At 63.2% G+C, this 89,174-nt stretch carries 87 protein-coding genes, 1 other RNA gene and 2 pseudogenes; 53 read left to right on the top strand and 37 right to left on the bottom strand.

What is annotated here, in order from left to right; all coding sequences use genetic code 11:
* Positions 1-103: 103 nt before the first annotated feature.
* Positions 104-325 carry a DUF6538 domain-containing protein gene (locus EKG36_RS21130; RefSeq protein WP_425459610.1) on the bottom strand — a complete coding sequence of 74 codons (222 nt, stop codon included), beginning with the start codon at positions 323-325 and terminating at the stop codon, positions 104-106.
* Positions 326-403: 78 nt separating this feature from the next.
* An RNA gene (gene ffs, locus EKG36_RS17475) (signal recognition particle sRNA small type) lies at positions 404-500 on the bottom strand.
* 237 nt (positions 501-737) lie between these two features.
* On the opposite strand from ffs, the gene EKG36_RS17470 reads away from it, so the two are divergent.
* From EKG36_RS17470 to EKG36_RS17460, 3 genes are all read left to right on the top strand, one after another.
* Entirely contained in the window at positions 738-1,961 is a 1,224-nt protein-coding gene (locus EKG36_RS17470) for an ATP-grasp domain-containing protein (protein ID WP_126486438.1), read from the top strand.
* A gap of 46 nt (positions 1,962-2,007) precedes the next feature.
* On the top strand, positions 2,008-4,044 hold the full coding sequence (locus tag EKG36_RS17465) for a hypothetical protein (protein WP_126486436.1): 2,037 nt from the start codon (positions 2,008-2,010) through the stop codon (positions 4,042-4,044).
* Between the two features lie 175 nt (positions 4,045-4,219).
* Positions 4,220-4,975 carry a TlyA family RNA methyltransferase gene (locus tag EKG36_RS17460; RefSeq protein WP_126486434.1) on the top strand — a complete coding sequence of 252 codons (756 nt, stop codon included), beginning with the start codon at positions 4,220-4,222 and terminating at the stop codon, positions 4,973-4,975.
* Between the two features lie 6 nt (positions 4,976-4,981).
* Here EKG36_RS17460 and mscK read toward each other — a convergent pair whose 3' ends face one another.
* The gene (gene mscK / locus EKG36_RS17455) at positions 4,982-8,452 is read right to left on the bottom strand and encodes a mechanosensitive channel MscK (protein WP_126486432.1); all 3,471 of its coding nucleotides are present in this window, start codon (positions 8,450-8,452) and stop codon (positions 4,982-4,984) included.
* A 104-nt stretch (positions 8,453-8,556) separates the two neighbouring features.
* Between mscK and EKG36_RS17450 the strand changes: the two genes are divergently transcribed.
* The 5 genes from EKG36_RS17450 (at position 8,557) to EKG36_RS17430 (ending at position 11,556) form a co-directional block, all read left to right on the top strand.
* On the top strand, positions 8,557-9,600 hold the full coding sequence (locus EKG36_RS17450; protein WP_126486430.1) for a phospholipase A: 1,044 nt from the start codon (positions 8,557-8,559) through the stop codon (positions 9,598-9,600).
* A gap of 74 nt (positions 9,601-9,674) precedes the next feature.
* Positions 9,675-10,031: an ElaB/YgaM/YqjD family protein gene (locus EKG36_RS17445; RefSeq protein ID WP_126486428.1), complete on the top strand. Its 357-nt coding sequence runs from the start codon at positions 9,675-9,677 to the stop codon at positions 10,029-10,031.
* Positions 10,031-10,429 (top strand): phage holin family protein, encoded by a 399-nt coding sequence (locus EKG36_RS17440; protein WP_126486426.1) that lies wholly within the window; start codon positions 10,031-10,033, stop codon positions 10,427-10,429. The genes EKG36_RS17445 and EKG36_RS17440 overlap by 1 nt, the downstream gene beginning before the upstream one ends.
* Positions 10,413-10,709 carry a YqjK-like family protein gene (locus EKG36_RS17435; protein ID WP_185827598.1) on the top strand — a complete coding sequence of 99 codons (297 nt, stop codon included), beginning with the start codon at positions 10,413-10,415 and terminating at the stop codon, positions 10,707-10,709. Before EKG36_RS17440 ends, EKG36_RS17435 begins: the two co-directional genes overlap by 17 nt.
* A 112-nt stretch (positions 10,710-10,821) precedes the next feature.
* Positions 10,822-11,556: a ParA family protein gene (locus EKG36_RS17430; protein ID WP_126486422.1), complete on the top strand. Its 735-nt coding sequence runs from the start codon at positions 10,822-10,824 to the stop codon at positions 11,554-11,556.
* Positions 11,557-11,560: 4 nt separating this feature from the next.
* On the opposite strand, the gene EKG36_RS17425 is transcribed toward EKG36_RS17430, so the two are convergent.
* The 3 genes from EKG36_RS17425 to EKG36_RS17415 all read right to left on the bottom strand — a co-directional run bounded on the left by EKG36_RS17425 (position 11,561) and on the right by EKG36_RS17415 (position 14,689).
* Positions 11,561-12,532, bottom strand: coding sequence for a CHAD domain-containing protein (locus tag EKG36_RS17425; protein WP_126486420.1), 972 nt, complete (start codon positions 12,530-12,532; stop codon positions 11,561-11,563).
* Positions 12,533-12,600: 68 nt separating this feature from the next.
* Positions 12,601-13,266 (bottom strand): DUF4396 domain-containing protein, encoded by a 666-nt coding sequence (locus EKG36_RS17420; RefSeq protein WP_126486418.1) that lies wholly within the window; start codon positions 13,264-13,266, stop codon positions 12,601-12,603.
* Between the two features lie 241 nt (positions 13,267-13,507).
* Positions 13,508-14,689, bottom strand: a complete 1,182-nt coding sequence (locus tag EKG36_RS17415; protein WP_126486416.1) for a BaiN/RdsA family NAD(P)/FAD-dependent oxidoreductase — start codon at positions 14,687-14,689, stop codon at positions 13,508-13,510.
* 383 nt (positions 14,690-15,072) lie between these two features.
* Here EKG36_RS17415 and EKG36_RS17410 point away from each other — a divergent pair, with 383 nt between their 5' ends.
* A complete protein-coding gene (locus tag EKG36_RS17410; protein WP_126486414.1) occupies positions 15,073-15,942 on the top strand; it encodes a helix-turn-helix transcriptional regulator in 870 nt (289 codons plus the stop codon).
* 111 nt (positions 15,943-16,053) lie between these two features.
* On the opposite strand, the gene EKG36_RS17405 is transcribed toward EKG36_RS17410, so the two are convergent.
* From EKG36_RS17405 to EKG36_RS17345, 13 genes are all read right to left on the bottom strand, one after another.
* Complete coding sequence (locus tag EKG36_RS17405; protein ID WP_246007559.1) at positions 16,054-17,235, bottom strand: pilus assembly protein TadG-related protein; 1,182 nt, start codon at positions 17,233-17,235, stop codon at positions 16,054-16,056.
* 71 nt (positions 17,236-17,306) lie between these two features.
* Positions 17,307-17,798 (bottom strand): TadE/TadG family type IV pilus assembly protein, encoded by a 492-nt coding sequence (locus EKG36_RS17400; protein WP_126486410.1) that lies wholly within the window; start codon positions 17,796-17,798, stop codon positions 17,307-17,309.
* A gap of 25 nt (positions 17,799-17,823) precedes the next feature.
* Complete coding sequence (locus EKG36_RS17395) at positions 17,824-18,636, bottom strand: tetratricopeptide repeat protein (RefSeq protein WP_246007558.1); 813 nt, start codon at positions 18,634-18,636, stop codon at positions 17,824-17,826.
* A gap of 161 nt (positions 18,637-18,797) precedes the next feature.
* Positions 18,798-19,775 (bottom strand): type II secretion system F family protein, encoded by a 978-nt coding sequence (locus tag EKG36_RS17390; protein WP_126486405.1) that lies wholly within the window; start codon positions 19,773-19,775, stop codon positions 18,798-18,800.
* Between the two features lie 12 nt (positions 19,776-19,787).
* Positions 19,788-20,786, bottom strand: a complete 999-nt coding sequence (locus EKG36_RS17385; protein WP_246007557.1) for a type II secretion system F family protein — start codon at positions 20,784-20,786, stop codon at positions 19,788-19,790.
* Complete coding sequence (locus EKG36_RS17380; RefSeq protein ID WP_126486403.1) at positions 20,777-22,138, bottom strand: TadA family conjugal transfer-associated ATPase; 1,362 nt, start codon at positions 22,136-22,138, stop codon at positions 20,777-20,779. Before EKG36_RS17380 ends, EKG36_RS17385 begins: the two co-directional genes overlap by 10 nt.
* A 49-nt stretch (positions 22,139-22,187) precedes the next feature.
* Positions 22,188-23,369, bottom strand: a complete 1,182-nt coding sequence (locus EKG36_RS17375; protein ID WP_246007556.1) for a CpaE/TadZ family protein — start codon at positions 23,367-23,369, stop codon at positions 22,188-22,190.
* Positions 23,370-23,491: 122 nt separating this feature from the next.
* Complete coding sequence (locus tag EKG36_RS17370) at positions 23,492-23,785, bottom strand: hypothetical protein (RefSeq protein ID WP_126486399.1); 294 nt, start codon at positions 23,783-23,785, stop codon at positions 23,492-23,494.
* A gap of 23 nt (positions 23,786-23,808) precedes the next feature.
* On the bottom strand, positions 23,809-25,380 hold the full coding sequence (locus tag EKG36_RS17365; protein WP_246007555.1) for a type II and III secretion system protein family protein: 1,572 nt from the start codon (positions 25,378-25,380) through the stop codon (positions 23,809-23,811).
* An 80-nt stretch (positions 25,381-25,460) separates the two neighbouring features.
* Positions 25,461-26,285 carry a Flp pilus assembly protein CpaB gene (gene cpaB / locus EKG36_RS17360; RefSeq protein ID WP_126486397.1) on the bottom strand — a complete coding sequence of 275 codons (825 nt, stop codon included), beginning with the start codon at positions 26,283-26,285 and terminating at the stop codon, positions 25,461-25,463.
* A complete protein-coding gene (locus EKG36_RS17355; RefSeq protein WP_221766116.1) occupies positions 26,282-27,532 on the bottom strand; it encodes a P-loop NTPase family protein in 1,251 nt (416 codons plus the stop codon). Before EKG36_RS17355 ends, cpaB begins: the two co-directional genes overlap by 4 nt.
* Positions 27,533-27,707: 175 nt before the next feature.
* Positions 27,708-28,295, bottom strand: coding sequence for an A24 family peptidase (locus EKG36_RS17350; protein WP_246007554.1), 588 nt, complete (start codon positions 28,293-28,295; stop codon positions 27,708-27,710).
* Between the two features lie 37 nt (positions 28,296-28,332).
* Positions 28,333-28,533, bottom strand: coding sequence for a Flp family type IVb pilin (locus tag EKG36_RS17345; RefSeq protein WP_126486391.1), 201 nt, complete (start codon positions 28,531-28,533; stop codon positions 28,333-28,335).
* Between the two features lie 339 nt (positions 28,534-28,872).
* Between EKG36_RS17345 and EKG36_RS17340 the strand changes: the two genes are divergently transcribed.
* The gene (locus EKG36_RS17340) at positions 28,873-29,937 is read left to right on the top strand and encodes an efflux RND transporter periplasmic adaptor subunit (RefSeq protein ID WP_126486450.1); all 1,065 of its coding nucleotides are present in this window, start codon (positions 28,873-28,875) and stop codon (positions 29,935-29,937) included.
* Entirely contained in the window at positions 29,937-33,050 is a 3,114-nt protein-coding gene (locus tag EKG36_RS17335) for an efflux RND transporter permease subunit (RefSeq protein ID WP_126486389.1), read from the top strand. Before EKG36_RS17340 ends, EKG36_RS17335 begins: the two co-directional genes overlap by 1 nt.
* 18 nt (positions 33,051-33,068) lie before the next feature.
* On the opposite strand, the gene EKG36_RS17330 is transcribed toward EKG36_RS17335, so the two are convergent.
* Entirely contained in the window at positions 33,069-33,479 is a 411-nt protein-coding gene (locus EKG36_RS17330) for a VOC family protein (RefSeq protein ID WP_126486387.1), read from the bottom strand.
* A 177-nt stretch (positions 33,480-33,656) separates the two neighbouring features.
* Between EKG36_RS17330 and EKG36_RS17325 the strand changes: the two genes are divergently transcribed.
* Together EKG36_RS17325 and EKG36_RS17320 are read left to right on the top strand one after the other, a co-directional pair.
* Positions 33,657-34,055, top strand: coding sequence for a SpoIIAA family protein (locus EKG36_RS17325; RefSeq protein WP_126486385.1), 399 nt, complete (start codon positions 33,657-33,659; stop codon positions 34,053-34,055).
* A gap of 552 nt (positions 34,056-34,607) precedes the next feature.
* Positions 34,608-34,832, top strand: a complete 225-nt coding sequence (locus EKG36_RS17320; protein WP_126486383.1) for a hypothetical protein — start codon at positions 34,608-34,610, stop codon at positions 34,830-34,832.
* On the opposite strand, the gene EKG36_RS17315 is transcribed toward EKG36_RS17320, so the two are convergent.
* Positions 34,793-35,452 carry an SOS response-associated peptidase gene (locus EKG36_RS17315; RefSeq protein ID WP_126486381.1) on the bottom strand — a complete coding sequence of 220 codons (660 nt, stop codon included), beginning with the start codon at positions 35,450-35,452 and terminating at the stop codon, positions 34,793-34,795. The genes EKG36_RS17320 and EKG36_RS17315 overlap by 40 nt on opposite strands.
* A gap of 260 nt (positions 35,453-35,712) precedes the next feature.
* Between EKG36_RS17315 and EKG36_RS17310 the strand changes: the two genes are divergently transcribed.
* The 27 genes from EKG36_RS17310 to EKG36_RS17185 all read left to right on the top strand — a co-directional run bounded on the left by EKG36_RS17310 (position 35,713) and on the right by EKG36_RS17185 (position 62,678).
* Positions 35,713-36,018, top strand: coding sequence for a hypothetical protein (locus EKG36_RS17310; protein WP_126486379.1), 306 nt, complete (start codon positions 35,713-35,715; stop codon positions 36,016-36,018).
* 83 nt (positions 36,019-36,101) lie between these two features.
* Positions 36,102-36,245, top strand: coding sequence for a hypothetical protein (locus tag EKG36_RS20540; RefSeq protein ID WP_185827597.1), 144 nt, complete (start codon positions 36,102-36,104; stop codon positions 36,243-36,245).
* Entirely contained in the window at positions 36,242-36,682 is a 441-nt protein-coding gene (locus EKG36_RS17305) for a DUF411 domain-containing protein (protein WP_246007552.1), read from the top strand. The genes EKG36_RS20540 and EKG36_RS17305 overlap by 4 nt, the downstream gene beginning before the upstream one ends.
* A 243-nt stretch (positions 36,683-36,925) precedes the next feature.
* The gene (locus EKG36_RS17300; RefSeq protein ID WP_126486377.1) at positions 36,926-37,417 is read left to right on the top strand and encodes a cupredoxin domain-containing protein; all 492 of its coding nucleotides are present in this window, start codon (positions 36,926-36,928) and stop codon (positions 37,415-37,417) included.
* Between the two features lie 3 nt (positions 37,418-37,420).
* Complete coding sequence (locus EKG36_RS17295; RefSeq protein ID WP_126486375.1) at positions 37,421-38,086, top strand: response regulator; 666 nt, start codon at positions 37,421-37,423, stop codon at positions 38,084-38,086.
* A 22-nt stretch (positions 38,087-38,108) separates the two neighbouring features.
* On the top strand, positions 38,109-39,389 hold the full coding sequence (locus EKG36_RS17290) for an ATP-binding protein (RefSeq protein WP_246007551.1): 1,281 nt from the start codon (positions 38,109-38,111) through the stop codon (positions 39,387-39,389).
* Positions 39,390-39,463: 74 nt separating this feature from the next.
* Positions 39,464-41,296, top strand: a complete 1,833-nt coding sequence (locus EKG36_RS17285) for a copper resistance system multicopper oxidase (RefSeq protein ID WP_126486373.1) — start codon at positions 39,464-39,466, stop codon at positions 41,294-41,296.
* A gap of 9 nt (positions 41,297-41,305) precedes the next feature.
* Positions 41,306-42,076 (top strand): copper resistance protein B, encoded by a 771-nt coding sequence (locus tag EKG36_RS17280; RefSeq protein ID WP_126486371.1) that lies wholly within the window; start codon positions 41,306-41,308, stop codon positions 42,074-42,076.
* A 119-nt stretch (positions 42,077-42,195) separates the two neighbouring features.
* Positions 42,196-42,612 carry a hypothetical protein gene (locus EKG36_RS17275; RefSeq protein ID WP_126486369.1) on the top strand — a complete coding sequence of 139 codons (417 nt, stop codon included), beginning with the start codon at positions 42,196-42,198 and terminating at the stop codon, positions 42,610-42,612.
* Positions 42,613-42,902: 290 nt separating this feature from the next.
* Entirely contained in the window at positions 42,903-44,330 is a 1,428-nt protein-coding gene (locus EKG36_RS17270; protein WP_126486368.1) for an ethylbenzene dehydrogenase-related protein, read from the top strand.
* Entirely contained in the window at positions 44,327-44,881 is a 555-nt protein-coding gene (locus tag EKG36_RS17265; protein ID WP_126486366.1) for a heme ABC transporter permease, read from the top strand. Before EKG36_RS17270 ends, EKG36_RS17265 begins: the two co-directional genes overlap by 4 nt.
* 95 nt (positions 44,882-44,976) lie before the next feature.
* Entirely contained in the window at positions 44,977-45,723 is a 747-nt protein-coding gene (locus EKG36_RS17260; protein WP_221766115.1) for a TVP38/TMEM64 family protein, read from the top strand.
* Positions 45,724-46,101: 378 nt separating this feature from the next.
* Complete coding sequence (locus EKG36_RS17255; RefSeq protein ID WP_126486364.1) at positions 46,102-48,432, top strand: copper-transporting P-type ATPase; 2,331 nt, start codon at positions 46,102-46,104, stop codon at positions 48,430-48,432.
* A gap of 33 nt (positions 48,433-48,465) precedes the next feature.
* The gene (locus EKG36_RS17250) at positions 48,466-48,804 is read left to right on the top strand and encodes a cation transporter (protein WP_126486362.1); all 339 of its coding nucleotides are present in this window, start codon (positions 48,466-48,468) and stop codon (positions 48,802-48,804) included.
* A gap of 91 nt (positions 48,805-48,895) precedes the next feature.
* A complete protein-coding gene (locus EKG36_RS17245) occupies positions 48,896-49,132 on the top strand; it encodes a DUF2933 domain-containing protein (RefSeq protein ID WP_126486360.1) in 237 nt (78 codons plus the stop codon).
* Positions 49,125-49,784 (top strand): methyltransferase family protein, encoded by a 660-nt coding sequence (locus tag EKG36_RS17240; protein ID WP_126486358.1) that lies wholly within the window; start codon positions 49,125-49,127, stop codon positions 49,782-49,784. The genes EKG36_RS17245 and EKG36_RS17240 overlap by 8 nt, the downstream gene beginning before the upstream one ends.
* An 83-nt stretch (positions 49,785-49,867) precedes the next feature.
* Positions 49,868-51,634 (top strand): DUF3141 domain-containing protein, encoded by a 1,767-nt coding sequence (locus tag EKG36_RS17235; RefSeq protein ID WP_126486356.1) that lies wholly within the window; start codon positions 49,868-49,870, stop codon positions 51,632-51,634.
* A 151-nt stretch (positions 51,635-51,785) separates the two neighbouring features.
* Positions 51,786-53,162: an MFS transporter gene (locus tag EKG36_RS17230; protein WP_246007550.1), complete on the top strand. Its 1,377-nt coding sequence runs from the start codon at positions 51,786-51,788 to the stop codon at positions 53,160-53,162.
* A 104-nt stretch (positions 53,163-53,266) separates the two neighbouring features.
* Positions 53,267-54,223, top strand: coding sequence for an HlyD family secretion protein (locus EKG36_RS17225; RefSeq protein ID WP_185827596.1), 957 nt, complete (start codon positions 53,267-53,269; stop codon positions 54,221-54,223).
* Positions 54,220-55,920 carry an ATP-binding cassette domain-containing protein gene (locus tag EKG36_RS17220; RefSeq protein WP_126486352.1) on the top strand — a complete coding sequence of 567 codons (1,701 nt, stop codon included), beginning with the start codon at positions 54,220-54,222 and terminating at the stop codon, positions 55,918-55,920. The genes EKG36_RS17225 and EKG36_RS17220 overlap by 4 nt, the downstream gene beginning before the upstream one ends.
* Positions 55,917-57,014 carry an ABC transporter permease gene (locus EKG36_RS17215; RefSeq protein ID WP_126486350.1) on the top strand — a complete coding sequence of 366 codons (1,098 nt, stop codon included), beginning with the start codon at positions 55,917-55,919 and terminating at the stop codon, positions 57,012-57,014. Before EKG36_RS17220 ends, EKG36_RS17215 begins: the two co-directional genes overlap by 4 nt.
* Positions 57,014-58,108: an ABC transporter permease gene (locus EKG36_RS17210; RefSeq protein WP_126486348.1), complete on the top strand. Its 1,095-nt coding sequence runs from the start codon at positions 57,014-57,016 to the stop codon at positions 58,106-58,108. Before EKG36_RS17215 ends, EKG36_RS17210 begins: the two co-directional genes overlap by 1 nt.
* A 966-nt stretch (positions 58,109-59,074) precedes the next feature.
* The gene (locus EKG36_RS17205) at positions 59,075-59,716 is read left to right on the top strand and encodes a hypothetical protein (protein WP_126486346.1); all 642 of its coding nucleotides are present in this window, start codon (positions 59,075-59,077) and stop codon (positions 59,714-59,716) included.
* Between the two features lie 149 nt (positions 59,717-59,865).
* The gene (locus EKG36_RS17200; RefSeq protein WP_126486344.1) at positions 59,866-60,945 is read left to right on the top strand and encodes a YncE family protein; all 1,080 of its coding nucleotides are present in this window, start codon (positions 59,866-59,868) and stop codon (positions 60,943-60,945) included.
* A 100-nt stretch (positions 60,946-61,045) separates the two neighbouring features.
* A complete protein-coding gene (locus EKG36_RS17195) occupies positions 61,046-61,264 on the top strand; it encodes a cation efflux transmembrane domain-containing protein (protein WP_221766114.1) in 219 nt (72 codons plus the stop codon).
* Positions 61,265-61,402: 138 nt separating this feature from the next.
* On the top strand, positions 61,403-61,861 hold the full coding sequence (locus EKG36_RS17190) for an ATPase (protein ID WP_126486342.1): 459 nt from the start codon (positions 61,403-61,405) through the stop codon (positions 61,859-61,861).
* 94 nt (positions 61,862-61,955) lie between these two features.
* Positions 61,956-62,678, top strand: coding sequence for a cytochrome c biogenesis CcdA family protein (locus EKG36_RS17185; RefSeq protein ID WP_126486340.1), 723 nt, complete (start codon positions 61,956-61,958; stop codon positions 62,676-62,678).
* Between the two features lie 188 nt (positions 62,679-62,866).
* On the opposite strand, the gene EKG36_RS21040 is transcribed toward EKG36_RS17185, so the two are convergent.
* The 3 genes and pseudogenes from EKG36_RS21040 to lgt form a co-directional block, all read right to left on the bottom strand.
* On the bottom strand, positions 62,867-63,505 hold the full coding sequence (locus EKG36_RS21040) for a L,D-transpeptidase (protein ID WP_342774457.1): 639 nt from the start codon (positions 63,503-63,505) through the stop codon (positions 62,867-62,869).
* Positions 63,495-63,854, bottom strand: coding sequence for a L,D-transpeptidase family protein (locus tag EKG36_RS21035; RefSeq protein WP_342774455.1), 360 nt, complete (start codon positions 63,852-63,854; stop codon positions 63,495-63,497). Before EKG36_RS21035 ends, EKG36_RS21040 begins: the two co-directional genes overlap by 11 nt.
* Positions 63,839-64,327, bottom strand: a pseudogene (gene lgt, locus EKG36_RS17175) (prolipoprotein diacylglyceryl transferase); the annotation flags it as partial. The gene EKG36_RS21035 and the pseudogene lgt, both read right to left, overlap by 16 nt.
* Positions 64,328-64,759: 432 nt before the next feature.
* On the opposite strand from lgt, the gene EKG36_RS17165 reads away from it, so the two are divergent.
* The 6 genes and pseudogenes from EKG36_RS17165 (at position 64,760) to EKG36_RS17140 (ending at position 70,175) form a co-directional block, all read left to right on the top strand.
* Positions 64,760-65,029, top strand: a complete 270-nt coding sequence (locus EKG36_RS17165; protein WP_246007549.1) for a methyltransferase family protein — start codon at positions 64,760-64,762, stop codon at positions 65,027-65,029.
* A gap of 222 nt (positions 65,030-65,251) precedes the next feature.
* Entirely contained in the window at positions 65,252-65,506 is a 255-nt protein-coding gene (locus EKG36_RS17160) for an SHOCT domain-containing protein (RefSeq protein ID WP_126486338.1), read from the top strand.
* A gap of 106 nt (positions 65,507-65,612) precedes the next feature.
* Positions 65,613-65,810 (top strand): annotated as a pseudogene (locus EKG36_RS21125) (heavy metal-binding domain-containing protein); the annotation flags it as partial.
* Between the two features lie 111 nt (positions 65,811-65,921).
* Complete coding sequence (locus tag EKG36_RS17150; RefSeq protein ID WP_126486336.1) at positions 65,922-67,238, top strand: ATP-grasp domain-containing protein; 1,317 nt, start codon at positions 65,922-65,924, stop codon at positions 67,236-67,238.
* A 69-nt stretch (positions 67,239-67,307) separates the two neighbouring features.
* Positions 67,308-68,603 carry an aspartate kinase gene (locus tag EKG36_RS17145; protein ID WP_185827595.1) on the top strand — a complete coding sequence of 432 codons (1,296 nt, stop codon included), beginning with the start codon at positions 67,308-67,310 and terminating at the stop codon, positions 68,601-68,603.
* A gap of 378 nt (positions 68,604-68,981) precedes the next feature.
* Positions 68,982-70,175 (top strand): tyrosine-type recombinase/integrase, encoded by a 1,194-nt coding sequence (locus EKG36_RS17140; RefSeq protein ID WP_126486332.1) that lies wholly within the window; start codon positions 68,982-68,984, stop codon positions 70,173-70,175.
* 106 nt (positions 70,176-70,281) lie between these two features.
* On the opposite strand, the gene EKG36_RS17135 is transcribed toward EKG36_RS17140, so the two are convergent.
* A complete protein-coding gene (locus EKG36_RS17135; protein WP_126486330.1) occupies positions 70,282-71,166 on the bottom strand; it encodes a LysR family transcriptional regulator in 885 nt (294 codons plus the stop codon).
* 107 nt (positions 71,167-71,273) lie between these two features.
* Between EKG36_RS17135 and EKG36_RS17130 the strand changes: the two genes are divergently transcribed.
* Positions 71,274-71,777, top strand: coding sequence for a lactoylglutathione lyase family protein (locus tag EKG36_RS17130; RefSeq protein WP_126486328.1), 504 nt, complete (start codon positions 71,274-71,276; stop codon positions 71,775-71,777).
* Between the two features lie 176 nt (positions 71,778-71,953).
* Here EKG36_RS17130 and EKG36_RS17125 read toward each other — a convergent pair whose 3' ends face one another.
* The 11 genes from EKG36_RS17125 to EKG36_RS17075 all read right to left on the bottom strand — a co-directional run bounded on the left by EKG36_RS17125 (position 71,954) and on the right by EKG36_RS17075 (position 82,637).
* The gene (locus EKG36_RS17125; protein ID WP_126486326.1) at positions 71,954-72,934 is read right to left on the bottom strand and encodes a sugar kinase; all 981 of its coding nucleotides are present in this window, start codon (positions 72,932-72,934) and stop codon (positions 71,954-71,956) included.
* A gap of 136 nt (positions 72,935-73,070) precedes the next feature.
* Complete coding sequence (locus tag EKG36_RS17120; RefSeq protein WP_221766112.1) at positions 73,071-73,841, bottom strand: SDR family NAD(P)-dependent oxidoreductase; 771 nt, start codon at positions 73,839-73,841, stop codon at positions 73,071-73,073.
* 44 nt (positions 73,842-73,885) lie between these two features.
* Positions 73,886-74,584: an SDR family NAD(P)-dependent oxidoreductase gene (locus EKG36_RS17115; protein ID WP_126486324.1), complete on the bottom strand. Its 699-nt coding sequence runs from the start codon at positions 74,582-74,584 to the stop codon at positions 73,886-73,888.
* Entirely contained in the window at positions 74,581-76,116 is a 1,536-nt protein-coding gene (locus tag EKG36_RS17110) for a tripartite tricarboxylate transporter permease (protein ID WP_126486322.1), read from the bottom strand. Before EKG36_RS17110 ends, EKG36_RS17115 begins: the two co-directional genes overlap by 4 nt.
* On the bottom strand, positions 76,116-76,586 hold the full coding sequence (locus EKG36_RS17105) for a tripartite tricarboxylate transporter TctB family protein (protein ID WP_185827594.1): 471 nt from the start codon (positions 76,584-76,586) through the stop codon (positions 76,116-76,118). Before EKG36_RS17105 ends, EKG36_RS17110 begins: the two co-directional genes overlap by 1 nt.
* A 34-nt stretch (positions 76,587-76,620) precedes the next feature.
* Entirely contained in the window at positions 76,621-77,592 is a 972-nt protein-coding gene (locus tag EKG36_RS17100; RefSeq protein ID WP_126486318.1) for a Bug family tripartite tricarboxylate transporter substrate binding protein, read from the bottom strand.
* A gap of 75 nt (positions 77,593-77,667) precedes the next feature.
* On the bottom strand, positions 77,668-78,192 hold the full coding sequence (locus EKG36_RS17095; RefSeq protein ID WP_126486315.1) for a 2,4'-dihydroxyacetophenone dioxygenase family protein: 525 nt from the start codon (positions 78,190-78,192) through the stop codon (positions 77,668-77,670).
* Between the two features lie 162 nt (positions 78,193-78,354).
* Positions 78,355-79,671 carry a lactonase family protein gene (locus EKG36_RS17090; RefSeq protein WP_126486313.1) on the bottom strand — a complete coding sequence of 439 codons (1,317 nt, stop codon included), beginning with the start codon at positions 79,669-79,671 and terminating at the stop codon, positions 78,355-78,357.
* A gap of 129 nt (positions 79,672-79,800) precedes the next feature.
* Positions 79,801-81,084, bottom strand: coding sequence for a TRAP transporter large permease (locus EKG36_RS17085; protein ID WP_126486311.1), 1,284 nt, complete (start codon positions 81,082-81,084; stop codon positions 79,801-79,803).
* Positions 81,081-81,578, bottom strand: a complete 498-nt coding sequence (locus EKG36_RS17080; RefSeq protein ID WP_126486309.1) for a TRAP transporter small permease — start codon at positions 81,576-81,578, stop codon at positions 81,081-81,083. The genes EKG36_RS17085 and EKG36_RS17080 overlap by 4 nt, the downstream gene beginning before the upstream one ends.
* A gap of 72 nt (positions 81,579-81,650) precedes the next feature.
* Positions 81,651-82,637: a TRAP transporter substrate-binding protein gene (locus EKG36_RS17075; protein WP_126486307.1), complete on the bottom strand. Its 987-nt coding sequence runs from the start codon at positions 82,635-82,637 to the stop codon at positions 81,651-81,653.
* Between the two features lie 445 nt (positions 82,638-83,082).
* Between EKG36_RS17075 and EKG36_RS17070 the strand changes: the two genes are divergently transcribed.
* From EKG36_RS17070 to EKG36_RS17045, 6 genes are all read left to right on the top strand, one after another.
* Complete coding sequence (locus EKG36_RS17070) at positions 83,083-84,084, top strand: C-terminal binding protein (RefSeq protein WP_126486305.1); 1,002 nt, start codon at positions 83,083-83,085, stop codon at positions 84,082-84,084.
* Between the two features lie 10 nt (positions 84,085-84,094).
* Complete coding sequence (locus EKG36_RS17065) at positions 84,095-84,766, top strand: RraA family protein (RefSeq protein WP_126486303.1); 672 nt, start codon at positions 84,095-84,097, stop codon at positions 84,764-84,766.
* A gap of 3 nt (positions 84,767-84,769) precedes the next feature.
* A complete protein-coding gene (locus EKG36_RS17060) occupies positions 84,770-85,687 on the top strand; it encodes a 2-dehydro-3-deoxygalactonokinase (RefSeq protein WP_126486301.1) in 918 nt (305 codons plus the stop codon).
* Complete coding sequence (locus EKG36_RS17055) at positions 85,684-86,316, top strand: 2-dehydro-3-deoxy-6-phosphogalactonate aldolase (RefSeq protein ID WP_126486299.1); 633 nt, start codon at positions 85,684-85,686, stop codon at positions 86,314-86,316. Before EKG36_RS17060 ends, EKG36_RS17055 begins: the two co-directional genes overlap by 4 nt.
* A 111-nt stretch (positions 86,317-86,427) precedes the next feature.
* Positions 86,428-87,576 carry a mandelate racemase/muconate lactonizing enzyme family protein gene (locus EKG36_RS17050; RefSeq protein WP_126486298.1) on the top strand — a complete coding sequence of 383 codons (1,149 nt, stop codon included), beginning with the start codon at positions 86,428-86,430 and terminating at the stop codon, positions 87,574-87,576.
* 128 nt (positions 87,577-87,704) lie between these two features.
* Complete coding sequence (locus EKG36_RS17045) at positions 87,705-88,373, top strand: GntR family transcriptional regulator (RefSeq protein ID WP_126486296.1); 669 nt, start codon at positions 87,705-87,707, stop codon at positions 88,371-88,373.
* Between the two features lie 448 nt (positions 88,374-88,821).
* Here EKG36_RS17045 and EKG36_RS17040 read toward each other — a convergent pair.
* Positions 88,822-89,174: integrase core domain-containing protein (locus EKG36_RS17040; protein ID WP_148113488.1), on the bottom strand; the 353-nt coding region annotated here is incomplete at its 5' end.

Genomic DNA, 89,174 nt, shown 5'->3' with positions numbered 1-89,174 from the left:
GGGATGGTCAGGCTCATCGGAGGTGCCATCTTCTGAAGGATGGCTTCCTTCCGCTCTGCGGGGTAACGCATGTTGATCACCTCTCAATCCGTTTAGGTGACAACTACGCTGACAGATAGGGACTGCGCCCAATGGCTGCTGACACCTCTAGTAGCAACGACGCTGCTTTGAGCACCGCTTCTCGCTTGGAGCGCGTTCGCAGAGATCGCTTGATCACTTTTTGACCAACACGCTGCTGCGCGTCAGGAGGAACGACGATGCGAAAATACCAAACCCCGTGGGGGGATCGGTGAAGATAGGCGGGAGATTTGCCAGAGGTTCCCACGATTTTTGTCCTCCCATTTTGTCCAATTGGGAGGCCAGCTTCAGGAAAACTCTTTTAAAAACAATAGGTTGGAGGCAGCCCCGACAGCCACATCCCGGCACACGCGTCCACCACTACCGTTGCTCCCTTCCGGGCCTGGCGGGGTTTGCGGTTTAGCGTTGCGGGAGGACCGACGGGGCCACCACAGCGGGCGCAGAGTGCGCCGAAGTCGACGTTGGATCAAGCACTTGTCGAACGCCGAGCACTATACCAAGGAGGCGTGCCCCGAGCAAGGCACGATTGCCAGGGCGCCCTCGCCGCGTTGACCAAGGATGTGAGGACCGTCCCTCTGATGTAAGGTGAGAGATGGTTCATGCTTCCCACCCCGGACGGTAGCGGGAAGCTTTCCACATTTCCGAACAGGAGGCACACCATGAAAAAGGATCCCAACAAGGGCTATATCGCCCTGCTTGGCTGGAGCCTGAATGCCATCGAAGCCGCCGAGAACTTCGATCGACGCTATGTCGTGGTGGCGCCCGACTGGGCGGAAGACTACTGCAAGCAGCACGACATCCCCTATGTCTCCTGGAACTTCGAGCGCCTCAACGACCGCTCCATGGAGATTGCCGAGACCCTCAAGGAGATGGGCGTCAACGTGGCGATTCCGCTGTTCGAGGAAACCGTGGAATGGGCCGGCGCGATCAACTCGGTGCTGCTCGACAATCCCCGCCTCTACGGGCAGTCGCTGCTGCTGCGCGACAAGGCCCTGATGAAGCGCCGCGCCCAGCTGGGCGGGATCCGCGTCGGCATCTTCGAGGAGGCCCACGACAAGGAAGACGTCATCCGTTTCCTCAAGCGGGTCAACCAGACACTGCTCAAGCTGGATGGCGACCCCAACGACCCCATCCATCTCAAGGCCTTCGACAAGGCCGGCTGCCTCGGCCACCGGGTGATTCGCACCCCCGACGAGGTCGATACCATCCCCGAGGAGGAATTCCCGGTGCTGATGGAGTCTCACCTGGACGGCTGGGAGTTCGCGGTGGAGGCGTGGATCCACAACGGCAAGATCGCCTTTCTCAACATCTCCGAGTACGTGACCCTGGGCTACTCGGTGTTCGTTCCCGCCTCGCCGGAACTGGAGAAGTACCGTCCCCAGATCACGGCCCAGATCGAGAAGCTGATCAAGACCTTCGACATCGAGTTCGGCCTGATCCATCCCGAGTACTTCGTCACCAGCGACGGCGAGATGTACTTCGGCGAGGTCGCCTATCGGCCGCCCGGGTTCAAGGTCTTCGAGCTGCTGGAACGGGTCTACGGTTTCAATGCCTACCAGGCCAGCATGCTGGTCTTCGATCCCAAGACCACCGTGGACGATGTCAAGGCCTTCTTCCCGAAGGAAGTGGTCGATGCCGACGGCTTTGCCGGCTGCTTCGGGGTCTACCCGCGCCGGCGGGTGGTCAGCCGCCTGGAGATTCCCGAGGAGGTCGAGGAGGACCCCTACTTCGAGTCCCACGAGCTGGCCTCGCCCATGGAAGAGACGGTCACCAAGCGCACCGCCTTCGGCACCCACTGGGGCCTGGTGTACTTCAAGGGCGACGACCCGCATCGCCTGCGCGATCTTCTCAAGCATCAGGAAGAGCTTGATTTCTATGTCTGAAGGGGGCGTCATGAGGTACATGACAGCCTGACGACGAGGAGTCGGCGTGACGACGCAACCTGACGATCAACGTGGAAGCGAGGCTTCCGCCGCCACGGACAAGCTCACCGGCCTGCTGGTGAAGCTCGACGAGGCCATCGAGCTACTGGCCGCGGCACGAGACTTCGCCAAGCCGGGCAAGCTGCCCCGGGTGCTGGACACGGCCCGCCGGGTGATGCTGCTCGACGGGGGCTGTGCCGCGGTGGAGGCTCGCTCCGAGAGGCTCGAGGCGGCGGGCGTCTTCCAGGGGTCCGACTGGGCGACCCCCCAGTTCCTGGTGCCCTCGCTGACCACCCAGGCGCTGAAGAGCCCCGACGCCAACACCGTGGTGGTGGAGGCGCTGAGCGAACTGCGCCTGCTGGCCGTGGCCAAGGGCGATGTGCTGCATCCCCTGGTCTCGTCCGAGCAGGCCCATCACTACCTCACCCAGGTGATGGCGCTGAACCTGTGGCTGCTGTTCGGTGCCCCCACCGAGGCCGAGCGCGAGACCCAGGGCCGCCTGGCCCAGCTGCCCCGCCAGCTGTTCCAGCACCTGGCAAGACGCATCGGCTACGAACACATCATCGACAAGCTGATCGAGGAGATCTGGCGGATCCTGCAGCAACGCCCGATCCAGGTGGACCCGGTCAAGCAGATGATCACCCAGATCGCCATCTGCCAGGCCAACCCGGACATCGACCTGGGGGCCAGCGGCCAGGGCGCCGACCGCCTGGTCAGCTCGCTGTTCGGGCCGACCCAGGCCTGCCGGGAGGATCCCGGCCTGGAGGTCTACCGCGAGCGCCTGGCGAGCATGGACACCACCGCCCTTCAGGCGGAGGCCACCGGCTTCGCCCGGTCCATGCATGATACCGGCCTGGTCTCGCCCTACCACCCGGTGCTGCTGCGCCACCTCACCGAGCACAGCGATCATCTTATCGCCGAGGCGCTGGGCCTCTCGTCCACCGGGCGCGACTGTCTGCTGTGCTACCGCGACCTGGTGCATGCCCTGATCCGTGCGGGGGTCCACGCCGCCACGCCCCAGGCCGCCTACGGCCTGGCCCTGACGCTTGAGCGTGGCATCCTCTACCAGCCCCCCGTGGCGCCGGCGATGTGGCGCCAGCTGGGGCTGCCGCTCTCGGAATGGTCGCAGCTGCGCCTCAACCTGGCCTTCGGTGAGACGATCTCGCCCCGGGCCCGGCTGCTCGAGGGCGTGCTGTGCATGCTGGGCCTGCCACTGGGGGTCGGCCAGGGCAACAACCCCACCTGCCAGTCGGCACGGGCCCTGTCGATGTGGGCCTACAACGACCCGGACTACCTCCTGCAGATGGTCGCCTGGGCGGCCCGCGACGACGAGATCATCATGCACTTCGAGGGCATGCCGCTGTCCTCCATGGCCAGCCTGTCGGGGGTCTCGGGCGAGTTGCCCATGGACCTGGACCCGGTCTCGCTGATCGTGGTCCCGCACCTGGACCGGATCTATGCCGAGATGGGCCGGCGCTGCATCGGCCGCGAGGGCGACCCGCACCGCTGGGTGAACCCCGAGTTCCACGGCTGGTGGTCGGGCCGCGGCTTTCGCATCAACGTGGACGTGGCCAGCGGCCAGCTGCATGACCTGGACGCCTTCCTGCGCCATTTCTATGCCAGCTACCACCCTTACTACAATGGCAACCAACCACTGATCCACCCCCAGCCGGCGGGCATCGCCGTCACCGACAGCGCCGCTCGCTTCATCGGCTGGCACGCCATCACCCTGCTGCGGGTCAACCTGGATCCCTCGGAGGTGATGCGGGTCTACTTCTACAACCCCAACAACGACAGTGGCCAGGACTGGGGCGATGGGGTCCGTGTCAGCACCGCCGGCAACGGCGAGCGCTTCGGCGAGGCCTCGCTGCCCTTCGAGCAGTTCGCCTCGCGGCTCTACATCTTCCACTATGATCCGCTGGAGCGCGGTGAACTGGCCAAGGTCAGCCAGGAGGAGCTCGACGAGGTGGTCGGTTATCTCCAGCGCAGTTGGGGCGCCGAACGCCTGCCGCCCACCGGGCTGCAGGCCGACGAGGGCCCCTGACCTCCCCCGGCCATTTCGGGCGCCGGGCGCGTCGCTGCCCGACGGCGGGCATCTGGCCGCTCCCGGGAGTCTTCACCTCCGTGCCGATCACAAGCCCGGAGGCGATGCTCCCCGTGTCTCGTGGTAGCCAGACGCTATGGCATAATGCCGCTTTTGCTGCCGCCGGATGGCCCTCATGCCGCGCCTCGACCAACTGCTGCTCAGACGGGGGCTAGCCCGCTCCCGCACCCGCGCCCAGCGCCTGATCCGCCATGGGCGGGTCCGCCGCCTCGACGACGGGCGGGTGCTGACACGCCCCGGGGAGAAGCTGGCCGAGGCCATTCCCCTGGCGGTCGACGAGGATCCAGAGGAGCGCTATGTCTCCCGCGCCGGCCTCAAGCTTGAGGCCCTGCTCGAGGCGCTGGCGCTGGAGCTGACGGGACGGACGGTGCTGGACGTGGGCCAGTCCACCGGCGGCTTCACCGACTGTGCCCTGCACCATGGCGCGGCCCATGTGATCGGCGTGGAAGTGGGCCATGACCAGCTCGATGCCGCCCTGCGGGAGGATGCCCGAGTGACCTGCCTGGAGGGGCTCAATGCCCGCGCCATGCACGACGACACCCGGCTCGCCGCGGCCCTTTCCCGCCACCCGGCAGACATCGCGGTGATGGACGTGGCCTTCATCTCCCAGACCCTGATCCTGCCCGAACTGGGCGCCCTGCTGCCTGCGGGGGGCGAGCTGCTGTCGCTGGTCAAGCCACAGTTCGAGGTCGGTCCCGATGGCGTCAACTCGCGGGGCCTGGTCACCGACAACCGCCGCTACGCTGAGGTGGAAGCACGCATTCGCGAAACCTGCGAGGCCTGTGGCTTTGAGGTCCGCCACTGGCGGGAGAGCCCTCTCCGTGGGGGCGACGGCAACCGCGAGTTCCTGCTCCACGCCCGGCGCCGCTGAGCCGCCTCAGCGGCCACCGTCGCCGCCCGCATCACCGACATCCCCCGGATCCCCCTGGGCGCCGGGCGGCGGGTTGGCGGGTGGCTCAGCTTGAACCCGCCCTCCCTGGACACGCGCCTTGGCGCCATCGGCCCGATGCAGCCAGACATCCAGCTGGTTGAAGGCGATCTCCAGCCCATGCTCGGCGAACAGCTCGCCAATCCGGCCGTTGATCTCGTCGGTGGCGTAGAGTCGATCACCGAGGCTGTTGACGAAGATGCGCAGCTCGAACTCCAGGCGGCTCTCGCCATAGGCCATGAACAGGACCTGGGGCTCGGGGTCGTCCAGGACACGGGGATTGTCCTCGGCCACCTGATACAGCAGCCGCTGGGCCAAGCGATAGTCGGAACCGTAGGCCAGGCCATAGGTCAGGATCACCCGGGTGATGCTGTCCGACAGCGACCAGTTGATCAGCTGGTCGGTGACGAAGGTCTTGTTGGGGATGATGATCTCCTTGCGATCGAAGTCGGTCACCGTGGTGGCGCGGATGCGGATGCGGTTGACCGTCCCCGTGAGGTTGCCCAGGGTGATGGTGTCGCCGATGCGCACCGGGCGCTCGAAGAGAATGATCAGCCCCGAGATGAAGTTGGCGAAGATCTCCTGAAGGCCGAAACCCAAGCCCACGCCCAGGGCGGCCACCAGCCACTGCAGCTTGCTCCAGGACACCCCGAGAGTGCCCAGCGCCATGACCACCCCGGTGCCGACGATGGTGTAGGAGAGCAGCGAACTGATGGCATAGGCACTGCCCTGCTGTAGGTTCAGTCGCGACAGCACCATCACCTCGAGCAGGCCCGGCAGGTTGCGCGCCATGATCAGCGTCAGAGCCACCACCAGCAGGGCCACGATGACATCGCCAACCGACACCGCGCCGCCCACCAGGTCGGCGCCCTCCTGGCCTTCGCCCCCGAGCAGCATGACCTGGTCGAGATAGCCGAGCACCGTCAGCAGGTCGGACCAGACGAAATAGATCACCAGAAGAAAGCCAATCATCAGGATCAGCTTGGAGAGTCTCAACGACTGCTGGTTGACCTGCTGCATGTCGAGCGGAGGCTCCTCGACGACATCCGCCCCATGATCGCCATTCTCCTGGGCCAGAGCACGACGCCGCGCCACGGCGCGTCGATAGGCCAGCCGCCGCGCCGCCACCGCCAAGCCGCGCACCACGGCGGCCTCCAGCAGGATCCAGACCCCCAGCAGGTAGAGGGTGATCACGAAACGCCCCAGCAAGCTCAGTGCCGTATAGGCATAGCCATAGACGACCAGTCCGCCCAGCACCACCGGCACCAGGGCCATGAGCAGTCCCAGCACCAGGCGGAACAGCTTGACGCCGAAGAAGGGCGTGTGGGCGAAGATCAGCTTGGCCAGGGACACGCTCATGCCGATCAGTCCCGCCAGCAACAGCGTCATCGCCAGCGGCCGATGGTTGAGGTTGATCTCGGCATCCCGGGCCAGGGTGCCGACCATCAACACCGGCACCAGCGCCACGGCCAGCCAAAGCAACCACCAGCGCAACCGGGTGGCATAGCCGGCGGGCCAATAGAAATGGCGGGTCGCCACCCCTTCGGGCACCAGTAGCCGGCGTGCCCAGGCGATCACCGCCCAGGTCAGCGATAGCTGCAGCAACGCCCAGCCGACCCCTACCGCGATCCCCTGCCCCCCCAGCGTCATCACCAGGCCCAGGGTGACCAGGCACAATGGCCCCGGCAGGGCCAGCATCAGGTTCAGCGCCAATGCCTGGGGGGTATGTCCCTGGCTATCCGCCCGCAGGTGACCGACCTCGTCATAGAGGCGCTTGAGCCGGCGCCGGATCGGCCGACGCAGCGCCAGCAGCACGCCCGCCAGCAGCAGCACCGGCGAGGCCAGCAGGGCCCCGGCATCGGGTAGGGTCCAGTGCCTCGGCAGGGCCTGGCGCCACTCGCCCTCCCGCCATTCGTCGACCAGATGGCTCGGCAACCGCTTGAGCCAGGTCAGGTCGAGGGGCTGGGCGTTGGCCACCCAGAACAACTGCTCGTTGATGGTGTCCCGTAGCGAGCGACTCGTTTCCAGCAGCTGTTGCTGGCTAAGCTGCAGCTCGATGGCGGCGCTGAGCATCTCGCCGTAGGTCGGCTCGAGCTGGTCGAGCAGCTCGCGACGGGCTTGCAGCAACTGCTCCAGGGGCTCGACCAGCGCTGGGGACGCCTCTGCCTCGGCATCGGCCAACCGCTCCCGGGCCAACTCCTCGGCATCCTTGAGTTGCTCGCGCTGGCGCTCCAGCTCGAATTGCTTGAGGCGCAGGTCGGCGATCTCGTCTTTCAGCCCACTGCGTACCTCCACCTGGGGCAGGGCCCGACGCTGTTCGCGAAGGATGCGTGACAGCAGGGTACTGCCCCGGATGGCCTCGACATGCTCGCTCAACCCCCGCTGGAGCTGACGCACCCGATCGAGCTGGCGACGCACCTCCTGGCTCTGCCGCACCAGATCGTTGGCGCGACTGGTGACCCGCAACAGTTCCAGGCTCAGCTCCCGGTTGGCCTGCTGGGCCTCGACGATGAGCGGATGCTGCGCCACGCCCTCCGGCTCGTCGCGCACCGCCCGGGCGATCGCCTGCTCCGACTTCTCGCGCCGCTTGCTGTCGAGCTGACGCTGCAGGGTCAGCACATGGGCCTCCTGACTGGCCACCCGCCGCCGCAGCAGCTCTCGACGCTGCTGGGCCAGCTCGCGCAGCCGGGAATTGGTGGCCAGCTCGCGCTGATGGAGTTTCAGGCGCTGCTCGGCCAGGGCCTGCTCGATCCTCAGCTGGACCCGACGCGGGTCTTCCTCGGCGACGCCGCGTGCCGCCAGCTTCTCGCGCTCGGCCCGATGTTCCTCGATGCGGCGGGTGGCCTCGGTGATGGCCTGCTGGGCCCGCTCGGGAAGGGTCTGGGTGCCGAGCAGTCGTGTCTCCACCTCGGCCAGTCGATCCTGGGCGTCCTGCAGGGTATCGGAGGCCTCGGCGAGGCGATTCTCCAGCTCGCTCAGCTCCAGGGATTCGAGTTCCTCCAGGGAGGCTGAAGGCGCCTCCTCCGGTGCCGATGCCAGGGCCCGCTGCAATTCGCGCAGCTCCACCGGCGCTTGATCGACGCGGGCTTCCAGATCGGCCAGCTGTGTCTTGACCGCCTCGAGTTCTTCCAGCCCCTCGATGGCCGCCCTCAGGGCATCGATGTCGCGAGCCGCGGCCTCATCGACGCTCTGGCCTTCCTCGGGGGTGAGCGCGGACAGGCGTTCCTGCAGGGTCTCCTGGTCGGGAAGCGAACGGGCCTCGCCCTGCCCCTGCGCCAGGCCCGACGCCAGACCCGCGATGACCGCGACCAGCAAGAGGCAAACAATGTGAAAGACGAGCGGACGAAGGGCGCGCGGCAATGCGATCAAGGGAACCTCGTCGAAGGCGGAACCATGGGCGATGCCAGGGATTCTCGGCATCCGAGATCGGCATGGCAATCCATTACGGCGCCGGGCGGGCACAGTTGACTTGCCCCGCTGGCGTGGTAGAACGGCATTCTCACCTTCGCCAGGATAGTCTGTCCATGACGCCGCCACGTTACCGCTCCGGACTCGCTGTGGCCCTGCTGGCCGCCGGCCTGGCTCCTCAGGCCCTCGCCCAGGGCGAGGAGGCGCCGAGTGCCGCCGAACGGGAGGCGATCCGGGAACGCATCCAGTCCCTGGAAGCCGAACTCGAGGACTTGCGCGGTCAGCTGAAGGCTGCCGCCCCGGAACCCGCGGCCCTGCCCGCCGCGCCCCTCGAGGAGGAAGAGCTGGAGGAATCGGTGGCCAAGCGTCGACTCCTCGAGGCGGAGTCCAACCGCAACCCGTTCGCCATCACCACCCATCGCCGCAACTACCTGTTGCCGCTCACCTATACCTCGTCGCCGAACGATGATGCCTTCCGCGCCATCAACGACGAGGTCGACCCTGACCGGCTGGAGATGAAGTTCCAGTTCAGCGCCAAGTTCAATCTGGCCGACGACCTGATCTTCGGCAACGGCGACCTGTTCTTCGGCTATACCCAGCGCAGCTGGTGGCAGGCCTACAATGCGGATGCCTCCTCGCCGTTCCGGGAGACCAACTTCGAGCCCGAGGTCTTCCTGGATTTCGCTAACGACTGGTCGCTGGGCGGCTGGACCAACATCCACAACCGCATCAGCCTCAATCACCAGTCCAACGGGCGATCCGACCCCTTGTCGCGGAGCTGGAACCGGGTCATCTGGACCAGCACCTTCATCAACGACGACTGGGCCGTCTCGCTCTCGCCCCACTGGCGGATCCCGGAAGACGAGAGTCAGGACGACAATCCCGACATCCACAAGTACATGGGCTATGGGGACGTCACCGTGGCACGCCGCCTGTTCGGCGACCAGGAGGCCAGCCTGCTGTGGCGAGGCAACCCCGGCAGCGGCAACATGGGCGCCCAGCTGGATTACTCCTGGCCGCTGTTCGGCAAGATCCGCGGCCATGTCCAGTACTACCACGGCTATGGCGATAGCCTGATCGACTACGACAACAGCGTGCAGCGACTCGGCCTGGGCTTCAGCCTCAACCCGCTGTTTTCCAGCGGGACCTTCACCCGCTGAGCAACCGGGGAGGATTACGGCAGGCATGACGACTGCTATGCTGGAGCTGTCATTCACCGTCAGAGGAAGACCCGATGGCCGAGCGCACCTCCCACGCCCAACAAGACAACACTTCCCGCACCCATGAGTCGACGCGGCAGCTGAAGGAAGACCTGCATAACCTCTCCCAGACCGTCGAGGAGCTGGTGAGCGCTACCGCCGATGACTCGCGCAACAATATCAAGGAACTGCGGGCACGCGCCGAACAACGCCTGCAGGACACCCGCTCCCGGCTCGAGGCCCGCGGTGAGCGCGCCTATCACGATGCGCGAGACTCCGTGACCCATCAGGCCGACGCCTGTGACCGCTATGTTCACGACAACCCCTGGACCAGCATCGGCATCGGCGCCGCCGTGGGTGTGGTGGTCGGCATGCTGATCGGACGTCGCTGATGGCGGGGAGCCAGGGACCGGCTCAGCGACTGCTCGGGGCCGGCAAGCGGCTGCTGTCCAGCCTGCTGGCGACCGGCGAGACGCGACTGCGTCTCGCCGTGCTGGAACTCGAGGAAGAGCGTGCCCGGCTGGTGACGATCGCCCTGCTGGCCGGTCTCAGCCTGATCCTGCTGTTGCTCGGGCTGGGTACGCTCACCACCCTGATCATCGTCGTCTTCTGGGAAAGCCACCGTCTCACCGCCATCGGCGTAAGCGCCGCCGTGCTGTTGCTGGGGGGCATGCTGCTGGCGGCCTGGGTGATGCGCATGGCCCGGCAACGCACCCTGCTGGCGAGCACTCTCAAGCACCTGGCCCTCGACCGTGAACTGGTGGAGAAGCACCGTGACCCGGAACGCTGAGCCCAGCCGGCACGAACGCAAGGCGGTCCTCGAGGCCACCATCGAGCAGCAGCGGGTGGACCTGCTGGTGGCCACCGATCGCTGGCAGGCGGCGGCCCATCCGCTGGATGCCGGCTGGCAGGCCGTACACCGCTATCGGGTGCCGATCCTGGTAGCTGGCGGGCTGCTACTGCTGCCGGTCGCACGGCATCCGGGCAGCGTGACCCGGCTAGGAAGAAAGGCGCTCGTTGGCGCCCTCGCCCTGGACCGGCTGCGTCGCCTGCTGACCCGCTTTCGCTGAGCCGGCCGCGGTCTGCCCCTATCACGGCTCCGTAACCTACTGATGTTTCAGTCCTGTTATGATGGCGTGACGACATTGTCGTTATCGCGATCATCACCGGGGAGCGGACTTCATGCGCATGCTGGCCCTCTACAGCATCAAGGGCGGCGTCGGCAAGACGGCCTCTGCCGTCAACCTGGCGGCCGAGGCTGCAAGGGCCGGGAATCGCGTGCTGCTCTGGGACCTGGATCCCCAGGCGGCCACCAGCTACTACCTGCGCGTCAAGCCGCGCATCCGCGGCGGGGTGGACAAGCTGGTCAAGGGCAAGGCCTCCTTCGACAAGGTGATTCGCCGCACCGAAGTGGACAACCTGGACCTGCTGCCGGCAGCGCTAGCCTCGCGCGAGATGGACGAACTCCTCGCCAAGCGCGGCAATAGCCACCTGCGCCAGATCCTCAAGCCCATCCGGCGCGACTACGACCTGGTCATTCTCGACTGCCCGCCCAGTCTGTCGCACCTGTCGGAGAACATCTTCTCCAGCGTGGATGCCTTGCTGGTGCCGGTGGTCCCCACGGTGCTGTCGCTACGAACCCTGGAGCAGTTGCAGGACTTCCTCGACGGTCACGACATACCCTGCACCCTGTGGCCGTTCATCACCCTGGCCGACCGTCGCCGGGTCCTGCATCGCGAGATCATGGCGACCATGCACGAGCGCTGGCCACTGATGCTGTCCCAGGGAATCCCTTCGGCCAGCGTGGTCGAGCGCATGGGCCTGGAGCGCCGACCGGTGCGTGACTTCGCTCCCCGCAGCCCGGCCGCCCGGGCCTATGCCGCCCTGTGGCAGGAGCTCACCCAGCGACTGCGCTGATGCTTCAGCTCGCCTCGCCGCGCATCGCCGCCCTGGCCGCGTCCAGGCGGGCCGACAGCGCATCCATGCCCGAGGTCCCGGCGCGATCCACGGCTATCTCGTAGTGAGCGAGCAGCCGCTGGCGATTGCCACGGGCCAGTCCCAGAAAGCCGCGCAGGTGGCGCGGCGCCGAGGCCCGGGCCGGATCCCCGCGTGCGGCCCGCAACAGCCGATCGACACTCTCCTCACCGGCATGGGCGGCGACGACCTCGCACAGGGCCGACTCGCGAACCATGTCATCGTGAAGCACGCCATAGGCATCCTGGAAGGCCTTCATGGCCTTCTCGGCATCCTTGCAGGCCGGCGATGCCTCCTTCCATGGCCGCAGCAGGTAGCGGATCCGCTTGCCGGTGATCCGCGGACGATGCAGCGCCTCGCGCTCCTCCGCCGAGCCGATCGCCGACACCTCGCCGACCAGTTGCTCCTGCAGGGTCGCCAGCTCCCGGGCACTGGCCTCGCCGAAGCTGAGCCGGTTGGCCTTGCCACCCGGCAGCGACGAGAGGACGCGACGCAGGCGCGTCTCGAGGGCCGGAAAGTCGGCCGCCAGCGTGCTGCACGCCGAGGCATAAGCGGCCTCGACCTCGGCCTCGAGGCGAGCCCGCCACCAAGCGACGGCGCCCCGCTGGTCGGCGGGCAGCGCATCCCGCTGGCTATCGAGCCAGGCCAGCATCACTTCGCCATCCCGGGCGGCGTTGGTCGCCTTCGCCAGGTCACGGAGCTGCCGGCGCAGCGGCTTGGGGACCTTGATCCCCGGATACCCCCGGTAGGCCTTGAGCCAGGAACGCAGACGTCGAAGGGCCACGCGAAAATCGTGCAGGCCCTCGGGGTCTTTCGGGTCCAGAGTGCGTGGCTGCGCCGCCCGGGCCTCGTCGAGCAGTTCCTCGGCGGCCCTCGCCACGACCGTCCCCAGTGGCTGACGATGAAGTGCCTTGCCCATCTCGCCTCCTCCCTCGATCATCGCGGTCCCCGACCATGATAGCGCCCGGACGACGCGGCAGTCCGCTGTCAGCCATGGGCATGGCGGGTGTGTCGCGGATCCATCATGCCCTCCTTGACCCCATAGTGAAGCAGCAGAAGGTTGATCGGGTAGGCCGCGACCAGCCCGCAGGTCAGCGAGACGATCAGCGATGACCAGAAGCGGATATCCCCCAGACCCGCGCCACCGGCTAGGGTGAGATCGACCCCGATGGCGACGATCTCCATCATGGTGATGCTCGGCGTCTCCGACAGCACGGCATCCCACACCGCCTTGCCGAACGATTCGCCGCCCTGGACCAGGGGGCCCACGGTCAGCACGAAGCCGGCGATATAGGCGAAGGCGAAGGTGATGGCCGCGGTCCAGAGATTGCCGAGGGCGAGCACGCCGACCGCCAGCAAGAGGCCGATGATCTCGCCCATGCCGCAGCCGGAATAGCAGTGGGCCACCGAGCGAAAGGCACGTCTGAACAGGCTGTCCGTGGCGATCTCCTTGCGGCCCGTCAGCCAATAGATCCACAGCCCCAGGGGCCCCGAGTACAACACGGTAAGTCCCCAGACCAGCTTCATCAGGCTCATCAGGTGAGCATTGTTCCTGCTGAGATCCCTTGCCAGGATAGCCAGGCTGGGAATCGTCAGCCCCGCCCAGGCCACCAGGAACCAGGGACTGGAAATCACGCTGACCAGGTACTCCATGGTCCAGACTCCTTGCGCTTGCGGTTCGTCGCAGCGGCCGGCCCGGATAGCCGTTACCCGGCCTCCAATGCACTTAGCGGAGTAATGACTCCTCGCCTGGCCATGGGGACAGTGCTGTGGCGGGCAGGTTCACGCCGGCCAGCCGAGCGAGTGTCATGGCAACGTCTGGTGAGGGGCGCCTCCCCCGCCAGACGGAAAGCGTCCCCAGCAGCATAGCTGGCTGGCGCCTGCCAGGATAACGCTAGAGTGCCAGGCCGCAGGCCACGCCGGAGGCCCAGGCCCACTGGAAGTTGTAACCTCCCAGTTCGCCGGTGACGTCCAGCACCTCGCCGATGAAGCGCAACTGGGGAAGGCCCTTGACCTCGAAGGTCTTCGACGACAATGCCCGAGTGTCGACCCCGCCCAGGGTCACCTCGGCGGTCCGCCAGCCCTCGGTGCCGGCCGGCTTGAGATGCCAGTCGTTGAGCCGACCGGCCCAGGCCTCGAGCTCGGCGTTGGAGCGCTCGGCCAGGGGGCCATCGCCGCCATGCCACTCGACCAGAGCCTGGGCCAGGCGGCGCGGCAGGTGCTCCCCGAGCCAGGTGGAGATCCGACGCCTGGGAGATTCCCGCCGCGCCGCCAACAGGGCGTCGAAGGCATCGACTCCCGGCAACAGGTCGATGGCCAGGCGGTCACCGGGCCGCCAGTAACTGGAAATCTGCAGCATGGCGGGTCCCGACAGACCGCGGTGGGTGAACAGCAGGGGCTCGCGATAGGTGCCGCCCCGGCAGCGCACTGCCACCTCATGACTGAGCCCCGCGAGTGCCTCGGCCCGCACCTTCCACTGAGAGGTCAGGGTGAAGGGCACCAGGGCAGCCCGGGTCTCGGTCACCGCCAGCCCGAACTGCCGGGCGACGTCATAGCCGAAACCGGTGGCCCCCATGGTGGGGATCGACAGGCCGCCAGTGGCCACCACCACCGCTCCGGCGTCGATGCGCCCGCGCGAGGTCGCCAGGCGCAGGCCCTCGCCGCAGGGCTCCAGCGCCGAGATCGACGTCTTGAGGCTGATCTCGACACCGGCCCAGTCACACTCGGTGAGCAGGATGGCCAGCAGGTCCTTCGCCGAGCCGGCACAGAACAGCTGCCCCGGGGCCTTCTCCACGTGCTCGAGGCCGTGGCGCTCGACCAGCTCGACGAAATGCTCGGGGCGGTAGCGCTTGAGCGCCGAGATGCAGAAGTGCGGGTTGTCGGAGAAGAAGTTGGCCGGTGTGGTGGCCAGGTTGGTGAAGTTGCAGCGCCCACCGCCGGACATCAGGATTTTCTTGCCGGCCTTGTTGGCATGGTCGATCACCAGCACCCGACGCCCGGCATAGCCGGCGGTCAGCGCGCACATCAGTCCCGCCGCGCCCGCGCCGATGACGACCACGTCAAACTGCGAATTCATATGGTTCCTATGTCGTTTGGCTGTCCTGCGGCTCCGCCATGGGCCTAGATCCTCCCCGCAGGGGGTGAGAAGCGCAGCATCCTACCAGAATTAGTCTTGCAATACTTTCTGTGACGGCTACGCTTGTTTCTGTAACTTGTTGTTACATTAACGTCGCCATACAGAAATAATAATTATTTAAACCCATTATAAACAATGGCTTACACAAGAATCCAAATCCCGACAGGACACAAGGCAAATCAAGGAAAAGCTCAATTATAAAACAATCATTTAGCTAATATTTTTTGAATATCTAATAAAGAAATTATCTAACTTACGCTGTTATAGGAAGCGCGCCTGAGAGAAGCGGCGACATCATCGCGGGGAAGCCCAAGGGGGCCTGAATGACGGTACATGACTACCTACTGGTGATTTCGAGAACCCGGAGTGACATTGCCGACCTGGACTATCTGGAACAGTTGAAGCATCGGGGCTATACGGTCGAGTGCCTGCCCCCAGGGCAGGATGCCGTGGAGGTCCTCACCTCCAGGCCACCCTTCGTCGCCTGCTTCCACTACGACTACCCTGACCAGCAGGGGCTCGGTGACCTTCGCAGGGCAAAGCAGGCTGCCAGGTCGGTTCCGCTCCTGATGATCACCCACGCCCACTCGGAAGAACTAGCCATCTGGGCTTTTCGCTCTCGGGTGTGGGACTACTTCGCCGAGCCCCTGGACCTTCAGCGTTTCATGGACGTGGTCAAGACCCTCCATGACCTGAGGCTGGGGACGACGATCACCGAGATGGCCCTCTCGCCGCTGGAACACAGCAACCGGATGCCCAGGGACGCCCGTCTCCACTATGAGGCCCCCTCCACCCAGGAGGCGAAGCTGAAGCAGGCCCTCGATTTCATCGAACAACACCTGGACGGGAGGTTTTCTCAGGCGGATGTCGCCGCTTGCTGTGGACTGAGCGTCTTCCAACTCAGCCGACTGTTCAAGCGCAATACCGGCTATACCTTCCAGGACTACCTGCTGAAGAGACGCATCGAGGAGGCGGTCAGGCTGCTTGCGAACCCCACCGTGACCATCACGGATATCTGCTTTGCCGTGGGCTTTCGCGACCTCTCCTACTTCACCCGTACTTTCCATCGCCAGATGGGACAATCCCCTTCCGCCTATCGCTGTTCGGTCACAGACAAGACATCCCCCCTTCCGTCCTCTTGCCCCTCTTCTCCGACTACGGTCTCCGAGCAGCCGGAACGCTCGGTCAAGTAGGGCGCATCCCACCAATCAACACACCGCTCAAACATATCAGGGCCCATAAAAGTAAAAAGGGCGCCGGTCATACAAGGCAATGACCAGCGCCAAAGGGGCTCTTTTTGCCACTCAATCGACCAGCACGGGTATTCGTGCCAGGACACCGAAGTTCTCCCCTCCCGTCTGCCCCTTGGGCTCATGGACATCGCAGCTGGGCAGGAAGAAGATGCTCATCTTGCGCCAGTCGGCCGAGTCGCCATCCTGGTTTTCCAGGTCGAAGTGGGTGGTGAAGTCATCCCAGCGTGTCTGGCCGTCGGTGCTGGCATTCTCCCAGTCCCCCCGCCATTCGACATCCTCGGAATCCGGCGCCAGGCTCATCCGCTCGGGCGCATAGGTATCGATCTGTGATTCCTGGTTGTTATTGATCACCCAGACGATATGCACGGTGACCGCACCGACCAATTTGTTGGTGGGCGACACTCCGGACTCGCAGTCGATGACCGGCAAGGTCAAAGTCCAGGTCACCTCGCGGTTCGTAGCTTCCACCCAGCAGTCGTAGAAGGCGCCGAAGGCCGACTGCACCTGGCCATTGTTGGTCTCGATGTTCTCCCCATAGTTCAGCTGGTCCGGATTGCCATCGCCACAGACCAGGTCCCGCAACTCGTTGGCATCGGTTGCGCCGTTGTCGCCATGCTGCAGGTTCGTCCAGCCACCGGTCTGGTCGCCCTCGGGGATGAACCGCCCCACGTCACAGGAATAGTTGCCGTCGGGGTCCAGCAATGCCTGCTTGCAAAGGGCGATGGGCTGATCCAGGTCCTGGGGCCGGACGGTGCCGGCGAAGCCGATATAGGCCACCGAGCGAGCCGCCACCTCATAGCCATCGAATCCCAGCACCTTGCCGAAGAACGCCTCCACCTGGGTCTGCTGGCGAGCGGTGACGACCTCCACCGCATTGATGAAATTGGGATTGAGGTCGAGTTCCTCGGTCGTCTTCCCGAATAGGTCCACCGGTTCCAGGGAGGGGTTGGCCGTGAAATTGCGATTTGCGAAGCTCCAGTGCCCCCGCCGGGCACTGAGAACCTCCGCCGAGGTCTTCTGGCTGTCGTTGGCCTCGGCCGCATCGGTGGCAATCTGGTTGGCATTCGGGTCAACGGCGCTGCCGTCATCCGTATACAGCCACCTGGCACCGGCCAATGCCCCCGCATCGGCGGCATTGTGTAGCTCATTACGGGCCACGAAGAGGTTGCCACCATCCACGGCCAGGGCAGTAAAGGCCAGCAGCATAAAGAGCGCCAGGGTCACCAGTACCATGGAAACCCCCGTCTGACGGCGATGCGAGCCTGATCGGTTACACGCGTTTGCAGAACGTCGATTATTCATAGTCACTCCGCTCGCATCACGATAGTGGAACTAAGGTCCAGCACACCTTCCAAGGCATCGATGAAGCCAGGAAGTATCAGGTATTGATAGGGGTAATTGACATTCACGACTAGGTCGTCGCCAGCATCGAAAACCCCATTGGCATTCAAATCTGACCTCTGAACCTGAATGGCCATGTCGGCTGGTCCACCAAGAGAGATAAGAAACTGTTCGGCATAGTCACAAACAGCCGACCGTATCGCCTCATTCTCTGAGTTTGCAGCAACGGTGTCGCACTGAAGATCGTATGTAGCGAAGTCTGGACGCGTGTCTGGACGGAATAGAATCCCCGTTCTCGCCCCTTCCCGACTGGCATTGGTCAAGGTTGCCTTATCGAAGAGCGCGACACTGAACTCGATGATACCGAACAGCAGCAGGAACAGCAGGGTGGCCGAGATGGCAAACTCCACGGTTTCCGAGCCCCGCTGTCGGCGCAGTGATCTTGGCATGGTCATGGTCGACCCCCCCACGGGTCAGTGACTAGTTCGTCGCTGGGGAAACGTTACGCCGCATCAGCTGATTCAGGCTCTCGACGTTCTCTCCGGCGGTGGCATAATAGGCAGGCGACAGTCGCATGGCCTCCTCGAAGAAGCCCATAGCCTGGTCGAAACGCCCTTCCAGCATCGAGATGTAGCCGATATCGTTGTAGGCCTCGGCGCGATCACCATGGCGTGCCACGGCCTCGATGGCGGTCTCGTAGTCGCCCTGCCTGGCGTAGACCAGCCCCAGATTACGCCAGGCGAGTTCATAACGCGGGTTGACGTTCACGGCCTGACGAAGCTGAAGCCTCGCCGCGTCCAGGTCGCCGACGAGATAGTAGGAATACCCCAGGTTATTGAGGACCCGCGGAATCCTGGGGTTGACCTGCAGGGCCTTCTCGTAATGGCGTCTTGCCTGCTCATGCTGGCCTCGGATGTCGGCGATCACCCCCAGGGCGTTGTCGGCCTGCCAGGGGGCGCCGGAGCGGGCCGCGATGGGCGTCAGGTACAGCTCGGCCTGCTCGAAATCGCGCCGCTCCAGCATCAGGACTCCCATGGCGGTACCAGCGCCGGCATGACGTGAATCAACGTCCAGGGCCCAGCGATAGGCCTTCTCGGCCAAGTCGGTGTTCCCTCGACCATGGTGAATGACGCCCACCCGATAGAGCGGGTCCGCCTGGGGGCGACCCTCCATCTGCAGGCCACGCAGATACTCGAAGAGCGCCCGGTCGGCATCGCCACTTCGCAGGGCCGCATCACCATTGCGATAGGCCTCCTCGGGAGACGCCACCGGGAAGGCCGTGCTGTAGGCCACCGACGAATTACCATCACTCAGGGCCCCATAGGGGTCTCCACTGCCCTGCGTTCCCGGTTGAGTCGCACAGCCGCCCAAGGTGAAAAGAAGCAGGAGACCGGCTACGGGAAAACGATACTTATGGTTCATGGCTCTGACTCCCTTGTGAAGTAGTATCCTGCTCAATGACCAGCCGCCGACAACGCTCTCAAAGCACCCAACAGCGGTGGGCCCAAGGCCACAACGAAGAAGCTGGGAAAGATGCAGAAGATGAGGGGAAAGAGCATCTTGGTACTGACCTTGGCTGCCTTCTCTTCGGCTTCCTGGGTGCGCTTGTCGCGCAGTTCCTCCGCGTAGAGCCGAAGGGTCTGGGCGATGCTGGTGCCGAAACGCATGCTCTGCAGCAGGGTGGTCACCAGACCACGGATGTCCTCCACTCCGGTACGCTCCTCCAGGTCCCTCAGCGCCGACTTGTTGTCCATGCCGGCACGCGTCTGCATGCCAAAGAGGTGAAGCTCATCGGCAAGTTCGGGGTGACTGACCTCCAGGTCCCTGGCGACTCGCTGTATGGCGGCGACCAGGCCCAGCCCGGCCTCGCTGCACACCACAAGCAGGTCCAGGGCATCGGGCAACCCGCGCCGCAGCAGCGTAGTACGCTGCTTGATGGCCCGCTCGAGCCAGAAGCGCGGCAGCAGATAACCGGCGATGGCCAGGCCTACCACCAGGGAGATACCAAGCGCCGGCGGGATCCTCAGCAGAGGGAACGCCAGCAACATGAGGGTGGCAGGCAGGACGGCCAGCATCAGCCGAATGCCATAGAAGACGCTGGCCGCTGAGGCAGATCGCTTGCCGGCATAGCTCAGTTCCCGGACGAGACGACTGCGGGTTTCCGCCTTGTCCGGCGCCAGGCGCTCCCCCAGTGGCCCGAGCCACTGGTCCATCCCGGCCGAACCGCTCCCCGCACTGGCTCCCGCGGCGTTGGTCTCGAGCTTCCGCAGACGCTGGCGCATGGGATCGAACATCCCCTTCACCACCAGCATCAAGGCAAGCAACAGCGTGAAGATGGCAAGCCCCATCAGTGCCGCGACCCCCAACTGGACGAGTTGCGGATCCTGTAGAGCCCCATTCAGCCCTTGCATCAATCTACCGATCGTTTCCATGTCGCGACTCCTCTAGACGTCGATCCGGATGAGCTTGCGCAGCCAGAGTATCCCGGTAATGATCATCACGAAGGCGGTAACCACGAGCTGCCGACCGATCGGGTCCTGGGTCAGCATGGGGATAAAGCTGGGTGCCGCCAGCGACAGGATGCCGGCCAGCGCAAAAGGGAGAAGCGAAAGGATCCAGGCCGCCAGTCGTCCCGGCGCGGAAAGGGTCTTGACCTTGCGATGGAAGCGGAACCGGTCGCGCACCACCGTGGCCAGCCCGTCCAGGAGTTCCGCCAGGTTGCCGCCGGTCTCCTTCTGGATCAGCACCGAGGTCACGAAGACCATGACGGTCACGCTCTGGACCCGCTGCAGCAGGCCAAGCAGGGCGTTTCTCACGTCTCCGCCGTAGTTGATCTCCATGAAGGTGGTGCGAAACTCTCCGGCGATGGGCTCGGCGAGTTCCTCCGACACCAGGTGCATGGCATCGATGAAGGGATGCCCGGCGCGCAGCGCACGCGACATGATGATCAGCGCATCGGGGAGCTGCTCCTCGATGCGGGCCACTCGCCGCGCTCGCTCCCTGACCAGTTTCAGGAAAGGCAGCGAGGCCAGGAGAATACCGATCGGCACGCCTAGCCAGGGCAGCGGCAGCAGGTACGCCGCTAGCCCTCCAGACAGCCCGCCCAGCGCCAGGCTTGCAAGCACCACCCGGTAAGCCGGCGTCTCACGCCCGGCCTGCTCGAGCAGCCGCTCGACACGCTCCATGCCGGGCAATGACTCCAGCATTCTTTCCACGGCCGACAGCTCGCGCAGGTACTTCTTGCGTACCAGCGAGACCTGATCATGGCGCTGACTCTCGTCCGAGATCGTACGCATGCGCTTCCTGAGACGCTTCTGGATCTGGCGGTTTTCGCCGAAGGCGGGGACCAGGAAACTCTGCATCAACAGGAAGACGGCGATGAACACCATGCCGATGACGATCGCCCGGTCGGAAAGCGCGATATCCAGTCCCATCAGTTCCATGGCCGCTGCCCTCCCCCCTGGAATACCTCGAGCCCGGGATCGAGGCCACGGCGCTTGAGGTGGTCATAGAAGCCGGGTACCACCCCGGTCGCGACATAGCAGCCGATGACCCGCCCCTCCTCGTTGACCCCTTCGCGCTCGAAGCGAAAGATCTCGGACATGGTGATGATCTCGCCCTCCTGGCCATTGACCTCCTGGACGCTCACCAGGCGGCGCACGCCATCCTCCTGGCGCTCGACCTGCACCACCACGTCGATGGCCGAAGCGATCTGGGCGCGCAGCGCCTGAGGCGGGATCTGGTAGCCGCTCATGGCCACCATGTTCTCGACCCGCGTCAGGGCATCGCGCGGGGTATTGGCATGGATGGTGGTCAGGGAACCGTCGTGGCCGGTGTTCATGGCCTGGAGCATGTCGAAGGCTTCACCGCCGCGCACCTCGCCGACGATGATGCGATCGGGCCTCATGCGCAGGCTGTTTCGCACCAGGTCGCGCTGGGACACCTCCCCCTTGCCCTCGATATTGGGGGGGCGGGTCTCCAGGCGGCCGACATGGGGTTGCTGCAGTTGCAGTTCCGCCGAGTCCTCGATGGTGACGATGCGCTCGTCATGGGGAATGAAGCCCGACAGCACGTTGAGCAGGGTCGTCTTGCCCGCCCCGGTGCCGCCTGAAACCAGCACATTGAGTCGCGCCTTGACGACCTTCTCCAGCAACTGGGCGGTGACCGCCGAGATGCTGCCGTACTCGACCAGGTCCTCGGCGCTCAGACGATCCACGGCGAAACGCCGGATGGACAGCATGGGGCCATCGATGGCCAATGGAGGAATCACGGCATTGACGCGCGAGCCATCCTTGAGCCGAGCATCCACCATGGGCGAGGACTCGTCGATGCGCCGCCCCACTCCGGAGACGATCCGGTCGATGATGGTCATCAGGTGCTGGTCACTGTCGAAGCGCAGTGCGGTCTGTTCCAGCTTGCCACGCCGCTCCACGTAGATCGGCGTGGTACCGTTGACCAGGATGTCGGATACCGTCTTGTCGGCCAGCAGGGTCTCGAGGGGGCCGAGCCCCAGCACCTCGTCCTGAAGTTCGGCGACGATACGCTGTCGCACCGAGGCGTTGAAGGGCAGCGTCTCCCGGTTGATCAGCGACTCGCAGACCTGCTGCACCTGCTGCCGCGCCTCCCGCTCATCCAGGGTGCTGAGCAGCGTCAGGTCCATCACCTTGACCAGTTGGCGGAAGATTCGCTGCTTGCATTCCTGCTCCGCCTGCGAAAGTCCGCCACCGGCCATGCCTCGCCGTCCCCAGGAGGGTCGCTCGTCGCCATCGCCCGTCATACGGTCACGAAGTTCCATCGGTGTTTCTCCTCACGCTTGATCGATGAAGGCCAGCCTCAGCCTCGACTCAGTGCGCCCTGCGACGCGGCCACAGCCGCAATGACCACTTCCGCACAGGACCATCAGCATCGGATGCAGGCTCGTCGAGGGCATCTGCCAGTCGGTGGAGCTGACGGGTCAGGGACGCCTTGGGGGCAAGATCGATCAACGGGGTTCCCACATTGATGCCCTGGCTTGCCAGCCGGAAGTCGTTGGGCAACGTGTGCAACCTCACGCCCGGCAGTACGTCGGAGATGGCGTCCAGGCTCACGTCACTGCGCTTGTCGAAACGGTTGATCACCAGGTGGAGCCGCGACGGTGGAAGCCTGAGCTCATGCACCAGGATGTCGCGAAGGCGCTGGGCATCGTGCAGATGGGCCACGCTCTGCTGCATCACCAGCAGTACGTGGTCGGCACGCTCCAATACCGAGGCGGTCGTGCCACCGATCCAGCGCGGCAGGTCGACCACCACGTCGTCATGACCCTGACACAGGACCTGCAGGAGCTGCTCCACCCTGGCCTCGGGGACCTCGCCGAGGCCGATGCGGTCATCGGGGGACGACGCCAGCAGTTCCAGGCCGCTGGCATGACGCTGGACATAGGCTTCCAGCGCCAGGCCATCGAGGGAATCGACAACCTCGAGCGCTTTTATCAAGCCGTGCTCGGGGCTCAGGTTGAAATACATCGGCATCGAGCCGAACTGGACATCCATATCCAGCAGCAGGGTTGAACCACCACTGACGGCCAGCCGATGAGCGAGATTGGCCGCCACCAGGCTGGCTCCCGATCCCCCCTTGGCATTGATCACCGCGGTCAAACGGGCAGATGAGGAGGGAACACGCTCGTTTCGATCCCGGGAGAGCTGCCTGAGGAAGCTGGTGATCTCACCGTCATCCACCGGTGGCGAGAAATAGTCCCTGGCACCGGCCCGCATGGCCAGCCGGATCAGGTCGACGTTGTCGCGCGGCCCCACCACCAGCAACGGGAGACGCTCCGTCGCCGGCCGCTCGCAGAGGGCCAGGAGCTCCGCTTCCCACTTCTCCCCCACCAGCAGGATCAGGGCGTCCGGCGTGGCTTCCCTACCGCCCGGATAAGACTCCAGCGGATCGACATTGCCGTTGACCATGAGCCGGGAGCGAACATGGATGTCGCCGTGGCTGCTCAGCAACGTCTCCAGGGCCTCCAGCTCCTCCCTGACTCGTCCTGCCAACAGTATTTCAAGCCTTGTATACATGGTTCCCCCTTGCCTCTGCGTGTCATCACCGTCTTGTCGACTCGCCGACCAGACCTCGAAGTCGATATCTGAGCGACGAGACGGCTACCCCCCATCCCTCAGGGCAGCGACACGGAGGTCGTGGTCATGGGCGAGGACTGTTGCGCGCCCCCTGCCGGGGTTCGATAGCCCCGCATGGCCTCGGCGGCCTTGGCGCCGCCCAGGGTGGGCACGGGATCCCCGGGCTGATAGGTTTGGATCGCCTTGGTGTGGCGAACACTCTCGCCGAAGGCCGGCAGGTCGGCGCCCGGCCGTGGGGCCATGCAGCCGGTCAGCGCCAAGGCACAGCCTGCGGCCAGTAGCCAGCCGATGAGCGGACGACGGGCCGAAGATGCGATTGCGGTACGAGACATGGTTCTTTCTCCCAGCAGGCAGTTCACAGGTCATGACCGAATCGGCCCTCGGTACCGCCCTCGGGGCGGCCGGACATCATTTCGAGTTCGAGGTCGGACGGTGGCCTACGGCGCTCCCCCGCCTCGAGGACGGGCTTGAAGCTGCCCAGCAGATAGAAGTCCGCGTCGGTGGGGGGCACGAAGGAGCCGGTGGGCAGGCGCGCCTGCTCGGGCTCGAAGGAGCGTGCCAGCTTCGGGGTGACGAAGATCACCAGCTCCGTCTGCTCCTTGATGAACTCCTGGCTACGGAACAGCGCCCCCAGTACCGGCAGCTCCCCCAGTCCCGGCAGCTTGGAGACGTTCTCCCGGAGGCTCTCGTTGAGCATGCCGGCGATGGCGATGGTCTGACCCGAGGCGAGTTCGAGTGTCGAACTGGCACTGCGCTGGACCAGGGCCGGGACAAAGAACTGCGAGGATGACTCGTCTCCCACCCCGACCCTCAGACTATTGGCCGGCACCAGGTCCGAGACCGAGACATCCACCTTCAGATTGATGGCCCCGGAATCCAGGACCACAGGCAGGAAGCGCAGCCCCACCCCGAATTCCTTGTAGTCGATGGTGACCTGGCCATCGCCCTGGGGCACGGGGATCGGAAACTCCCCGCCGGCCAGGAACTGCGCCTGCTGGCCGGTCAGGGTCGTCAGGTTGGGCTCGGCGAGGATCTTGGCAACCCCCTCGCGGCTGGCCGCGTCCAGCACCAGGTTCAGTAGATAGTCACTGCCCTGATAGCTGGCGAAGATCCCGGTATCCTCGATGCTCGCCGTCGCCGGTGAGAACTCCGAGACGACTGGTCCGACAGGCGTACCCCCGCCGAACACCGGCAGTCGGCCGCCGAGGCCTTCGGCCCCCTCGAAGACGGCATCCGGGAAGCTGGCCCCGCCGCTGACCGCACCCAGCCGCAGCGCCGAGGAGCCCACGTTGAAGACGTTGAAGTTGGCTTCGAGACGTTTGACCAGGGAGCGCGAGACCTCGGCCACCCGTACATCCAGCATCACCTGGTTGGCACCGCCCACCTGCATCAGGTTGAGCACGCCTTCCTCGCTGCCGGCGTAACGAGAAGCAAGGCGCATCGCCGTCTCCAGGCGCTCGGCACTCGACACCTCGCCACTCAGCACGATGGTGTCCTGAGCCGAGCGTACCTGGATGTTCTCGCCGGGTAGCAGGGCATGAAAGTTGCTCTTGAGGGTGCCCAGGTCATGGGTCACGGTCACGTTCAGCGCCCCCTCGACCCCCTCCTGCCTGTCCCACAGCACGACATTCGTCGTGCCCGTCGACTTGCCCAGCACATAGAGCTGACGGGAGCCCATCACCACGATGTCGGCCACCTCGGGGTTGCCCACCGAGACCACCCGTACCGGTCTCGGGAAGGCGAGCACCTGCCCCTTGTTGAGCTCGACAGCTACCGATTCTGCACGCCCCTCGAGGGGCATCGCCAGGCGGCGGGAACCTTCCCGACTCACCGGCTCCTGAGCGAGCAGGCTCGTTGCCGACCCCACCATCGGCAGGCTCAGCCCTGCTATCATCAACCACTTGAGTGCAATGTTTCGCCTTGTCATGACACTTCTCCCCTGCAACCCGTGCTAGTAAGGACCTCTCAACTTGAAGGTAGTCCTTTTGTATTAGTTATGGGCGGTCTTTAGTTCTTGACGCTCACCGTACTCATCTGGGTGCCCCGCAGGACACTGACCTGGTGCTGAATGGGTGCCCGGCGCGCCACCGGACGCGGCGCCGGTTCCGGCTTCTCCACCGGCTCGGGAAGGTTGAGCACCGAGCGCTGCGCCGCCATCAGGCCGGAGACGTCGTCGTCCTTGTCCATGGGATTGCGCAGGGTCAGCTGCACCTTGCCTTCCTGGGTCGCCTCGACCAGGGTCTCGGCTTCGTCGGGCGTGACCTCCAGGGTCACGGCGCGCACGATCACCGGGTCGTCCCGGTCCTGGGAGGCGATCTGGTCCACCGCCAGCACCTTGAGGTTGTGCAGCACCGTCCGGGATTCCACGTTGGAGCGGCTACCGTTGTTGCGTTGGGTCGCCACCACATCCACCCGGTTGCCTGGCAGCAGGAAGCCGGCCACGCCGACCACATCGTCGACGCGCACGCTCATCGCCCGCTTGCCCTGCTCCAGTACCGCCGCCAGGGCGCTGCCTTCCATGTGCTCGACGACTCGCCCCTCGTGGAGGATTTCCCCGGCATAGACCACCTGGGTGTTGACGCGCCCTACCACGTCCTCGATATCCGAGAAACTGCCTTCGGGCACCGACTCGGGGGGCATGGGCATGAGCTTGAGATCGGATGCCTGCACCCGCGAGCCGAAGGGAATCTCCACGGTTGCCACTACCACCTGGCTCACCTTGGCCACGTCATCACTGCCTTGCTGTTGCATCCAGTTCATGGCGACCAGGGCCGCACCGGCGGCCATGACCAGCGACGCCAGGAACATGGCAACGATACCCTTGCGTTTCATGAGACATTCCTCCCGTTGCTGGAGGCTTCATCGTCAGTGAAGTCTCCGAAATAAGTCCGCCACGCCCAGGACAGGGTGTCGCGCTCCAACGTCTCGCCGCCCCAGTACTCGAGGCGATCCCTGGCCAGGCCGAGAAGATCGCGCGGATGACAGGCCAACAGCGGCACGTCATGGCGCTTATGCAGCTCATCGATCACGAAATCGACCAGTTCGGGCGCATAGGCCAGCTCGAGGTCTCGGCACTGCTGCTGCCAGATCGCCTGGTAGGATTTGCGTTCTAAAGGCGCGAAACGAATCTTGTAGCCGATCCGGCGCAGGAAGGCGGCGTCGGCCAGGGCCAGTGGATCCAGGTTGGTAGAGAACACCAGGGCCACGTCGAAGGGCACGCTGAAATGGTGGCCGTTGCTCAACGACAGGAAGTCGCGGCGCTCCTCCAGCGGCACGATCCAGCGATTGAAGAGTTCCGTCGTGGTCATTCGCTGGCGACCCAGGTCATCGATCACCAGCATGCCGTTGTTGGCGAGCAGCTGGACCGGCGCCTGGTGGATGCGGGTCGCCGCATCGTACTGCACCTCGAGTCGCCCCATGGTCAACTCGCCACCGGTGACCACGCAGGGACGCAGGCAGCGTAAATAGCGGGGATCGTGCCCCTGCCCAAGGTACAGGGAGGACACCTCCCCCTGGTCATCCGCCACCGGATGGTGGACCGCCGCATCGAAGCAGCGCACGGCCTTGCCACCGACCAGGATGGCATGGGGCACCAGCACCTCCCCCGGCAGTAGCCGCATCAGCCGCCGGGCGATATAGCTCTTGCCCGTGCCCGCCTCGCCGTGGATGAACATGGCCCGTCCCGAGTGGAGCCCCGGGCCGAGCTGGTCGAGCAATGCCGGATCGATGACCGTATCGGCGAAGGCCTCCATTACGGTATCGCGATCCAGCCCCACCTTGTTCAGGGCCTGGGCCTTCACATGGCGGCAGTAGTCGGCCAGGGGCACGGGCGCCATGCCCGAGTAGCCATCCCGCCCCAAGGCCTCCAGGGCGGCGGCACGCCCCCGGTCGGTCAGGCCGATCACCAGGGCGCCGGAGCGTGCCTGGCCGCGCACCTCGGCTCGGGCATCCTGGCGCAAGAAATGGCAGACCTCTTCCACCACGCTGCCGCTCAGGGCGCTACCGCGACTCAGCTCGTGAATATCCTGCGCTCCCCGTTCGATAAGCTGCTTGGAGAGCAGGTCGGCCAGATAGAGCAAAGGCAGCCCGGTCTCCTCCACCGTGGCGGGGCGAGGTGCCTGCCGAGCAGTTGCATGACCCTTTGTGACATCATGTAATGTTGCTGCTTCCTGGGACATGAGCGACCTCACATATTGTTACAACCTATTATTTCATTATCGAATGGTCTGGTAATGGACGCTTACTTTGTCCCAACTAACCCAGCGACCATTGCCAGAAAATCCAGGCGGTCGTGCCGAGGGCGATCGACACCGCAAAGGGAAACCTCTTGCCCATCACCTCGCCTTTCTTGGGTGCTATATAGAACGGCTTTCCGGTTACTACCAACGTCTCTACCATCAATCTGTAGCGGCCCAATGGTGAAACGGAACTCTTGTTGAACAGTGCCGTCGCCGCAAACAAAATCCCGATTATTCCGCCAAAAATAATACTGACCAACCCGGCCTGGAATGCCCCCAACGGCCCTAGAAAGGTTCCCACCGCGGCCATTAGCTTGGCATCACCGGCGCCGGTAAAGCCCATCAGGTAGCCGGGTATCAGAATCGCCAGCCCCACCAGCAGACCATGGATGGCGGCCAGGGCACCGCCCGATCCTGACAGCGCACCCTGCAGCAGCACTCCCACGACGGCCCCGGCCAGAACAAGAGCGTTGGGGATGCGCCGTTGGCGCAGATCCCAAACCGACGCACTCCAAACCAATAGCAGCACGAAGCCATAGATAAGCAGAAGTTCGTGGCGCATAAAGTCCACCATCAAAACCAAGCCAAGGAATTTCGCCAACATCCATGTCGGCGAACATCAATTACAACGGGCATAGAAATTACTGGACAGTTGCTGTACCCCCATTAGCAGTAAATACGTCATTAATAGCCGTAAGAAATTGTGCTGCATTATCACCAATTGCCACAAATATTGCAGCGCCAACGGCAACTATAAGGCCCCCTACCAGAGCCCATTCCACCACCTCGGTGCCTTCTTCTTCCTTCCAGAAGCGCTCGATACCCTGCATCAACTTGCTCATGATCAAATCTCCTGTTGTGTCTGATCAGACTCGTCATGCTGTTGTAGGCCCGGCATCGCTTACCGCCGGCCCACGGTCTTGAGCATCGCGGTTACAATCCAGTTACGCTTGGAGGATCTTGCAGGGGGTATAGGATTATCTTGCAGTCAGGGATGACATCTCCGGCTGGGCCTGGGGCAGACGGGTGGTAGACTGGCCTGCAACCAAGCCGGCAAGCCTGGGTCCAACGGCTCGCCGGCACGAGAATGGCCGGGCAGGACGCCCGGTCGCTCATCGACACGCTGGACCTTGCGAGCCTACATGACCCCGAGATCGACCCGGCTCCCCGCCCGATGGCGGATGGGCCTGATGCTGCTGCTCTTCGTTCTCCTCTCATCCCTGCCGCTGGCCGCCCAGGAGCGCACCGCGGTGATCGGTGCCCGGGCCACGCTCAGCGACTGGGCCGATCCCCTCGAGGCCCTTGGCACCCTCGAGGCCGACGAGAGCGTGACCCTCTCCGCCACCGTCACCGAGATCATCGCCCAGATCGATTTCGAAGGCGGCGAGCATGTGCAGGCGGGCCAGTTGCTGATCCGTCTCGCCGACGCCGAGCCACGCGCCAAGCTGCGCGCTGCCCAGGCCTTGCGCGACGAGCGGCTGGCCGCGGTGAACCGCCTGGCCCAGCTCGAGCAGCGCAACCTGGCCCCTCGCGCCGAGGTGGAGGACAGCCGCGCCCGGCTGCGCCAGGTGGAGGCCGAGATCGCCGCGCTCGAGGCCCGGCTGGCCAATTACCGCATCCGCGCCCCCTTCGATGGCGTGATGGGCTTTCGCCGGGTCAGCGTCGGCACCCTGGTCACGCCGGGCATGGAGCTCGCCACCCTGGACAAGCTCGATCGCATGAAGCTCGACTTTCGTGTCCCCGAGGTCGAGCTCGGCTCGCTGGCCCCGGGGATGTCCCTGACGGCGCGCAGCGCCGCCTTCCCGGCGGCCCGCTTCGAGGGCGAGATCGCCACCATCGGCTCGCGGGTAGACCCGGTCAGCCGCAGCGTGCCGGTACGCGCCTTGCTGGCCAACCCGACGGAACGGCTACGCCCCGGCATGCTGATGGAGGTGACCCTGGCCCGCCGCCTGCGGGATACCCTGGTGATCCCGGAGTCGGCGTTGATCCCCGAGGGGGAGCGGCACCATGTGCTGCGAATCCACGAGGACGACGACGGGCGCATCGAGAGACGTCGGGTGCGAGTGGGCGAGCGGCGCCCCGGCGAGGTGGAGATCCTGGCCGGCCTCACTCCGGGCGACCTGGTGGTCAGCCACGGTGTCGAGCGGACGCGTGACGGCGCCCGGGTGCGCCTGCTGGGCATCGTCGACGACACCACCACGGTGCGCGAGCTGCTCGAGGCCGATCGCGACGGAGGGGGTGCCTGATGCGCCTGTCCGACATCTCCGTTCAGCGGCCGGTGCTGGCCACGGTCCTGGCCGCGCTGATCGTGGCCTTTGGACTGCTGGCCCTGACCCGCCTGCCCCTGCAGGAGTATCCCACCATCGACCCGCCGGTGGTCAGCATCGACACCCGCTACCCCGGCGCCTCGGCCAGCGTGGTGGAAACCCGCATCACCCAGGTGCTGGAAGACCGCATCTCGGGGGTCTCGGGCATCGAGGTGATCAGCTCTTCCAGCGAAGACGGCCGCTCGAGCATCAACGTGGAATTCGGCCTGGACAAGGACATCGACGCCGCGGCCAACGACATCCGCGACCGCATCGCCGGCGCCCGGGGCAACCTGCCGGACGAGGCCGAGCCCCCCGAGGTGCAGAAGGCCGATGCCAGCTCCGACGTGGTGATGTGGCTGGCCCTGTCCGGCGCGGACTACGACATCGGCGAGCTCACCGACTACGCGGAGCGCTACCTCAGTGACCGCTTCTCGGTACAGGACGGGGTCTCGCGGGTGCTGGTCGTGGGCGGTCGCGAGTACGCCATGCGCATCTGGCTGGATGGCGATGCCCTGGCGGCCCGGGGACTGACCGTGGGCGACGTGGAGGACGCCCTTCGAGAGGAGAACGTCGAACTGCCCGGCGGCACCGTGGAGTCGCAGGACCGCCAGTTCATGGTGCGACTGCCCCGCAGCTTCGCCACCCCGGCGGACTTCCGTGCCCTGGTCCTCGACCAGGGCACGGGCGGCTACCTGGTCCGCCTCGGCGACGTGGCCCGGGTGGAGATCGGCGCGGTGGAAGAGCGCACCCTGTTTCGCGGCAACGGCCTGCCCATGGTCGGCCTGGGCATGATCAAGCAGTCCACCGCCAACGTCCTGGCCCTCTCCGAGGCAGTCAAGGCGGAGCGTGCCCGCCTCGCCCCCACCCTGCCCGAGGGGATGACGCTGCAGGTCAACTACGACGCTTCGTCCTTCGTCTCGGGCGCCATCGGCCAGGTCGTGCAGACCCTGTTCATCGCCATGGGCCTGGTAGTGGTCGCCATCTTCGCCTTCCTCGGCAACCTGCGCACCACCTTGATCCCCGCCGTCACCGTGCCGATTGCCCTGATCGGCACCTTCGCGGCCCTGGCGGCCATGGGCTTCACCATCAACCTGCTGACCCTGCTGGCCCTGGTGCTGGCCATCGGCCTGATCGTCGACGATGCCATCGTGATGCTGGAGAACATCCATCGGCGCATGCAGGAGCATGGCGAAACGGCACTGGTGGCCGCCTACCGCGGCAGCCGCCAGATCGCCTTCGCGGTGATCGCCACCACCCTGGTGCTGGTGGCCGTGTTCGTGCCATTGAGCGCCCTGCAAGGGGATATCGGCCGGCTGTTCACGGAGTTCGCCCTGACCCTGTCCGCCGCCGTGATCATCTCGACGCTGCTGGCCCTGACTCTGACGCCGATGATGGCTTCCAAGATACTGAAGCGGGACATGCACGAGGGCCGCCTGGCCCACGGCGTCCATCGCGCCCTGACGGCCACCCGCGCCGGCTACCGGGCCCTGCTCGAGCGGGTCTTGCACCGGCGCTGGCTGGTCGTGGCGCTGTTCGCGGGGCTGTTCGGCGGCATGCTCTGGCTCAATACCCAGTTGCCTCGGGAATACACCCCCAGCGAGGACCGGGGTACCTTCTTCGTGCTGGTCAACGGTCCGCCCGGGGCCACCTACGACTACATGCTCGACTACATGGACGAGATCGAGGCCCGTCTGCTGCCGATGCGCCAGCGCGGCGAGATCGAGCGGGTGCTGATCCGCGCCCCACGGGGCTGGGGCAACATCGAGAACTTCAACGGCGGCTTCGTCATCGTGGGGCTCGCCGACTGGGACGCGCGGCGACCGGCCTGGCCGATCATGGCCGAGGTCCGGGCCCGGCTGGCCGACCTGCCGGGGGTGCGGACCTTTGCGGTGATGCGCCAGGGCTTCGGCCGGAACATCGAGCAGTCGATGCAGTTCGTGCTGGGCGGCGGCACCTATGAGCAACTCGCCGAGTGGCGTGACACCCTGATCGCCCATGTGCGTGAGGACAACCCGCGCCTGACCGGCCTGGAGAGCGACTACGAGGAGAACCAGCCGCAATTGCGGGTGACCATCGACTACTCTCGGGCAGCCGACCTGGGGGTCACCGTCAGCGAGATCGGCCAGACCCTCGAGACCCTGCTCGGGGGGCGCAGCGTGACCCGCTATGTGGACGATGGCCAGGAATACGATGTCATCCTCGAGGGGGAACGCGGCGCCCGTCCCAGCCCCCGCTCGCTGGCCAGTATCATGGTCCGCTCGGAGCGCTCCGGCGAGCTGATCCCGCTGTCCAGCATGGTCACGCTGACCGACTTTGCAGGCCCCAGCACCCTGAACCGCTACAACCGCCTGCGGGCCGTCACCATCCAGGCCGACCTGGCCGACGACTACGCCCTGGGCGACGCCCTCGCCTACCTGGAGGCCAGCGTCGACGAGGTCCTCCCTGCCGAGGCCCAGACGGACGTCAAGGGGGCGGCCCGGGACTACCTGGAGGCCAGCGGCGCGACAACCCTGCTGCTGGGCCTGGGCGTGCTGGTGGTGTTCCTGGTGCTGGCCGGCCAGTTCGAGAGCTTCATCCACCCCCTGGTGATCATGTCCACGGTGCCCCTGGCCATGGTCGGCGCCCTGCTGGGGCTCTATCTCAGCGGACAATCGCTGAACATCTATAGCCAGGTGGGCCTGGTGATGCTAGTGGGGCTGGCCGCCAAGAACGGCATCCTCATCGTCGAGTTCGCCAACCAGCTGCGCGACGCCGGTCAGCCGTTCCGCGAGGCCCTGGTTCAGGCCGCCGTGACCCGCCTGCGCCCGGTGGTAATGACCGCCGTGACCACCATGGCCGGCGCGGTCCCGCTGATCCTCTCCAGCGGCGCGGGGGCGGAGACCCGCCTGGTGATCGGCACGGTGATCCTCTGCGGGCTGGCCAGCGCCACGCTGTTCACGCTGTTTGTGGTACCGGTGGCCTACGACCTGCTGGCCCGGCGCACCGGCTCGCCCGGCGAGGTGGCCCGCCGCCTGGACCGCGAGATGGGGGATCACCCGGCGTCGCACTGATCACGCCCGGTGACTCGCTCACTCGACGCCGGGGCCGATCCACAGGAAGGGATTGTGGGCGACCTCCCAGAGGTGGCCGTCCGGATCGGCGAAGTAGCCGGAATACCCGCCCCAGAACACCCGCTGCCCGGGCTTGACCAGCCGCGCGCCGGCCTGCACGGCCTGCGCCAGCACCACGTCCACCTCGGCCTCGCTGGCGACGTTGTGCGCCAGGGCGACCCCAGCGAAGCCGCTGCCCTCGGCGGGCACGCCGGCATCCTCGGCCAGCGCCTCGCGACCATAGAGACTAAGCCAGGTCCCGTGCAGCGGAAAGAACGCCACCGCGGGCGGCGACTCGAGGCGCGGCCAGCCGAGCCCCTGCTCGTAGAAGCGCACGGCCCGCGCCAGGTCGGCCACACCCAGGGTGATCATGCTGATGCGTGGTTGCATGGCAAGGTTCTCGTCGTTTTCCCCAGTGTAGCGCCGGGCGACCCCGCCCGCACCGCCGCGGACGACACGCTGCCTGATGCCGAAGGTGCGGGAACCGGCCTTTCTGAGGCCGGTCCCTTGGCAAGAGACTATGCTGCAAAGACACCCTTCCACGCCCCCATCAAGGAGGACGACGCGATGCTCGAACTGCTGCCCCCGGGGGCCGACCATGTGGTGGCGATGCGGGTCAGCGGTCGCGTGACCGCCGCCGACCTGCAGCCGGCCATCGATGCCATCGAGACCGTCAAGAAGCGCCATCCCCGCGTCAGCCTCTATACCGAGCTCGACGAGATGCGCTGGATGACGTTTACCGCTTTCCTCCGCGATCTGGGCTATGCCCTGACCCAGATCGGCGACCTGGATCGCTATTATCGCGCCGCGGTGCTCAGCGACAAGCACTGGGTGCGTCACCTGACGCGACTCGAGAACCGCCTGTTCAGGACCATGGAGATCCGCACCTTCCCGACCCGCGAGAAGTCGACCGCCCTGGAGTGGGTCCGGCACCTTCCCGAGGTGCCAACGGCCGCCATGGCCTGAGCGCCCTCGCCCGGGCAGGCGACCCGCCGGGTCGATCCAAGCCCCGGGGGCCGATCGGGCAGTGACATACAGGGGCCTGTTAAACACGCCCCGGCACCCGCGGAGACCGGATGGCAGGCGATGACGGGGGAGTGGCAGCGCGGAACATGGCGCCTCGCTGGAACCGAACGCCCGGCCGGCTCCCTGGCCGGGTGTTCGGTGAATGATGCCCTACGCGGATCGAACCCAGATCCATCGGTACGCGGGGGGACTGGCATCACCCCTGTAGTCTGGTACCCGATGCGCCACCGCGCTGCAGGCCATCGCCGCGACCTCGCGTAGGCGATCACCGATATCTCGCGTCGGCGATCACCGGCATGATCATGGCACGCCTTCCTCGCCTGCGAGCCTCCCGCCACCTCCTGCGGCCGCGATCACCCTGCCGATACTGCCGCCCGACGGGGGCCCGACAGGAAAGAATATGCCCAGGCGTACAGCCGGAATAAGCGATCTCTTACATCGGCCAGGGGCCCCATCCGGCATGCTGATGGACAACACAAGGAGACCTCGAGCATGCAAGAGATCGAGCTGATGTCGGATCCCGCGGGCGGCTGGATGATGATGTGCCCCTGCGGTGCGACGGAGATCCGGGCCCAGGAAGGCCCCGTCTGGGCGGCCTTCGACCTGCGCCCCCTGGAAAGCAATCGCTACTGCATCACCTGCCGGGACTGCGGGCATGCTACCGAGCACTTTACCCATCAGGAGGCCGCCGGGCTGACCAGCGCGGCGTCGTCCTGAGTGGGTCGGTTCACGCGCGGACTCACCGGCCAATGGGTGAGCCGCTCGGGGTCCAGGTGATGCACCACCCGGCGGAGCGTCTCCCGGTCGGTCAGGCGGGGATCGAGCCAGGGCGCCAGGCTCTCGGCGTCCAGGACCAGCGGCATGCGTGGGTGGATCGCCCGGGCCACGCCGCGTGCCGGCTCGGTGAGGATGGCACAGCCGGGCCTGCCGTCTGGCCGCTCGCTCCAGATGCCCGCCAGCCAGAGCGGCTCGCGATCCTGGCGGCACAGGAAGTGAGGCTGCTTCCCGCCATCCAGCGGCTGCCATTCGTACCAGCCATCCGCCGGCACCAGGCAGCGATGGTGGGCGAAGGCCCCGCGAAAGTAATTGGAGCTGGCCACCTTCTCGACGGTGGCGTTGATGGGCTCGGGCGCCGTCGCTCTGGCCCAGTGCGGCCGAAAGCCCCACCATACCTCATCCATCACCAGTGGCGCCTCATCGCTGGGATGACGCACCACGGTGATCCAGGTTCCCGGTGCCACATTGTAGCGCGGCGCCAGCTCCCGAGGCTCCAGCGGCAGGCGCAGCGCCTTGCAGAGGCTCGGATAGGGGCTATAGAGAGCGAAGCGGCCACACATTCTCCAGCCCTCCCTCGACGCAGCAGATCCGGCCAGAATCGGGCCGGTTCTGGAACAAGTCTATCTCCTTTGCGCCTTTCGCGAGTGGCCCCGGGACAGGACGGGCATGTCGTCCCAAGCAAAGCAGTCGCTGATCCCGATACCCAGGATTACCCCCATTGAGGCCCCGGGCTCGGTCTTTGCCCCGGCCCCACCTCGGATGATTGCATCGTCCGGGGCAATCGGGGTTCAATAGCCGACGAGATATCGAGGAGCCCCTCATGGCACTACGGACCTGGACATCGCCGCATCACACGGCTTGGCGACGCCTGCTGGCGCTGCTTCTGGTCCTGTCGTTCGCCTTCGCCACCCTTTCCAGCCATGCGGTCGTCGACGCCTGCCAGGTCGACTGTGCCCAGTTTCAGGGCGAGATTCTCGATACGGATGAGTCCTGCAGCGCTGCCTGTGCGGCCCCCGTCACCTCCGCCCAGCCGGCGGTCATCGCCCCGCGCGCCTTGCCTCCCATCGCGGCCATCGCCGTGAATGACCACACTCCTCAGCCCCCCCGCCGCCCCCCGAGAGCCTGAGCCAGTCCGACAGGCCCTGAGGCATTGCCTGTCACCGTCAGACCGTCATCCGTACACGACAGCTGCTCTTGGAGAGTCGCGCCATGTTCACCGATTGTTTCGCCACCATGGGCCACATGGGCTGGCTGGGTTGGCTGATGCCGCTCGCCGTCCTGTCACTGCTCGGGCTCGCTATTGCCGCCCTCATCAAATATCTGTTTACCTCCAGCAAGGGAGATCGCTCATGAAACTCACCATGCCCCACCTCTTGATGGCGACCGGCCTGCTGCTGGGCGCCACCACGGCCCATGCCGCCCTGCCGGACGAGGCCACCCTCTACAAGAACCCCCAGTGCGGCTGCTGCGATGGCTATGCCCGCCACCTGGAGCGAATGGGCGTCGATGTGACCCTCGTCGACGACAGGGAACTCGGCGAGGTCAAGCAGGCCGAAGGCGTTCCCTACGGGCTCGGCGCCTGCCATACCGTCGTTATGGGCGACTACGTGATCGAGGGGCATGTGCCCCTGGCAGCGCTCGAGGCCCTCTTCGATCAGCAGCCCGACATCGACGGCATCGGGCTCGCCGGCATGCCGAGCGGCACGCCCGGGATGCCGGGGCCGCAGCGGGAGCCCTATGAGGTCTACCAGTTCCGCGACCGGCAGGAGTCCCCCTTCATGACGCTGTGACGCCAGATGGCGGATATCCTGCCGACATGCGGTCATCGGGTATCGACGGGTATCCGGTGGCTTCGGTCCGGGCCGGGGGATCGCCTCCGGCCCGTCGCGACCATGAGACGCACAGAGACGCCGCCGGCATCGGAACCAGGGAGCGGATCATCGTTGTCCATGGCTGAGTCAAGCGGCATTCAGCCACGATTCAGCTTGATGGCTTAGAAATGGACGGCCCACTGACCCGCTAGAGGTATCAACATGCGTAAGACATTACTCGCAGCCGTTCTCGGTCTGGCGTCCACTACCGCCCTGGCCGGTGCCGGGCACGGCAGCGGCAAATCGCAGGCCGACGCTCAACAGTCAATCGATCGAACCTTCGCCTTCGAGGCCGGTGACATGTGGTTCACGCCCGGCAAGCTGGAGATCGCCCCCGGCGAGACGGTGAAGTTCGAGATTACGAATGCCGGCAACCTCGAACATGAATTCGTGATCGGAGGTAGTGAGGATCAGGCGCAGCATCGCGAGATGATGCGCGAGATGGCCTCCAGCGGTGGACACGACATGAGTGCTGGCCATCATGGCGGTGGACAGGATGACGCTGGCAACATGCCCTCGGTGACTATTCCCCCCGGCGAGACCGCCACCCTGGTCTGGACCGCGCCCCATAACGTCGAGGAAGTGGAATTCGCCTGTAACATCCCCGGACACTATGAAGCGGGCATGAACGGTGACATCCAGATCGAAGGATAAGCCATGAAGCTACTGCTTCTCGAAGACGATGACCTGCTGGGCGAGAGCCTGGCGGAGACCCTGAGCGACGAAGGCTATCGCGTCGATACGGCCACACGCTTGCGTGTGGCTGACTCACTGATGGCAACGGAAGAGTACGCGCTCGTTATCCTGGATATCGGACTACCCGACGGTTCCGGTCTCGATCTGCTCGAACGCTGGCGAGAACGAGGCTATCGGCAGCCCGTCCTGGCCCTCACGGCCCGCGACACCTGGGAAGACAAGGTGGTTGGCTTGCGCCGTGGAGCCGATGACTATCTGACCAAACCCTTCCATGAGGCAGAACTCCTGGCCAGGCTGCATGCCCTGCTCAGGCGCCAGCATGGCAATGCGGGCCATATCCTGACCGTCAATGGCATCCGTCTCGATGAGCATCAGCAGCGAGTGAGCACCGAAGGGGACAACTGGCAGTCCCTGACGTCGACCGAGTTCCGGCTACTGCGTTTCCTGATGCATCACCCGGACCGCGTCCACTCCAAGCTGCGTCTGCTCGACCAGCTCTACACCCTGGAACAGGATGCGCCGGCCCCCAACCTGGTGGAGGTCTATATCGGGCGCCTGCGCCGACGCCTGGGCAAGGACGTCATCACGACGCGCCGCGGCCAGGGGTATGTCCTTGCCTCGTCTTGATGGTCGTAGCCTGAGGGTCAGGTTGCTGCTCTGGCTGGGTGGGGCGGCGATCATCGTGATGGGCGTGACCTGGCTGCTGCACGGGATACTGCTCCGTGACCTGGCCCGTGACTTTCTCGGTGACCGCTTGCGTCAGGAGGCCGAATATACCCTCGACAGGCTGCGCCAGCAGCCGACACATCGCCCGCCGCTTGCCGCCCCGTCGAGCGTGGCAGCGCAAGTCTTTCGTCACCTGTATGTGCTACGTCTGGACGGTGAGGTCACGACCTCGCACCCCGCCTGGCTGGCGAGGCTCTATCCTCTGCTGGACAGTGACGAGATCACCCTGATGGATGTGCATCGCCAGGACAGCCATCTGCTCGTCTATCGCCGCCCTTTCGCTATCGCCGGTCACGAGGGGGTCCTGCTGGTCGGCGAGGGCTTCGACCGCGTCGAGGCGGGACTGAGCAGGCTGCACTGGTGGATCGGCATCATCGCTGGCCTGGTATTACTGCTACTCATCGTTTTGAACATGCTGGCCGTGAGCGCCGGACTACGCCCCATCGCTCAGCTGCAACGTCAACTCGACGAACTTCGGCTGGGACGGCGAGCGCGCTTGCAGCTAACGGTGCCGACAGAGCTCGATATGCTGGTCGATCAACTCAACCGGTTCATGGATGCCCAGGCCAGTCGCCTGCAGCGTTCACGTCATGCCGTCGCCGATCTCTCGCATGCGCTCAAGACCCCCATGGCCGCGATCATGCAGGTCATGCGTGGCACGCGCCCCATCGACCCAAAGCGACGAGCCAAGATACTCGCCCGGCTGGAAGACATTCAGGCTCATCTGAATGCCGAGTTGCGTCGCTCGAGAATCGCCGGCCCCGATTCCGGCCAGCACACTCTCATCCGGCGTGAGATCGAAGGGCTGCTGGAGATGTTCGGGTCCCTCTACCCCGACAAGGTCTTCGACTGGGACGCGCCCCTCGACGACACATCGTGCCTATCCATCGAGCGACAGGACTTCATGGAAATGGTGGGGATCGTGCTGGATAACGCCGGCAAGTGGGCACGCCACACTATCCGCATTCGTGCGACCCTGTCCGACGGACTGCTCCTGGTGGTGGAGGACGATGGCCCCGGCATCCCACCGGAGCAGATCACCCGGCTGGGGCAGCGCGGGCAGCGCCTCGACGAGGGGCGCCCGGGCCATGGACTGGGGGTCTCGATCCTCATGCAGCTCCTCGATCACTATGCCGGGTCCGTCGAGTTTGAGACGCCTCCCGACTCGGGGCTGAGGGTCACCATCCGTCTTCCCGACGACTGATCAAGCATTCAGCAAGGGTTCAGCTTGCCGCGGCATCATCGGCTCCGTCTTATCGTCCTGGAAAGGAGTCATGCATGACAACGGCTAAGCACCCTGCTCTGCCAGTGAATCGGCGTCAGGTTCTCAAGGGAGCCAGTGCCTTGGGGCTCGGCGCGATGACGTTGGGCCTCACCCCGGCCTGGGCCAGCCCCTGGGGCCAGACCACGGCATATCCCCAAGGCACCGAGAGTGGCCCAGAGGTCTCGTTGGCCATTCGCCGTGCAGCCTACCCGGTCGCCGGAAGGGATGCCCGCCCCATCAGCATCAATGGCACCAGTCCCGGCCCGCTCATTCGCCTCAAGGAGGGCCAGGATGCGGTGCTTCGTGTCACCAATCTGCTGGAAGAGCCCACCTCCATCCATTGGCACGGCTTGATCCTCCCCCCCGACATGGACGGCGTCCCCGGCGTCAGCTTTGCCGGCATCGGCCCGGGCGACACCTTCAGCTATCGCTTCCCGGTTCGACAGAGTGGCACCTACTGGTATCACAGCCACTCGGGGCTGCAGGAACAGCTCGGCCATGCCGGGCCCCTGATCATCGATGCCGCCGAGCGTGAGCCCTTCCGCTACGACCGTGAGCATGTCCTGCTGTTGACCGACTGGAGCTTCGAGGAACCCGCCACCATCTTCCGCAACCTGAAGACCGGTGAAGGCTACTACAACTTCCAGGAAAGAACGGTCGCGGACTTTTTTGCCGATGTGGAGAAGCACGGCTTCACCGATACCGCTACCCAACGGGCCATGTGGGCACGGATGCGCATGAGCTCTCGCGATATCGCCGACGTCACCGGCAGTACCTATACCTACTTGATGAACGGGCACTCGCCGAATCAGAACTGGACGGCCCTGTTCAAGCCCGGCGAAACCCAGCGGCTACGTATCATCAACGGCTCGGCCATGAGCTACTTCGACGTGCGTATTCCCGGGCTCACGATGACGGTCGTGGCCGCCGATGGCCAGCCGGTCCAACCCGTCCCCGTTGACGAGTTCCGGATCGGGATCGCCGAGACCTATGACGTCCTGGTGAAGCCCGAGGCCGATACGGCCTATACGCTGTTCGCGGAGTCCATGGATCGCAGCGGCTATGCCATCGGTACCCTGGCCCCCAGGCTCGGCATGGCCGCCGCCATCCCGGCGCGGCGCCGGATCGCCGATCGCGGCATGGAGGCCATGGGCAGCCACGCGGGAATGGACATGTCCGGCATGCAAACCGAGGAGCATGCCGGGATGATGGGACCGAACCAGCCCGACAGTCCGAAACTGGACCATGCCCGGATGATCAGCATGGATAGCTCGGGCATGGCCGGTATGGACCACGCGGGCATGACCGGCATGGACCACGCGGGCATGACCGGCATGGCAGCCCACCAGGCAGGTGGAATACTTCCCGCGGGCACGGTGCAACCGGGCGCCCGTCTCGACCAGCCAGGCATCGGTCTCGACCCGCGTGAGCGGCGCGTGCTGGTCTATCGCGACCTGAAGGCGATTCGTCCTTGGCCGGATCGGCGCCCGCCGGGTCGCGAGCTGGAGCTTCATCTGACCGGCAACATGGAGCGCTATATGTGGTCCTTCGACGGCAAGAAGTTCAGCGAGGTCACCGGACCGATCCACTTCGCGAAAGATGAGCGCCTGAGACTGATCCTGGTCAACAACACCATGATGGAGCACCCCATTCATCTGCATGGCATGTGGATGGAACTGGAGAACGGCGCCGGCGAGCTGATTCCCCGCAAGCATACCCTGAACATCAAGCCCGGAGAACGCCTCTCCGCGCTGGTCACTGCCGACGCCGAGGGGAGCTGGGCCTTCCATTGCCACCTGCTCTATCACATGGATGCCGGCATGTTCCGGGTTGTCAAGGTTGCCTGAGGAGTGTTCATGAAGTCCAGGATCATCACCGTGGGTATCGGCACCAGCCTTGTCATGCTGGCCGCCACCGGATCACACGCCGAAGACGGGTACGATGCGCCACACGACTGGCCCTCGCCGATTACCGAACACTCGCGTGGATCGCTGCTCGTCGACCGCCTCGAATACGCGTCAGCCGACAAGGGTGAGGACGCCCTGGCATGGGACTTTCGTGCCTGGTATGGCGGCGACCTCAACCGGCTGTACCTGAAGGGCGAAGGAGAGAACGTCCAGGGGGATAACGAAGCCGCCGAATTCGAGAACCTCGACCTGCTGTATAGTCGCCTGATCGCCCCATTCTGGGAGCTTCAGGGAGGTATCGGCTATCAGGGAGGTATCGCCACCGACGATCACCCGGGACGCTACTTCGGGGTCATCAACCTGCAGGGGCTTGCCCCCCATCGCTTCGAGACCGACATTGACCTGAGAGTCAGTGATGATGGCGACATCTCGGCCGGACTCGAGGGTGAATACGACCTCCGGCTCACACAGCGTACGTATCTCCAACCTCGAGTGGAGATCGCGGTAGCGGGTGATGATGTCCCGGCGTTCGGCGTCGGTGAGGGGCTGAACTCCATACGCACAGGGCTACGACTCCGCTATGAGGTGACGCGAAAGTTTGCGCCCTACCTCGGTGTCTACTGGGAGAAGGCCTACGGCGAAACGGCCGATCTCGCCCGCATTGAAGGGAAAGATGTGGAAGATACCGGCATCGTCGCTGGATTGCGCTTCTGGTATTGATTCCCGCCTCGCCACTCCCTCTTTGCGCCACATGCTTCATGTGGCGCTTTTCTTTATTTCAGCGTCATTTCAGCTTCCACCTCCATACTTGAATCGTCAACCAACCAAGGAGGTATCCCATGAAGCGTCAAGCCGTATTCCTGAGTGTAGCGATGTTGAGCCTCTTCTCGTCAGCTTCTTTCGCCGTCACCGGCGGTCAGTCACGCGAGCCGATAACGCTCGAGCCAGGAGTGACCGATACCCAGATCCTGAGCGCCGCCGGGCCAAAGCGCTATGAAGTCCACGTTAGTCGCGATCAAACGATCGAGATCAGCAGCGAGCACTTTGCGGGCGAGTCCAGCGCGAACACGATGATCGAAGGGGCTCTATACGACGAATCGGGCAAGCTCGTCTCCAGGGATTCCGACACTCGCGGTCACTTTCTTATCTCGAAGCGGGTCCGGCCCGGAACCTATATTCTGGAGGTGAGTGGCACCGCCATGGGAAGCGCCGACGAGGTCGCCAACCGCTATAATCTTCACCTCAACGTCGAATGATGCTGCTCTAACGTTGATGACCTGCCTGTCGTGCTCAAGGCCAGCGAAAGCTGGCCTTGTTCTTTCGTGTTCCCAACCCGACGGCGGTCCCAGACCATCGGCACCCATCGACTCCCGTCTTCTCCCCATCGATCTCGGTTGATTCGATTCGCAAACAGCCAGAGAGAGGCACTCGGATCTTCCAGAGACTGCATGGCCGCGACTCGTTGGCTCGGATTTGATCACGATCAAGGGGCTAGCCCGCGGGGGCGCCTACGCTGAGAGCATTCCTTCCACCACGGATGCCCGGCATGCGCGACAAGGCGATTCCTCTTCTTCTGGCCGGGGGCCTGGTGGGCCTGGGCTTGGCCTGGGTCACCCAGGGAAGCGGCGTGATCCACAACGATCCGGACCGTAACCTCTATATCCCTGATCAGCTGACCATGCCACTGCAGGTCAAGGTGGCCCATGATGGGGAACGCATCTGGTTCCGCTATCGCTGGCCGACCGAGCGACCGCATGTCTATCACGACATGCTGCGCTACACGGATGGTGAGTGGGTCCGCCATGGCGCGTCCCCTGTGGGTCCCCAGCCGGAAGGCACCTACGAGGACCGGGTGACCATGCTGGTCGACGACGGCTCCGTTCCCGACTTCGGTCGCTATGGCGGCTACATCACCGTGGGCGACCGCATGCGCTTCTTCAGCGACGAGGCCCCCGCCGAGGCAGTGGCCGCCCATCCCTACCTGGGCGAGACCCTTGGCCAGACCGAGGTGCGCAAGCACCTGCCCGAGACCCGAGGCGACGTCGCCCAGTGGGACAGCGTCGTCGACGCGCCACAGCTGGCGGCCCAGCAGGCCAGCGGCTACTTCCTCGATCTCTGGCACTGGCGGGCGGGGCGCTCCAATGCGGTGGGCATGTCGGACGACCAGTGGGTCGGTGAGCATCGCCACAGCGACGCCGGTCAGGGGCCCTACACCACCAACTGGGATGCCGAGAACGCCCGGCCCCAGTGGATGTTCGACCCCGAGGCCACCGGCCGTCATGCCCTGCGCTGGGAGGATGTCACTGCCGAGCGCGTCGACTTCGACGGCCTCTACTACCTCGCCGAGGCCTTCGCCGTACCCTTCGATCCCGACCACGACTGGCAGGAGGGAGATGTCATCCCCCGCCGGCTGCTTCGAGAGGGTGAGGGCTCCCGGGGTGACATCCGGGTCGTCGGCGACGCACGCTGGTCGGACGGCTACTGGGACGTGACGCTGGTCCGCGACCTCGACACCGGCCAGCCGGACGACAAGGCCTTCGCCCCGCAGGGACACTATGATCTGGCCTTCGCCGTACACCGCAACGCCACCGGCAGCCGCTGGCACTACGTGTCCCTCCCCTACTCCCTGGGCCTGGGGCGCGAGGCCGACATCCTCGCCTCGAGGGTGACGGAGGGCGCGCCGGACTGGTCCCAACCGTGGTTCGACCTGACGCTCTACTACCCCGGGCAGGTCGACTGGCCACTGCTGATCAGCGAGGCCCACGCCGGCGCCGAGGACATCGCGGCTGGGCTGCCGGTGCGGGCTCACCACCACGAGCGCCAGTTGGCCCACTACGGGGTGGAGATGGAGTTCCAGGACGCCATCCGGCGCCAGTGGGCCCTGACCCTGGTCGCGGGCCTGCTGTTGCTGGCCGGCCTGTTCATCGGCCTGCTGCCCGCCTTCAGGCGCCATCATTCGGGAGGCACACCATGACCGGCATGCACCATATGCTCGCCCACTTTCCCGTCGCCTTCTGGGCACTGGCCAGCCTGATGATCCTGGTCGGCGTGCTGGCCAGGGGACGGCTCGCCGACCTCTGCCAGGCCGCCCTCCTGCCGGTGCTGATCCTCGGCGTCCTGGGGGCCCTGGCCACGATGCTCAGCGGCTATGGCGTCTGGTCCCTCGAGGCCCTCTTGCACAGCCCGCTGACGCGCAACCACCTGCTGATGGCCTTCTGGTCCCTGGCGGTCTATCTCATGCTGGTCGTGCTGGTATGGGTCGGGGGCCGTGACGCCTTCAGCGGCCTGCGTGGCCTGGTCCTGGTGGTGCTGGGACTGCTGGGGGCCTGGCTGTTCGCGCTGACCGGTACCCTGGGCGGTCACCTGGCCGGGGCTCCCACCTTCTTCTCCGCCCTGCCCCGCCTGCTGGGCTGGGAGCTCTATACCACCTTCTATGTGCCGACATGGGTGCTCGGGGTGATGGTACTACTGGCGATTGCCGCCGCCGTTCCGGGATTTCGTCGACTGAAGCGGACACACCGCTAGGACGGCCTTGCGACCCGATGGACGTCTACCGGACGACAAGGCTTCATCGCGTCGGTGCCGAGCCATGATCCCGCGACAGCAGAGGGTGACCGCAGTTGGGCGCAATCGACATGCCACAGAATAACGCATCCCCTGGGCTTTCCCGCGCCTCCCGACGCCGCATCCTGTGGGGCATCGTGCTGCTTGCCGCCTTCCTTGCCACCTTCCTGGTGCTGTGGCGCACCGGAATGCTGCATGCCCTTCAGACAGGCGACACCCTCGAACAGGCAGTGATACGCCTTGGCCCGTTGGGGCCGGTCCTGGTCATCGGCCTGATGACCCTGGCTATCGTCATGAGCCCGATTCCCAGCGCCCCGATCGCACTCGCCGCCGGCGCGGTCTATGGCCATGCCTGGGGGACCCTCTATGTCGCCATCGGCTCCGGTACGGGCGCGCTGATCGCCTTTTGCATCGCCCGCCTGCTGGGGTATGACGCCCTGAGGGTGTGGCTCGGAGTGCGTCCATCCTCGGGCCTGCTGCAGCGTTTCCTTGGCTCGCAGAATGCCTTGATGGCCGCCGTCTTCGCCACCCGGCTGATGCCGTTCGTCTCGTTCGACGTCATCAGCTACGCGGCAGGGCTCTCGCCTCTCAGGGCCTGGCGATTTGTCGTCGCGACACTGCTGGGCGTGTTACCGGCGAGCTTCCTGCTGGCGCATTTCGGCGACCACCTCGCCTCCGACGATCTGCGCCGCGCGGGCCTCACCGTGCTCGCACTCGGCACCATCACCCTGCTCCCCCTGGCCTGGAAAGCGGTGCCGGCGCGCTACCGATGGGCCCTCAAGCGCTTGCTGCATCGCGCGTAGCCGGTCCATGTCCCGCCAGATGCCCGTTAACGCCATCTATCATGGGGAATACGAGACGTCAGCGGGGTATGCCTGGCTGACACTTCCATGACGCCACGAACAGGCTCCGCCCATTCAGCCCTGGTTCAGCTTTGCCGCCCAGGCTAGGGGTGGCCATCAAGAAACCGGGAATTGCATGACGTCGATCAAGGGTAAGGGCTATCCGCCCCAGCGGGAGCTCCCCCTCGCTTGACCATTGGGTAACACGAGGGTTTTAGGCTGACATCGAATTGGCGGTTGCCGATCCGGAATCACCCTCTGGACAACGTCCTTACCGGTTACCCGCTCCGAGACGGGCCAAGAGACTGACACCATGCAGGGAAGCGAGGAGACGATGCCATGACGCAACACCAGCACGACCATGACCACGAGGCTGCTTCGCACGCGGAGTGCTCCCGGGCCCGCGAAGCGACAGACCAGGGAACAGCCGGCCAGCAGACCGGCGCCCGATACACCTGCCCCATGCATCCCGAGGTGGTGTCCGACCAGCCGGGGGAGTGCCCAAAGTGCGGCATGGCACTGGAACCCACCGCCCCCCAGGCACCGGCGACCCGGACCGAGTGGACCTGTCCCATGCACCCGGAGATCGTCCGTGACGAACCCGGCGAGTGCCCCAAGTGTGGCATGGCCCTGGAGCCACGGCAGGTCTCCGCCGAGGAGGAGCAAAATCCCGAACTCGCCGACATGACCCGACGCTTCTGGGTCGGCGTGGTGCTCACCATACCGGTCGTGGTGCTGGCCATGGGGGGCCTGATCCCCGGCGTGAACATGGACGCCCTGGTGCCTCACGACATCCGCGTGTGGCTCGAGCTCGCCCTGGCCACCCCGGTGGTGCTGTGGAGCGGCTGGCCCTTCTTCGTGCGCGGCTACCGCTCGGTGGTCGGCTGGAACCTCAACATGTTCACCCTGATCGGCCTGGGGGTGGGCGTCGCCTATCTCTACAGCGTGATCGCCACGCTGTTTCCGCAACTCTTCCCACCTTCCTTCCGCGACGAGGCCGGCCAGGTGGCAGTCTACTTCGAGGCCGCGGCGGTCATCGTCACCCTGGTGCTGGTAGGCCAGGTCATGGAGCTGCGCGCGCGCAGCCAGACCAATGCCGCCATCAAGGCGCTGCTGGGCCTGGCACCCAAGACGGCCCGACGCGTCAACGAGGACGGCAGTGAAGAAGACGTACCACTCGAGCAGGTGCAGATCGGTGACCGCCTGCGGGTGCGCCCCGGCGAGAAGGTGCCGGTGGACGGCGTGGTCGTCGAGGGCAATTCCTCGGTGGACGAGTCGATGATCACCGGCGAACCCATTCCCATCGAGAAGACCGAGGGCGAGACCGTCATCGGTGCCACCGTCAACGGCACGGGATCACTGGTGATCGAGGCCCAGCGGGTGGGCAGCGACACCCTGCTGTCGCAGATCGTGCAGATGGTCGCCGAGGCCAGTCGCAGCCGGGCGCCGATCCAGAACCTGGTGGACGTGGTGGCCGGTGTCTTCGTGCCCACCGTGGTACTCGCGGCGCTGGCCACCTTTATCGTCTGGGGGATCTGGGGCCCCGAGCCAGCGATGTCCTATGCGCTGATCAATGCCGTGGCGGTGCTGATCATCGCCTGTCCTTGCGCCCTGGGCCTGGCCACGCCCATGTCGATCATGGTGGCCAGCGGCAAGGGTGCGTCGCTGGGCGTGCTGTTCAAGAACGCCGAGGCCATCCAGACGCTGCGCCGGGTCGATACCCTGATCGTCGACAAGACCGGCACCCTTACCGAGGGACGCCCGCGGTTGCAGGACGTGGTGGCCGCCGGGGGCTTCGAGGAGGAGCAGGTGCTGCGCCTGGCCGCCACCCTGGAACGGGGTAGCGAGCATCCCCTGGCGGCGGCCATCGTCCAGGGCGCCGAGGAGCGCGGCGTCTCGCCCGAGCGCTACACCGACTTCGAGTCGGTCACCGGCAAGGGCGTCAAGGGTCGCGTCGGCGCGCAGGCGGTGGCGCTGGGCAACCGCGCCTTGATGGAGGCCGAGGGGATCGAGGCCGCGGCACTGGCCCAGCGCGCCGAGAGCCTGCGCGCCGAGGGCAAGACCGCCATGTTCGTCGCCGTCGACGGCCGGCCCGCGGGGCTTGTCGCCGTGGCCGACCCGGTCAAGGAGACCACCCCCGAGGCGATCGACGCCTTGCACGAAGACGGCATCCGTATCGTGATGCTCACCGGCGACAGCCAGACCACCGCCCAGGCGGTCGCCCGGCGGCTGGGCATCGACGAGGTCATCGCCGAGGTCCTGCCGGAGCAGAAGGCAGAGAAGGTCAAGGCGCTGCAGGCCGAGGGCCGCTTCGTCGCCATGGCCGGCGACGGCATCAACGATGCCCCGGCCCTGGCCCAGGCCCAGGTCGGCATCGCCATGGGGACCGGCACCGATGTGGCCATGGAAAGCGCCGGGGTGACCCTGGTCAAGGGCGACCTGCGCGGCATCGTGCGCGCCCGCCGGCTCAGTCGCGCCACCATGCGCAACATCAAGCAGAATCTGGTTTTCGCCTTCGGCTACAACAGCCTGGGCGTGCCGATCGCCGCCGGCGTGCTCTACCCGGCCTTCGGGGTGCTGCTGTCGCCGATTATCGCCGCCGCGGCCATGTCGTTCAGCTCGGTCTCGGTGGTGGGCAATGCCCTGCGCTTGCGCCAAACGAGAATCTGACCATGCCTCAAGGCACACAGGGGAGTGTTCCGTATGTCAAAGAAACAGCACCGTCTCGGCGTCTCCGAGGTCACTCTGGTGACTCGCAAACTGAAGCTCGAGCCCTGCGATCCGGATGCTTTGCGCCTCGCCATGGGCGAGATCGATGCGCTGTACGGCCTCGAACGCGTCACCTATGACACCGACAAGAACAGGCTCAGCATGGCCTATGATGCGTCGCGGCTGTGCATCGACCAAATCGAGGCAATCCTCGCCCGGCACGCCATCGAGATCAGCCACGGCTGGTGGACGCGTTTCAAGGAAGACCACTACCGGTTCATCGACCAGAACATCAAGGACAATGCCAACAAGGAGCCGTGGAGCTGCCATTGATGGCTACCACCATCGCCGCCGCAGCCCTGTCATATGGCTCGGTGTCGGTGGTGGCAGGTGTCCTGCGTTTACGACACACGAGGATCTGACCATGAATGACGAAAAGGGTTGGCTGGATCGACGGCCGAGCAAGGGCACCTTCTGGCTCATGGTGGCGATTGCCCTGGCGGTGATGGTCTTCCTGCTCTGGGAGGAGCATAAGGTACACCTGCTCGGCGCGCTGCCCTGGCTGGTCGTGCTGGCCTGCCCGCTAATGCACCTGTTCATGCACGGTGGCCATGGAGGCCACAAGGGCCCTGGCAAGCCGGGAGACGGTCCGGATGACTGAGCCGGTACCCGCTTACGGCCTGTGGGGGCTGGTGCTGCTCAATTCGGCGATCTTCATCTTCTTCGCCTTCACCTTCTTCAGGCCCCAGACCCGCCGTGACTGGCGCTCATTCGGGGCCTTCAGCGCGTTCCTGGTAGCGCTGTTCACCGAGATGTACGGCTTCCCGTTGACCCTCTACTTCCTGTCCGGCTGGCTGCAGTCACGCTACCCGCAGGTGGACTGGTTCAGCCACGACGCCGGGCACCTGCTGGAGATGCTGTTCGGGTGGCAGGCCAACCCGCACTTCGGCCCCTTCCACGTCCTGAGCATGCTGTTCATCGTCGCGGGGTTCGCCCTCATCGCGGCGGGCTGGCGGGTGCTCTACGCGGCCCAGCGCAGTGGCCTGTTGGCGACGACCGGCCCCTATGCCTATGTACGGCATCCGCAATATGCCAGCTTCGTGCTGGTGATGACCGGCTTTCTGCTGCAGTGGCCTACCCTGTTGACCCTGGCCATGTTTCCGGTGCTGGTGTGGATGTACTCGCGCCTGGCGATTCACGAAGAACGCGAGATGGCACGCCGGTTTGGCGAGGCCTGGCAGGCGTATGCGGCACGAACCCCGCGCTTCCTGCCGCGCCTGCGGCTGAGCAGTCAGCGCGGCCGACCGATGTGACAGGCCCACAGACGACATTCGCCTTCGATGGGGCCGCATCTACCGGTCTCATCCCGCTGGCCGACGACGGGAGACACGGCTCCATGATGGTAGATCCCCCCGAGAGAGAAGCGATCGAGCACCAGCCATACCAGACGACCACGCCTGAGAGGGACGGGACAGAGCCTCTCGCCTACCTGCCTTCGCCGGCATCGACCATGGGCCTGGCGGCCTATCAGCTCGACCTGTGGCAACGCAGCGTGCTCTACCTGGATACCCTGCGCCAGCGCGCAGAGAACATGCTCGAGCATGAGCGGGCCGGCAAGCCTCCGCTGCTCGACTTCGACTACGAGACAATCCTCGATGGCCGTCGACTGGCGCGGCCGGCCAACTACGCCCTGCTGCGGATCATCCGGGTCGGCGATGACTGCCTGGAGGATTGCCTCGACACGAGCAAGCCGCCGGTCATGATCGTCGACCCCCGTGCCGGTCACGGCCCGGGCATCGGCGGCTTCAAGCGCGACTCCGAGGTGGGCATGGCGCTTCACGAGGGCCATCAGGTCTACTTCGTGATCTTCTTCCCGGCCCCCCTGCCCGGCCAGACACTGGACGACGTGCTGCACGTCCTGCGTCGCTTCGTCGAGACGGTCACCGAGCGGCATCCCGGCCAGCCGCCGGTACTCTACGGCAACTGCCAGGCGGGCTGGGCGATTGCCCTGCTCTCCGCCGACTGCAAGGGCCTGGTGGGACCGGCAGTGCTCAACGGCTCGCCGCTCTCCTACTGGTCGGGCGAATCCGGCGTCAACCCCATGCGTCTGGCCGGTGGCCTGCTGGGCGGCGCCTGGCTCACCCACCTGCTCGCCGACCTGGGCGACGGCCGCTTCGACGGTGCCCACCTGGTCGCCAACTTCGAGGCTCTCAAGCCGGCCAATACCCTGTGGCAGAAAGACTACCAGTTGTTCGCGGATGTCGCGGGACAGCGCGAACGCTTCCTCGACTTCGAGCGCTGGTGGACAGGCTTCTACACGCTGAGCAAGGAAGAGATCACCGCCATCGTCGAGAACCTGTTCGTCGGCAACAAGCTCGAGCGCGGCGAACTGCGGGTCTGCCCAGGCTGCACCATCGACCTCAAGCGTATCCGCAATCCGCTGGTGATCTTCGCCTCCAGTGGCGACAACATCACTCCGCCCCACCAGGCACTCGACTGGATTCCGACGGTCTATCCGGACACGGAAGCGCTCAAGGCCGCCGGTCAGCGCATCATCTACCTGCTCAACCCCCATGTCGGCCATCTGGGGCTCTTCGTCTCCTCCAGGGTCGCGCGCCTCGAGCATCGGGCGATTCTCGAGAGCCTCGAGGACATCGACGATCTGGCACCCGGCCTCTATGAGCTGTGCATCGACAATCCCACCGGCGACCCCGACTGTCACAGGCCGCAGTTCCGGGTCCACTTCGAGGAGCGCCGCGTGGAAGACCTGAACTATCCGAGTCACACGCCGGCCTTCGACCGGGTGCGAGCGCTCTCCGAGCACAACGTGGCCCTCTATGAGACCTTCCTCGGGCCCTGGGTCCGCCTGGCGGTCACTCCCTGGACGGCGGAGACGCTGCGCCAGCTGCATCCGGCACGCACCAGTCGGCTGCTGTTCTCGGAACGCTTCTCTCCCTGGATGGCGGGCGTGAGGTGGCTGGCCGAGCAGGCAGAAGAACAGCGCCGGCCGCTCGAGCGCGACAACCCCTACCGTCAGTGGGAGGCGCGCTTCAGCGAGTCGATCACTACAGCATTGACGATTGCCGGGACGTTGCGCGACAGCCTGTGCGAGATGGCATTTCAGGGGGCTTACCGCCGGCCATCGGACACGACGAGTCGATGACGCCCAGCGATGGACGATGGGCCGTCGCCCCCTCGATCAATGTAACTGAAGCAAGGCACCGATCCGATCGACTGACAACCGCTATCGAATTGTCGAATGTCTCAACTGATGCCCGGAGAAGGTCAGGCAGGGCACGGGCAGGAGCGAGCGCATGCTGTTTCATCTGGGACAGGGTCAGGGGAGTATGACCGTGGCCGCCGGCATCATCGGCAACGTGCTGGAATGGTACGATTTTGCCCTGTATGGCTTCATGGCCTCGATACTTTCCAGAGTGTTCTTTCCCACCGAGGATCCATTGATCTCGCTAATCGCGGCCTATGGGGTCTTCGCGGTGGGCTTTGTCATGCGCCCGCTGGGCTCCGTGCTGTTCGGTTGGCTGGGCGACACCATCGGACGCAGCCGCACCCTGGTGCTTTCCGTCGCCATGATGGCGCTTCCCACCCTCCTGCTGGGACTGCTGCCCAGCCATGCTTCCATCGGCATCGCCGCGCCAGTGTTGCTGACGGCGATCCGAATGATCCAGGGCCTGTCGGTGGGTGGCGAATTCGCCACCTCCGTGACCTACCTGGTCGAAACCGCCCCTTCCCATCGCCGGGGACTGGCGGGGAGCTGGGCCAACATGGGCAGCCTGATCGGCATGCTGCTGGGATCGGCCGCCGCCGCCGTGACCACCAGCATCATGACGCAAACTGTCCTGGAGGCCTGGGGGTGGCGACTGCCGTTCCTGCTGGGAGGGGTGCTGGGCGGGGTTGCCCTATTGCTGCGCAAGGATCTTCCGGAATCACCGCAGTTTGCCCGCTACGAGGCGGCACGCTGCCCCAACTCTCCCATCAGGGAGGCCTTTCACTGTAATCGCGCCCAGATGGTTCAGGGGGGCCTGTTCGCTTCCGGCTATGGAGCGGTGTTCTACCTTGTCCTGGTCTACCTGCCGACCTGGCTCGAGGAAGTGACCGATATCTCCCTGGGGACAGCCATGCGGGCCAACACCCTGACAATGACCCTCCTGTTGCCGCTCATACCGATTGCCGGCTGGGTGTCGGACCGCTGGATCCGGCGGTCTCCCCTGTTGCTGGCCGCTTTCCTGAGCCTGGGCATCGCCGGCAGCCTGAGCCTGGTCTGGATGCGCACCGGCAGCCTCACGGCCATGATCGTTGGCCAGCTCGTCATGGGGGCTATCCTGGCCGTGCCGCTCGGCGCCGCCCCCGCCCTGTTCACGGAGCTATTTCCGGAAGACGACCGGCTGAGCGGCTATTCGATCGTGTTCAATGTCGGTCTGGGCATCGTCGGAGGCCTGACGCCGATGCTGGCCAGCTGGCTGATGCTGGTCACCGGGACGACTATCGCACCGGTCGGCATGCTGATAGGTGCCGTGATCCTGGCCATGCTCGGCTTGGGCTGGATGCACGACGCCAGCCGCACGCCGCTCCGCACCACCTGCGCCGTATCGGTACATCAGGCCATGACCAGAGCGGGATGCACACGTTATGAAGATCGGGGCAACTGCGAGGCGGGCCATCCCGTCGATTGACGCCGACCAGGCGAGACCGCGGGTGGCATGCGAGACGCCCTCATGATCGGGTCATGCGCCATCTGCCATGTCGCGGCCTCTCGGGGAGACCGGTAGGAAGGATGATGAACCAGACACGATGGACATTGGTGGCCTTGGTACTACTCGCCACCGGCGGCTATCTGGCGTTTCTGGGCTGGCAACCGCCGTCCCCGCCTCGAGGCATTCTGTATGCCAGCGGCCGTATCGAGGCCACCGAAGTCCGACTTGCCGCCGAGCTATCAGGCCGGGTGGTTGACAGCCGGCTGCGCGAGGGCCAGCCGGTCGACAAGGGCAGCGAGCTGATACGCCTCGACGACAGTCTGCTGCGACTGGAGGAAGCCGAGCTGGCGGCCCGCCTGGCCGCCGCCGAACACGCCGTGACGCGGGTCGAGGTCATGCTCGACACGGCACGCCACCATCTCGCCAACGCCGAAACCGAGCTGGAACGATCCCGCCGGCTGCGCCGGGGCGGCAGTCTCCCCCAGCAGCAGCTGGAGCGCAGCGAAGACCGGCTACGTGAGGCGCAGGGCGAGGTCGATATCCTGGAAGCCCAGCGGGCCGAGGCCATCGCCCACCACGAGGCCCTCCAGCAGCAGCGCGCCCAGCTGGCCAACCAGCGCGACAAGACCGTGCTGCGCAGCCCCCTCGAGGCCACGGTGCTGACCAAGGCCATCGAGGTCGGCGAGGTGGTCACCCCGGGACAGACCGTGGCCGTCCTGGTCGACCTGGCCCGCCCGCGACTCAAGCTCTACATCGACGAGCGCTCGCTCGGCAAGGTGCGCCTCCGCGCTCCCGCCCGGGTGCGGGTCGATGCCTTCCCCGACCGCTACTTCGAGGCGGAGGTCACGGCCATCGACAGCCAGGCCCAGTTCACCCCGCGCGACGTCCACCTGCCGCGGGAACGCGCTCGCACCGTGTTCGGCGTGACCCTGCAGGTTGCCAACCCCAACGGCATCCTCAAGCCCGGCATGCCGGCCGATGCCTGGATTCGCTGGCAGAACGAGGCCCCCTGGCCCGCCACCCTGGTCGTGCCGCCATGACGACGGTGATTCGTGCCGACGGCGTGGGGCGCCGCTTCGCCGGACGCCGGGTCCTGGCGGATATCGACCTGGAAGTGAGGGACGGGGAGATCTTCGGCCTGCTGGGGCCCGACGGGGCCGGCAAGACCACCCTGATGCAATTGCTGGCGGCGATCCTCGACCCCAGCGAGGGGCAACTCACGGTATTCGGTTTCGATACCCGCCACGGCGCCGAAGAGGTCAATGCGCGTGTCGGTTACATGACTCAAGCATTTTCCCTCTATGACCGACTCAGCGTAATCGAGAACCTGCAGTTCGCTGCCCGCATCCGTGACGTCGCCGCGTCAGACTTTCGCCTGCGCAGTGAGGAGCTGCTGACCATGGCCGGCCTCGAGAATGCCCGGCATCGACGGGCGGGGCAGCTCTCCGGCGGCATGCGCAAGAAGCTGTCGCTGTGCGCGGCACTCATCCACGCACCGGCATTGCTGTTACTCGATGAACTCAGCCTGGGCGTCGATCCCCTCTCTCGCCGTGATCTCTGGCGTCTGCTGCGCCGTCACCGGGATGAGGGCAACACGGTGGTCATCAGCACGCCCTACATGGATGAAGCCGAGCACTGCGACCGATTGGGGTTTCTCCACGACGGCCAGCTGGTGGCGCTCGACACACCGGCCAGATTGCGTCGGCGCGTAACCGGCCACATCTACCAGCTGGCGACGTCACATCTCGACGAGACGGAGGCTCTCGTCAGGTCGTGGCCCGGCATCTCGAGCCTGCAACGTCTGGCAAACCGGCTGCGCATCCAGCTTGCCCCCGACCAAGACGTGCCAGTAGATGCCCTGGCCCGGCTCGATGGGCTTGGCCACCTCGTTGCGGTCGAGCCGACCCTGGAGGAAGCGTTCATCGCCCTGTCGCCCCTTTCGGCGCCGGCCGTCTTGCCCCCGCCGATGCCGCCGGCCTTCGCCGCGACCGGCGTGGAAGTCCGCGCCGAACGGCTGGGTGTCCATTTCGGTGACGTCATGGCCGTGCACGAGGTGTCCCTTCGCGTGCCACCAGGCGAGGTGATCGGCTGGCTGGGCCCCAACGGTGCCGGCAAGACCACCCTGATCCGGGTCTTGTGTGGCCTGCAGAAGCCCAGCGTCGGCCGGGCCTGGGTCGGCGAGCTGTCGGTGACCGAGCAGGTGGGTCAGCTCCGCCGACGTCTCGGCTACATGTCGCAGCATTTCTCGCTTTATCCGGACCTCTCGGTCGCCGAGAACCTGAGGTTCTTCGCCGGCATCTATGGGCTTGCGGGCCGTCAGCGTCGCCTGGCCATCGACTGGGCCAGCCACATGACCCACCTCACAGGACTGGAAGAGCAGCGCGTCGATGCCTTGTCGGCAGCGGTGCGTCAACGCCTGGCCCTGGCCTGCAGCATCCTGCATGGCCCGGCGGTGCTGTTCCTGGACGAACCCACCTCGGGCATCGACCCCCTCAGCCGCCAGCACTTCTGGCATCTGATCCTGACCCTGGCCGGGCAGGGCATGACCGTGTTCGTCACGACCCATTATCTGGAGGAGGCCAACTACTGCCACCGGCTGGGGCTGATGCACCAGGGCCGACTGATCGCCCTCGACACCCCGGACCAACTGCGCGTGACACTGGGCCTGCCGCACGATGCCGGCATGGAGGCGGTGTTCATGGCCGGGATCGAGCGCGAGCAGAGGCGAGCATCATGAAAGCAAAACGCATCGCCGCCGTGGCGACCAAGGAAACCCGCGAAGTGCTTCGGGATCCGATCACGCTCGGCGTGGCCCTGATGATGCCCCTGGTCCTGCTCTTGCTGTTCGGCTATGCCATCACCCTCGATGTCGACGACATCGCGCTGGGCGTACTGGACGAGGATCACAGCCCCGCCAGTCGCCAGCTGCAACAGGCCTTCACCGCCAGCGACGCTTTCCGTCTGACGGCCCGGCTTCGCCACTACCATGAGGTGGAGAGCACATTGCAAGGCGGCGAGGCTCGGCTGGTACTGGTCATTCCCGCTGGCTTCCAGCGCCGACTGGCCCGTGGGGAGGCGAGTCCGGTGCAGCTGCTGGTGGACGGCAGTTATTCGGCCACCGCCACCCTCGTCAGCCAACGCGCGCTGGCTGTGACCCGGGGCTTTGGTCGAGATAGCCCTGCCTCGCTGCTGTCCCTGGACACCCGCGTCTGGTTCAACCCCTCCCTGAGCAGCGTGCACACCGTGGTGCCCGCCCTCTATGCCGTCATCCTGATGGCCTTCCCGCCGCTGCTCACAGCGCTCGCCCTGGTGCGGGAGAAGGAAACCGGCACCATCCAGCAGATCTATGCCTCACCGCTGTCGGCTGCCGAGTTTCTGTGCGGCAAGCTGGTGCCATATGGCGCCATCGCCTGTGTACAGATGGCCATGGTGATCATCGCAGGACTGCTGTGGTTCGGGGTCCCGTTTCACGGCAGCCCTGGCGTGCTGCTGGCGGTCTCCCTGCTGTACGTGCTCTGCACCCTGGGCATCGGGTTGCTGGTCTCGGCGGTGACCCGTACGCAGCTGGTGGCAATGCTGGCCGTGCTGATCATCACCCTGATGCCCTCCTTCCTGTTCTCCGGCATGCTGTTCCCGATCTTCACCATGCCCTACCTGCTGCAGCTTTACACGCTGCTCTTTCCCGGCCGCTACTTCGTCGATATCGCGCGAGGCGTGGTTCTGAAGGGGGTCGGGGTCGAGATACTCTGGCCCAGCATCGCCGTCGTGGCCGTCTATACCCTGCTGATCCTCGCGCTGGCCGCCTGGCGGCTCAAGAAGAAGGTGGCCTGATGCGACTGCTGAGCCTGCTGCACAAGGAGTGGATTCAGTTTACACGGGACCGCGTGGTGCTGTTCCTGATCCTCTGGCTCTACACCGTCGAGGTCATCATCTGCGCCTATGCCCTGGCACTCGACATGCACGACCTGCCCCTGGTGGTCGCCGATGCCGACCACTCCCCGGCAAGCCGCAGCCTGGTCCGGGCCTTCACCGAGAGCGGCAACTTCCGCCTGGTGGCACAGCTGAATGAGGCGTCGACCGCGGCAGAATACCTGGAGCGCGGCCAGGCACGCGCGGTGCTGGTGATCGGCAACGGTTTCGCCGGCCATCTGCTCGAAGGCGACGAGCAGCGACTGCAGTTGCTGGTGGATGGCAGCAATGCCAATACCGCCGCCGTCGCTCGGGGCTATGCGCTGCAGACGGTGGAAGCGTTCCAGCGTCAATGGGCGGCCTTGTCCGATTCGCCGACGCCGCGGGTGCCCCCCCAGCTGCGCATCTGGTACAACCCGGCTGTGACCAACGTCAGTTTCGTGGTGCTATCGATGATCGCCCTGGCGGGACTGATGGTCGGCGTCGCCCACCCGGCGGCATCGATCGTGCGTGAGAAGGAAGCCGGTACCATCGAGCAGCTGATGGTCACGCCCGTGAGCACCGGTGAGCTGTTCGTCGCCAAGACGGTACCGACCCTGCTGGTCGGGCTGGCGGCATTGTTCCCGAGCCTCGCGCTGGTCGGCTGGTTCGGCGTTCCCGTGCGAGGTAGCCTGCCGCTGTTCTTTGCCCTCACCGCCCTGTTCCTGATCAGCGCCATCGGCCTCGGCGTCCTCGTCGCTGCCATCTCCCGCACGTTACAGCAGGCCCTGTTGTTGACCTTCTTCGGGCTCTTTCCGCTGATGTTCCTGTCGGGGACCATCGTGCCGGTGGAGAGCATGCCGCGCCTGCTCCAGGAGCTATCGCTGGTCAGCCCGCTGCGCCATTACCTGGACATCACCCTGGGGATATTCCTCAAGGGCACGGGGGTCGACATTCTCTGGCCACATATGCTGGCACTGGTCCTGATCGGTCTCCCGCTCTATGGTGCAGCATGGGTCATTTTTCGGCGCCAGTGAGACACGGTGACATCGATACACCTGTGCGGGCTCACGCCGACCCCGGCGCCGGTCAGACGGTGTTCGTCCTACCGTTCCGGATGGACCGCCATGACAGCGCCAGGGCTCATGGCAGGCCTGGTTCTGGATAATCTGATCGACAAAGCGCTCTTTCCCTTCCTTGAAGGGCATCCACCAGTCGTGGCATATCTCGTGCCCATGACTGTCAGGATACCTCGATGCAGTCGAGGCAATGGCGTGAGGCTTCGTAGGCGAGATCGAGGCAGTGTGGCTTGTCACCGAACGTCACCCGGGTGATGCCAGATTGACAGGGGTCAAGCCGGAAGTCATGCCCGTGGTCTATTGTTGAAGGTGGCATCTTGCTTCTTGCCTCAGGAATTGCCATCCATGTATCAGCGCTCCACATCGCCCCATGTCCGACCTCTCCTGTCCCTGAAGGGGATCAGGGTCGCGTTGGTGGGGTTGGCAGTACTCTTGGCCGTGCTGCTGAGCGGGCACACCCTGGCTGCCATGGAGCCGATAGACCCGGCCGGCGTCGTCCGGCACAACGTTCCCGCCACGACCGTGGCCGATGTCGGGGAGCGAAGCGACCATCACTGCCAGCACGATGAAGGCCCTGTCGCCTCGGGCTGGAGGCTGGCCCACGGCAAGCGCCAGGAGCCCCAAGGCGATAGTGGTCCCGCCATCAGCATCACGCTCCCCTGCCCTCGTCCGATCACGACGGTATCCATCAAGCCATCTCGTCCAGGCCATACTGCCTGTCTTCCTCTCTTCCTGCTGACGCAGCGCCTGCGTCCCTGAGCCCCCCTGTCCGATAAGCCCAATCGGCGACACTAGCAGCATTTGTGCGCTTGATCTTTCTAGACGCTTATACCCCGCACCTGGGCCTGGACAGTGCCCGGGCACTGCACCGGAGAGGACAGGACAATGACAAACGATCGGGGCCATCGGCTCGACATGACCATATTGCTGGTGATGCTCTTCCTTCCAGTCGCCACCGTGGCGAACGAGGATCATGATCCCGCTCGACAGGAGACTGGTGAGACATCCTCGTCGGCGTCTTCCGAGCCAAAGCCCCTCGAGCAGCGCGTCGCCACTCTCGAGGAAGAGCTGGCCAGAGTCGAGGCGAGCCTGGAGAGACTGCAGCCCGACATGATCATGATCATGCCGGATTTCGCCGAGCGTTTTCATGTCATGCACCGAGCCGGCGATGCCGGCGACTGGGCCGTGGCCAATCACGAATTATTGACGATGCAACAGATCATCGAGCGGATGCAGCGCTTCGATCCCCAGAACGGCGCCCTGCTCGACAACTACATGTCGGGACCTCTGAACAAACTCGCGGAATACATCGAGGATAATGACCGGGAAATGTTCGGCCAGGCGCTCGAGCAGACGGTCCAGGTCTGCAACGCCTGTCATCAAGCAGTAGGGAGTCCCTTCATCCGAGTCACGCTTGAACCCCCGGAGGCACTGAACATGCGCCACCCCCATCAGCTCCAGCCAAGCGAAGCTCCCCGCGAGCATGCCCACGGCGACGCGCATGAGGCCATGGGTGACCATATGCCCGAGGGAGAGCATGAACAGGCAACCGAAGATGATCACTAGCTCCACATCGATGCGCCGCATGAGGAGCCCCCGTGGTCGCTGCGTCTCCCGACGGTCACGGTCTCCTTGACGATCTCCAAGACATCCCGACCGTCTGCCGGCGGTCACCCATGCCCCTGCGACACCTCAACACCGAGGACATGCATCTCATGAAGAACTCTCTGCACAGACCTTGGCTGGCTAGTCTCATTGCCGGCATCGCCCTCGGAGCCTCGACGACCGGCATGGCGGCGAGCGACCGAGCATTCGTGCCGATGGGGACGGCAGATGCCGTAGCCATCATCGACCTGGAGCATCAGGAGGTGGTATCGACCGTAGTCGATACGATCAATACACACGGCTCCGCCCTTACGCCTGACGGACGACAACTCATCGTGGGGAGCCTTTCCCCTCATGATGCCGGTAGCGAGATCGCTCGTCCCGAGGGGGTGACGGAAGACGAGCACGCCTCCCATCATGGCGACGGCGGCACAGCTTCCACGAAGGCCGCGAGTACCGGCCTGCTTTACGTCGCCGACACGGCCACGAGCCGAATCATCAGGACACTGGAGGTGCCAGGGCCCGTGCATCATGTGCTGGTTACACGCGATGGAAGCCATGCGGTCTCGACCCATCCCACCGGCGGAGGCATCAGCGTGGTGTCGCTGGAAAGCGGCCAGGTGATCGCCTCCTTGGCCACGGGGCCGAACCCGAACTACCTGGTTCAGCACGAGGAGGGGGGTAGCATACTGGTCAGCAACGCCGGTAACGGCACCATCAGCGAGGTCGATCCCCAGCACTGGTTCGTGCAACGCAATATCCGCGTCGGCGGGAACCCCGAACACATGGTGCTCTCGAAGGACGGCAAAACCCTCTACGTCAACGATGATGCCGGGGGAAGCGTCCTGGCGGTGGATCTGACGACAGGCAGTGTGGCGGACGATTATGAGATCGGCACGGCGCCTCACGGCATCGACCTGAGCCCGGATGGCCGGAGACTCTATGTGACGAGTCAGGGCGATAACCGCCTCGTCAGGATATCCCTCGAGGATGGCGCACGGCATGCCGCCGAGCTGGCGCCGGCCCCCTACCATCTCGCCGTGGCGCCCACCGATGGTCGGGTGCTGGTTACCAGCCGGGAAGAGCCCCGGATGTGGATCCTCGACCCAGATTCCCTCGAGGTACTCCAGGCGGTGGAACTGGAGGGCATCGGTCACCAGATATCGCTCAGCGATTCGCGCTCCCGGTGAACCCGCAGCACCCCCAAGGCACGCTTCAGCTAGCGCGCCAATTCCCGGGCGGCGGTGGCGCGAGGTCTCACCAGACTGTGGCATGTGACAGGAGGCGGCCTTGAAAAGTGCCACGACAGGCCACGCTCATGCGGGCCATCTGCCCCTGAAGGGGCGTGGCATGGCCATCTCGGCCTGGTTGACCGTGATCGAGCTGGGCATCGGCCTCTGGACCGGCTCCATTGCCGTGCTCTCGGACGCCTTCCACAGCTTCTCCGCCGTGGGAGGCCTCCCGGTAGCCGTTCTCGCCTCCCGGGTTACCCAACGGCCAGCCGATTGAAGTGAGGCATACCATGCGCTGAGCCAGCTGGAACCGTTATCCGCTCGACACCGAAACTCGCGCGGAGACACGCCACCATCATTACCGATATCCTGTCCTTGAGGGCAGGCATCTTCCCTTGAACCACGAGGACGCAGTATGCATGTCGAAACCTTCCAGGATCTCATCGACTGGACCCGGGAGCTCCATGGCTTCCTGGCCAAGTGCCTGCGGCACTGCGCCGACCGGCAGGAGGAGCCCCGTGCCAGGGCATTGCTTCAGTACCTTGCCGCCCATGAGGCGAGCCTGGAAAGCACCGTGGCAAGCTTCGAACGGCAGGCCGACCCGAAGGCTCTGCATACCTGGGTCTATGACTACCTGTCCCACACCCCCATCTCTGCCCATCGGGAGTGTGACCTGCCCTACGCCGAAATGGGTTTCGACGAGATCTGTCGTGAGGTGTTCGCCTTCCATGATCAGGCCATCGAGCTGTATCGTTATCTGGAAGGCCGCGCCGAGATTCCCGAGGCACGCACCTTGATCCAGCAGTTGCTGAAGATGGAGGAGCACGAGGCGATGCGGCTCGTCCAGCAGGCCAATCGCGCCCGGGACCTCTAGGCATGGCCCGGCCAGCAGGCACCGTCCATGCCTCCCTGGCCGGCCCCCGGCGGCCAACGGCCAGACATCCATACACTTCAGGTAGACTGTCCCCGTGGAAACGCTCTCCTCTATCGGCCTGATCGGCGCCCTCTTCGGCGGGCTGCTATCGTTCTTCTCGCCCTGCACCCTGCCATTGCTGCCCGCCTATCTCTCGGTGGTCACCGGCGGCAGTGCCGGCAAGACGGACCGGCGCTTCGAGGCGTTGCTGCTCAGCAGCTTCTTCGTCTTCGGCTTCAGCGTGGTCTTCATCCTGATGGGCCTGGGCGTCACCAGTATCGGCCAGCTCCTTCGCGGCTACCGCCAGGAGCTTAACTGGATCACCGGCAGCATCGTCATCGTGCTCGGCCTGTTCATGACGGGCGTGTTCCGACTGCCCGTCCTGCAGCGCAGCTTTCAGTGGTCGCCGGAGCTGAGAGGAGGCTCCCCCATGGCGGCGACTTTCTTCGGCATCTCCTTCGCCATCGGCTGGACGCCCTGCATCGGCCCGATCCTGGGGGCGATCCTGATGGCCACCTCGACCACCGCCAACGCCCAGGCCGGCATGCTCTACCTGGCGACCTACTCCCTGGGCCTGGCGCTGCCCTTCCTGGCCAGCACCCTGCTGCTCAACAAGTTCAGCCACTACCGGGGTCATCTCGGCAAGTGGAGTGCCTATGCCCGACCGGTCGCCGGCGTGATCCTTATCCTCATGGGGTTGCTGATCGTCTCGGGCACACTGACTCGGCTCTCCAGCATCCTGGTGGACTGGTTCCCGGCCCTGGCCACGATCGGCTGACGGCACCGAACGGCCCGCTTGCGTAGAGGCACCTGAGACGTCTCAGGTGCCTCGCCGTTCACCGCGGCGACATTCGCGGCATGCTCCATGTTACCGCGCCAGGCTCGCCCAACACGTTGCTGAAGGCCATGGCCGCCGGTTAAGAGAACCAACCGTCCTACGATTGGCGGCAGTTCGCTGCCGGGGCGTCACACTTCAGGGGCTTCGAGAAAGCCCTGCTGGCCCCCCAGGTGTTCGTTGATGCTGCCGGTCTCGCTCTCCGTATCGGCCACCACGGGTTCGGGTTCCGGCACCGGTCGGATGGCGATGACCTGGCCATCGGGCACATCCAGCACGCCGCGCAGCTGTTGATAGTCGAGGGCCATGGATTCTCCATCGGCAGACTGACCCAGCAACATCAATGCCTCCAGCAGTTGCGCCATGCCGTTCTCCTGTACTTCCAGCGGCTGGTAGGCCTGCACATAGGGCATGCCCGCGTGCCAGCCGGTCTTGATCGGTTGATCGATGATGTTGACCTGGGTGCCGCCGGGGACCCGTGCGAAGAGTGATTCGATGTCCTCGGGGAACATGCGGATGCAGCCTCGGCTGGCACGCATGCCGATGCCGTCCGGCCGGTTGGTGCCGTGGATCAGATAGCCATCGAAGCCGAGCAGGATCGCGTCGTCGCCGAGGGGGTTGTCCGGCACCGGGGGGACCACCGCGGGGGCCTCCTCACCGCGCGCCACCGCTTCCTGACGCACCGACTCGGGCGGGTACCAGGCAGGGTTCTCGATGCGCATGGTGGTCTCGGTATTGCCGAGCGGAGTGTCGAAGCCATCACGACCGATGCCGATGGGATAGGTCTCGACACGCGGTGCCCCCCTCCTCCACCTCCGGGTAGTAGTAGCGGCGGAGTTCGGCGAGGTTGATCACGATGCCCTCGCGGGGCACCGGCGGCGGCAGGCGCTGCGCCGGGATCACCACCTCGGTGCCCTCCCCGGGCATCCAGACGCTGACATCGGGATTGGCGCGACGAATCTCCTCGTACCCCAGATTATGCTCGCGGGCGAGGTCGAGCAGCGTCTCCTCGGCACCCGCTTCGACGGTATCGTCCTGCCCGATGAGGTCGCCCCGCTCGGGCAGCGGGTAGTGGCCCTTGGGCCAGTCGTCTGGCGCCCCAGCCGCCGCGACAGCCACCAGAGCACCGCAAACAGCACCACGCCTTCCAGGGCAAATTCGTAGAGCGCCGAGGGGTTGCGTGGCGCCGATCCCATGTGGGGGAACGCCATGGCCCAGGGGAGGTCGCTGATCCGCCCCGGCAGTTCATGGTTGATGAAGTTACCGAGACGCCCGGCCCCCAGACCGATCGGCACCATCGGCGCGATGAAGTCGGTGAGCTGGAAAAAACCGAGACGGTGCCTGCGGGCAAACAGCAGGGCAGCGACCAGGACACCGGTCAGGCCGCCATGGAAACTCATGCCTCCCTCCCAGAGCCTGAACAGCCAGAGCGGGTTGGCCAGGAACTGTTCCATGCCATAGAAGAGGACATAGCCCAGGCCTCCGCCAAGTACCACGCCCAATGCCCCGTAGAAGATCAAGTCACCGATGTCGTCCTGGCTCAGGCCCAGGTGGTGGGCGCGATGGCGGCCCAGCAGCCATGTCGCCACGAATTAGCCATGGCGCTTCCCGTCATGGCACCTCGGTTTATCACTGCCTGCGGCACGCCAAGTGCCCTTCCCGCCCCATCGCCGGTTGCAGTCTACCTTTTGACTCAACGCTTCAGGGTCTAAGTCAACCCCGTTTCCCTAGCCCTGCGATTCCAGACATAGACGCGCTATAGGCATTCATGCCCCGCCCCACATCGTCTCAGGCGCCGACATGGGGGGCACCTGTGCCTGTGAAGCGATTCCCGCCAAGAGAAGAGCATGCATATTCGCAGGCACGACCGCGCCCCTCGTGCCGGTTATGGCTTAGCGGATGTCACGATGAGGCACTTATGAATGCACTGTTTGACTTCCTGCTTTGGGCAGCGATCCTCTTCTTGATGATGCGCTTTGGCTGTGGTGCCCACGGCATGGGGCATCGCCATGGCAGGAGCAAGCATGGCGACGATAGCCCTGGTGACCAGTGGACTCTATGCCCTGGTACGGCATCCCCAATACAGGGGGTTGTTCATCGCCTTGTTCGGCGAAGGCGTGGTGCATTGGCCGACGCTATTCTCGGTTGGCCTGTTTCCGGTGATCGTGCTTGCCTGTACCTGGCTGGCCCATCGCGAGAAACGGCAGATGCTGGCCCGGTTCGTGACGCCTATCGCACCTATCAGCGTCGAGTACCGATGTTCATTCCTCGCTGGGGGCAGTGGCGGAAGCTAGCGGATACCTCTCGCAACCCCCACGATGAGCCGGGGGTTCACTAACCTACTGTATTCACATATCAACCCACGCCTGGGGCGTTGATTCCATTCCACCAAAGAGGCCGAAAGCTGACCGGGATCAAGAACCGCATGCTTTCATCTCTATCTTATCTTTACCCTTGTGCTACCCACAGGTTTTATCCTGACATCAGGGTGACTCAACACAAAAGGAGATCCGACCATGTGGGGCGACATGATGGCGTATATGGGGAGTTACGGCTGGGGGCATATGCTCTTCGGCGGGCTCATGATGGTGGTGTTCTGGGGCGCCGTCATTGCCTTGGCCGTTTTGCTGGTGCGTGGCCTGAGCCGAGGCAGGGGGGAGGCCATTTCTCAACAGCGGCCAACGGCACTGGACCTTCTGCAAGAACGCTACGCCCGCGGCGAGATCGACCGCGAGGAATACGAGCAACGCAGGCACGATCTGCGGAGTTGACGACGCTGCATAGACGTCATGGCACCGCCCATGCGGGAAGCGAACCGCTTCGCGGCGGCAGCAAGTACGACAAGGTGCCCGCCGGGCATACCGGCGCGTCTACACCTGCCCCATGCACCCCGAGGTGCGACAGACCACTCCCGGTGCCTGCCCACTGTGCGGTATGGGGCTGGAGCTGGAATCGGAGGCAGTCGGCGATGAAGGGCCGAATCCCGAGCTGGTCGATATTTCCCGACGTTTCTGGGTCGCGGCCGTGCTCACGCTCCCGACCCTGATACTGACAATGAGCCCTTACCTAGATTGATGAGCCAGGGCGTGATCGCCATGGCGCGATGCTTATGACTTCCCCGAGACGCCCCGGGCAACCGCCGCCTCCCGCGATGACCGTGCTAAGGGCCACCGGCTGGGAACTGCGATGACGAAGAACATCTTTGTCCTGGGCCTTGATGACTTCAACCTGGCGGAGATGCGGGCGCTGCCAGCCGCCGCCGACTACCGCTTTCACTCGCTGTTCGGCCACCACGAGGTCAAGGCCAGACCCGAATTCCCGGTCAGGCGACTCTACGAGGAATCGATCGAGCGACTCGAACACTTCCCGGGCCCGATCGATGCCATCGTCGGCTACTGGGATTTCCCCGTCAGCACCCTGCTGCCGCTGCTGTGTCGCCACTTCGACCTGCCAACGCCTTCGTTCGAGGCCGTGCTCAAGTGCGAGCACAAGTACTGGAGCCGTCTCGTGCAACAGCGTGTCGTTGCGGACTGCATCCCCCCCTTCTGTGTGGTGAACCCCTTCTCGGACCGTTATCGGGATCAGATCGACCTCGATTATCCTTTCTGGATCAAGCCGGTACGGGCCGCCAGCTCCATCCTAGGCTTCATGGTGCGCAATGATCGGGAGCTGGAGGGGGCCATCGAGGCGATCAGAGCGAAGGTGTTTCGCTTTTCCCGGCCCTTCGACTACCTATTGGAATTCGCCGACCTGCCACCCGAGATCGCCGCGATCGACGGAGCCCACTGCATCGCCGAGGGCATCATCTCCCGAGGCAGGCAGTGCACGCTGGAGGGCTACGCCTACCGGGGCGAGGTGCAGGTCTACGGCGCCGTCGACTCGATTCGCGAGGGCCAGCACCGCTCGTGCTTTTCCCGTTACCAGTACCCCTCTTCCATTCCGGCCCGCGTCCAGCAGCGCATGTGCGATGTCACCGGCCGCTTTCTCCGTGAGATCGGCTTCGATCACGGGCCCTTCAATATCGAGTTCTACTGGGACCGCCACCAGGATCGGATCCAGCTCCTGGAGATCAACAACCGGATCTCCAAGTCCCATTGCCCGCTGTTCCGCCATGTCGACGGCCTCTCCCATCATCAGGTGATGCTGGACCTGGGGCTCGGCCGGCACCCCGACTTCCCTCACCGCCAGGGTCCCTGGCGATTGGCCGCGAAGTTCATGTGGCGACGGTACGGGAATGCCAGGGTGACGAGGGTGCCTGACCACGCGGAATGGCGCCGCCTGCAAGAGCACTTCCCCAGTGCCCAGCTACAATTGCATGTCCAGGAGGGGATGAGACTCTCGGAACTGAAGGATCAGGACAGTTACAGCTACGAGATCGCGGTTATCTTTCTCGGCGCCGACAGTCAGAAGGCGCTGTTGCAGAAGTACGCGCGTCTGCTACAGCTGATGCCACTCGAAATGGTACCCCTCGAGTGTTCGACGACGGGCCCGGCGCTGGCCTGAACGTCTCTGTGACGGCTGCGGCTCGAACGTCGCATCCGCCCCGACTCGACCAGTATGCACAGGTGCGACATGACCCAGATCTTCAAATTCGGCGGGGCCTCGCTCCGGGATGCCGACGACATCCGCCACCTTGGCCACCTGATGGCCGATTTCCCCGGGCGCCCGCTGGTCGTGGTCCTGTCCGCCATGGGCAAGACCACCAATGCCCTGGAAGCGCTTCTCGACGCGGCCCGAGGGAACGATGAGGCCAACTACCGCGAACGACTCGAGAACCTGCGGCGCGACCATCTCGCGATCGTCGGCGCGCTGTTCGGCTCGAAGGCAAGCCCCGTGGCACAACGAGTGGAAGCGCTGATCGCCGAGCTGGATCAGCACCACCGGACGCTTGCCAAGCACGCTCGTCCCTTCCATTACGACCAGACCATCGGCTTCGGCGAGCTCATGTCCACGACCATCGTGAGCGCCTGGCTCGAGGCGAGCGGCATCGCCACCCGGTGGCAGGACGCCCGAAGGCTGATTGTCACCGATGACTGTTACCAGGCGGCCAACGTCGACTGGGCCGCCACCACCGAACGGTTGCGAGAGCTGGCGTGGGACGATTGCCGGCTACTGGTCACCCAGGGCTTTCTCGGCGGGACTCAAGACGGGCAGACGACCACCCTGGGCCGCGGGGGCTCCGATTACAGCGCGGCGATTCTCGCTCACTGTCTGGAGGCCGAGCGGGTCACGATGTGGAAGGACGTGCCGGGGCTCTTCAATGCCGACCCTCGACGTTTCGACAATGCAACTCAGCTGGAGCACATTTCCTACGCCGAAACCATCGAGCTGGCCTGGCATGGGGCCAAGGTGATTCATCCCAAGAGCCTGGCTCCCCTGCAGCGCAAGAGGATTCCGCTGACGGTGCGCTCCTTCAAAGCGCCCCGGACACCGGGCAGCACCATCGACGCCGATCCCCGTCATGACGGCGACGTCCCGATTGTTATCCTGCGAGAGGCGCAAATTCTGCTGACGCTCTACCCTCGGGACTTCGCCTTGATGGATGAAGCCCACCAGCACGACATCCTCGGCCACCTGGTAAGGGTCGGTGTGCATGCCAGCATGATCGACTCCGCCGCCATGCGCGTCTCGCTCTGCCTGGACCGCCCTACCGGTCGGCTCGAGGCGCTGGTCGAGGCACTCTCCGCCGACTACCGGGTGGTGCGCCGGAACAACCTCACCCTGCTCACCGTTCGCCACCCTGATGACGGCCTGCTCGAGGGCCTAAGCGCCGGGCGCGACTGCCTGGCCGAGCGCCGCAACGCGGATACCGCCCAGCGACTCTTCCCCGGCGACCAGTGCCCGGAGAGTTGGCACCTTCCGACCTGAGACTCATCGATGCGATGCCAACGGGGCCACGCGGTTACAGGATCGAAGCCGCCGAGTAGAGAGACAGCAAGCCAAAGGACCGGTGTATGCCAGTGAAAGCCACTCACTGCGTTTGGGTTATGGGAGTATAGAAAAAGAAAAAGCCGCTGATCTCAGCGGCTTTTTCGAACTTCTTGGCGGAGTGGAAGTCCGCATACATTGCTTCCAACCACTTCCAATACAAACCTACAACCTACTGATTATTCAGCATTAACCTTCTTTTTTGTCCAAACACGTCCAATCCAGTCAAGCTGAAACCAGCCCAGGAGTGTGGGTCAAAGTGTGGGTCTGGGTGTGCTAATCTGCTCGGCATCACGCAGCGGTGCAAGGAGGCAGCTCATGGGCAAGCTCACCAGCAAGGCGGTACAGAAGCTCGCAAAGGAAGGCAAGAAAGGCATGACTGGCGATGGCCAGGGGCTATACCTGCAGATCACCGCCGGAGGGTCTGTAAGCTGGATCTATCGCTTCAAGCTACAGGGCAAGCAGCGCTACATGGGGCTCGGCAGCTATCCGTACGTCAGCCTTGCTTTGGCACGTGAGCGTGCTGGGGATCACCGTAAACTGGTCAAGAACGGTCAAGACCCCATGGAAGTCAACGTCGAGCAGGAACAAGCTGGCGAGGCGACGCCCTCTTTCACCAGCTGTGCTGCTCGCCACATCAAATCTCACCGCCGTAGCTGGCGGAACGCCAAGCACGCGCGGCAGTGGGTCAGCACGCTCAAGGCGTATGCCAGACCGGTAATCGGTTCCATGCCGGTCGATGAGGTCACCACCCAGGACGTCCTGAGGATCCTGTCGCCGATCTGGACCAGCAAAACCGAGACGGCGAAGCGTGTGCAAGGACGTATTGAGAACGTTCTCGACTACGCCGCAGCGCACAGCTACCGGGACCCTGTAAATCCTGCCCGCTGGCGTGGTCACCTCGACAAGCTGCTGGCCAAGCCGGCAAGGGTCAAGAAGGTGACACACCACCCCGCCATGCCCTACGAGGATGTCGCTAGCTTCATGGCCGAGCTTCAAGGCTATGCCAGCATCTCCTCCAAGGCACTGCAATTCCTGATCTTCACAGCTACGCGCACTTCAGAGGTCCTGCGCGCTGATTGGATGGAGATCGACCTCGACAATGAAACCTGGACGATCCCAGCTGACCGGATGAAGGCACGCCGCGAACACCGTGTGCCGCTGTCACGGCAAGCGGTGGAGCTGTTGGCCCAGCTGCCGAAGGTACAGGGCAATACACACGTATTCCCCGGCGCTCGTTATGGTCGCCCTCTCTCCAACATGGCCATGCTGCAGCTGATGCGCGGAATGGGGTATGGCGTCGGTGGCGAACGTGGCAACTACGTACCCCACGGCTTCCGCTCGAGCTTTCGAGATTGGACGGGCGAGGTCACCAGCTATCCCCGTGATGTCGCTGAGATGGCGCTGGCTCACACCATCGAGAACAAGGTGGAGGCGGCCTATCGCCGCGGCGACCTCTTCGAGAAACGGAGGTCGATGATGCAGGACTGGGGAAATTTCATTCAGCCGTGACTAATGATTCAGTATCCCGACAGTTAATGCTCAATATCCTAAACCAATTCTTTGACTTGCCTGGCAAGACCCTGCACCGTATCCGCAACTGGCCGCCCATAAGCCCCTAACCTGACTGGGGACTTACCAAACGGGCATTGAGCCATTTGAGGGCTCGATTGGCACGGGCCGAGAGTGGCCACTCGGCGCGATGCAGCAGCCACAGGCTATCGACCACCTCCGGTGAGCCCTCGACGACGCGAATCGCCTCGGAGGCCACGAACGCCTCTCGGGCGAAGCGTGGCAGCACGCTGAACCCCAGCCCTTCAGCCACCGGTGCTAGGATCAGCCCGATCTGATTGGTGAAGCCGCGACAGGGCAGATGGCGTACACCGGGATTCCCCGGGAACCAGCGGCTCAGCAGCCGCGTCGCCATATCGTGCCCATCCGGGTGATCGATGAAGCCTAGCCGCGCCAGGTCATCCCATTCCTGCACCCTTTCGCTGGCAGGTACCACCAGCTCCAGCTCTTCTCGTGCGAACAGCGACACCGCTAGACGCGGATCCTCCGGCCGTTGAGTGACAAGCCCCAGCTCAGCGCGGTTGTCGAGCACGGCATCGATGACCTCCGCGGTCGGGGCAAAGCGATGACGTATAGAAAGCCCCGGGGCCTCGTGCTGCAACGCCAGCAGGTGCGGGTAGATGGCAAGCCCGATGCTGCCGGGAGTAATGAGGCTGAGTTCGCCCTGCGTCGCGTCATCGCCGGTCAGCCGCTGCTGCAGGCGCTGGTCGGCGGCCTGCATCTCGTGCACGTAGCCGAGAAGTGCATGGCCCGCTGGGGTCAGTTCCAGCCTGCGAGACTGGCGCAGCATCAGAGGCCCGAGCCGCGCCTCCAAGTGCTTGATATGTTGGCTGACTGCGGCCTGGGTCAGGTCCAGGCGCTCGGCGGTTCGGGTAAAGTTGCCAATCTCCACCAGGGCCTCGAAGGTGCGCAGCCACTGCGGCTGTAGCATAAGCATTTCTTGTCGTCATCATAACGGCAGGATGGTTCTGATTATGATCGTCAACGCCTAGCATGGCCAGCGTGACAACCGCCCACGACCCAACAGGAGTGCTTGCCATGAGCCAGGTCTATCCCCGCACCTTCTCCCACATCGGCATCTCGGTTCCCGACGTCGAGGCCGCCCTCGCCTTCTACACTAAGGTCCTCGGCTGGTACGTGATCATGGAACCGACCACCATCGTCGAAGACGACTCTGCGATCGGTGTAATGTGCTCCGACGTCTTCGGCCCCGGCTGGGGCTCGTTTCGCATCGCCCACATGTCCACCGGCGACCGGGTCGGTGTCGAGCTCTTCGAGTTCAAGGACCAGGAAAAACCGGAGAACAACTTCGAGTACTGGAAGACCGGCATCTTCCACTTCTGCGTCCAGGACCCTGACGTGGAAGGCCTTGCCGAACGCATCGTCGCCTCCGGCGGCAAGCAGCGCATGCCGGTGCGTGAATACTTCCCCGGTGAGAAGCCGTTCCGCATGATCTACATGGAAGACCCGTTCGGCAACATCCTCGAGATCTACAGCCACAGCTATGAGCTGACCTATTCCGCTGGGGCCTACGCCTCCTAGGCTTGCCGAAACGACACGACATTCACCATGTAAAAATGCCCGCTCTATAGCGGGCATTTCCGTTTTCTGATAGAAGCTCTAAGGTGCTCTCAGTATCAGTACTGAAGATTTTGACAAAGCCTGAGGGGATTCAAACGCTTTGAAAAGAACTTTCCTATGACCTCCTGTAGGCGTGCTCATGAGATATCAGGCAGTATGCCTTCCAGGACCGTCAGACGTTCACAAGTCGGCAACCCCTCCATGTCTCCGATCACCTGAACAGCCTGAGCGCCAATCAGGTTGCCTCGCCACAAGGCCTTGCGCGGGTCTTGGCCATCCAGCAAGGCGCTGATGACGCCGACCGCAAATCCATCACCGGCGCCTACCGTATCAATGACTCGGTCTACTGGGCAGCCGGCAACGATGAAGCTTTCCTCCTGACCGCTCAGGATGCCACGGTAATAGCTGCCCTCTGGGCCCAGCTTGATGATAACCGCGCTAACTCCTCGGGATAGATAGAAATCGGCAATAGCCTCAGGGTGTTCTCGCTCTGTGAGGAGCCGGCCCTCGGCCAGGCCCGGCAGGACCCAGTCGGCACCGACTGCCAGCCGGTTCAGGGTCTCGCGCATCTCCTTATCACTGCCCCACAGTCTAGGCCGCAAGTTGGGGTCGAAGGAGATGCTCGCACCTGCGGCCCTGGCGCGCTCGAAGAAGCGGAATGAGAGTGCACGAGCGCTTTCGGAAAGGGCAGGCGGGATACCGGTGGCATGCAAGTGACGCAATGCCGCGATATCGACAGCCTCCGCATCATCTGGCGACAGGTGGCTGGCCGCACTGCCACGCCGGAAATAGGTAACGTTTGGGTCAGTGCCTTCCTGGGCGCGTTCCTTGAACAGCAGCCCCGTAGGATGTTCCGGGTCCACCCCCAGGTGGCGACAGTCCACGCCTTCGGCCTCCAGGGTGCGGCGAATGAACGTGCCGAAGACATCCTCTCCCACCCGACTCAGCCAACCCACCTTAAAGCCGAGACGGGCCAGCCCGATGGCAACGTTGTTGTCGGCACCAGCGATGCGCCGCGTGAAGCGTTCGATCGTCGAGAGCTCCCCATGGCATTCGGCCACGAACATCGTCATGGCTTCCCCAAACGTGAGGAGTTCAGGGGGCGCCGAGTGGGTCATAGATAACCTCTGATTTCAGGAAAAGAAGCGGTGTCGACTCACTACAAGACAGGTGTCTCAAGCCATGGCCGCCCATCACTCCAACATGTCGAAGAGACGTAAGCAGTCCCTTTCTGTGGGACCATGCCAGGGAGGGTCAGTACACCGCCCGGCCACCGGAAAGGTCGAAGACGGCCCCGGAGTTGAAGGTGCAGGCCTCTGACACCATACAGGCCACCAGCTCGCCCACTTCATCGGGCCGCCCCAGTCGCCCCTGAGGAGACTTGTCGATCATGGTCTGCACGTGCCCGGGGCTCATCTGCCCGAGCAGCTCGGTATCGATGGCTGCCGGGGCCAGCGCGTTGATGCGCAGCCCCGTGTGGGCATGCTCCCTGGCAAGCGACTTGGTCAACGCCATCACACCGGCCTTGGCCGCGCTATAGGCCGATGCATTGGGTGCCCCCTCCTTGCCGGCCAGCGACGCCATGTTCACCAGCCAGCTGGTCGGCCGCTCCAGCAGGAGGGGCACGAAGCAGCGGCAGACCTCGAAGGTCCCCATAAGGTTGACGTCGACGACCCGTCGCCAGATGTCAGGATCGCTGTCCACCAGAGGCTGCGTCGGACCAGCCATGCCGGCGCAGTGAATCTGGATGTCGATGCCGCCACTCTCCGCCAGGATGGTGTTGGCGCAGCGGCGCAGTGCCGCGGGCCGGGTGACATCGACCGTCAGATGACGAGACAGCGATTTGTCGGGCTCGGCATCCAGCACCCAGACGGTGGCGCCGTCACGCGCGAGGCGCGTGACGATGGCACGACCCAATCCGCGCCCGCCGCCCGTCGCCCGTCGCCCGTCGCCCATCGCCACGGCGACCTTGTGCCGGAAATCATAACGCGGAAGATCCGCAGCAGGGGCGGCGACATCGTCCACAGACGTGCTTGAACACACGGGCATACCCTCTCTGTCAGTGACGGTCAGCGGATCGAGTAGCCGCCATCCACCGGAAGCACCACGCCAGTCACGAAGTGCGCCTGGGGCGAGGCAAGGAACAGGGCCGGGCCTGCAAGGTCCGCAGGTTCCCCCCAGCGCCCCATGGGGGTACGCCCCACAAGCTCCGCCGAACGTTCCTGGTCCTGGGTCAGCGCCGAGGTCAGGTCGGTGGCGATCCAGCCGGGAGCCAGAGCATTAACACGAATGCCATCTCCTGCCCAGGCGATCGCCAGCGAGCGGGTCAACTGGGCAACCCCTCCCTTGGAAGCCGAGTACGCGGGAGCCGCGCCACTGCCGAAGAAGGACAGCATGGACGCGGTATTGATGACGCATCCACCCGCTGCCTTCAGGGCGTCATGGGCCGCCTGGCAGCAACGTTGAGAACCGTTGAGATTGATGTCCACGACGGCCGCAAAACCCTCAGGCATGAACTCTTTCCCCCCTCGCTGTATGACACCGGCACAATTCACCAGGACATCGACGCGCGAGAATCCACCGAAAAAGTCGACGACCTCGCTGTCGCTACGCACATCGAGTCGATGACAGGTGATTGCCCCATCAGCCGGCATGGCATCGAGTGGCTCGATGCCGGTCACGTGGACGTCGTGACCTTCGCCGGCAAATGCCGTGCCAATGGCCCTGCCGATGCCCGTACTTCCTCCGATGACGATGACAGTCTTCATAATGATTGATTCCTTGTCTTTTTCGTAAACCTTTTACGTAGTGATAAGGGTGATTCCCGCGACCCGCTGAACGTGGAGATCAGAATGGCTCCCCACACCAGAAGCGCTATGGCGCCTAGTGTCGCCGCGATGGGACGATCGAACAGCATCAACAGATCACCTTGTGACTTGATCATCGAGCGCATGAAGTTTCCCTCGATAACCGGCCCGAGAATTACGGCCAGAATCATCGGACCCAGCGGGAAGTCATTCTCCGCGAGAAAATAGGCAAGAATGCCAAGGGAAAGCATGATCCAGATATCAAACAGGCTATTATTGGCGGCATAGGCGCCGACGATGCAGAACAGCAGGATCAGTGGATAAAGAACGCAATGCGGAACCGCCAGGATATGGCGAACACCGCGAACCGCCAGCCAGCCCAGTGGCACGATCAGCAGGTTCGCGAGCAGGAACACGATGAAGATCGCGTTGACCAACGTAGCGTCCGTGGTGAACACGTCCGGTCCAGGCGTAATCCCCTTCATCATCAGGACGCCAATCACGATTGCGGTGATAGTATCGCCTGGGATGCCGAAAACCAGGGCGGGAATGTAGGTACCGGACAGCGACGCATTGTTGGCCGCACTGGCCGATACCAGCCCTTCGGCATGACCGGTACCGTATTTTTCAGGAGAACGGGAGAGACGACGCGACAGCGCATAGCTGATCCATGAAGCAATATCGGCACCCGCTCCCGGCAGTGCGCCAATCAGCGTACCCAGAACACCGCTACGCGCTATGCTGCGCTTGTTGTGCCACATCTCCCCCCCGACGCCGTTGAACGTATTCGTGGCCTGGGGCGGGGCGGGCATCGAGACCTGACCGATCTCCGGCAGGCGACGCAGCAGTTCGGCCACGGCAAAGAGGCCGATCATGACGGGCAGGATGGAGACGCCACTGAGCAGCTCCGTGATGCCGAACGTATAGCGGATCTGCCCGGACACCGAGTCCATGCCGATCATGGCGATCAAAAGTCCCAGGAGCATAGAAATCGCCCCTTTCAGCGGATCGGGGCCTGAGACCATGACCGCACAAGACAGTCCCAGCAGCGACAGCCAGAAGTATTCATCGCTGGTGAACTGAATGGCGAACTCCGCAATGATCGGAGCACAGAGGGCTAGAATCATGACCCCGACCACGCCGCCTATGGCGGAACAAGCGAGATTGAGCCCCAGCGCCTGACCAAGGCGACCCTTTCGCCCCATCAGATACGCCTCTTCTGAATAGGCAGCCGAAGCCGGTGTACCGGGGATACGCAACAGGGCGCCGGGGATATCGCCGGCCACGATCGCCATCGCGGACGCCGAGACAATAGCAGCGACGGCGGGCAGCGGGTCCATGAAAAACGTCAGCGGCACCAGCAGCGCAACGGCCATGGTAGCCGTCAGCCCAGGCACCGCACCGATGAAGAGGCCAAAAAGGGAAGCGCTCAGGATCACCAGCAGCACATCCCCTCGGAACACCATGCCGAGGGATTCCAGGAGTGTTGTCATCAGTACACGACCTCTTCAAGTACGCCCAGTGGCAGCGGCACATGCAGCAGTTCTGAAAAGATCAGCCACACCAACAAGGAGGAGATCAAAGCGGTCATCACCGCAAGAAGCCAGCGGCCCTGGCTGAGCCAGGCGATTAGTAGCGCGATAATCACGGGGACGACGATAGCAAAGCCCAATATCGGCGTGACCAGGGCGTAGATCGCCACCGACGCGCAGACAGCCGCGAGGCATAGCCAGACACGCGAGGCGGAAACCGCTCCGTGCCAGGCAAACAGCGGTTCACGTTGACGCATTCCCCTGAGGGCCAGCAGTGTCCCGAGCACCGCCAGCATGATACCAATCAGCATGGGAAAGGTGCCCGCACCGTAGTCTTGGCCTGGCATGGTGGGAAAATTGCGTGAGGTCCAGGCGGTAATGGCGCCCGTAAGCGCCATTAGCCCACCCAGCAAGAGAGGGTTGAGAAGCATGTTGCCACCTCTAGCTCTGGTCAGGTGCAGGGGGTTACTGGGCCAGACCGAGCTTGTTGATGAGCGGAGCGTTGGTGGCATCTGTCTCGATCAGGAACTCACCGAAGGCTTCCGGCCCCCGCCACACCGTGCCGAAACCAGTGTTTGCCATAAAGGCCTTGAACTCCTCGGAGTCGTAGACGCTCTGCGTGGCCTCTGCCAGGGTCTGCACAACATCCTCGGGCAAGCCTTCAGGCCCAGCGATCCCCCGCCAGGTCCCTCCGCTCCAGGAATCACCGGTGACTTCCTTGGCGGTAGGCACATCCGGGAAGGCCTCTATCCGCTCGTCGGCGAAAACCGCCAAAGTGCGTACACGCCCCGAGCTGCGCATGGCTTCGGTTTCCGGCAACGAGGAGTAGACGATATCGATGCCGCCGCCTGCGACTTCCTGCAGGGCAGGAGCGGCCCCCTCACTGGGAACCAGCGTCACGCTGGCAGGATCGATGCCCTGTTGATCGAGGAAGCCGCTAAACGCCAGATGATAGGGGGCACCGGGTCCCGTGCCCGAGGCGGTATAGGTACCGGCGTTGGCCTGGATATCTCCCAGGGCATCATCCAGATCCTCCCACGCCGAGTCAGCGCTGACGGTAAAGGAGGCAGGGTCGAAATTGATCAGCGCCACCGGCGTGACGTCTTCATGACTCACGTCGGCGAGGCCCATGTTTTCATAGGTCCCCAATTCACCGGTGATCATGCCGATGGTGTAACCGTCCGGCTGGGCACTGCCAATCAGGGTATGGCCGACGATACCACCGCCCCCCGTTCGATTGACCACGTTGACAGGTTGACCGAGCTCCTCTTTCAGGCCTTCCGCCAGCTGACGTGAAACCGCGTCGGTCCCTCCACCGGCTGACCATGGCACGATCAACTCGATCGGACGTTCTGGATAGTCAGCCAGGGCTACGTTGCCCAGAGCAAGCGCGACGATACCAACAGAAACAGCGATCTTTTTTTTGTACATTATCATCCGTCTTTCCTCTCTTTGTGATTATTACTTACTTGGTGCCGCATCGATCATTGCGGCGGGTGAGTGCCGAAAACATTATCGAATGAACTGGTCAACGAAATCCGCTCCCAGACCACATGCTTCATAATGCTTTCTACACATTTCGATCTTGGTGAAGACGTCCTCGAAGCCCATGTGCTTTCCCCAGGGGTCGACGTAGTACATAACTCCATTGACCTGGAACATGGTGATCATCTCCTCTACATCGTCGTCCACTACCAAGGTGTGGGTCTCCCCGGGCGGTTCATAGACATAACTCCCCTCTTCTGCTAGCCAATCATGCTCCAGATATCGCCACCTGCCTTTCAAGACGATTCCGTGCACAGGATTGGGATGCCGATGACGGCTGAGTACGCCCGACTTTCTCACCCTCAGAAGGTTCACCCAGTAGCCTTGGGAGGCGTTCAGGCATAACGGACGAAAGTGTACGTTCTCCCCCTGAGGCACCCAGATTCGTTCATCCTCGGGTATGGCATTTGGCACAACAATTTCATGTCCAGCGTCGACAGGGTGTGCATACTGATATGGCATCCGCTTTTGATCATCGTCCAACTGAGCCATCTCACATCTCCTATGAAAATATTACTTAACCGAACATCTCATATACGCTCGTCTCATTTTAAACCAGGAAGGAACACCGAGATTTCCGGGATATAACAATCACAAGCAAGAGACTCTAAAAACACCAACTCAATACCAAGCCGAAGGTCGGAACGTTATCTTTTATGTGATAATTGGACCAAAGGCGAAATCCACAGGCACTGGACTGTTTATCTCATGTAAAGACTCTGTCAGACCTCCTGTACTTTGATCAATCCCAAACACCGATATCAAGTCAGAATTTTGATTTCCCACATAGAGATAATCACCTTCAGGGTCAATGTTCATACCTCGAGGAATCTCCCCAAGAGTATCCTTCCATTCAATTGCGGAAATTCCCCCTGTCATTAAATTAACCTTAAATACCACAATGGCATTCATACCTCTATTGGTAGCATAAAGCCATTTACCAGATGGGTGAATTCTAATTTCAGCCGTAGTATTGCTTCCTTCAGGAACTTTACCAGGATTTTCAGGATCGAAATCTGGTCGTCCAAACTGTGAATTCACGGGAAGAGTAGATTCAGTCTGAACCCACGTAAAGGAGCCACGCTCAGAGTTAAACTCAAAAACATCGATAGACGAAGATAGCTCATTGAGAACGTAGGCAAGTTGATCATTTGGATGGAAGACCATGTGCCGTGGCCCACTACCACTTGCTGTAGTCAAATATGGAACGCTATTTGGTGAAAGCTGACCCGTGGACTCGTCGAAATCTAATGCGAGGACCTTATCAGCCCCCAAATCGACTCCATACACATGCTCCCCCCCTGGATTGGTTAATACCATGTGAGCATGGGGACCACCTTGCCTGGACTCATCAGCTCCTAATCCGTTGCCAGCACTTTGAAAAATATCAGTCACTTTACCTATGCTTCCATCTTCAAGAATGGGGTAGACAGGAAAGCTTCCAGAACCGTAGTTAGCCGCAAACAGGAATTTCCCAGACGGATGCAACGCGAGATGACATGGCCAAGAACCATTTGTCGGCTCAGTGTTAATAAACGTGAGCTCTCCACTTTTCTGGTCTATCTTGTACGAGCTCACTCGCCCCATGGGCTTTCCAGCGCTGTCTTGACCAAGCTCGTTAACGGCATAAAGGCAGCTCTTACTTTGGTCTATTTCTAGAAATGATGGATTTTCTGCAGGCATAACTTGCATGAGTGAAAGACTTCCGTCTTGCTCCATTTTGTAAACATAAATACCCTCTGCGGTGCTTGGAACCTTTCCTCCAGGCGCAAAGTTAGGAGCTGAATAAGTGCCCACATAGACAAATCTAGCCATAGATGGTTTTCCAATAGCTTGAGTGGCATTTGCTTTTTTTAAAAAAACTGCTGGAGCTATCGATGCAATCCCTAGTGAGAAGCTAAGGCATTTCACAAGGCCACGTCGTGACATTGACGCCTTAACGAAACTCGACTCAAAGTCCGCGTTTTCCATATCACCTTCCTCTTTTTATAGATATAGTCGCCTACAATTGACCGAATATGGCAGTGGGCTTGAAACAGAATATTATACATTAATCATATTCCATACCTCCTATCAGAAGCCCAGAATACTTATTCACCCTTATTTCAAGCCTGGAAGAAACATCGAGGTTTCCGGTATATAGGTAATCGCCGCAAGCAGCACCAGCATGGCGACAAAGTAGGGAATGATCGCTCGAGATAGCTGAAGTATCTTGACACCGGACACTGAAGAGGCCACGAAGAGGTTCACGCCAAGCGGTGGCGTACAGAACCCGATGGCGAGATTGACCGTCATGACCACCCCGAAGTGAACAGGATCGACCCCCACCGCCATGGCAACCGGAAGCAGCAACGGTGTTAGGATGATGATCGAGGCAATCGTTTCCATGAACATGCCGATGACGATCAAGAGAAGATTGATCAACAGCAGCACCACCAGGGGATCATTGGATATGCCGGATATCGCGGCTGCCAGGTCGTTGGGTACCTGGGCGATGGTCAATAGCCGACCAAACCCCCCGGCCATCACCACCAGAATCAATATCTGGCCGCTGGTCCTTGAGCTGTGCGCGAAGATCTGAGGCAGGTCTGCAAGACGTATATCCCGATAGACGAACACGCCCACGAGGATGGCATAGAAGACTGCGACGCCACCCGCCTCGGTCGGGGTGAAGATGCCACCGTAGATACCGCCAAGAATAATTACAGGAACAAGCAGAGCCCAGATGGAGCTACCAAAACTGCGCCCCACTTCTTGATAGGAGAACGATTTCTTCTCTTCTTTCAACTTGGCATTTCTGCGAAGTAGCAATCTAGCGGTAGCCATGTACGCAATGGCAAACAGTACGCCCGGCACTATTCCCGCCATAAAAAGTTTTCCAATTGAGACTTCCGCCGTCACGCCGTAGATGATGAAAGGGATAGACGGGGGAATCATCACACCGACCATCCCTCCCGCTGCCGTCAGTGAAGAGGAAAACGCGCGGGGGTAGCCCACCTTCTCCATCTCGGGAATCAAGTTGGAACCAATGGCTGCCACGGTCGCCGGCGATGACCCGGATATGGCCGCGAAGAAACAGCATGCCAGCACATTGACGTAAGCGAGACCACCCTTGACATGCCCCACGAGTGAAAAGGCAAATTCGACGATACGCCTTGAAATGCCTCCGACCTGCATCAGGTCTCCGGCCAATATGAACAGGGGTACCGCTATCAGCGGGAAGGAATCCGCCGCGGTTACTAGCGAGCGAGCCAACAGCGCCACCGGCGGCGCACCATCTACAAACAGCATGGTCACCAGGGTCGCAAGCCCCATGGCCATGGCGATCGGCATGCTCAGAGCAATAAATAGAAACAAGAGACCGATTAAGGTTACAGCAATCATGATGTGCCTCCCGAAACATTGCTGTCGGGCGTATGCACAGACCGCCAACAATTCTGCAGTATTCGAATAGATGCCAGGAGAGCGCCAAAGGGAGCAGAGGCATAATAGACCGGAATAGGCATCTGCAGGACGACAGAGACCTGATTTCTCACCATAGGATTCATAATAAGATCAATACAATAGACACTCACGGCCAGAAGAAAAACCACCACCATGAGTCTAACCACCAAATGAAGAACACGACTCCAGAACAGCGGAAAGAGATCTCTTAGCAGTGTGATTTCGATATGCTGATCAAGGCGAAAAACATAACTTACTGCGACCCAGATAAACCAGATGAACACCCAACCGATCAACTCTTCACCCCAGGGGAGGGATGCTTCAAATACATGACGAGCCGCAACGTTCGCACACACGAGAAAGACGATCGTGGCCAGCAAGACGACCGACAAGGTTTCTTCTAGGTAACGGTCCAGCCATCGCATGACCATCATTAATCAGCTCCAGTTGGATTTGAGATGAGAAGCGTCGCAGAGGATATTTCCACGACGCATCTCACCAAACGCCTATTGGTCGGACTGCGCTTCGATGGAAGCCATCCACGCGTCGAACACGTCAGCACCAATTCGATCTCGATATTCGAGGTTGACATCCTCAGCCTTCTCGGCGAAGGCTTCATATTGCTCATCCGTCAGCGTTGTCACTTCGACACCCGTATCTTTGATGACCTTTAGGTGCTCCTGTTCCTGCTCATCCACGAGCTGCCGGTCATACTGCACGGCATCGTCCATTGCGGTCTGTAGGATTTCCTGGTGCGCTTCGGGGAGAGATTCATAGAAGGGCTTGGAAATGGCAGGAATGTAGGCGGTGAACACATGCCCGGAGAGAGTCAGGTGGTCCTGAACCTCATAGAAGCGTTGGGTATCGATCAGCGAGAGGGGGTTCTCCTGGCCATCGATCACCCCCTGCTGAAGGGCTGAATAGACCTCACCGAAGTTCATGGGTGTAGGATTGGCCCCGAGTGCATCGAAGGTATCGACATGTGCAGGCACCTTCATGGTGCGCAGCTTGATCCCTTCCAGATCGTCGGGTGTCGAGATCGGCCGGACGCTGTTGGTGATGTGGCGCATGCCGCTTTCCACCCAGCCCAGACCGACAAGGTTGAGAGCTTCGAGTCTGTCAAGCAGGGCCTGCCCTTCTGGCCCATCCAGCACCTTAAGCGCCGTTGCCTTGTTCGGATAGATATACGCCAACTCTACGATTCCGAACGCAGGATCCCAGTTCTCGTAAATTGAGGAAGGCGACACCGCCATTTCGAGAATGCCGGTCTGGACGCTCTCGATCATCTCCCGGTCGGGTCCCATTTGCGAGGAGGGATAGATCTGCACCTCGATCTCGCCGTTCGACCGCTCTTCAACCAGTCGCTCGAACTCCTGCATGGCACGGGACATATGGAAGTTCTCATTCGCCCCGTGGCCGAGCTTGACGACCGTTGCCGCCTGGACGGGCAAGGTTCCGGCAAGCAGTCCAACGAGTAACCATTTGCTGTTCATCGTATTTCGCTCCGTATGTTCACTGTTATTATGTCTGGACTCAACAACTGGTATTCCAGATTTCATGGTCAATCTGGCCGAGCACCTAACCCTTGTCAAGGCGACACGCCCCACGACAGCCCTGCCTTAGACCAATGGATAATGACCGTTGCGCAGATCACTTTCAGCGCCGATTCTCTCCCCCTCACACCATCCTATTGATATTGAAACATTATCTTGTATTTACTAACTAAAGTTTCCATTTGGACTGACTGGAACCTCGCCCGTCACCGTTACCCCCTGCCGGTTTGCCACGCCGATCCTGGGCGCCGGGATCGCTTCCTGGGCAATCCAGCGGCGACTTGACAAGCCATCAAACACCTAACTAATCTCAGCCCATCTGGTGCCTGGTGTACCAGTTAGATCATCCATCAGCACATGGCGATAAAAAGAGGCAGCAGACGGCATGACAGCTAAACCCAAGGTAGTCATCACCGACTACGACTTCGATGACGTCGACATCGAGAGAGGCATCCTCGAGGCTGCCGGCGCTGAAGTCGTGACCCCGCAGGCCAAATCCGAGGAGGAACTGCTGGAACACGCCCGCGACTGTGCGGCCATGATCAATCAGTATGCCTACATTGGCGCAAAGACCATCTCGGCCATGGAGCAATGCCGGGTCATCGCCAGGTATGGCGTGGGGACCGACATCGTCGACGTCGCCGCGGCCACGGAAAAGGACATCCTGGTGACCAATGTGCGGAACTACTGCACCGAGGAGGTCGCCGATCATGCGATCAGCCTGTGGCTTGCCCAGGCACGCGGGCTCTTCCCCTACGACAGGGCAACCCATGAGGGCGTATGGCACTGGCAGTCTGCCTCACCGCTGTATCGCCTGAGGGGGCAGACGATGGGCATCGTGTCCTTCGGCATGATCGGTCAGGCCATCGCACGACGTGCCCAGGCCTTTGGTGTCGACGTCGTGGTATTCGACCCCTACCTCGAGAGCGAAGATATCCGGGCCCATGACGCATGCAAGGTCAGCAAGGCCGAACTTCTGGAGCGCTCCGATGTGGTGATGATGCAGGTTCCCATGACACCCGACACCCATCACTTCCTCGGCGAAGACGAGTTTCGTGTCATGAAGCGTAACACCTTCGTCGTTTGCACGGGGCGGGGTCCTACCATCGACAACAAGGCGCTGTACAAGGCGCTCAGTGAAGGCTGGATTGCGGGTGCGAGCCTGGATGATCCGGAAGAGGAACCAGCGAAGCGGAAGAACTGGTCGCCCGTGGACAATCCTCTTTTTTCGCTCCCCAACGTCATCGTGACCCCCCATGCGGCCTATTACTCGGAGCAGTCGATCCGGGCAGCCCGTACCATCGCCGCTCAGGAGGTAGCGAGGGTACTGTCGCAACAGGCACCGCTGTACCAGGTTAACAATATCTCCAACCACTCATACCAATAGGAGTCTCATCATGCTTCAGGAATTCAATGACTTTTCTCGTCGCCCCGACCTGCTCGAAAAGTTCGACCAGGTACTTACTTACTATTCAGCCTCGGCGGTGTTTGCTGATTCCCAGTACCGCACGGGTGTGATGGACAGTGGCATCAAGCCCGCATTCCGGGCTAAGACCTGTGGTCAGGCCATCACCGTCCAACTTTCGAAAGGTGATCTGGTAGATCCATTGAAGGCCCTGGAAATGGGTCAGAAAGGCGACATCATCGTCGTCGACGCTGGCGGCGATCCCAACACTTCGGTATGCGGTGGCCTGATGGGGGCACTGGCTCAAAACCGCGGCATCCGGGGGATGGTCGTTGACGGCGCCGGTCGTGATACCGATGAGCTGTTGGACATTCAGTGGCCAATCTGGACGCGCGCCATCACCCCGCGCGGAACCCACACCATGTTCTCGCAGCGCAAGGACGAACTGTCTATCAACGTCCCGATTGCATGTGGGGGTGTGCCGGTCAACCCTGGTGATTTCATCATCGCAGATGTGATGGGGGTCACGGTTGTCCCGATTGCCAAGGCCGAGGAAATCGTCGAACTCGCACTGGAGCAGGCGCAGCGAGAGGAAGCCACTCGGGAGTGGGTGCAAAAGGGCAAGACTGTTGAAGACTTGCTTGCAGAGTTTGGACGGATCTGACCCATGACAACACCCACTCTGATCGGCATTGACTGGGGAACCTCATCGTTTCGTGCAAGCCTGATTGATGCAGATGGTGGAACGCTTGAAAGTCGCGAGGATCCCTCGGGGATCCTCGCGATCCAGAACCGAGATTTCGAAGGCTTTCTCAAGGAAGCCATCGACGACTGGATGTGCGACTTTCCCGACACCCCTATCATCGCCTCTGGCATGATCACGAGCCGGAATGGCTGGCTCGAGACCCCCTATGCCTCGTTGCCGCTGGGCATCAAAGAACTGGCGGGCGAGATGGTGAAGCACAGAACTCAGGACGGACGCACGATACACTTCATTACCGGCTGCAGCCAGGATCCCAATGGGGAAAGGCCTGATGTGATCCGCGGCGAGGAAACGGAGCTGATAGGGTATCTGACTGCCCATGGACTCGAATCCGGTATCTTTCTACTACCCGGGACACACAACAAATGGCTCCGTGTCGAAGACGGCAGGATCACTCAGTTCGTTACTCACATGACGGGCGAGGTGTATTCACTCCTCGGAAAGCACTCGATCCTTGCCTTTGGAGAGGAAACGACGCCTTTCTGTGAGGATGCATTCCTCAGGGGGCTGACGGCCGTGAAGAAGCGCCCTGGCTCTCTGCTCAGCAACATTTTCACTACGCGAACGCTTTCACTGTTCGGTAACATAACGAAAGAGGCCACTGCCGACTATCTTTCAGGGGTCCTGATCGGAGAGGAATTCCTGAGCAGCCTTCGCGTCGATGGATCTCCACCTTCGCTCACCATCATCGGCAGGCAAGATCTGTCACTTCGCTACCAGAAAGCCGCCGAGTTCTTCGGTATTCCATCCACCATCGCGACACCAGGCCTTTCTCAACGCGGTCAACTGGCCATCGCACGATCTGCGGAGTTAGTACCATGATCACTTGGCAAGAAGCCTTCCACCGTTGTCCGCTGGTGGCGATCCTGCGGGGCATCAGGCCAGATGAAGCACTCGATGTTGCCCATGCGCTGATCGACCAGGGATTCACCCTGATAGAAGTGCCACTGAACTCACCTTCCCCCCTGGAAAGCATCAGCAGACTGTCTCAGGCGTTCTCTGACCAAGCCCTGGTCGGCGCGGGGACCGTTTTGACCGGTGGTGATGTCGAGGCAGTGTCCAATGCCGGCGGCCGGTTGATCGTAGCACCCAACATCGATCTGGCGGTCGCTCGCGCAGCCAGGGATGCCGGCCTCACCTACGGGCCAGGTGTGGCCACAGTGTCCGAAGCCTTCATGGCGATTGAGGCAGGCGCCGACTTCCTCAAGCTGTTCCCTGCCGATGCCATGCCGCCGGCTGTCGTGAAGGCCGCCAGCACCGTGCTGCCCCCAGAGATTCCTCTTCTTCCGGTCGGCGGAATAACGAACGAGCAGATGAATGTATATTTAGAGGTAGGCGCAAGCGGTTTCGGATTGGGCTCCAACCTCTACTCGCCACGCACCAGTGCAAGCCAGGTAGCCGAGCGTGCACAGCGATTCGTGGCCGCCTATCGATCTGCGCTGGATCGGTAGCCAGGACCATATGCCCTGATCAGGTCACCGGCATTCCTATGAACGGAGAGCTACACAGGTGCCAGCACCCCCCTTCCCTCCTGCAGGCAACGATTCAAGAGGATACTCCAAGTGATCATTCAAGATATCCACGTTTACACCATGTCATCAGAGTTGCCTCAGCCCTTTGCCTTTTCACAACAGTGGGTCCAGAGGAGGTCGGCAACCATCGTCCAAGTGGTGACCAGGGATGGTGCCAGTGGCTGGGGTGAGGCGCTATGTGCGGGCCTGCTCGAACCTGAGCTCGCCGCATCCGTCATCAAGCATGTGCTCAAACCACTGGTCATTGGTCGTCATGTCAGCGAGACAGAGGTGCTGTGGCATACACTCTATAACCACACGCGCGACTACGGCAGGAAGGGCGTGGTGATCGCCGGAATCAGCGCCATCGACATAGCACTGTGGGATCTCAAAGGCAAATATGCCGTGCAGCCTACTTACACCCTTCTCGGTGGCGCCTTCCGCAATCACATCGACGCCTACGCGACGGGCTTCTTCAGATCCAGCCTCGACCAAGATACACAAGCGCTTGTCGACGAGGCGAAGCGCCATGTCGATGCAGGATTCCTGAAGATGAAGATCAAGCTGGGTTTCGGTATCGAGAATGACATCCAGGTCATGACGGATATCCGTGATGCAATCGGTAACGATATCGAGCTAATGGTGGATGTGAACCACGCCTACACCGTCAGTGAAGCGGCCCGCCTGGCGGAAGGCCTCAGGCCTTTCGAACTACGCTGGCTCGAGGAGCCGGTCAACCCCGAGGACAAGGAGGGTTTCCGTCTCCTGCAACAGAAAACCCTCATCCCCCTGGCAGCAGGCGAGGCTGAATTCACCATGTACGGGTTCCGGGAGTTGCTGAACACTCGTTGTATAGATATCGCTCAGCCGGATGTCGCGATGGCAGGAGGCCTGACCGCACTGCAGCACATCACCACCCTGGCATTGGCCAACGGCATTCAGGTCAATCCTCATGTATGGGGGACCGCCATTGGACAATATGCTTCACTTCACGCCATCGCGGCAACGCCAACGGTGAATCCAACTCTTCTCGATGCGGATCCCATCCTCGAATACGATACATCGGCACATCCATTACGCTCAGAACTCGTCCATCAACCGATTGAGCAGCACCAAGGGAAAGTACTTATCCCCCAAAAAAACGGACATGGATTTGTAATAAACGAAGATTATTTGAAAGAAAATGCAACACTTTACTGACCATTATTGACCACTATGCTGCCCAAGCAAAGCTTTACTATGATTGTCAACCCCTGCTATACTTAGAAGAGCTATTGGATTAGTAAAATGTATCTCAAAACCGTATTCTCAATGATATGGAACCACGAATGTCTGAATTCGCCCGCCCTCCGTCTCTTGGAACCTTAGTTACCGAGCATATCAGGCAGATGATAGTCAGCGGTGAGCTCGCCCTTGGAGAATCGATCTCCGAGCGCGGTATTTCATCGCAACTGAATGTTTCAAAGACCCCCGTGCGGGAAGCCTTGACGCGTCTCAAACACGAGGGTCTGGTAACCATCGTACCACAGTCCGGTGCCAGAGTTTTCACCCTCAGTGCGCAGGAAGTTCAGGAGATGTGCACGTTCCGCCGTGCCATCGAGTTCGATGCCTTGGAACTGGCCATCGAGCATGACCATGAAGGTCTCGCTGAGGATTTACGCCACATTGAAGACCAGATGCAGGTGGCGCATGGTTCAGGGAAAGTCGTCGAATACTTGAACCTGGATACCGAGTTTCATATGTGCTTTTTTAAGCACTGCGGCAACGCCTACCTGAAAGAGTCTTATTCTCAGCACGTGGGAAAGATTGCGGCGCTAAGGACACATCTTTCCGCAAAGCCCAACCATACACGCATGTCATTAAAGGAACATGGCGAGATCGTCGATGCCGTCTTCAGGAGAGATCTTGATACCCTGAAGCTATTGCTCGACAAGCATATCGGTCGAACTCAAGAAACCTATGAGGACGATATCTCAGATATTTCCAAGACCGGATAACTTTTATCGGCCCTGCCTGCCACAGTTTCAGACGACGCACTAGAGCGAAGCCTTGGCTCTTGCACATGGCCTGTTTTTCTCTTTGTCCCTTGGTTATCGGTAGCGATACCTCGGTCACCTGAGATTCGTTCGCAAGCCTCGAGCTCTCATACTCATGCCTCCCACCTCATCGCCAACTGAATCGCCTCGGGTTTCGTAGACACCTCCAGGCCTTATACTGAAGGCACCAAGGAGTGCGACATGGCCAGCGAGTAAATCAAGTTCGATATCCCCGATAGCTCTTTTCCTTTCATGCCCCCTATAACAGAACTGGAGGGCTGGATGGGTGGGCCCACAGGGGTTCATACTCCGCTTCATTGGATGCAGGAGGAACTTGAGACCGCCTTATCACACCTTGGTGAGATAACGTCGTGGCCGTCCTGTAATGACCCCCTGGTTTCTGCACACCCTACGCGGCTAATGCCGGGTGTGCTCGGGGTGCCACATAGTCCAGAGACTGATGGGGCCGCTCTTCGTTGTAGTACCGGATCCAGCGATCGATCACCACCCTGGCTTGGCCCAGCGACTCAAAGCGATGGAGCCAGATGCACTCCTCCTTCAAGGAACGGAAGAAGCGCTCGACGAGCCCGTTCTGCTCCGGTGTATACGGTGTCGTGAACTCCTGGCTGAGCCCATAGGCCTTCACCGTGCCCGTGTAGTGGCGACTGCTGAAAACGAGTCCGTTGTCGGAGCGCAGTGCCAACGGTTGCTGAACGCGTCCCAGCGCTCCCAGCCGATAGATCAGCGCTTCCTCCAGCGCGG

The organism is Halomonas nitroreducens (assembly GCF_003966155.1).
Lineage (GTDB): Bacteria > Pseudomonadota > Gammaproteobacteria > Pseudomonadales > Halomonadaceae > Halomonas > Halomonas nitroreducens.
The sequence above is the reverse complement of the archived record's forward strand: the minus strand, read 5'-3'. Positions and strand labels throughout refer to the sequence as shown.

Excerpts from the sequence above, each read along its gene's own strand:
- EKG36_RS17110 (WP_126486322.1), bottom strand. The coding sequence starts at position 76,116 with ATGACAACACTCCTGGAATCCCTCGGCATGGTGTTCCGAGGGGATGTG.
- EKG36_RS17270 (WP_126486368.1), top strand. The coding sequence starts at position 42,903 with ATGCGCGACAAGGCGATTCCTCTTCTTCTGGCCGGGGGCCTGGTGGGC.
- EKG36_RS17090 (WP_126486313.1), bottom strand. The coding sequence starts at position 79,671 with ATGGAAAACGCGGACTTTGAGTCGAGTTTCGTTAAGGCGTCAATGTCA.
- EKG36_RS17150 (WP_126486336.1), top strand. The coding sequence starts at position 65,922 with ATGACGAAGAACATCTTTGTCCTGGGCCTTGATGACTTCAACCTGGCG.
- EKG36_RS17060 (WP_126486301.1), top strand. The coding sequence starts at position 84,770 with ATGACAACACCCACTCTGATCGGCATTGACTGGGGAACCTCATCGTTT.
- EKG36_RS17200 (WP_126486344.1), top strand. The coding sequence starts at position 59,866 with ATGAAGAACTCTCTGCACAGACCTTGGCTGGCTAGTCTCATTGCCGGC.
- EKG36_RS17470 (WP_126486438.1), top strand. The coding sequence starts at position 738 with ATGAAAAAGGATCCCAACAAGGGCTATATCGCCCTGCTTGGCTGGAGC.
- EKG36_RS20540 (WP_185827597.1), top strand. The coding sequence starts at position 36,102 with ATGTTCACCGATTGTTTCGCCACCATGGGCCACATGGGCTGGCTGGGT.
- EKG36_RS17330 (WP_126486387.1), bottom strand. The coding sequence starts at position 33,479 with ATGCAACCACGCATCAGCATGATCACCCTGGGTGTGGCCGACCTGGCG.
- EKG36_RS17065 (WP_126486303.1), top strand. The coding sequence starts at position 84,095 with ATGCTTCAGGAATTCAATGACTTTTCTCGTCGCCCCGACCTGCTCGAA.
- EKG36_RS17275 (WP_126486369.1), top strand. The coding sequence starts at position 42,196 with ATGAAGCGTCAAGCCGTATTCCTGAGTGTAGCGATGTTGAGCCTCTTC.
- EKG36_RS17085 (WP_126486311.1), bottom strand. The coding sequence starts at position 81,084 with ATGATTGCTGTAACCTTAATCGGTCTCTTGTTTCTATTTATTGCTCTG.
- EKG36_RS17300 (WP_126486377.1), top strand. The coding sequence starts at position 36,926 with ATGCGTAAGACATTACTCGCAGCCGTTCTCGGTCTGGCGTCCACTACC.
- EKG36_RS17440 (WP_126486426.1), top strand. The coding sequence starts at position 10,031 with ATGGCGGGGAGCCAGGGACCGGCTCAGCGACTGCTCGGGGCCGGCAAG.
- EKG36_RS17315 (WP_126486381.1), bottom strand. The coding sequence starts at position 35,452 with ATGTGTGGCCGCTTCGCTCTCTATAGCCCCTATCCGAGCCTCTGCAAG.
- EKG36_RS17100 (WP_126486318.1), bottom strand. The coding sequence starts at position 77,592 with ATGATAATGTACAAAAAAAAGATCGCTGTTTCTGTTGGTATCGTCGCG.
- EKG36_RS17140 (WP_126486332.1), top strand. The coding sequence starts at position 68,982 with ATGGGCAAGCTCACCAGCAAGGCGGTACAGAAGCTCGCAAAGGAAGGC.
- EKG36_RS17310 (WP_126486379.1), top strand. The coding sequence starts at position 35,713 with ATGGCACTACGGACCTGGACATCGCCGCATCACACGGCTTGGCGACGC.
- EKG36_RS17215 (WP_126486350.1), top strand. The coding sequence starts at position 55,917 with ATGAAAGCAAAACGCATCGCCGCCGTGGCGACCAAGGAAACCCGCGAA.
- EKG36_RS17365 (WP_246007555.1), bottom strand. The coding sequence starts at position 25,380 with ATGACAAGGCGAAACATTGCACTCAAGTGGTTGATGATAGCAGGGCTG.
- EKG36_RS17220 (WP_126486352.1), top strand. The coding sequence starts at position 54,220 with ATGACGACGGTGATTCGTGCCGACGGCGTGGGGCGCCGCTTCGCCGGA.
- EKG36_RS17245 (WP_126486360.1), top strand. The coding sequence starts at position 48,896 with ATGAATGACGAAAAGGGTTGGCTGGATCGACGGCCGAGCAAGGGCACC.
- EKG36_RS17445 (WP_126486428.1), top strand. The coding sequence starts at position 9,675 with ATGGCCGAGCGCACCTCCCACGCCCAACAAGACAACACTTCCCGCACC.
- EKG36_RS17080 (WP_126486309.1), bottom strand. The coding sequence starts at position 81,578 with ATGATGGTCATGCGATGGCTGGACCGTTACCTAGAAGAAACCTTGTCG.
- EKG36_RS17430 (WP_126486422.1), top strand. The coding sequence starts at position 10,822 with ATGCGCATGCTGGCCCTCTACAGCATCAAGGGCGGCGTCGGCAAGACG.
- EKG36_RS17380 (WP_126486403.1), bottom strand. The coding sequence starts at position 22,138 with ATGGAACTTCGTGACCGTATGACGGGCGATGGCGACGAGCGACCCTCC.
- EKG36_RS17295 (WP_126486375.1), top strand. The coding sequence starts at position 37,421 with ATGAAGCTACTGCTTCTCGAAGACGATGACCTGCTGGGCGAGAGCCTG.
- EKG36_RS17410 (WP_126486414.1), top strand. The coding sequence starts at position 15,073 with ATGACGGTACATGACTACCTACTGGTGATTTCGAGAACCCGGAGTGAC.
- EKG36_RS17255 (WP_126486364.1), top strand. The coding sequence starts at position 46,102 with ATGACGCAACACCAGCACGACCATGACCACGAGGCTGCTTCGCACGCG.
- EKG36_RS17045 (WP_126486296.1), top strand. The coding sequence starts at position 87,705 with ATGTCTGAATTCGCCCGCCCTCCGTCTCTTGGAACCTTAGTTACCGAG.
- cpaB (WP_126486397.1), bottom strand. The coding sequence starts at position 26,285 with ATGAAACGCAAGGGTATCGTTGCCATGTTCCTGGCGTCGCTGGTCATG.
- EKG36_RS17250 (WP_126486362.1), top strand. The coding sequence starts at position 48,466 with ATGTCAAAGAAACAGCACCGTCTCGGCGTCTCCGAGGTCACTCTGGTG.
- EKG36_RS17235 (WP_126486356.1), top strand. The coding sequence starts at position 49,868 with ATGATGGTAGATCCCCCCGAGAGAGAAGCGATCGAGCACCAGCCATAC.
- EKG36_RS17460 (WP_126486434.1), top strand. The coding sequence starts at position 4,220 with ATGCCGCGCCTCGACCAACTGCTGCTCAGACGGGGGCTAGCCCGCTCC.
- EKG36_RS17415 (WP_126486416.1), bottom strand. The coding sequence starts at position 14,689 with ATGAATTCGCAGTTTGACGTGGTCGTCATCGGCGCGGGCGCGGCGGGA.
- EKG36_RS17405 (WP_246007559.1), bottom strand. The coding sequence starts at position 17,235 with ATGGTACTGGTGACCCTGGCGCTCTTTATGCTGCTGGCCTTTACTGCC.
- EKG36_RS17115 (WP_126486324.1), bottom strand. The coding sequence starts at position 74,584 with ATGAAGACTGTCATCGTCATCGGAGGAAGTACGGGCATCGGCAGGGCC.
- EKG36_RS17425 (WP_126486420.1), bottom strand. The coding sequence starts at position 12,532 with ATGGGCAAGGCACTTCATCGTCAGCCACTGGGGACGGTCGTGGCGAGG.
- EKG36_RS17165 (WP_246007549.1), top strand. The coding sequence starts at position 64,760 with ATGGCGACGATAGCCCTGGTGACCAGTGGACTCTATGCCCTGGTACGG.
- EKG36_RS17160 (WP_126486338.1), top strand. The coding sequence starts at position 65,252 with ATGTGGGGCGACATGATGGCGTATATGGGGAGTTACGGCTGGGGGCAT.
- EKG36_RS17095 (WP_126486315.1), bottom strand. The coding sequence starts at position 78,192 with ATGGCTCAGTTGGACGATGATCAAAAGCGGATGCCATATCAGTATGCA.
- EKG36_RS17420 (WP_126486418.1), bottom strand. The coding sequence starts at position 13,266 with ATGGAGTACCTGGTCAGCGTGATTTCCAGTCCCTGGTTCCTGGTGGCC.
- EKG36_RS17210 (WP_126486348.1), top strand. The coding sequence starts at position 57,014 with ATGCGACTGCTGAGCCTGCTGCACAAGGAGTGGATTCAGTTTACACGG.
- EKG36_RS17350 (WP_246007554.1), bottom strand. The coding sequence starts at position 28,295 with ATGTTGGCGAAATTCCTTGGCTTGGTTTTGATGGTGGACTTTATGCGC.
- EKG36_RS17130 (WP_126486328.1), top strand. The coding sequence starts at position 71,274 with ATGAGCCAGGTCTATCCCCGCACCTTCTCCCACATCGGCATCTCGGTT.
- EKG36_RS17320 (WP_126486383.1), top strand. The coding sequence starts at position 34,608 with ATGCAAGAGATCGAGCTGATGTCGGATCCCGCGGGCGGCTGGATGATG.
- EKG36_RS17125 (WP_126486326.1), bottom strand. The coding sequence starts at position 72,934 with ATGACCCACTCGGCGCCCCCTGAACTCCTCACGTTTGGGGAAGCCATG.
- EKG36_RS17280 (WP_126486371.1), top strand. The coding sequence starts at position 41,306 with ATGAAGTCCAGGATCATCACCGTGGGTATCGGCACCAGCCTTGTCATG.
- EKG36_RS17335 (WP_126486389.1), top strand. The coding sequence starts at position 29,937 with ATGCGCCTGTCCGACATCTCCGTTCAGCGGCCGGTGCTGGCCACGGTC.
- EKG36_RS17105 (WP_185827594.1), bottom strand. The coding sequence starts at position 76,586 with ATGCTTCTCAACCCTCTCTTGCTGGGTGGGCTAATGGCGCTTACGGGC.
- EKG36_RS17305 (WP_246007552.1), top strand. The coding sequence starts at position 36,242 with ATGAAACTCACCATGCCCCACCTCTTGATGGCGACCGGCCTGCTGCTG.
- EKG36_RS17055 (WP_126486299.1), top strand. The coding sequence starts at position 85,684 with ATGATCACTTGGCAAGAAGCCTTCCACCGTTGTCCGCTGGTGGCGATC.
- EKG36_RS17240 (WP_126486358.1), top strand. The coding sequence starts at position 49,125 with ATGACTGAGCCGGTACCCGCTTACGGCCTGTGGGGGCTGGTGCTGCTC.
- EKG36_RS17400 (WP_126486410.1), bottom strand. The coding sequence starts at position 17,798 with ATGACCATGCCAAGATCACTGCGCCGACAGCGGGGCTCGGAAACCGTG.
- EKG36_RS17390 (WP_126486405.1), bottom strand. The coding sequence starts at position 19,775 with ATGGAAACGATCGGTAGATTGATGCAAGGGCTGAATGGGGCTCTACAG.
- EKG36_RS17190 (WP_126486342.1), top strand. The coding sequence starts at position 61,403 with ATGCATGTCGAAACCTTCCAGGATCTCATCGACTGGACCCGGGAGCTC.
- EKG36_RS17070 (WP_126486305.1), top strand. The coding sequence starts at position 83,083 with ATGACAGCTAAACCCAAGGTAGTCATCACCGACTACGACTTCGATGAC.
- EKG36_RS17145 (WP_185827595.1), top strand. The coding sequence starts at position 67,308 with ATGACCCAGATCTTCAAATTCGGCGGGGCCTCGCTCCGGGATGCCGAC.
- EKG36_RS17340 (WP_126486450.1), top strand. The coding sequence starts at position 28,873 with ATGGGCCTGATGCTGCTGCTCTTCGTTCTCCTCTCATCCCTGCCGCTG.
- EKG36_RS17285 (WP_126486373.1), top strand. The coding sequence starts at position 39,464 with ATGACAACGGCTAAGCACCCTGCTCTGCCAGTGAATCGGCGTCAGGTT.
- EKG36_RS17230 (WP_246007550.1), top strand. The coding sequence starts at position 51,786 with ATGCTGTTTCATCTGGGACAGGGTCAGGGGAGTATGACCGTGGCCGCC.
- EKG36_RS17325 (WP_126486385.1), top strand. The coding sequence starts at position 33,657 with ATGCTCGAACTGCTGCCCCCGGGGGCCGACCATGTGGTGGCGATGCGG.
- EKG36_RS17345 (WP_126486391.1), bottom strand. The coding sequence starts at position 28,533 with ATGAGCAAGTTGATGCAGGGTATCGAGCGCTTCTGGAAGGAAGAAGAA.
- mscK (WP_126486432.1), bottom strand. The coding sequence starts at position 8,452 with ATGCCGAGAATCCCTGGCATCGCCCATGGTTCCGCCTTCGACGAGGTT.
- EKG36_RS17385 (WP_246007557.1), bottom strand. The coding sequence starts at position 20,786 with ATGGAACTGATGGGACTGGATATCGCGCTTTCCGACCGGGCGATCGTC.
- EKG36_RS17370 (WP_126486399.1), bottom strand. The coding sequence starts at position 23,785 with ATGTCTCGTACCGCAATCGCATCTTCGGCCCGTCGTCCGCTCATCGGC.
- EKG36_RS17265 (WP_126486366.1), top strand. The coding sequence starts at position 44,327 with ATGACCGGCATGCACCATATGCTCGCCCACTTTCCCGTCGCCTTCTGG.
- EKG36_RS17450 (WP_126486430.1), top strand. The coding sequence starts at position 8,557 with ATGACGCCGCCACGTTACCGCTCCGGACTCGCTGTGGCCCTGCTGGCC.
- EKG36_RS17075 (WP_126486307.1), bottom strand. The coding sequence starts at position 82,637 with ATGAACAGCAAATGGTTACTCGTTGGACTGCTTGCCGGAACCTTGCCC.
- EKG36_RS17135 (WP_126486330.1), bottom strand. The coding sequence starts at position 71,166 with ATGCTACAGCCGCAGTGGCTGCGCACCTTCGAGGCCCTGGTGGAGATT.
- EKG36_RS17225 (WP_185827596.1), top strand. The coding sequence starts at position 53,267 with ATGAACCAGACACGATGGACATTGGTGGCCTTGGTACTACTCGCCACC.